This window comes from Pseudoalteromonas espejiana DSM 9414, assembly GCF_002221525.1.
Lineage (GTDB): Bacteria > Pseudomonadota > Gammaproteobacteria > Enterobacterales > Alteromonadaceae > Pseudoalteromonas > Pseudoalteromonas espejiana.
The window spans coordinates 692,058-779,695 of record NZ_CP011029.1 but is presented as its reverse complement, the minus strand read 5'-3'; the positions used below and the strand labels follow the sequence as shown (position 1 = coordinate 779,695).

76 protein-coding genes and 1 pseudogene (1 of these 77 only partly in view) are annotated in these 87,638 nt (G+C 38.4%); 28 read left to right on the top strand and 49 right to left on the bottom strand.

All coding sequences use genetic code 11. The annotated features are described in order from the left end of the window. Positions 1-614 precede the first annotated feature (614 nt). Entirely contained in the window at positions 615-1,829 is a 1,215-nt protein-coding gene (locus PESP_RS20355) for a replication protein A (protein ID WP_089349818.1), read from the top strand. Between the two features lie 68 nt (positions 1,830-1,897). Here the strand turns inward: PESP_RS20355 and PESP_RS20350 are convergent, their stop codons facing one another. Then, the gene (locus PESP_RS20350; RefSeq protein WP_089349817.1) at positions 1,898-2,773 is read right to left on the bottom strand and encodes a DNA replication terminus site-binding protein; all 876 of its coding nucleotides are present in this window, start codon (positions 2,771-2,773) and stop codon (positions 1,898-1,900) included. Positions 2,774-4,305: 1,532 nt separating this feature from the next. On the opposite strand from PESP_RS20350, the gene PESP_RS20345 reads away from it, so the two are divergent. Then, positions 4,306-5,655: a class II 3-deoxy-7-phosphoheptulonate synthase gene (locus PESP_RS20345; protein ID WP_002962128.1), complete on the top strand. Its 1,350-nt coding sequence runs from the start codon at positions 4,306-4,308 to the stop codon at positions 5,653-5,655. Positions 5,656-5,715: 60 nt separating this feature from the next. Here PESP_RS20345 and ppsR read toward each other — a convergent pair whose 3' ends face one another. Beyond that, positions 5,716-6,525 carry a posphoenolpyruvate synthetase regulatory kinase/phosphorylase PpsR gene (gene ppsR / locus PESP_RS20340; protein ID WP_002962129.1) on the bottom strand — a complete coding sequence of 270 codons (810 nt, stop codon included), beginning with the start codon at positions 6,523-6,525 and terminating at the stop codon, positions 5,716-5,718. 154 nt (positions 6,526-6,679) lie between these two features. Between ppsR and ppsA the strand changes: the two genes are divergently transcribed. Beyond that, the gene (ppsA, locus tag PESP_RS20335) at positions 6,680-9,055 is read left to right on the top strand and encodes a phosphoenolpyruvate synthase (RefSeq protein ID WP_089349816.1); all 2,376 of its coding nucleotides are present in this window, start codon (positions 6,680-6,682) and stop codon (positions 9,053-9,055) included. Between the two features lie 64 nt (positions 9,056-9,119). Here the strand turns inward: ppsA and PESP_RS20330 are convergent, their stop codons facing one another. Beyond that, positions 9,120-9,329, bottom strand: a complete 210-nt coding sequence (locus tag PESP_RS20330) for a PGPGW domain-containing protein (protein ID WP_089349815.1) — start codon at positions 9,327-9,329, stop codon at positions 9,120-9,122. 145 nt (positions 9,330-9,474) lie between these two features. On the opposite strand from PESP_RS20330, the gene ydiJ reads away from it, so the two are divergent. Continuing rightward, positions 9,475-12,522, top strand: a complete 3,048-nt coding sequence (gene ydiJ, locus PESP_RS20325) for a D-2-hydroxyglutarate dehydrogenase YdiJ (RefSeq protein ID WP_089349814.1) — start codon at positions 9,475-9,477, stop codon at positions 12,520-12,522. Positions 12,523-12,665: 143 nt separating this feature from the next. Here ydiJ and PESP_RS20320 read toward each other — a convergent pair whose 3' ends face one another. Beyond that, a complete protein-coding gene (locus tag PESP_RS20320) occupies positions 12,666-13,865 on the bottom strand; it encodes a cation:proton antiporter (RefSeq protein WP_089349813.1) in 1,200 nt (399 codons plus the stop codon). After that, complete coding sequence (locus PESP_RS20315) at positions 13,865-15,076, bottom strand: tyrosine-type recombinase/integrase (RefSeq protein WP_089349812.1); 1,212 nt, start codon at positions 15,074-15,076, stop codon at positions 13,865-13,867. The genes PESP_RS20320 and PESP_RS20315 overlap by 1 nt, the downstream gene beginning before the upstream one ends. Positions 15,077-15,217: 141 nt before the next feature. Here PESP_RS20315 and PESP_RS20310 point away from each other — a divergent pair, with 141 nt between their 5' ends. Both PESP_RS20310 and PESP_RS20305 read left to right on the top strand, forming a co-directional pair. Continuing rightward, positions 15,218-15,781 carry a lipid-binding SYLF domain-containing protein gene (locus PESP_RS20310; protein WP_089349811.1) on the top strand — a complete coding sequence of 188 codons (564 nt, stop codon included), beginning with the start codon at positions 15,218-15,220 and terminating at the stop codon, positions 15,779-15,781. Between the two features lie 231 nt (positions 15,782-16,012). Next, the gene (locus PESP_RS20305; RefSeq protein ID WP_089349810.1) at positions 16,013-17,110 is read left to right on the top strand and encodes a DUF5677 domain-containing protein; all 1,098 of its coding nucleotides are present in this window, start codon (positions 16,013-16,015) and stop codon (positions 17,108-17,110) included. A gap of 38 nt (positions 17,111-17,148) precedes the next feature. Here PESP_RS20305 and PESP_RS20300 read toward each other — a convergent pair whose 3' ends face one another. From PESP_RS20300 to PESP_RS20285, 4 genes are all read right to left on the bottom strand, one after another. After that, a complete protein-coding gene (locus PESP_RS20300; protein ID WP_089349809.1) occupies positions 17,149-18,192 on the bottom strand; it encodes a patatin-like phospholipase family protein in 1,044 nt (347 codons plus the stop codon). 128 nt (positions 18,193-18,320) lie between these two features. After that, positions 18,321-19,727 carry an alanine/glycine:cation symporter family protein gene (locus tag PESP_RS20295; RefSeq protein WP_089349808.1) on the bottom strand — a complete coding sequence of 469 codons (1,407 nt, stop codon included), beginning with the start codon at positions 19,725-19,727 and terminating at the stop codon, positions 18,321-18,323. A gap of 126 nt (positions 19,728-19,853) precedes the next feature. Then, complete coding sequence (gene ctlX / locus PESP_RS20290; RefSeq protein ID WP_089349807.1) at positions 19,854-20,765, bottom strand: citrulline utilization hydrolase CtlX; 912 nt, start codon at positions 20,763-20,765, stop codon at positions 19,854-19,856. Then, positions 20,762-21,844, bottom strand: a complete 1,083-nt coding sequence (locus PESP_RS20285; RefSeq protein ID WP_089349806.1) for an ornithine cyclodeaminase — start codon at positions 21,842-21,844, stop codon at positions 20,762-20,764. Before PESP_RS20285 ends, ctlX begins: the two co-directional genes overlap by 4 nt. 167 nt (positions 21,845-22,011) lie before the next feature. Between PESP_RS20285 and PESP_RS20280 the strand changes: the two genes are divergently transcribed. The 3 genes from PESP_RS20280 to PESP_RS20270 all read left to right on the top strand — a co-directional run bounded on the left by PESP_RS20280 (position 22,012) and on the right by PESP_RS20270 (position 24,237). Further along, on the top strand, positions 22,012-22,443 hold the full coding sequence (locus PESP_RS20280) for an Lrp/AsnC family transcriptional regulator (RefSeq protein WP_089349805.1): 432 nt from the start codon (positions 22,012-22,014) through the stop codon (positions 22,441-22,443). Positions 22,444-22,518: 75 nt separating this feature from the next. Next, positions 22,519-23,229, top strand: coding sequence for a helix-turn-helix transcriptional regulator (locus PESP_RS20275; RefSeq protein WP_089349804.1), 711 nt, complete (start codon positions 22,519-22,521; stop codon positions 23,227-23,229). Positions 23,230-23,379: 150 nt separating this feature from the next. Next, the gene (locus PESP_RS20270) at positions 23,380-24,237 is read left to right on the top strand and encodes a DMT family transporter (RefSeq protein WP_089349803.1); all 858 of its coding nucleotides are present in this window, start codon (positions 23,380-23,382) and stop codon (positions 24,235-24,237) included. Positions 24,238-24,313: 76 nt separating this feature from the next. Here PESP_RS20270 and PESP_RS20265 read toward each other — a convergent pair whose 3' ends face one another. The 3 genes from PESP_RS20265 to PESP_RS20255 all read right to left on the bottom strand — a co-directional run bounded on the left by PESP_RS20265 (position 24,314) and on the right by PESP_RS20255 (position 27,478). Then, complete coding sequence (locus tag PESP_RS20265) at positions 24,314-25,309, bottom strand: patatin-like phospholipase family protein (RefSeq protein ID WP_089349802.1); 996 nt, start codon at positions 25,307-25,309, stop codon at positions 24,314-24,316. A 295-nt stretch (positions 25,310-25,604) separates the two neighbouring features. Continuing rightward, a complete protein-coding gene (locus PESP_RS20260; protein WP_089349801.1) occupies positions 25,605-26,594 on the bottom strand; it encodes an LLM class flavin-dependent oxidoreductase in 990 nt (329 codons plus the stop codon). Between the two features lie 140 nt (positions 26,595-26,734). Next, complete coding sequence (locus PESP_RS20255; RefSeq protein WP_089349800.1) at positions 26,735-27,478, bottom strand: siderophore-interacting protein; 744 nt, start codon at positions 27,476-27,478, stop codon at positions 26,735-26,737. Between the two features lie 124 nt (positions 27,479-27,602). Here PESP_RS20255 and PESP_RS20250 point away from each other — a divergent pair, with 124 nt between their 5' ends. From PESP_RS20250 to PESP_RS20240, 3 genes are all read left to right on the top strand, one after another. Further along, complete coding sequence (locus PESP_RS20250; protein ID WP_089349851.1) at positions 27,603-28,022, top strand: MarR family winged helix-turn-helix transcriptional regulator; 420 nt, start codon at positions 27,603-27,605, stop codon at positions 28,020-28,022. Between the two features lie 80 nt (positions 28,023-28,102). Beyond that, entirely contained in the window at positions 28,103-28,516 is a 414-nt protein-coding gene (locus tag PESP_RS20245) for a S24 family peptidase (RefSeq protein WP_058550343.1), read from the top strand. After that, the gene (locus PESP_RS20240; RefSeq protein ID WP_089349799.1) at positions 28,504-29,766 is read left to right on the top strand and encodes a Y-family DNA polymerase; all 1,263 of its coding nucleotides are present in this window, start codon (positions 28,504-28,506) and stop codon (positions 29,764-29,766) included. Before PESP_RS20245 ends, PESP_RS20240 begins: the two co-directional genes overlap by 13 nt. A gap of 32 nt (positions 29,767-29,798) precedes the next feature. On the opposite strand, the gene PESP_RS20235 is transcribed toward PESP_RS20240, so the two are convergent. From PESP_RS20235 to PESP_RS20215, 5 genes are all read right to left on the bottom strand, one after another. Then, a complete protein-coding gene (locus tag PESP_RS20235) occupies positions 29,799-30,254 on the bottom strand; it encodes a hypothetical protein (RefSeq protein ID WP_089349798.1) in 456 nt (151 codons plus the stop codon). Positions 30,255-30,447: 193 nt separating this feature from the next. After that, a complete protein-coding gene (locus PESP_RS20230; RefSeq protein WP_089349797.1) occupies positions 30,448-30,963 on the bottom strand; it encodes a DUF4240 domain-containing protein in 516 nt (171 codons plus the stop codon). Further along, positions 30,963-31,154 carry a YwbE family protein gene (locus PESP_RS20225; RefSeq protein ID WP_089349796.1) on the bottom strand — a complete coding sequence of 64 codons (192 nt, stop codon included), beginning with the start codon at positions 31,152-31,154 and terminating at the stop codon, positions 30,963-30,965. Before PESP_RS20225 ends, PESP_RS20230 begins: the two co-directional genes overlap by 1 nt. Positions 31,155-31,213: 59 nt before the next feature. After that, positions 31,214-31,495 carry a hypothetical protein gene (locus PESP_RS20220; RefSeq protein WP_089349795.1) on the bottom strand — a complete coding sequence of 94 codons (282 nt, stop codon included), beginning with the start codon at positions 31,493-31,495 and terminating at the stop codon, positions 31,214-31,216. 3 nt (positions 31,496-31,498) lie between these two features. Further along, a complete protein-coding gene (locus PESP_RS20215) occupies positions 31,499-31,711 on the bottom strand; it encodes a hypothetical protein (protein WP_089349794.1) in 213 nt (70 codons plus the stop codon). 100 nt (positions 31,712-31,811) lie between these two features. On the opposite strand from PESP_RS20215, the gene PESP_RS20210 reads away from it, so the two are divergent. Continuing rightward, positions 31,812-32,639, top strand: coding sequence for an ion transporter (locus PESP_RS20210; RefSeq protein WP_089349793.1), 828 nt, complete (start codon positions 31,812-31,814; stop codon positions 32,637-32,639). A gap of 207 nt (positions 32,640-32,846) precedes the next feature. On the opposite strand, the gene PESP_RS20205 is transcribed toward PESP_RS20210, so the two are convergent. Further along, positions 32,847-33,959, bottom strand: a complete 1,113-nt coding sequence (locus tag PESP_RS20205; RefSeq protein WP_089349792.1) for a DUF748 domain-containing protein — start codon at positions 33,957-33,959, stop codon at positions 32,847-32,849. Between the two features lie 278 nt (positions 33,960-34,237). Between PESP_RS20205 and PESP_RS20200 the strand changes: the two genes are divergently transcribed. Beyond that, the gene (locus tag PESP_RS20200; protein ID WP_089349791.1) at positions 34,238-35,398 is read left to right on the top strand and encodes a GGDEF domain-containing protein; all 1,161 of its coding nucleotides are present in this window, start codon (positions 34,238-34,240) and stop codon (positions 35,396-35,398) included. A 66-nt stretch (positions 35,399-35,464) separates the two neighbouring features. Here the strand turns inward: PESP_RS20200 and asd are convergent, their stop codons facing one another. Continuing rightward, the gene (gene asd, locus PESP_RS20195) at positions 35,465-36,604 is read right to left on the bottom strand and encodes an aspartate-semialdehyde dehydrogenase (RefSeq protein WP_089349790.1); all 1,140 of its coding nucleotides are present in this window, start codon (positions 36,602-36,604) and stop codon (positions 35,465-35,467) included. 261 nt (positions 36,605-36,865) lie between these two features. On the opposite strand from asd, the gene PESP_RS20190 reads away from it, so the two are divergent. Continuing rightward, positions 36,866-37,288, top strand: a complete 423-nt coding sequence (locus tag PESP_RS20190) for a hypothetical protein (protein WP_245852275.1) — start codon at positions 36,866-36,868, stop codon at positions 37,286-37,288. A gap of 53 nt (positions 37,289-37,341) precedes the next feature. Here the strand turns inward: PESP_RS20190 and PESP_RS20185 are convergent, their stop codons facing one another. The 17 genes from PESP_RS20185 to PESP_RS20105 form a co-directional block, all read right to left on the bottom strand. Further along, positions 37,342-37,689, bottom strand: a complete 348-nt coding sequence (locus PESP_RS20185) for a hypothetical protein (protein ID WP_054201576.1) — start codon at positions 37,687-37,689, stop codon at positions 37,342-37,344. Between the two features lie 274 nt (positions 37,690-37,963). Next, complete coding sequence (locus PESP_RS20180) at positions 37,964-40,687, bottom strand: TonB-dependent receptor domain-containing protein (RefSeq protein ID WP_089349788.1); 2,724 nt, start codon at positions 40,685-40,687, stop codon at positions 37,964-37,966. Between the two features lie 72 nt (positions 40,688-40,759). Next, complete coding sequence (locus PESP_RS20175; RefSeq protein ID WP_089349787.1) at positions 40,760-42,367, bottom strand: hypothetical protein; 1,608 nt, start codon at positions 42,365-42,367, stop codon at positions 40,760-40,762. 302 nt (positions 42,368-42,669) lie between these two features. Further along, a complete protein-coding gene (locus tag PESP_RS20170; RefSeq protein WP_089349786.1) occupies positions 42,670-43,992 on the bottom strand; it encodes a tetratricopeptide repeat protein in 1,323 nt (440 codons plus the stop codon). Between the two features lie 33 nt (positions 43,993-44,025). Next, the gene (locus PESP_RS20165) at positions 44,026-44,631 is read right to left on the bottom strand and encodes an energy transducer TonB (protein ID WP_174694409.1); all 606 of its coding nucleotides are present in this window, start codon (positions 44,629-44,631) and stop codon (positions 44,026-44,028) included. Positions 44,632-44,643: 12 nt separating this feature from the next. Beyond that, the gene (locus PESP_RS20160; protein ID WP_058550327.1) at positions 44,644-45,057 is read right to left on the bottom strand and encodes an ExbD/TolR family protein; all 414 of its coding nucleotides are present in this window, start codon (positions 45,055-45,057) and stop codon (positions 44,644-44,646) included. A gap of 53 nt (positions 45,058-45,110) precedes the next feature. Beyond that, positions 45,111-45,638 (bottom strand): MotA/TolQ/ExbB proton channel family protein, encoded by a 528-nt coding sequence (locus PESP_RS20155; RefSeq protein ID WP_089349784.1) that lies wholly within the window; start codon positions 45,636-45,638, stop codon positions 45,111-45,113. Positions 45,639-45,641: 3 nt separating this feature from the next. Next, positions 45,642-47,009 (bottom strand): MotA/TolQ/ExbB proton channel family protein, encoded by a 1,368-nt coding sequence (locus PESP_RS20150; protein WP_089349783.1) that lies wholly within the window; start codon positions 47,007-47,009, stop codon positions 45,642-45,644. Positions 47,010-47,019: 10 nt separating this feature from the next. Next, entirely contained in the window at positions 47,020-47,772 is a 753-nt protein-coding gene (locus PESP_RS20145; RefSeq protein WP_089349782.1) for a DUF3450 domain-containing protein, read from the bottom strand. 538 nt (positions 47,773-48,310) lie between these two features. Continuing rightward, positions 48,311-48,940 carry a DsbA family protein gene (locus PESP_RS20140; protein ID WP_089349781.1) on the bottom strand — a complete coding sequence of 210 codons (630 nt, stop codon included), beginning with the start codon at positions 48,938-48,940 and terminating at the stop codon, positions 48,311-48,313. A gap of 8 nt (positions 48,941-48,948) precedes the next feature. Continuing rightward, a complete protein-coding gene (locus PESP_RS20135; protein ID WP_089349780.1) occupies positions 48,949-50,037 on the bottom strand; it encodes a GGDEF domain-containing protein in 1,089 nt (362 codons plus the stop codon). Positions 50,038-50,040: 3 nt separating this feature from the next. Next, on the bottom strand, positions 50,041-51,930 hold the full coding sequence (locus PESP_RS20130; protein WP_089349779.1) for a methyl-accepting chemotaxis protein: 1,890 nt from the start codon (positions 51,928-51,930) through the stop codon (positions 50,041-50,043). Between the two features lie 253 nt (positions 51,931-52,183). After that, positions 52,184-53,437, bottom strand: coding sequence for an L-fucose:H+ symporter permease (gene fucP, locus PESP_RS20125; RefSeq protein WP_089349778.1), 1,254 nt, complete (start codon positions 53,435-53,437; stop codon positions 52,184-52,186). Positions 53,438-53,521: 84 nt separating this feature from the next. After that, positions 53,522-54,409, bottom strand: a complete 888-nt coding sequence (locus tag PESP_RS20120; protein WP_089349777.1) for a substrate-binding periplasmic protein — start codon at positions 54,407-54,409, stop codon at positions 53,522-53,524. A gap of 90 nt (positions 54,410-54,499) precedes the next feature. Beyond that, a complete protein-coding gene (locus tag PESP_RS20115; RefSeq protein WP_089349776.1) occupies positions 54,500-55,012 on the bottom strand; it encodes an RNA methyltransferase in 513 nt (170 codons plus the stop codon). Next, on the bottom strand, positions 55,012-55,524 hold the full coding sequence (locus PESP_RS20110) for a YcgN family cysteine cluster protein (RefSeq protein ID WP_089349775.1): 513 nt from the start codon (positions 55,522-55,524) through the stop codon (positions 55,012-55,014). Before PESP_RS20110 ends, PESP_RS20115 begins: the two co-directional genes overlap by 1 nt. A 99-nt stretch (positions 55,525-55,623) precedes the next feature. Then, entirely contained in the window at positions 55,624-57,462 is a 1,839-nt protein-coding gene (locus tag PESP_RS20105; protein ID WP_089349774.1) for a DUF885 domain-containing protein, read from the bottom strand. A 153-nt stretch (positions 57,463-57,615) separates the two neighbouring features. On the opposite strand from PESP_RS20105, the gene PESP_RS20100 reads away from it, so the two are divergent. The 3 genes from PESP_RS20100 (at position 57,616) to PESP_RS20090 (ending at position 62,182) form a co-directional block, all read left to right on the top strand. After that, positions 57,616-58,887, top strand: coding sequence for a Xaa-Pro dipeptidase (locus tag PESP_RS20100; RefSeq protein WP_089349773.1), 1,272 nt, complete (start codon positions 57,616-57,618; stop codon positions 58,885-58,887). Between the two features lie 175 nt (positions 58,888-59,062). After that, complete coding sequence (locus tag PESP_RS20095; protein ID WP_089349772.1) at positions 59,063-61,480, top strand: TonB-dependent receptor; 2,418 nt, start codon at positions 59,063-59,065, stop codon at positions 61,478-61,480. Positions 61,481-61,636: 156 nt separating this feature from the next. Then, entirely contained in the window at positions 61,637-62,182 is a 546-nt protein-coding gene (locus tag PESP_RS20090; RefSeq protein WP_089349771.1) for a GbsR/MarR family transcriptional regulator, read from the top strand. Between the two features lie 53 nt (positions 62,183-62,235). Here PESP_RS20090 and PESP_RS20085 read toward each other — a convergent pair whose 3' ends face one another. Both PESP_RS20085 and PESP_RS20080 read right to left on the bottom strand, forming a co-directional pair. Further along, entirely contained in the window at positions 62,236-63,252 is a 1,017-nt protein-coding gene (locus PESP_RS20085) for a lytic murein transglycosylase (RefSeq protein WP_089349770.1), read from the bottom strand. Further along, positions 63,245-63,532, bottom strand: a complete 288-nt coding sequence (locus tag PESP_RS20080) for a YcgL domain-containing protein (RefSeq protein ID WP_089349769.1) — start codon at positions 63,530-63,532, stop codon at positions 63,245-63,247. Before PESP_RS20080 ends, PESP_RS20085 begins: the two co-directional genes overlap by 8 nt. Positions 63,533-63,687: 155 nt before the next feature. Between PESP_RS20080 and minC the strand changes: the two genes are divergently transcribed. Genes minC through minE form a run of 3 tightly spaced genes read left to right on the top strand, consistent with a single transcriptional unit; the run spans position 63,688 to position 65,475 of the window. After that, positions 63,688-64,395 carry a septum site-determining protein MinC gene (gene minC / locus PESP_RS20075; RefSeq protein ID WP_089349768.1) on the top strand — a complete coding sequence of 236 codons (708 nt, stop codon included), beginning with the start codon at positions 63,688-63,690 and terminating at the stop codon, positions 64,393-64,395. Between the two features lie 5 nt (positions 64,396-64,400). Beyond that, a complete protein-coding gene (minD, locus tag PESP_RS20070; RefSeq protein ID WP_089349767.1) occupies positions 64,401-65,210 on the top strand; it encodes a septum site-determining protein MinD in 810 nt (269 codons plus the stop codon). 1 nt (position 65,211) lies between these two features. Beyond that, complete coding sequence (gene minE, locus PESP_RS20065) at positions 65,212-65,475, top strand: cell division topological specificity factor MinE (protein WP_004586362.1); 264 nt, start codon at positions 65,212-65,214, stop codon at positions 65,473-65,475. A gap of 84 nt (positions 65,476-65,559) precedes the next feature. Here the strand turns inward: minE and PESP_RS20060 are convergent, their stop codons facing one another. Continuing rightward, complete coding sequence (locus PESP_RS20060; RefSeq protein WP_089349766.1) at positions 65,560-66,273, bottom strand: outer membrane protein; 714 nt, start codon at positions 66,271-66,273, stop codon at positions 65,560-65,562. Positions 66,274-66,406: 133 nt separating this feature from the next. Here PESP_RS20060 and PESP_RS20745 point away from each other — a divergent pair. Together PESP_RS20745 and PESP_RS20050 are read left to right on the top strand one after the other, a co-directional pair. After that, a pseudogene (locus PESP_RS20745) lies at positions 66,407-67,290 on the top strand (LysR family transcriptional regulator). Positions 67,291-67,371: 81 nt separating this feature from the next. Continuing rightward, the gene (locus PESP_RS20050) at positions 67,372-69,033 is read left to right on the top strand and encodes an RluA family pseudouridine synthase (RefSeq protein ID WP_089349765.1); all 1,662 of its coding nucleotides are present in this window, start codon (positions 67,372-67,374) and stop codon (positions 69,031-69,033) included. A gap of 223 nt (positions 69,034-69,256) precedes the next feature. Here PESP_RS20050 and rnd read toward each other — a convergent pair whose 3' ends face one another. The 3 genes from rnd to PESP_RS20035 all read right to left on the bottom strand — a co-directional run bounded on the left by rnd (position 69,257) and on the right by PESP_RS20035 (position 73,058). Continuing rightward, positions 69,257-70,387: a ribonuclease D gene (rnd, locus tag PESP_RS20045; protein ID WP_089349764.1), complete on the bottom strand. Its 1,131-nt coding sequence runs from the start codon at positions 70,385-70,387 to the stop codon at positions 69,257-69,259. Positions 70,388-70,438: 51 nt separating this feature from the next. Then, the gene (gene fadD, locus PESP_RS20040; protein ID WP_089349763.1) at positions 70,439-72,091 is read right to left on the bottom strand and encodes a long-chain-fatty-acid--CoA ligase FadD; all 1,653 of its coding nucleotides are present in this window, start codon (positions 72,089-72,091) and stop codon (positions 70,439-70,441) included. Positions 72,092-72,206: 115 nt separating this feature from the next. Next, entirely contained in the window at positions 72,207-73,058 is an 852-nt protein-coding gene (locus tag PESP_RS20035; protein WP_089349850.1) for an alpha/beta hydrolase, read from the bottom strand. Positions 73,059-73,467: 409 nt separating this feature from the next. Here PESP_RS20035 and PESP_RS20030 point away from each other — a divergent pair, with 409 nt between their 5' ends. Then, positions 73,468-74,757, top strand: a complete 1,290-nt coding sequence (locus PESP_RS20030) for an alkaline phosphatase (RefSeq protein ID WP_089349762.1) — start codon at positions 73,468-73,470, stop codon at positions 74,755-74,757. 85 nt (positions 74,758-74,842) lie between these two features. Here PESP_RS20030 and PESP_RS20025 read toward each other — a convergent pair whose 3' ends face one another. The 5 genes from PESP_RS20025 to PESP_RS20005 form a co-directional block, all read right to left on the bottom strand. Continuing rightward, entirely contained in the window at positions 74,843-75,172 is a 330-nt protein-coding gene (locus tag PESP_RS20025) for a hypothetical protein (protein WP_089349761.1), read from the bottom strand. A gap of 64 nt (positions 75,173-75,236) precedes the next feature. After that, a complete protein-coding gene (gene tsaB / locus PESP_RS20020; RefSeq protein WP_089349760.1) occupies positions 75,237-75,941 on the bottom strand; it encodes a tRNA (adenosine(37)-N6)-threonylcarbamoyltransferase complex dimerization subunit type 1 TsaB in 705 nt (234 codons plus the stop codon). A 9-nt stretch (positions 75,942-75,950) separates the two neighbouring features. Next, complete coding sequence (yoaA, locus tag PESP_RS20015) at positions 75,951-77,867, bottom strand: DNA repair helicase YoaA (RefSeq protein WP_089349759.1); 1,917 nt, start codon at positions 77,865-77,867, stop codon at positions 75,951-75,953. Positions 77,868-77,969: 102 nt separating this feature from the next. Next, complete coding sequence (locus tag PESP_RS20010; protein ID WP_089349758.1) at positions 77,970-79,826, bottom strand: M28 family metallopeptidase; 1,857 nt, start codon at positions 79,824-79,826, stop codon at positions 77,970-77,972. A gap of 65 nt (positions 79,827-79,891) precedes the next feature. Then, a complete protein-coding gene (locus PESP_RS20005; protein ID WP_089349757.1) occupies positions 79,892-82,072 on the bottom strand; it encodes a M4 family metallopeptidase in 2,181 nt (726 codons plus the stop codon). Positions 82,073-82,571: 499 nt separating this feature from the next. Here PESP_RS20005 and PESP_RS20000 point away from each other — a divergent pair, with 499 nt between their 5' ends. Then, complete coding sequence (locus tag PESP_RS20000) at positions 82,572-83,855, top strand: cation:proton antiporter (RefSeq protein ID WP_089349756.1); 1,284 nt, start codon at positions 82,572-82,574, stop codon at positions 83,853-83,855. Between the two features lie 165 nt (positions 83,856-84,020). Here the strand turns inward: PESP_RS20000 and PESP_RS19995 are convergent, their stop codons facing one another. Next, on the bottom strand, positions 84,021-84,638 hold the full coding sequence (locus PESP_RS19995) for a transglutaminase-like domain-containing protein (protein WP_089349755.1): 618 nt from the start codon (positions 84,636-84,638) through the stop codon (positions 84,021-84,023). A gap of 195 nt (positions 84,639-84,833) precedes the next feature. Here PESP_RS19995 and PESP_RS19990 point away from each other — a divergent pair, with 195 nt between their 5' ends. Further along, a complete protein-coding gene (locus PESP_RS19990; RefSeq protein ID WP_089349754.1) occupies positions 84,834-85,784 on the top strand; it encodes a GlxA family transcriptional regulator in 951 nt (316 codons plus the stop codon). A 19-nt stretch (positions 85,785-85,803) separates the two neighbouring features. On the opposite strand, the gene PESP_RS19985 is transcribed toward PESP_RS19990, so the two are convergent. Beyond that, positions 85,804-86,052 (bottom strand): hypothetical protein, encoded by a 249-nt coding sequence (locus PESP_RS19985; RefSeq protein WP_089349753.1) that lies wholly within the window; start codon positions 86,050-86,052, stop codon positions 85,804-85,806. A 436-nt stretch (positions 86,053-86,488) separates the two neighbouring features. Here PESP_RS19985 and hisG point away from each other — a divergent pair, with 436 nt between their 5' ends. Next, complete coding sequence (hisG, locus tag PESP_RS19980) at positions 86,489-87,388, top strand: ATP phosphoribosyltransferase (RefSeq protein WP_004586378.1); 900 nt, start codon at positions 86,489-86,491, stop codon at positions 87,386-87,388. A 5-nt stretch (positions 87,389-87,393) separates the two neighbouring features. Beyond that, positions 87,394-87,638, top strand: partial view of a histidinol dehydrogenase gene (hisD, locus tag PESP_RS19975; protein ID WP_089349752.1) — the 5' end (the start) only. The gene runs 1,057 nt beyond the window's last position; only the first 245 of its 1,302 coding nucleotides appear in the window; its start codon is at positions 87,394-87,396; its stop codon lies beyond the right edge, outside the window.

Sequence of the window (87,638 nt, the reverse complement as noted above, 5' to 3'; positions counted from 1 at the left end):
TATAAGGTAATAAAGGTTAAGGGTGTATAATAGCTACATAACATTATGATTTATAACAATAATGTTAAAAAAAGCAGATCACCTTTATACTTGGTTAAGATCAGATCTTTATCTACGTGCAGATCAGCTTTTTACTAAGCAGTATTTTAAAACTAGAGTTATGCACAGCTTACTAAGTAAGTTATATACAAAAAGCGTGCTTAAGATCAGTTTTTTACTAAGTAAATTATAAAGTTATGCACTTACGTGCAAACTAAATAGCGAGTTTAATTGGTATAGATCTGATCTGTAGTAAGTACAGATCAGATCTATGCTAACTCATAACCTCGTTATCCACAGGAGGTGTTAATTTTACTAACGTTTGTCGTGTAAAAATATCAAAAAAAGCATATTTGACGGACAAAAATATCACTGAGTTAGTAAAATTAAGATTTATAACCCCTAACTTAGTAAAATAGTGATCTGAAATTAACCCCAATCAGCGCGGCTTAGTATAATAGTGATCTGATACATTTATTTAGAGTCAGATCACTTTTATACTAACTTAAACATTTAACTTTTGCTGTTTAATGTGTTGTTATTAGCTGTCGCAATAAAAAATGGAAATCAGAACAATGAGCCGAAAGGTCAACATCTCGGTAGATAACTTGCCCGATACACTTAGGGGCCAAATACACGGGGTGGAAAGTGCAATTGATAACGAAAGTTTAGCACTATTTACAGATAACAAAGATGTGCGAATTTCTATCGAAAATGCAGCTCATGGCTTACGTGCTTATTCAAACACGTTTAACCATTATGATTTATGGGGACGTTTTGTGCGTTCTGGCCATAAAAAATTGCCATTAGAAGAAGCACCTAAAAAAACGATTATTACGCGAAAAATATCTGAAAAAGTAGATGGTATTTTATACGACGGTGAAATTAAAATAACACCGGCTGTAGTTAGTACGCGTAAAGATGGTGAAGACGTAGAATATTTAGTTTGGCCATCAGATAGAGAAGAAAAAGTAGAACGTGCGCTTATTCGTCTTGCGTCTAAAGGCAAAATAGTAAAAATAAATTTTAAGTCCGGTATTCAATATGCCGTGGTTTTTTCTATGAACGAATTAGCCCAAGAACTTAAAGCGGTTGGCCAATCAATGCCATACCCGCAAATTAAAGAATCACTTGAAGCACTTCAAGGTTCTAAGCTTTCATTTAAGTACTCTGCGACCGATACTAAAAATTCTGATATTGATGATTCATTTTACGAGTCGAACATGAACTTTTTATCGTCACTTCACTTTAGTGGCAAGAAAGGGCAAGGCGGCAATGTAAAATGTGTAGCGTGTTTAAATGCGTTTGTTCATAACATGATTGATAACCTTGAATACAAAGGTTATTACTTTAACAGTGCGCAAGAGTTAAAACGCGGTTTGTCACGTTGGATGATGCTACGCTTATATCATCTTTGGCGTTATGCAGCGCCAGGAAAAACTTATCATTTTAGATTACTTTCTATTATGGAAAAATATGGCTCAATTTATTCTACTGATGACATTACCGAGAATAAGTTAAAAGCCTTGCGCCGTGATATGACCACAACAATGAAAGACCTGATCGAAAAAGGGGCGATATCTGAGTACAGCATTACCAATGTAAAAGACGATAAAACCGGTAATATTATTGATTACACTTACGAGATGCATCCTTCAGATCAATTTTGTGATGAGATACTTACGCTCAATAAGCATAATAAGCGAATTGAAATTCAAGGTGGCAAACGTATTGTAGAAAATGCGGTATTGATTGACGAAGATAAAATAGAAGAAATCGTCGAAAAATAGCGTTAGTTTTTTAAAACAACCTTACTACCTAAAAGGCCACATTTTGTGGCCTTTTTAACATAATTAAACTACTTATCGACTTGCTCTAAATAGAGCCGATCCACTAAAAAGTCATACTCTTTTTTACGAGGATGAGATTCTGGCTTTTGATAATTAGGTAAAGTACCCAGTTTTACATCGGGCTGCGGGTTAATTAAAATAAACGGCAATGCAGCACTTACATGATACCTGTTCTCTGCTGTATATCTCACATTTACCTGAGGACTAACTCGGGTAGGGCGCCTAATTCTTAACTTTTCTTTTTCACCTAAACTAGCAACTCTTAACTGTTCTTGGGCAACAAGCGATTGCCATTTTTGTTGATCTATCATACGCGGGTTTCTATACCCTGCTGACTTATCAAGCATTTCAAGTGCCATTTTTTTAGTTAGTGTTTTTGTTGCATGCTTGTGCATCCAGGTAAAGCGAACTGAAAAAGGAGATTCACTCTGGGCATGAATTTTACGGTAAGCTGCAAGTGTAATTAAATTAGGCACTGCATTATGAACGGCTTCAAACCGTGCGTCGTTATTATCTATTGCTAAAACACATTCTTTAAATGCCGCTTTTGCTTTATTAACTTGCTGAATACGACTAGTAAGTGCTGTAACGTCAGCATTTTTGATAACTAAAATTCCAGGATGTCGTTTTAGAACGCGACTACTTAAACTATTTTTTTTATAAATATCAGTAAATGAATTTAATATCGCTCTATGAGCTAGTTCACCGGTTAATTTATTTACTTTAATTTCTTCAGGCACTATTGCCTCATCAGTACTACTTACATCAGGGAGCTGATAATATTCTGCTTTTGAATACTCACAATCACGTAAATCATCAATCATCAGCGATGTTAAGTCGTTCATTAAATCAAACTGACTTCTTATTTGTACTTTAGTAACCATACCACCTCAAAGAACACATCTTACTTATATTAATTTTAACAACAACTTAATCTTCTGAATAGCTTAATTATCAAATAATATTTTTTAGCTGAGATTGGATCTGACTCCATTTAAGTATGATGTGTTCTTTATTTTTAGTAAATTCATTAATGATATGAATGATAAAGGTATAGCTTTTACTTAAACTTATTTACGAAACTAAGATCCTGGTTTATTGGTGTTTATAAAGGTTAACGTAGAAAGGTCATAACCTGTTTTGGCTAGATTAAGAGCTCAGTTGATCATAAGCTAGTAGCTTAATCCGACAAAACGTAATAATTAGGCGTTACAAACAACTTACCTATGCACAAAGATGCTAGGTAGTCGCTCTAAGGGAAAACAATATTACACATCAAGCGTAATTGCTTAGCTAATTAATATATCAAAATATACCATTTAAAGAGATCTATCTTTAAATACACCAAAGTAAAGTTACAAACACTAACAAGCTAATTAGCGGGTATAGTTTAGCCGATGTGGTGCAGCTCCCCCCTTAAAATGACAACATTAAGTAATCGGATTAGCTACATAATACTTAGTGCAAAGTTGAGGTTTTAACATGCAGCATGATTGCACAAGTAAGGCGAACTGGCTCTAAGACATATAGGAAAGTAATGAAGCAGATGATAAATTATATCTGCGCTAATACAGTAAAAAAATAATTTAATGGCAGCTAAAATAAAACAAACCACGGGAAAATATAAAATAGTGTAAGCATTGAAGAGCAGGCCACCCATTCACTGCATCAAACCAACTAGCAAGCACGACATCAAAAGCTCTCACAGCAGGTCTCCGATATAAAGGTTAAGGATTATATTAAGCGTTTCATGAGATCACACCTAACAATGCAAATGACTCTGCTTATCACTCATGGAAACTCGGATTGAATAAATTCATGAATTGATTACTACGCCATTACTTGCCACAAAACACAGATTTTAGTGCAATAACACCAGCTCAAATTATACCGGTGCTTAAGAAAATAATAATAGTCTGAAGAAGGCACTTGGATTTGAATCCGTCTTATATAAATAGATGGGACCCTAAAATAAATTACAATTATTTATTACTCTTATTGGGTTACTCGTTATTTAGCTAACCTAATAAACTAAGCTCCATAGCACATACTTTTTATTAGCGCTATACCCTGGCATAAATTAACTTTCAATACTCTGTAAAGTTAAGGTTACATACTCTTGAGTTTAAGTATGATGTGTTCTTAATAAAACGTGACACTTTAGTCGTTTAAATTTAATATTTACTAGGAAGGTTAAAAAAACATCTTTTATTATTTAACCTACTGAATTTATGTGAATTATTTAAATTGGAAGTTAAGGTTAAATTCAATAAAACAGTCACATATTCACCTAAATAGCGTGTTTATAATTACCTCATAACAAAATAGTTGGTAAATAGTGAATATAGTCCTTGAACTTAGGGGCTTGCATACGTTAATTTCTTTATATCAGGTAAAGTAGGAATGAGGAAATAACATGCAATCGTGGAACCCAAATAGCTGGAGAGAACTGCCAATACTGCAGCAGCCACAGTACCCAGATCAAGAAGAGTTAAAGTCAGTTGAAGGCCAATTAAAGAGCGCACCGCCATTAGTTTTTGCTGAAGAAACAAGAAGCTTATTTAAACAGCTTGAAGATGTGTGCGAAGGCCGTGCATTTTTACTTCAAGGTGGTGATTGTGCTGAGTCGTTTAGTGACTTTAACGCAGCTAATATTCGCGATACGTTTAAAACCATTCTACAAATGGCGGTTGTATTAACTTACGGCGGTAAATGCCCTGTAGTTAAAATTGCACGTATGGCTGGCCAATATGCAAAACCACGCTCTGCAGATTTAGAAACAATTGACGGAGTTTCATTACCATCTTACCGTGGTGATATTGTAAATAGCTTTGAATTTACAGAAGAAGCACGCATACCAGACCCTCAACGTTTAATGAAGGCTTACCACAACAGTGCAGCTACATTAAACTTACTACGTGCATTTGCACAAGGTGGCTTAGCTGACTTACACCAGGTAAACCGCTGGAATATGGGTTTTGTTGCCGCTAATCCGCAAAAAGAGCGATTCCAACAACTTGCAGACAAAATTCAAGATGCACTTGAATTTATGGAAGTGTGTGGCATTAATTCTACAATTGCACCTAGCCTTAAAGAAACAGATTTATATACTTCTCACGAAGCCTTATTACTAGGCTACGAAGAAGCGCTAACACGCCGTGACCACCTTTCAGGTGATTGGTACGACTGTTCAGCACACTTTGTTTGGATTGGTGAGCGCACACGCCAACTAGATCATGCCCACATTGAGTTTTTCAAAGGTATTAAAAACCCAATAGGTGTTAAGGTTGGCCCTGGCATGGACCCAGACGACCTAATTCGTTTAATTGATGCAGTGAACCCAGATAACATCCCGGGTCGCTTAACGTTAATTACACGTATGGGTGCCGATGTTCTTCCAGAGAAACTACCAGCACTCGTTCGCCGCGTTCAACAAGAAGGCCGTAAAGTAATTTGGAGCTCAGATCCAATGCACGGCAATACTGAAAAAGCGACATCTGGTTACAAAACACGTAGCTTTGATAATATTATGCGCGAGATCAGCCAATTCTTTGCAGTACACAAATCTGAAGGTTCATACGCAGGTGGTGTTCACTTAGAAATGACAGGTCAGCACGTAACAGAGTGTACAGGTGGTGCTTACGGTTTATCAGACGATGACCTAGCACAGCGTTACAAAACACAATGTGACCCTCGCTTAAATGCAGACCAAGTATTAGAAGTTGGTTTCTTAGTAGCTGATTTATTAAAAGACGCTCGTAAATAATAAGTAAAAAATTAAAGCCGCATATTGCGGCTTTTTTTAGCAAAAGAGTAAATTAGTTTGTTAGTACTTACGTCGCTCAAGGTTACTGTCAATTAAGATTTTAGCAGATATTTCTTCTACCGAGTGATGGGTAGAATTAAAGTACGAAATTTTGTGGCGTTTATATAACATTTCTACTTCACGCACTTCTATTCGGCATTGCCTAATAGACGCGTATTTAGAATTTGCCATACGCCTATGTCTAATTGCAGCTAAACGTTCAGGGTCAATAGTCAGGCCAAACAACTTATGTTTGTAAGGGAGTAAACATTTAGGTAATCCCTCACTCTCTAAGTCGTCTTCTGTTATTGGGTAATTAGCGGCTTTAATACCGTATTGTAATGCTAAGTATAAACTTGTTGGTGTTTTACCACTGCGACTCACGCCAACTAAAATAATATCGGCTTCAGAAAAGTTTTTAATATTGCCACCGTCATCGTTCATTAATGCATAGTTGACGGCGTCAATTCTAAAATCATAGCTTTTTTCGTGAATAGAGTGCGTGCGGTGCATTTTTGGTACTGGTGCTACATCAAGCTCTTTTTGTATTTTTTCGCTATAAGTAGAGAGGAAATCGTAAGCAACAGCATCGGCCGATTTAATAATTTCACTTAAGTTATGATTTACGAAGGTAAAGAACACAAATGGCTTCTCACCTTCTTTTGCAGCAGTTGCGTTAATTAACGCTTTAATTTCATTTGCTTTTTCTTCTGTTTCAACAAAAGGAATAGTTTTATGATTAAAATCAACCGGGAATAACGACAAAGTCGCGTGCCCAAACACCTCTGAGGTGATTGCAGTACCGTCTGATATATAAAAAGCAGTTCTCATAGTTAACCTTTTTATTACGTTTAATCCCTAAAATGGGTTACTCACGGTTTACGTGAGGACTAATGCCAGTGTAGAATGAAGGTGACCTTTATAAAAGGTTTTCTTTCTTAACTCTCACAGTTTCAACTACAATTTGTTTTTTGGAGAAAGACCCGTGCAAGAATACGTTCTCTGGTATCAAGAGCTTGGTATGCAAGATGTTCCTCGTGTTGGTGGTAAAAATGCCTCACTCGGTGAAATGATTTCAAACCTAGCAAACGCAGGTGTACAGGTTCCGGGTGGTTTTGCCACTACAGCCGACGCTTTTAACGAGTTTTTAGATCAATCAGGACTCACCGCAAAAATTCACGACATTTTAGATACACTCGATGTTGATGATGTAAATACACTTGCCAAAGTAGGTGCCGATATCCGCCAATGGATAATCGATACACCATTCCAACCAAACCTAGATAAAGCAATCCGCGACGCTTACAGTCAACTCCATGGCGACACAACAGCAGATGTTTCTTTTGCAGTACGTTCATCGGCTACCGCTGAAGACATGCCAGATGCATCATTCGCAGGCCAACAAGAAACTTTCCTAAACGTAGTAGGTATCGACTCAGTAATGGTCGCTATTAAACACGTGTTTGCTTCTTTATTTAACGACCGTGCAATATCGTACCGTGTTCACCAAGGTTACGATCATCGTGGTGTAGCGTTATCTGCTGGTATTCAGCGCATGGTACGCTCAGATAAATCAGCATCAGGCGTCATGTTTAGTATTGATACAGAGTCGGGTTTTGAAGACGTTGTATTTGTTACATCAAGCTATGGCTTAGGTGAAATGGTTGTACAGGGCGCAGTAAACCCTGATGAGTTTTATGTTCATAAACCAACATTACTAAAAAACAAACCTTCAGTAGTACGTCGTAACATTGGTTCAAAAGCCATTCAAATGATTTACTCAGAAGATAAAGCGCACGGTAAGCAAGTAGACATCGTTGATGTAGACCCAGCGCTTTCAAACAAATTTTCGATTACAGATGAAGAAGTGCAAAACCTTGCCAAGCAAGCTGTAATCATCGAAAAACATTACGGTCGTCCTATGGACATCGAATGGGCAAAAGACGGTAACGACGGCAAACTATATATAGTTCAAGCGCGTCCAGAAACCGTGCGCTCAAACGAAGACGCAAACGTAATGGAACGCTTTCAATTAAACGGTACTAGCAACGTAATTGTTGAAGGCCGTGCAATTGGTCACAAAATTGGTAGCGGTGTTGTACGCGTACTCGATTCAATTAAAGAAATGGATCAAGTACAAGAAGGTGACATTTTAGTGACCGACATGACCGACCCAGATTGGGAACCAATCATGAAGCGTGCTGCAGCCATTGTTACAAATCGTGGCGGTCGTACGTGTCATGCTGCAATTATTGCACGTGAATTAGGTATTCCAGCAGTGGTTGGTTGTGGTAATGCAACCGATTTAATCAAAGCGGGTCAAGAAGTAACCGTATCATGTGCTGAAGGCGATACAGGTTACATCTACGAAGGTATTTTAGACTTTGAAATACTAACGTCGCGTGTTGATAGCATGCCAGAACTACCAATGAAAGTGATGATGAACGTGGGTAACCCCGATCGCGCATTCGACTTTGCACGTTTACCGCATGCAGGTGTTGGCCTTGCTCGTGTTGAGTTTGTTATTAACCGCATGATTGGTGTACACCCCAAAGCACTTTTAAACTTTGATGCGCAAACACCGGCTCTACAAGCAGAAATTACCGACATTATTGCCGGTTACGAATCACCTGTAGAATTTTATATCTCTAAGTTAGTAGAAGGTATTTCTACACTTGGTTGTGCCTTTGCACCAGAGCGCGTAATTGTGCGTATGTCTGATTTTAAATCAAACGAATACGCAAACTTAGTAGGTGGTGAGCAGTACGAACCAGAAGAAGAAAACCCAATGATTGGTTTTCGTGGTGCTGCACGTTATATCTCTGAAGACTTCCGTGATTGTTTTGCCCTTGAGTGTGAAGCAATAAAACGCGTAAGAAACACCATGGATATGACCAACATCGAAATCATGATCCCATTCGTACGTACCCTTGAAGAAGGTAAACGCGTAATCGAATTACTAGAAGAGCATGGCCTTAAACGTGGCGAAAATGGTCTTAAAGTAATCATGATGTGTGAGCTACCGTCAAATGCATTACTTGCAGATGAATTTTTAGATATGTTCGATGGATTTTCTATCGGCTCTAACGATTTAACTCAGCTGACACTTGGTTTAGACCGTGACTCAGGTTTAATCGCACATTTATTTGATGAGCGTAACCCTGCTATTAAAAAGCTACTTTCAATGGCTATTAAAACAGCTAAAGAAAAAGGTAAATACGTAGGTATTTGTGGCCAAGGTCCTTCAGATCATGAAGACTTTGCAGCATGGTTAGTAGAGCAGGGCATTGATTCTGTTTCACTAAATCCAGATACAGTACTAGAAACTTGGTTATATCTAGCAGATAAACTTGCTAAATAATTACGGTTTTAGTTACTAATAAAAATGCCAGCTTAATAGCTGGCATTTTTGTATGTGGCATAATTTAGCGTGCTAATTTTTTATCTAAATAATTACACGATTTAGTTAAGGCTTTTTGGCATAGTTTTAAATAATGCCTCGCTTTTGGGTAGTAAAAAGAAAAGCACAGTAACCCCGCCATAAAAAATATCAGCGAAGGGCCTGGCACGATTGCAAAAAACAACCCAAGCAAAATAAACAAAACACCTATGATCTGTAATAGTAATTTTTTCATATAAACCTCTACACATTGGTTTAACTTGATTATAAATACAGAACCTCAAAATACGACAAAAAGAGTGTTACAAACTGTAAAATCTTCAATTTCTATTAGCCATCACCATGATATAATTACACAAATGCCTTAAATTATCGCCGTCATGATAGCAACAATTACACAGCAAGATGCAGCGACCGAACTTGTCGCAAATTACTTAAGTACTATTAAAAATCAAGGTTTTAGCGGAGACACCGATGCAAGCTATGCAACGCGTTTAACTGCCTCTACCGATAACAGTATTTATCAGCAAATTCCGCAAGGTGTTATTTTTCCTAAAACCGAAAAAGACATTCAACTCGCTTTGCAAACCGCATCTCGCGACCCATTTTTGTCGCTTACTTTTGGCCCTCGTGGCGGTGGCACGGGTACTAACGGGCAGTCACTAACGCCCGGTATTGTTGTTGATTTATCACGTTATATGCGAGAAATTCTCGAAATTAACGTAGAAGAAGGTTGGGTAAGAGTACAAACAGGTGTAATAAAAGATCAATTAAACGACTTTTTAAAACCCTATGGTTTTTTCTTTTCACCCGACTTATCTACGAGTAATCGTGCAACTATTGGCGGAATGATCAGCACCGATGCATCTGGCCAAGGGTCACTAGTTTACGGTAAAACCAGTAATCATGTTTTAGGCTTAACCACCTATTTAGTTGATGGCACACCTATGGTTACCTCGCCAATCGACATACAAAAAGCAAAAGTTATCGCTGAGCAAGACTCACTTATCGGCAGTTTATACAAAACAGTATTAGATATTTCTATTACGCAGCGCGATGCTATTTTAGATAAATTCCCGCGTTTAAATCGCTTTTTAACCGGTTACGACCTAGAGCATGTGCTAAGTGATGACTTACAAACTTTTGATATGAGCAGGCTAATTACCGGATCAGAAGGCTCATTAGGTATAGTTACTGAGGCAAAATTAAACTTAACCCCCATAGCCGAATTTAAAACACTCATAAATATTAAGTACGATAGTTTTGATTCTGCACTTCGTCATTCACCTTTTTTGGTAGATGCACGCGCAACATCTGTTGAAACAGTCGACAGCAAAGTATTAAATTTAGCGCGCGAAGATATAATTTGGCATTCAGTATCGGACTTAATAACCGACGTACCCAATAAAGATATGCAAGGGCTCAACATGGTTGAGTTTAATGCAGTATCTCCCGACGACATAAAAGACAAAGTAAACACACTTTGTACATTATTAGATGAGTGCGTAGCAAATCAAACCAACGGTGTAATTGGCTATCAGTTAACCAACGACAAAAGCGATATTTTAAAAATTTACGCAATGCGTAAAAAATCAGTGGGTTTGCTTGGTAATGTTAAAGGCAGCCAAAAACCATTGGCCTTTGCCGAAGACACCGCAGTACCGCCAGAAAACTTAGCCGATTATATTGTAGAATTTAGAGCATTACTCGATAGCCATAATTTGCAATACGGTATGTTTGGCCATGTTGATGCCGGCGTTTTACACGTACGCCCAGCACTTGATATGTGCGACCCAGAACAAGAAAAACTACTGCGTACAATTTCAGATGATGTTGTAAAACTCACTGCAAAATATGGCGGGTTAATGTGGGGCGAGCACGGTAAAGGTTATCGCAGCGAATATGGCCCTGAATTTTTTGGCGAGCATTTATTTAATCAACTGCGCAAAATTAAAACGGCATTCGATCCTAATAACAGAATCAACCCTGGTAAAATATGTACACCTATTGAAAGTGAAGACTCACTTGTAAGTGTAGATAGTCAAAAACGTTCGTACTTCGATAAGCAAATATCTATCGATATAAAAACCAGTTTTAATAACGCCATGACCTGTAATGGTAACGGAATATGCTTTAACTACGACGAAAATTCACCTATGTGTCCATCGTATAAAGTAACCGGCGATCGTAGGCATTCACCAAAAGGGCGCGCAACATTAATGCGCGAATGGTTACGACTTCAAGAGTCTAAAAATGTAGATTTACTCGAAGTAGAAAAAGAACTTAATAAAGGTGAAGTTATTACCTGGTGGGAACGCTTTGTTCATAGCCGAGAAAAAAACAAAGGCGTTTACGATTTTTCTCACGAAGTAAAAGAATCTATGGATGAATGTTTAGCATGTAAAGCGTGTACAACTTCATGCCCAATAAAAGTAGATGTACCAACTTTTAGAGCGCGCTTTTTAAATTATTACCATAGTTATTACGCGCGTCCACTTAAAGATTATTTAGTCGCAAACATAGAAACTTCAGCTCCGCTTATGTCAAAATTTGCACGAGTAATTAATCCTGTTGTAAAAACCAATTTAGTAAGTGGGTTAATTAAAAAAACGGTTGGCTATGTAGATACACCTCAATTAAGTATTCCATCACTTGATAAACGTGTAGCCAAAGCGCATAAATTTAATTTTGAATTATTAAGCTCACTTTCAAGTGAAGAGCAAAATAATTATGTGCTAATTGTGCAAGACCCGTTTACTAGTTTTTACGAAGCTGAATTAGTACAAAGTTTTATAACGCTTATAACTGCACTGGGTAAAAAGCCAATGCTATTACCCTTTAAACCAAATGGTAAGGCACAGCACGTTAAAGGTTTTTTACACGAGTTTAAAGTAACAGCAAAAAATGCCGCCGAGTTTTTAAATAAACTCAGTGATATAAATGCGCCACTGGTTGGTTTAGATGCATCGTTGGTTATGTGTTATCGCGATGAGTACAACACTATTTTAGAAAATAACCGCGGTGATTTTCATGTACAACTTGCACATGAATGGCTGCAAACTCAATCTTTCAAATCGTTAAGTGCAACGCAAAAGCAAGATACAGAATTTACATTACTTAGCCACTGTACAGAAACAACGGCATTACCAAAAGCGGCAAGTGTGTGGAAAAATATTTTTACCGACATTGGTTTATCACTAAACACAACAAGTACCGGGTGTTGTGGAATGGCAGGTACATATGGCCACGAAGCACAAAACCAAGAAAACTCTCGCGCACTTTACGAAATGAGTTGGAAACCAATTGTAGATAAAAATAAGCCAGAGCAACTTTTATCTACCGGGTTTTCATGCCGTAGCCAAGTTAAACGCTTTGAACAATTTAAACCTAAGCACCCAATAGAGTTACTCGCACAGGTACTTAGCTAATAAAAGTTAAAAATAAAAAAGGCGTAACTTAAAATAAGTTACGTCTTTTTTATTAATATCAATTTGCTTTATTAAGTGAAAAATTTTGAGGCTGGAAAAACGCATTTAAGCTTCGGTAAAAATTTTGCTAATTTTTATAAAAGTTATTTAGATTGTTTAGCAAAACTATCTGCAATTGGCTTTGTACTTATACCGTGAATAAACACACTAAATAAAATAGTTGTCATGGCTATAGTTGCAATGTCGTATTTATTTTCTATTTGTGTATCTATAACCATTAAAGTAAAAACAATCGATGCTAAACCTCGCGGTCCAAACCAAGCAAATGTAAAACGTTCCTTAATATTGAGCGCTGTAAATTGAAGCGACAACATAACCGGAATTATTCTAATTAACGTAGTACTAAGTAACGCATAAATAATTATTTCTTTATTCAAATTTGGTAAAACTAAATATGCACAAACAAAACCAAACAGGCACCAAATCATTAACGATGTAAAATCAGCAATATGCTCCGAATCTTCAATCAGTTCTGCTCGCACACTCGTGTCTGAAAACTTATCAAATAACAAACCCGCAATAAATACAGCAATAAAACCACTGCCATGAAAATACTGCGTTATTGAAAAAATAGCCATGGCAAAACCTAATAGCAAAAATGGGCTAGTGTTTTGTGCAAAGTAATGACGTTTCATTGCAAAATTTAATACCGGAATAAATAAAGCAATTGAAGTAACAGCTATCAATACAGCTAAACCTAACTCTCGCGAAAATACACCTAATGTTTGCGATGCTGTTATTGCTGATTCAGGATTTTTAGCAAGCAAAATAAATATTAAAAATACAGGTACACATAAACCATCGTTTAATCCGCTTTCAGTATTTATACCTTCTCGAATTTTTTCAGGTACATTTGTACTTGCTAATAAACCTTTACTCAATGCTGCATCGGTCGGTGTTAAAATTATTGCAATTAGTGCAGTTTGAATAAGTGATAACTCTGTAAATAAAAATAGTCCAGCGCCAATGCCACAAAGTAAAGTAAGGGGTAGGGCAACGAACAGTAATAAACTAGGATACTGAAAACTATGTTTTAAAACACTTAATTTAGATTTAGCCGCATCAGAAAATAAAAATATACTTAAAGTCAGTTCTATTAACGGTAATAAAAAATCTATACCCGTTTTTAATTCGTCGCCTTCATTGGGTAGTAACCACGCTAAGCCCATTCCGCCTAAAACAAAAAACATGGGCCCTGTAATTTCTGTTCGCTCTAATTGCCTAATAGAAATTGAGTAAACTAAAAATAAAAAACCTATAAATGCTATTACTAAGTATTCCATTAAATTTTCCTTTTAACGCCAGATTTTGCTCGCTCTTTAATATTTGTTTGAATATAAATTTGATCGGTTGTCGCAATTTTAGAGTGCCCTAAATCTTCCGATAAATGTTTTAAAGGCCGTGTTTGTGCATCGTGTGTTGCGCCGGTATGGCGTAGCCAATGTGCAGTTGCTGCTTCAAGTTGTTCTGCATCATCTTTAAAACCATCATCAAGTAAAGATTGTTGGGCTAAATCAAAACTTTGTTGCACTAAACGCCTAATTTGCCTAACGGTCATTCCACCTTGGCCACGAATTTTATGAACTAATGGTTCTGATTCGTCAACGCGAGGTAGGGCGGGTAACCCTCTGTATAATCGGTAGCGTTTTAAATATTCAACAAAATCATCACTTAACGTAACATCACGAAGTTTATTGCCTTTACCCATAATACGTAAAAACCAAAATCCGTCATTATCTTGCCAAAAATGAGACATAACAGGCGACCACTGCGGACGCTCTGACAATTCAGAAATCCGTAAATATAACCCTTTTAAACAAGCTAAGGTAAATAAATTACGCTCAAGATCTGGTTTTTGTTCGCATAAATCACGTGTTACACCAAATACATATTCCCACTGAATATCACTCAAAGTATCAGGAATTTGTATTTGAGACTGACCCACTAAATAGGGGCTATTTTTTTTAACCACAGGGACAAAGTTCGCGAATGTGCGTTCTTCTAAAATCGCAAATTTAAAAAATACATTTAATGCAGTAAACATAGCCGACAAAGTTTGTTGGCTTGCTATAGATTCTTTTTGCATGAAAGGGCGCCAATTTTGGTTTAATCGGCGAATACCTTGCTCATCTTTATAGCGCCATTGCACAGAAGTTGATGCCCATTTTTTATCTGGCTCAACCATAAAATCGACATAAGCTTCTATGTCTTCACGTTTTAAATCGAACACTGATTTTTCGGCAATTAACCAAGACCATAAATAAAAGCGTTCTAATTCATTTCGAAAACGACTATATGTTGCCTCTGATTTTCGTCCGTAAACATATAAAAACTGGTATAAAAATTTAAGATCAGCCTTTGATTCAGTTACAGTCAAGCCAACTTGCTGTATAAAGGATGCAAGTTCTGGGTATTCTGATTTAAGAGTATCGTCATCAAGATGAGCAATTTGGTATCTTAATTGTTTTAACGTATCAACTAAAGCAACAAGCATATTGTGTAAATATTCAATAAAATAATAGACTTACAGCTTAACGTTAAAGTCCGATACTGTCTAGTATTGGACATAGTGAAAGTTTAATTATTTACACATTTTTACTGATTTAGTTTTGCTAGGTCTTATTAAGGAAAGTTTATGAAAAAGTTTATTATTTTAAGTGTAATTACATTAAGTGTTTTACTAACAGGTTGTGCTACAACGGGTAGTGCTTCACCAGGCGAAAAACGCTCTCTAGTGCAAAGCATGAAATCTACTACACTAGACAAATTATATGCACAAAAGCCCGATGTTAAAAAACAAATTGCCAACTCGGCTGGTTACGCTGTATTTGATAACGCAAACGTAAACGTTGTTTTAGCCAGTTTTGGTGGTGGTTATGGTGTAGTAAAAAATAATCTAACCGGTAAATCAACTTACATGAATATGGGCGAAGCTGGTTTAGGCCTAGGTTTAGGTGTTAAAGACTTTAATGTTGTTATGGTTTTTCATAACCAAGCAGCAGTAAATAGATTTATTGAACACGGTTGGGCATTTGGCGGAAACGCAGATGCAGCAGCAAAATACGAAGATAAAGGCGGTGCATTGGTTGCCGAAGCGATTGCAGATCAAGTTACCGTATACTCTTTAACCGAAAATGGCCTTGCACTACAAGCTGTACTAAAAGGCACTAAATTTTGGGTAGATTCTGAGCTAAATTAACCCCTAATTACTCTCCTAAAAGCGGGCTGGTTTGTATAATCACGCCCGCTTTATTATAAATACACGAATTTAACATAACGTAATTTATGGGTTGTTTGTTATCCTCATCTAAATAATTACGTCCTAATTTACTTCCATTATTTTATTTCAGTTTTTGTTATTAAACATAAAATATATAGATTTAAGATCCTATCGTCCCTAATAAAGAAAATATAAACTATCTAATGTACAATGATTAAATGGATTTTGTCTTTAAATATTTTAGGTGATATTTTGCAGCATGAAAATTTGATACGAACAGCAATAAAGCATAAGTATGACGAAATGCTTTTGTCAGACCGTATACCTGATAATTTATCAGATTCGGAGCTGGAAGAAGTTTTCAGTATAGCTAGTAAAGATCTTTTAAAAGCTGTCCGATTTTTCTTTATAGATGAACACCTAAGTAATTTTAATTATAATCAAAACAAAAACTTTATTCTTCAACATGAAAATAAATGGGGTAATTTATTAGGATTATTAAATAGCTATATCTGTTTTTCTATCTGGTTCAATGAAGTAAACAATAAAGCATTATCTTTAATTATTCAGGAAGAAGAAAATCATTTAGCTGTTGTTTTATTTAGCTTACACTCACGTTCATGTCTTATTGCAAAAGAGATTTTAATTTTATTAAAAAATGGATACCCTGATGCGGCAATATCTAGATGGAGAACATTAAACGAAGTTACCACTACGCTTTATTTTATCATTGAAAATGGTCCAGATTGTGCTAAAAAATTTCTAGATCATAATATCGTAGATGAATATAACTCTTTAAAAATTTTAAAAAAATCGAAAGAAAATTATCCTGATAGACTAGCTCATTTAAATTTTGACTCTAATATTTTTGAAGACTTAGAGAATAAAGTAAAAAATTTAAAAAGCTTATATGGTTCCAACTTCTCTTCTGATTATGGTTGGATTGAAGGCTTTGTGCCAAAGGGAGAACGTTACGGTTACAGAACAATAGAAAAAGCAGTTGAGCTTGATCACATATTACCTTTTTCAAAACTAGCTAATCAATATGTTCATGCAAGCTCAAAAAGTATGTTTTCTAGTTTATCTTCAAAATCTGGTGAAGATATATCTTTTGATGGTGGTATTTACGGTTTAGAATTACCAATTGACTGTACATTATTAAGCTTAAATTTAATAAATACAAAAGTTTTATCTTATTTTTCTAAAACTGAAAATGAATTAAATGGAGATAATGTAATTACAACTATTTTACTAGATTATTATTTTAAAAAAATTAGAGACGAAATATTATACGTAATGAAGTTATAATATTATTAACTATTGAAAGTATCATTACTTTAGAGTAACTAAGCTTTGTACATATTATGTTTTTCGCTAGTCAATTTTTTATCAAATTCCTCAGCCAACTTTTCAGTTTCACTAAAAACAGTATTCCAATATTTAATACGTGTGTCTGCATCGAGATCAGTAAAGTCGTTTCTATCTGGAATTTTTCCGTAAGGTAAACCGGCTATAAATTCTTTTGATGGTGAGATCATCACAACGTTATCGTAATTTTGTGGTGCTACTTTACGTTTTAAATTTTTATCAAACCACCCTGCTTTTGGATCGCTATTAAAATGCGGATATAAAATTAAGCCTGGGTTATTAATTTTTAAATCAAAGTGGTAGTCAATTATTCCGCCATCGCGATACATACCTTGTGGCGAACCGGCAATATTTTTTATGCCTTGCATAACAAGTGGTATAGAGCCCGATGCAAGTAAGGCATCTTTTAAATTAGTTTGGCTAAGTGCTATGTTTTGGGTTTTAAAATTATAGCTATCGGTTATTGATAAGTTACTGTTTGGCGCACCAAAAATAAATCGCTCGTACTGCGAGCCTAATAATTTTCGGTTAACACGGTTGAGCATATAACTTTTTGATAAACCCAGTAGCTGTATTAATTTATTTTCGCTGGCAATAAAGCCATTAGATTTAGCCACAATAAAATGCGCTTTAAATACGGGGTTATTTATTATTTCGGTTACACCGTTATCGCCAAATACATCTTCGAGTAATGCGCGGGCTTTTATTGTGATTTCGCTAGGCGTTGGTTTATTACTAGAATAACGAGTTTGTGAATACGATTTGGCTAAACGCTCAATGGCAGCAATCGGATCGTTTTGAGCAAAACACGCAGATCGAAATGCACCAGCAGATGATCCAATTAAATTAAGTTGTTGGGTGCGGTTTTTAAAAAATTCACCAAAAATATATTTGTCTAATCCGAATAAAGTAAACCATTTAGGCCCGCCACTTGCCCCTAAAAAAGAGGTAAATAATTCGGGTTTAAAGCCCTGCTCGTTAATAATTTTTGCTGCTGTTTTACCTGCGTAAATGTCGATCATCTAATCGGTTTACCTTATTATTTTATATTTTAGTGCAGTTTATAAAATCTAATTTTGAATAATTATGCAAAATTAAAAAGCGGTTTTATGTTGCCATAAAACCGCTTTTTATAGTTAAAGTTGCTAAATCAATCCCAAATGCCGCTTTCGCATTTTCCCTGTACTTTTACATCTTTTACTTTAAATTCGGGCTCTATGCCTTTTTCTCTTTGTGTGTTGTAGTCGCGATTAACAGACAAAATAGTTGGCGTGAGCAATATAATAGCGATTACGTTAACCACTGTCATTAACCCTAATGCTATATCGGCTAAGTCCCATACTTCTTTTAATGACGCAGATGCGCCCCAAAGCATCATTGATAAATAAAGTAATGTATAAATTGTGCGCCCTACTTTGTTATCGAGCTTAAATAAATGAAGGTTACTTTCTGCGTAGGCATAATTTGCTACTACCGAGGTAAATGCAAATAAGGTAATTGCAGCTGCAACAAAGTACACGCCGCCTTGTGCTAAATGCGCGGTCATAGCGCTTTGTGTTAAACGTATGCCTTCCATTTCGCCGCTTATATCAACATCTGCTAGTAAAATAACTACTGCGGTACAACTACAAAGCACAATGGTGTCGAAAAACACGCCAAGCATTTGTATGTAGCCTTGTGTTACCGGGTGGTTAGGAATGGGGCTTGCGCTTGCTGCAGCATGCGGCACACTACCCGCACCGGCTTCGTTAGAATATAAACCGCGTTGAATACCATTTTTAATGGCTGCGCCCATCGCACCTGCGCCTGCTTCTTGTAAACCAAAGGCCGATAAAAATACATCTTTAAGCATGGCCGGTACTTGCGGTAAGTTCATAATTGTAATAATAACAGCAGCTGCTACAAATAATATGCCCATTAATGGCACTACACGCTCAGCAAAGCGGGCAATGGCTTTAAAGCCGCCTAAAATAATAGACCCCGCTAATACCGTAATTACTAAGCCTGAATAAAAGGTGGGTACTTCAAATGCATAGTTTAGTGCATCGGTTATGGTATTGGTTTGCATTGCACTAAAGGTAAAGCCGTAACCTAAAAATAAACACGCGGCAAACACAATAGCAAAGGCACGGCTGCCTAAACCTTGTTGAATATAATAAGCGGGGCCACCTCTAAATTCGCCACTACTGTCGCGTACTTTATATACTTGACCCAGTACGCTTTCGGCAAAACCTGTGGCCATGCCGAGTATGGCAATAACCCACATCCAAAATATGGCCCCACTACCACCAAGCGATATAGCAACGGCTACACCCGCTAAGTTACCCGTACCTACGCGAGCACATAGCCCAGTACATAGTGCCTGAAACGATGATATGTCGTCTTTTTTACACTTGCTACTGCCTTTTAACAGGCTAAACATGTGTTTAAATTTAAGTATTTGTATTGCTTTTAAACGTACCGAAAACCAAATACCAGCAAACAGTAGTATGTAAATGAGTACTTGCCCTTCTCCCCATAAAAGGCCATTTACACTTTTAACTACGGTATCGAACATGGGCTAATCCTTTTGTATTTATTATATTTTTACTCAATGGTTAGTTGAATAAGCGACATTTGATTATGCGTATTAGCCATAGATTAAGGCAGCTTTGCTGCCTTATAATGTGGGCTTAGTGGTAGGTTATTTACTTTGCAAGTGAATACCTGCAATCATGCATCTAACCGAACCACCCGCCGACTCTATGGTTGGTATAGGTAACGGAACAAGTTTAGCTGTTTTTTGTATTGCTGCTTTTTGCTCGGTTGTAAGTGCATTAAACGCCGTTTGTGAGAGTGCTAAAATACGGCCATTTTCTCCTTGTAGCTCTATTGCGTTACCGCAAAAGTGAGCTATTTGCTCATTTGATAAGTTAATAACTTCTAAATGGCTTTGTAAAAAATGGCTAGTTAATTGTTTGTGCTGACTATTTGGCACCATATCTAGGCTGATCATGGCAAACTCTGTAGCTACACACATTAATACATTAGTATGATAAACAGCAGTACCTTGTGTGTCGTACGCGTTAAAAACAACAGGCTTTAACTTAAGTTGCTCACACACGGTATTAACCACTGTTTTAGTAGTGCGCTTAGACTCTACTGCATAAGCAAGCTTATGTTGGTGGTCAATTACAAGTGAACCGGTGCCTTCTAAAAATGCATTTTCTTTCGCTAAAAATGAATAATCAGTCACAGACAACACTTTATAGTGATTAGTCAAAAAATCAATAATATCTTTACGATATTCTAGCCTTCTGTTTTCTGCGTACATTGGGTACATAACTAGTTCGCCACTATGATGAGTAGAAAACCAGTTATTAGGAAACACTGAGTCGGGCGTATGTGTGTGCTCGTCTTCAAAAAGGTGAACCGTTACGCCTTCGTTTTGCAGTAATTTAACTGCATTTGTTACTTCGTCAAAGGCAAGCTGGCTTTGATTTTGTGAATGACAGGTACTTTGAAATGTGTTGTCTAACATGGTTTGCGGGTTAGACGTAAAATGATGCGGACGCACCATAACCACAGCTGTTGGAGCTTGATTTATTATGCTCATGCTACTTGCTCTTGGCTTACTGATTTATTGCTTTGCTCTGTATTAAGCACCGAAAACAAATTACGTGGGTCGGCTTGTTGTGTAATTAAATCGAGTAGTTCAAATTCCCCTGATGCAACTAACTCGTCTTTTATAAATACAAGGGCAGTAAAGTCTTCGCTTGCAAAGCCTACGCCATCAAATATGGTTAGCTCATCTTGGCTTGTACGCCCAAGCGATTGTTTATTAATTACTTTATGAAACTCTGTAACCACAAAGCTTTCGCTCATTTGTTGTATTTCGCCCTCTACTCTGGTTTGCGGTTCGTACTCTACAAACACATTTGCGCGCTCTAATAATGTTGAATCAAGCTCTGTTTTTCCTGGACAATCGCCACCTATTGCATTTAAATGCACACCGTCGGGGATCATATCGCTGGTTAAAATAGTGGCATTTTTTTTATCGGCTGTGCAGGTGGTAATAATGTGTGCGCCTTGTACGGCTTCTTTTGCGCTATTACAAATAGTCACGTTTAGGCCACAGTTACTTAAATTGTTAAACGCTTTTTGCGACGCGTTTTTGTCAATATCGTATAAACGAATATGAGTAATGCCTAATACCGCTTTAAAAGCTAACGCTTGAAACTCAGACTGAGCACCATTACCAATTAATGTAAGTGTTGTTGAGTTTTTAGGTGCTAAATACTGTGCAACCAGTGCCGAGGTTGCTGCTGTGCGTAATGCTGTTAATAGGCACATTTCGCTGATCATCACCGGATAGCCGCTATCAACATCAGACAAAATACCAAAAGCCGCTACCGTTTGAAGCTCTTTGAAGGTATTTTTTGGATGGCCGTTTACGTATTTACAGCTAAACATGTTGCCATCGCTTACGGGCATAAGCTCTATTACGCCATCAGGAGAATGCGCTGCATAGCGCGGTGATTTATCAAACTCGTGCCAGCGTGCAAAGTCGTGTTTTAACCTTTGCGTAAGTTTAAGTAAAACGTTTTCTATTCCTACTTTATTTATAAGCTTGGCCATTGTTTGTACGCTTACGAATGGAACGCCTTGTTTTGGCTGTGCTATAAAGTGACTCATAACTACCTCTGTAATAACAATATGAACTAATTGAAATAAGTTTATCGACTACAGATGTCAGTTAAAATGCCAATACTTTATACAAATAATAGTGTTTTTTAGCAATTTGCTATGCAACAAAGTACAAATTTAGTAATTTGTAATAAACACATATCCCAAGGTGTTTTATGACCCCTTATATTTACGACTCATTAGATAACGCGTTAATAGCCGAATTAAGAAAAGACGGCCGTGCTTCTATTTCGGCATTGGCAGATGTATTAAATGTATCGCGCGGTACAGTACAAAACCGTTTAGACCGATTAGTTTCATCGGGTGCTATATTAGGTTTTACTGTACGGGTGCACGAACACATAGAAACCGAAGCCGTAAGAGCTATTATGATGGTAGAAGTAGTGGGTAAATCGACCTCGCAAGTTATAAAAACCATGCGCGGCATACCCGAGCTTACTAAGTTACATACCACCAACGGCGCTTGGGATTTAGTAGCAGAAATACAAGCCGGAAACTTAAGTGACTTTGATGGTGTACTGAGGCAAGTGCGCGAAATAGATGGTATTTTAAATAGCGAAACCAGTATTTTACTCTCATCTACTTAGGTTTAATTTAACTCATGTTTTTTGTTAAGCACTCAAGGCTACGCGCTGTTTATGTATTTGGTAATGGAGTATGTAATGAATAAGCTTTCAATTCGGTATTATTCGCAAGATATAAAGCGCCACCAGCATAATTACCATCAACTGGTTTTACCCCTACATGGCGAAATACACATAACATTAAACAATGAGTTTAAAACAACGGTAAGTACCGGCAGTTGCATAGTGATAGAGCAAAACGTAGTTCATGCTTTTACGGCCGATGAAGCAGCCCGCTTTATTGTTGCAGATTTAGATAGCCTCCCTGATAACCTTATTAATCTTTTTTGTCCTAAAATTTCAATAGATAACCGCTTATTAAGTTATTTACAGTTTATAGAGCAGCAAATGCTATTGGCAAGTGATGAAACACTGACTCATTCAACCTTTGATTTATTTTACTTATTACTTTGTGAGCAAGAAAACCATAGCAATGTTGATAAGCGAATAGATACTGTAATAACCACTGTTAAGCAAAATTTAGCTTACCCGTACACGTTAAAAGAATTAGCCAACATAGCGTGTTTAAGCGTAACGCAGTTTAAAGCTGTGTTTAAAAAAAATACCACTATGAGTGCGTTGCAATATTTAACCATGTTACGAATGCAACATGCTCGCGCCCTTTTAACCCATTCAGACTTGCCTATAGCTTTAGTTGGTGAGCGAATTGGTTATAACGACGCCTCTGCTTTTAGCCGCCGGTTTAATTTATATTTTGGACAGCCACCTAAGGCGTTTTCAAAGCAGTAATGTAGATTACCTAAACAGTAAATAATAAATTTATCTCAAGCAGCGTTTAGGTCAAATTGCGCCAGAGCAAACAATAACACCGTCCTTTTAGCACATTTTTAAAAATTGATATTGATACACTCATTAAATAGTATTTATGGAGTGGAATTAATGGCAACAAACATAGGTTTTTTAGCAATATTTTCGTGGGGGCTTTTAGCATTACTTGGTAATTTAACCAAAGCGTTACCTGCTTTTCAGTTACTTTTTATATGCTTTGCAATCTCTTTTATTATTTTATTAGTTAAGCGTTTAGCTACAAAACAGCCATTATTAACGCCGCCAAAGCTTTCTAAAAAACAAATTATAATAGGTGTTACAGGCTTATTTGGTTTTCATTTTTGTTATTTTATGGCTTTAAAATACGGCCCTTTAATAGAGGTAAGCTTAATAGTGTACCTTTGGCCATTATTATTAGGTGTGTTTGTTGCAACACCAGGGAGTAAATTTAAAGCTATATTGGGTGGTTTACTTGGATTTTTAGGCACGCTTAGTTTAATTACCGATGGCAGTGGTTTATCAATAAATAGTGAGTATTACTTAGGGTATTTTTTTGCAGGATGCTGCGCAGTGCTGTGGTCGAGTTATTCTTATTTAATGTCGCAATTTAACAGCCACATAGATGACATAGGCTGGCTTTCGCTTATTGTGGCCGTGCTTGCCCTTTGTGCACATTTTTATTTTGAAACAACCGTGATAAATTTATCTGTTTCACAATGGCTAGGCGCTATTTTATTAGGATTAGGCCCAGTAGGCGGTGCATTTTATTTATGGGATTACGGTTTAAAATTTGGTAACCGTTCGGTGCTTGCCTCGTTAAGTTTTTTAACGCCGGTACTTTCTACTTTTATTTTAATACTCGCCTCGCAAGCTCGATTTAGTTGGTCTTTATTTATTGCTTTGGCGCTTATTTTATTAGGGGCAGCCATTAGCAATAAAAAGCCATCGATAAGTTTAAAAAAAGCGTAGTTATAATTTTTTGAGGTGTTTTACTCACGCTTAAACTTAAGTGGTAATTTAAGTTTAAGCGTTAATTAATACACAGCTACATGGCGTAGCTGTGTGCGTAATCTACAATGCGTGCATTTTGGCTTTTTAAATACTCTCTGCCCGCTTTTACACCTAGCTTATGATCAAAGCGTAAATCGTTGTTTGAGCTGCCTAATAATTTACTGTGCAGCTTTTCGTCTGCAAAAATTTGTATAATCTCTACATCACTTGGTGGGTTAGCAATAAAGTTAAGCTCATCTAAATACGCTTGCTCATGCTGAATTAAGTAGTCGAGTGTTTTTGGGCAGTAGCCTGATGCACATGCAAATGTTCTTAATTTTTGCACCCATGCAGATTGCGCCTGAAAATGTGCGTCTACCGTTCTTATAACCACAATTTTACGTGCACCACGGTTATATGCTTCGCGTACAGGTAATGGTGCAGCTAAACCGCCATCAAGGTAAAAGTCTTCTTCGCTTTGCTCTGCTGCTAAGTGCGCTTCGTTTGCCGCTTTTGTATCTAACCACGGTGTTAGTTTAACGCCTTGTTTGTATAAAAACGGTAATGCGCTTGATGCTTTTAACAGATCGCGCCATTGCTTGCCTTCACCGGTAGGTGATAAGTAATAAGCTTTTCTGTCGCGTGCGTTAGTCGCGGTTATTAAAAGTTCACGGTCGCCTAAACTGGTTTTAGCTGTTTTAAAGTCGAGTACTCTGTTTACCTCAGTGGTTTTATCAAAGTACCAGTCTAAATCTACTATGTGCTTACCCATTAAGCCGCGACCTAGTTGAAAAAAACGTTTATTGCGCGAAAGCCCTCTAATTAAGCGCTTAGCGTAACCTTTTTGGCGAGCTAAGTAGCTAGTTAAATTTTGCGAACCAGCAGAGGTGCCAATAAATAAGTCAAATGGGTCGTAGTTTTGTTCTAACCACGCGTCAAGTACACCGGCTGTGAATATCCCTCGTTGTCCGCCACCTTCAGCAATCAGAGCAACTTTTGGCTGCGCTGGTTTAGTAACTGAATTAGCTGATGGGGTGTTTAGAGAATTCACGGTGTACCTGCCTTTAATTTAATGATGTTTTTGTTTATACGGTCATTATAAAAAATTAAAGTGATATCTTAAAATTGATTGTTTAAATCAGTTTAATTGAAAAAACAGAACGGTATTAAATGCAAAAGTTGCCGCTAAAAATTGGCATAACACTTTGCGCTAACTATTTAAATACCGAAAACAACTTAATACAGACACCACTAAAAGTTAATAAATAGGTATAAAACAACTAACTTTTGATGATGTCTGTATATTAACAAGCCTTGGGTGTACGCTTGCTTAACTAAATAACCAATTAATGTTTTATTTCCATTAAAATCTCTAGTGCACGGTGGCGTTTTTCACTATCGTATACGTCGTTTGTAAATATAAACTCATCCACTTCAAGCTCTTTGGCTATCATCTCTAGCTTGTGTTTTATACTTACGTGCCCGCCTACCACGCTTAAGCTTAAAAAGTTTTCTACATGGGCGCGCTCTTGTTCGCTCCATAAACCCTCCATTGTATCTACCGGTGGCTTTAACCACAGCTCTTTACCACGTATTAGTTCAAGTACCCGTTGCTTTGAGGTGGTAGATAGGTATTGCGCTTCTTCGTCAGTTTCTGCTGCCACCAGCGGTAGAGCAAGCATTACATAGGGTTTATCGAGTACGTTTGAGGCTTTAAATTCACGTTTATACAGTGCTATTGCATCATGTACAAAACGCGGCGCAAAGTGCCCTGCAAATACATAAGGCAGCCCTTTTTGCGCGGCCAACTGAGCGCTAAATAAACTTGAGCCTAATAGCCAAAGTGGTACGTTTGTATCCTCCCCCGGGATAGCACGTATTGGGTGAGTACCATTGTATGGGCCTAATAATGTTTGTAGCTCTGTTACTTCACCTGGGAAGTTTTCAGCTCGGCTCATATCGTTATTAAGTGCACGGCTGGTAACAGGGTCACTACCGGGTGCACGGCCAAGGCCTAAATCTATTCGCCCGGGGTATAAGCTTTCAAGCGTACCAAATTGCTCAGCCACAACTAATGGTGAATGGTTTGGTAGCATTATTCCGCCAGAGCCAACACGTATACGCTGAGTTTTACCTGCAATATGCCCTACTAATATTGAAGTAGCAGCACAAATTATACCCGGCATATTGTGGTGCTCGGCCAGCCAAAAGCGATTAAAGCCTAATTGGTCGGCGCGCTGAGCGTATTTAGTGGTTTTATTGAGCGTGTGAGAAACGCTTTCCCCTTTGATCATGGGGGCAAGCTCTAATAACGAAAAAGGAATGGAAGATAACAAAATAGCAGCTCCTAAAAATGCATACTAATAATGGGTGCATTATCAGCATAAAACACTTAAGTGGGACTGCTATTAAATCAATTCAAGTTAAGAGTAAGCATAAAAGCAAAATAGATATATGTTATTTTGCTCTAAGGTATTCAAGCAAGCTCAGCATTTTGTTGGCGCTGCTTTTTATAACCTTCAGAATCAACGCCTTTTTTCCAATAACCTGATGACACTATATTACCGCGCGGTATGTTAAAGTGCTCACTAAACACGGCTTTAGCTTTACGAACTAAACCGGCCTCTAGCGCCATAAACACAATAGGTGGCTGCTCCGTTAGCTCAATAGTTTTAATTGCATTGAGCATTGCTTCATCGGCGTTATTGGTAATTATCCAATTAATGTTGCGTGTGGTGTCTAAATCAATAATGTCTTGCTCTGTTGGGGCATGTATAAATGCATCAATTTTTGAAAATAAAGGCAGCGTTTGTACATAGCCTTTAATCGCATTTACCGATGTTAAATCGCCAAGTAATACATAATGTGAATGCTTGTAATTATCGAGCTTTTTAGGGCCTGGGCCTGCTATACCTAGCTCATCCCCTACTTGTGCAATTTTAGCCCAATGGGTTGCTGGGCCTTGGTGCATATTAATTACAAAATCGAGCGTTAGTGCGCCGCTTTGCTCATTTACATGCTGTATTGTGTATGAGCGCATGCATGCCGTTTTTAAATTTAAATCGGCAACGCCATTTTGTGGAATAAGCACTTTTACATAATTACCAATGTGCGCACAGGTTATATCTGCAAAATCGTCTGAGCCTACAACAATACGCTGTAAGTGCGGTGTAATTTGCTCAGTGCTTAATACTTTAGCTTTGCGAACTTGTTTACCCATTTAAAATCACCTCGTTTACAAAATAGTTAACTGCTTTTTACAGCAAGCATTGCACAACGCCCCATTGGTTGATAAAATCAACTATAGCAAATTAATTGACATTGTCAACCATATTGAGAACCCTATGAACACGCCTTTATCAAATACCTTGTTTGAACTCATGCAAAATTACCGTGTAACAATTCGTGAGGCCATTAATGCCAAAGAGCTGGGTATTAACGCTATGCACGTACGCTGTATACATATAATTGCCGGTACAAGTAACTGCACTGCTAACGATATAGTTACTAAAACACAACGCGATAAAGCACAAATAGCACGGTTAGTTAAAGATCTTATTGCGTTAAACCTTATTAATAAGCAAGCAAGTGAGCACGACAAACGCTGTTTTATTTTGTCGCTCACTGAGCAAGGCAATACATTGTTTGATAAATTATTAGCGTCTGAGCAGCAAATAAATGATCAAATGTGCAAAAATTTAAACCCTCAGCAAATCAAAGACTTTTTAAATACAGCACAACAAATGATCAAAAACATGGATTGATCGTCTTTCATTGCTTGGCATAACTCATACAAAACGCATATACTGTACACTTATACAGTGTATGCGTTTTAGGTTGAGTTATGTTTGTTATTCCCGTTTATATAGAAGCTGGTGTGTGTGGGTTTGAATCGCCCGCGGCGCAATATACCGAGCTAGGTGTTTCTCTTGATGAGTTATTAATAAAGCACCCAGATGCCACATTTATTGGCATTGCATCGGGTAACTCTATGCAAGAGGTCGGTATTTTTGAAGGCGACCTACTTGTAGTAGACCGTGCAGAGCAAGCCGATAATGGCGATGTTATTGTTGCCAATTTAAATGGCCTGTTTGTTTGTAAGTTACTTGATAAAACCAATGCAAGGCTGCTGTCGGCATCGCCCTTACATAAGCCTGTACAACTCACCCCAGCAGATGAGTTTCAGTTAGAGGGTGTAGTAACGCTTTCTGTACGCATGCACAGGCAAACTCCAGAGCTTTTAAAATGTACGCCTTAGTGGATGCTGTTTCATTTTATGCAAGCGCCGAAAAAGTATTCGACCCTTCCATTCGCTCCAAGCCTGTTGTTGTACTTACTAATAACGACGGCTGCGTATGTGCTGTGTGCCCTATTGCGAGGCAGTTAAACATTCCTAAATTTGGCCCTTACTTTAAAGTTAAGCATTTGCTTGAGCAAAACAACGTAGTTGTACGCTCAAGCAATTACGAGCTGTATGCCGATTTAAGCGCTAAAATGATGAACATAATAGGTCGCTTTTGCGACACACAATACATATACAGTATTGATGAGTCGTTTTTACACTTTAATGGCTACACGCCACTGATTAAAAACTGGCACGAATACGGCCATGTAATAAGGCGTACCGTATGGCGAGAAGCAAAACTGCCCGTAGGCGTAGGGTTTGGCCCAACGCCTACCCTTGCCAAAGCGGCTAACCACGCAGCTAAAAAGCTAAGCGGATTTGATGGTGTAGCCGTTATAGATAACGAGCAAAGCCGCCAAGCCATTTTACAAAGAATGAGCTGCGAAGATGTATGGGGTATAGGCAAGCGCCTAGCTAAAAAACTTAAAATAATGAATATAAACACAGCGTGGGAACTTGCACAGCAAAGCCCTAAAACAATGCGCCGTGCGTTTAGTGTGGTTGTAGAGCGTACAGTAAGTGAGCTTAACGGTGTAGCGTGTTTAACCTGGGACGATGTACGCCAAGATAAACGAGAAATTTATTCTACCCGTAGTTTTGGCGAGCGAATATACGAGCCTAGCGCATTAAAAACCGCCCTTATGAACCATGTTACTACGGTTGCCAGTAAATTACGGGCGCAGCGCTCACTAACAAAACAACTTTATATATTTGCCGCAAGCGGTAAACACGAAGACCGCTATTGTAAAAAGTCGTTTATGTATAAGTTTGCAACCCCCACTAACGATACCTGCGTAATGGCAAATGCAGTCTCTGAGGTGTTTAATAATATTTATCAGCCAGGGGTTCGGTTTTATAAATGTGGCGTAGGCGCTTTAGAGCTAACCTCGGTGCAGTATCAGCAAAGCGATTTATTTAACCAAAGTGCCGATAACCCAAAATTAATGCAGTGCCTAGATACAATAAATAACCGATACGGAAAAGGCATGCTAAGCCTTGCTAGCAGTAAATTAAACAACCACTGGCACATGAACCGTGATTATTTATCGCCCCAGTACACAACTCGCTGGCACGATATACCTAAAATTTACTGTTATGAATAAGCGCTATTGCCTTTGCAAATTTAACACTGTGTTTAATCGGCTTGTTTTTCAAAGGTGCATTGTACTTGTGGATCGTTAAGCGTGTATTTAACGGTGGTAGGGCTTGCAAATTCTATACTTTGCCTAATGGTTTTTTCGTTAACGGGATCAACGCAGCGACTCATTCTTAGGCTGTTATCTACACCATCACTTTTGTACTTAAACGAGCTGGTTACAAAGCAAAAGTCAGGTTTTTTAGTTGTACGTGTGCCGTTATGCAGGCTTTCAAATACTATTTGCGAACCTAATTTAAAACCGGCATCGGGATACACTGGGTTTATTAAACTCAATTGACTATCAACACAAAGCGAAGAGTTTGCTGAAACCACCTTATAATAGCCTAGCATTGTTTTTAATAAAGGAATAAAACGGCTCTTATTACTTGGCGTAGCAAAAGCAGAGGCGCTAATAAAAGTAATAGAGGCTAAAGCAAGTATTAAGGTTTTCATTGAGTGGGCGTATCCTCGTAATAATGAATAGCGTGTAGAACTTTTATAACTATAACAGAGATTTAATCTAAAAGAAGATAAGTAGCGCTATACAGTATTGCAAAGTAGTACGCTTATGTTTTACGAGAAATAAAACAAATCGGTTTATTTAAGCACTAAATAAACCGGTTTTAGTAAAATAGTAATGTGGGGTTTACTGCCAATACTTTTGAAATAACTGTGGGTAGCTTTGCTTTAAATATTTAGGTTTGTCTTTAAAGCGCTTACCCGCTGGTTGCTCACCTGATGGAACAAACGGCAGCTCGTCATCATTTCGCTCTTCATAGAGTAAACCCGCAATTAAATCGTACTCGTCAATATAGGGGTAAGGTTGCTCGTTTAAATAATATACCGGTGAACACTGTGCTAATGAGTCGGCATTAGTTAAAGCATTGTTAAATACTGTTTGTCCGCGAGAAATAAGCCAGCATCTAAACTCGCTAAAGCCGTATTCGTCGTTACAGCCCGCCATTACAAATGCCGCGCCAAATAAATCCCAGGTAAAACATTTGCGCATGTTAATACCAAAAAATTTGTCAAAGGCAATAAGCTGCTCGTCAGTTAAATCACTTAGCTTAGCTTTTAAATTTTCGCTTACACTTTCTGGGTCGAGCCCAAGGTCGGGTGCGGTTACTAAATCCCAAAAAGCCTGCTCTGTTAACGCTGCCATTATAAAATCTCTTTTACTCGGCCAACTTGACCGTCTTCTAGGCGTACCTTTATACCATGTGGGTGATTAGATGATTTAGTTAATAACCGCTCAACAACCCCCTCAGTTAAAGTGCCACTGCGTTGATCTTCTTTTAATACAATATTTACTGTTGTGCCTGGTGTAATTTGCGAACGCGTAGGAACAGCCATCGTTTACATCCTAAAAATAGTTTTAGCAATTATAGCGCCCATAGTAAGGCAAACCAATGTTAATCAACTAAAAACACTATTTGCTTAGCCGCTATAGGTAAGTTTATTTTGCCAAGCTCTGCTGTAATAATATCAATGATCTGATTTAGGTGAGTTTCGCTCTCGTGGTATGCCGTGTCATCTACAAAATAACACTTCACTTTTAATGACTTTGTTTCGTTTTTAAAATCAATTGTATGGGTTAAGTAAGCGAAACCTGGGTATGAGTGTTTTATGCTTTCGCATGCGGTGGTAAGCGCGTGTCTAATTTGTTTATCGCGGAGTTTTTGTGTTTTGGTCATGGTTTATTTAGTTTGCTCGCTTTGCTGCTTTTTGTATTCTTCAAAGTTTTTATCTTGGTTTTCAAGACATTCGTAATACTCTTTATCGGCTTTGTAATTACATTCATCAAGGCGTGCCGATTGAATTTCGTGAAAGCGCGCATCAGAGCTACAACCTGCAAGTACCGATAATCCCACAAGCAGCAACGCACTTTTAGTTATTTGACTGATTAGCATTAAATTTCCTTACATTTTTAGTAATAAAAATACGTTAAATCACAACAATATTATTGTATATTAGCGCCATAAAACCTTACTTTGCATAGGATTCATAATTATGATGTCGCAGTTACAAAAGTTGTTTCAGCGTATAGACAAAAGCAAGATATTTCAATCATTTGTTATTGCTGTTATTGTTGTTTCTGCTCTTACTGTAGGTGCTCACACTTACTCACTTCACCCTACTGTAGAATTTGCCCTTAATTGGATGGATGTAGGGATCACCGCCTTCTTTTTAATTGAGTTAGTTATTCGCTTTATTGCAAGTAAAGGAATAAAAGACTTTTTTTCAAAGGGTTGGAATATATTCGACACCATTATTGTACTGGGTAGTTTATACCCTGCCGCAGGCTCTGCAATGTTACTTGCAAGGTTGTTGCGTATATTTAGGGTACTGCGTTTAGTATCTATGATCCCTGAACTGCGTTTATTAGTTAATTCATTGCTAAAAGCTATTCCGCAAATGGGCTATATAGCGCTGCTAATGTTTGTTATTTTTTATATTTACGCGGCCATGGGCAGTATGATGTTTGCTGACATTAACCCCGTGCTTTGGCAAGACGTTTCAATTTCAATGCTTACGTTATTTAGAATAGCGACCTTTGAAGATTGGACCGACATAATGTACGAGACCATGGCAGTTTACGAGCTAAGCTGGATTTTTTATCTCACCTTTATATTTTTAACTGCGTTTGTATTTTTAAATATGATGGTAGGCGCTATTTTAGAAGTAATGGGGGAGGAGCATCGCAATGCCCGTGAAGAACTTGCAGATAGTAACTCGCTACCCGCAACGCAAGGGCAAGTAAACGAACTACAAGCCCAAATTGCAGAGCTAAAAACGTTATTAAGTAAAACCTCGGATAATACCAACTCCAATAAATAGCTGATCTATTTTACTTGCTAAAACAACTCATTTCTTTGTTGTAAATTTCACAAAGGGAACAACCATTTACATCAATTTACGCCTAGAACTGAATTGTTTTTTCGGCGTAAAATTTAGAACACATACTTAATGGAGTTGGTATAAGAAAATACACCTAGCTAAAACTTAAAAAGCCCTTTGTATTAAGTAAATACAAAGGGCTTTTAGTTATTCATCTTCGTCTTGCGTGTCTTCAAACGAAATTACGTTATCGACCTTCATTTTAAACGCATCAAAAAACGCATTTTTTAAAACCGATACCACCGCCTGAAAAGTAGAAACATCGGCATTATCTAACTGCCCTTCAATAGGAATACGTGCAGCCACCAGCTTAGAATCATCGTTTTCTAATAGCGAGCTAAGTAAATCTATACTGCCTTCAAAAATAGCGGTAAATAGGCCGTCGTCATCTTTTTCAATATCTTCGCGCCACGAAAAAACACTTAAATTGTGCACACCGGCTTTTACATAACCATTTAAGTTATTGTTATTAGCTGCAAGCTCCATTGCACCATCAATACCACCGGCTTCTATATCAAATGGGGTATACACTTTAAAAACAGTTTCGAGATTTTTAACCGAAAAGCGTTGCACCTCAACATTAAAATCAAAATTAGCCTGTTCACTAAAAGGGTCTAACTTCCCGTTTAATGAAAGTGCAGCCTCTCCCATTAAAGCGCCTTCTACATTTAAACTGGTGACTAACGTTTTAGAAAGGTTTTGGGCATTGGTTATATTTTTAATCTCAGCATTAATATTTGAAATATACGTGGGTTTTTCGCCGTCGTTTGTCGCATTAACTAACGAGACTTTACCGTTATTAATACGCAAGGTATCAATTGAAAAAAGCACTAAATCGTTAGCAAGCCCAACCCATGTTGTTTCGTCTTTAACTTGTTGGTTTTGCTCAGCGGTTGATGGGTCTTTATCGTATATAACAATTTCAGGGCGAGAAAAGGCCATATTAGTGACTAGATTGCCCTTTAAAAGCGCAGACCAAGCAAGAGAAAAATCAAGAGTTTGTACCGCCAATAACGGTTTAGGGGCTGATGTTGCATCTACAGCGTAAATTTCAACATCGTCAATGGCGTAAGCACCGCGGTATAAATATAAATCTACATCGCCAACATGCCCTGTTATTCCTTGTGTTTGTTCAAGCTGCTGGTTTACATAATATTGCACAGCATAAGGCGCTGCCGCTCTTAGTAGAATTAAAAATAAAACAGTAGCAACTAAAACAGAGAACCATTTATTTCGGACATGTTTAAAAGTAAAAGCCATTTTATATCCTTGTTGTAGGGCTTAATTACGCGGAATTAAGTAAATGTTACGCGCGTAAGTGAACTAAATACGCACAAAATAGCTAAAACCGAGTAAAAAACGGTGTAATACAATAACAGGAGCAAGAGCTATACCAGAAAACGCAATGTATACATATTGGGTACGCTCAAGTAATACATAAATTTTTACAAATAGCGCGTTTTAATAACAGCACTTTGCTCGAATTACTAAGCAACCTCAACTACAGTAAAAAGTAACTCACACAAGAACATACCTCTATGAGCCCAATCTTTTTTATTTTAATTACTCTTTTACTTACCAGTATTGTTTGGTCTGTTATATTTTTAATGGCGTGGTATACCTTAGGTAAAAAGTTATATGCGTTATTTTGGGCAAGTGCATTTATATGCTCTGCCTGCCAATGGGGCACAATTTTATTGCAACCCTACTTTGAATCTGGTGTTACATATTGGATGCTTGCGGTAAGTTTTTCGATGGCATCGGTTTTACTAGGAACCTGGGGGCACTGCATACGCACACGGTGCCCTATTAATATGCACTATTTGTTAGCAATTGCTGTTATTACATTTGCTGCTGTGTACTACTTTAAAGCAGTAAATGCGCATGTAGGTTTGAATATGTCGTTATACATTTACTACGACATAATCCTGCTTCTTATAAATGCCGTTATTATACTAAAGCATAAACAAAAATCGCTTCCTGCTGAAATTGGTGCAGCTGTAACATATACCGTATGCGGATTATTTTTATTTATTGCAGCGACAATCGCACTCATGCAAGGCGCTCAAGTTAAACAAGCCTATTTAGATTTATACATACTCATTAACTTTATTACAGTCCCTACTGCTCATGTAGGCATGGCGGTATTTATTATTTTTATAATGGCTTCAGATTTAGCCCAAGAAATGCAAAAACTAGCCATGACCGATGTACTTACAAAATGCGTAAACAGGCGCGGCTTTTACGAAATAGGCCAACAAAAACTTGAAACTCAATTAAGCTGCGAACAACATGTATCGCTTATATATTGGGATATAGACTCATTTAAAAACATAAATGATGAATACGGCCATGCTGGTGGAGACGAAGTCCTTATTCAAGCAACTAAACGTGTAAGGGCATGTTTAAATAAAGACGATATATTTGCCAGAATAGGCGGAGAAGAATTTGTAATACTCATAGCCAGAGATTCAGAACTAAAAGCAAAGCAATTTGCCGATACCCTGCGCGCTACTCTTGCAAGTAAGCCCATTGAATACAAACAGCAATGTATAGATGTTACTGCAAGCTTTGGAGTTATAAGTATTAAATGTGCCACTACACAAATAGATAAAGCCATAGATTTGGCCGACAAAGCGTTGTACATAGCAAAACACGAAGGCAAAAATAAAGTAGCGTATGCAGTGCCGCTTAATTAACGTTAATTAAAAAAGGGGCTAGCTATACGCTAACCCCTTTTAAATACATACTTTTAAATGTAAGAATTATTCACCGTCTACAATTATGCGAAGCATACGACGAAGAGGCTCTGCTGCGCCCCATAACAACTGATCGCCCACAGTAAATGCACTAATGTATTTAGGACCCATCGCTAGTTTACGAATTCGGCCAACAGGAATACTGAGCGTACCTGTTACTTTAACTGGGGATAAGTCAGTAGTACTGATATCGCGCTCATTTGGAATAACTTTAACCCACTCGTTATGTGAGGCTAAAATTTCTTCAATTTTTTCTACGCTAATATCTTCACGTAATTTAATGGTCATCGCTTGGCTATGACAACGCATAGCACCAATGCGTACACATAAACCATCAATAGGTACCGGCTGCTTAGAAGAGCCTAAAATTTTGTTCGCTTCAACCTGTGCTTTCCACTCTTCTTTAGACTGGCCACTTGGCATAGGCACGTCAATCCACGGAATTAAGCTACCCGCAAGCGGCACGCCAAATTGGTCTTGTGGTAAATCGCTAGAAGCCATTTTTTCGCTCACTATTTTATCAATTTCTAAAATAGCTGAACTTGGGTTATCTAGTTGCTCGGCAACACTTGAATGAATAGCGCCCATTTGTGCAATAAGCTCTTTCATATTACGTGCACCCGCACCCGAAGCCGCTTGGTAAGTCATTGGGCTTACCCATTCAATTAGGTCTTGCTCAAACAACCCCCCTAAAGCAAGTAACATTAACGATACGGTACAGTTACCGCCTACAAATGTTTTAACGCCTTGCGCTAAACCTTGCTCAATGACATCTTTGTTTACAGGGTCAAGAACAATAATGCTGTCATCAACCATACGCAGTGCAGATGCCGCATCAATCCAATAACCATCCCAACCTGACTCACGTAATTTTGGGTAAACCGCTTTGGTGTAGTCGCCACCTTGACAGGTAACAATAATATCCATTTTAGCAAGTTCATTTACATCACTTGCATCTAGTAACGGTTTTGCGTCGCCCGCAATATCAGGGCCGAGTTGCCCAGCTTGTGAGGTGGTGAAAAAGGTGGTGTCGATGTTTGCAAAATCACTTTGCTGCTGCATACGTTCTAATAACACAGAGCCTACCATGCCACGCCAACCGACTAATCCTACTTTTTTCATTGTTTGTTCCACTGTTTGGTTCATAAAAGATGCCTTAATACATTAAAAATTAAAATTCATTGCGTGAGAATTAATTTTTATTAACGCCAAAATAACACCCAAAGCGCCCTAAAACTAGTGAATAAATCGAAACTTAAATATTTTTCATACTGTAAGGGCATATGACAAAAAGTAGATAAATTAAACATTAATAAAAGCGTCACCCTGTTGAAACCTAAACCGACCAAGCTTAGTAGGAACATTAAATACAGACATTTATTAAATTTTATATTAACCAAAGGAAAAATGATGAAAACACTCACTTTCGCTCTACTTGCTTTAAGTTCAACATCGATTAATGTATTTGCAAACTCAACGATTTCAGCAAACGAAATGACGCTAAATAAAGATGGACAAGTAACCTTTACACGTGCTGAAGTTGGTATAGAAGAACGACAAGGCGTCTTAGTTAATACTGCCACAACCTATTACAGCCCAAAAGTGTGGATAAATGGTAACTTAAAGCCATTTTTCGTAGGATCTACAAATGGAAATCAATTTTGTGAAGAACGCGGTCATAACCAAGAAATTTCTGGAAGTACAATTACTTGTGGGGAAGATGAAAGCGCTTATGGTAACTTTGATTGGTATAACCAATTATGGACAATGAAAAGCACTGGTAGTAAAAACCAATGCTATCAACTTTATGCAACTATAAAGTGTCAGTAGGATATAAAATTGTAGCCCTATACTAATTATAGGGCTACAAACAATTTAGTACATTAGATGCGATGAACTGATCCTATATAGTCAGTAATGCTATCACTACAACTGCGCGCATCATCACCATTAAACTCCTCAAGTATATAAATTTTTACAGGCGTTTCTAAACTTTTTGCTTCAGCAAGCTTTTCTAAGATCTGGCCAAATTGAGTGTCTTGGTAAGCTAAAGTTAACTTGTCATTAGCCATGTGAGTAATACTATTAGTTGTTTTCACAATTACCTGAGAATGATTTAGCTGGATATCATCAACAATAACAGAACATGATCTTGCAGCTAGCGCATCATTCGCAAAACCAAAAGAACCAACTATAACAACTGAGCTAATAACCTTTCTTATTAAATTCATGGATATTATTCCTTTTAAAATAAAATTATAAAACTTAATTACAGTCTGTTAAATATAAACAGAAATTATGTGTCATTTGTTAAAGAGTTATTAAAGTTAAATGATTTAGAGAGAGTATGTGTATGAAGTAAATGATGTTTAAGTTAAAAGAGATATAAAAACGCCATTTATATAACCAATATTAAACTACAACTGCGTTTAAAACTGAGGTAGTAAAAAGCCCTGCATATGGCAGGGCTAGGTTGAAACGGCTTATTTTAGTCGTTCGAGGGGTTTAAAACTCATAACTAAAGCTTAAACTCAGCTCTCTAGGCGTTTCTTGAGAACGAATTAACACATCATTTTGTTCTACTTCAAAGTTTTGTCCCAACATATTTTTCACTTTAAGTGTTAATGTAGTATTGAACGTTGGGTAGTAACTATAAACCATGTCTAACGAGTTTAAAGGTTGTTCGTAAGCGTCATCAAAGTTGTTAACACCCGCAGCTAAAATACGGTCACCAAATACGTTATAAATAACTGAAGCTTGGTGCATGCCATCATGCGAATCGTAATTCAATTGTAAGTTGGCAACATACTTTGAGTGGCCAGTCATACGTCGCTTTAGATTAGTAAGGTCGGCGCGCTGCTCTTGTGCAATTTCAACTTCTGAATCACTAAACGTTAAATTACCAGAAGTAAAAAAAGCACCTCCTAATAAATCACTATGCAACTCAGTTAACCATTCAGCTTCTATACCGTAAACATAGGCTGTATCTGCATTGTCAAACTGCAGCGTAAAACGGCCGTCACTTTCGGTTAATAATGCTTCGATTGGGTTATCTATATCTTTATAGAATGCGCCAACTGAGTAGTTATCACCATTGTCCATATAAAATTCGATACGTGCATCAAAGTTATCTAGGTAACTAGATTCTAAGAATGGATTACCAAGCGTTCGATAACCGGTCAACGGATCTTGGAATTGAACAGGGCTTAGCTCACGCAAGTCAGGACGAACAACCGTGCTGCCATAACCAAAACGAACCTGGTACGACTGCTGACTATATGTCATGGATAATGAAGTAAAATACTCATCTTCCATCACACTTGCTTGTTTTATCGCATCTGCACTTAATTTATCGGCCAATAAAGCAGGATCGAATGCTGAGCGAGAAAAAGCGAGAGCAACTTGGCGGAAGTCCTCGTAACGCACACCACCACTTAAACGCCAATCTTGAGCAAAAGTGATATCAAAAGAGCCGTAATAAGCATCAATCATTTGCGCTGCTAAGTAATCATCGGCTGTAGGTTCTTGAAACAATAACTCTACATCCGTTGAATCGATCACAGCATCATTTGCAAAGAAACTACCAATTGACAGCGCTTCTTCTTCACTTTGTGCTAAATCTAAAGACTGTGTTTGGCTAAAACGATAGTTAAAAAAGTCTGTGCGATAATCACGCGTTTTTTCAACAAAATAGCCGCCACCCGCAATTTCAACTTCGGCGTTATCAAAGTAAAAAACTTTGTTAATATTAACGCCCCAGTTTTCTACATCGTCTTCTAGCTCAACAAATCGATACAAATAAGGGTTGCCACCTAAGCTACCATTATAAAAAGTACGTTGATATTCGCCATCGGCGTACTCATCACGCACCGTTACTTCAAGCTCGCCAGGTATACTCGTCGTCGCTGTTGAATCAGTGTACTGCCAATCTACACCAACACCTTCAAGAAAACTCCACTCTAAATTATGCATTCCACGAAGTTGAAGTATTTCAAGTTCCCGTTCTTCAAAAGAGGTTAAGTGGCTTCGCTGTAATTGCCCAGCATCAATGCTTAATGACTTTGAAGGCTCTTGGTAAAGCGCAACAGAAGCTTCATCTTCAGTATCTCGTAGCATCATATAGGTAGCTGTTAAATCATGGCCACCAATTTTATAACCTAAATTTAGAGAGCTATTTAATTTTATATTATGCTTGGTTGATACTTCTTTCTCTGTAGCAGAGTAACAAGTAAAGTCATCTTTTGAACATTCAGATTCAGATGCGTCAACAGATGAAAGTACTGCGCTAAACTTCTCTGCATTAGACCATTCATTTTCATAAGCAACTGATGCTAAAAAACCAAAAGATCCGTCTAGGCCAAATAAGTTATCAAATCGGTCGCCATAAACAGCTTTAATGCCTGCATCAGGGTTTAAGCTTTCTTTTTCTAAACCAAAATCTCTTGGTAGTGCTTTTGATAAACTTTTATTTAAGTCTATTGCAGCTGCTTGACCAATATCAGCCCCCTGACGTCTTGACTCGACATCTCTTATATTTCTGTATGAGATATCAGACAAGCCATTGATATAGGTATTGAGCGCCGTTTTAACGGCTCCTGGTAATGCGCGTGTACCATCATCTTTACCTAACCAGTCGTCACTGCCACCATTGTATGTGTAGCCTTCATCGTTTGTATCTTTATAGCTAGCACCAATCTCAATTTTAAATAAAGTATCACTTGGAATGCTTTTAGTTCTGATATTAACGTCACCACCACCAAAAGCCGCAGGCATATTAGGCGAATAGGCTTTTTGAACAGCTAAAGATTCAATAATACTTGATGGGAAAATATCAAGTGGAATTACATTTCGAGTCAGATCTGGGCTTGGAACAACCGCGCCATTTAAACGCACGCTTGAGTAACGCTCACCTAAACCGCGTACATAAATAAACTTATCGTTAACTAACGATAAGCCTGTAACACGGCGAAGTGCAGAAGCGGCATCGCTATCACCTGTTCTAGATATTTGCTCTGAACCCATTATATCAGCAACAAATGCCTGGTTTTTACGTTCATCAATTACGGCACTAGCACTGCCTTTAAGGCGTGTACCTGTTGCAACAACTTCTTCTATCGCTTCTTCATTGATTATTTCTTGTGCCTGTTCAGCGAAAGAATTAAATGAAGAAAAAAGGGAGAGCAGAGATAACGTTATTAGATTAGTTTTAAACTGCTTTTGATGTTTCATATTTATATCCTCTAAACCTAAAATTCCCTTAAAAAAGGCGCCATAGCGCCTTATAATTAGAGCCGGTCTAGATTAATTACTAGCGCGTTGTAAAGATGCAGCTACAAAATCAGCCCATTCACTTGATTCACCTTCTTTAAGTGCACCAATGTAGCCTGCGTTAGTAAAGAAAGTGTCAACTTCACTCATGTCTTTCGCTGTTGTAGCTACCGCAGCACCTTGTGAATCTGTAATAGTTGCTGCAGTTGAAACACCATCAGCACCAAGCACATTTGCAAAATCAACAAAACCAATCAGTTGGTTATTTTCGCCACCAGTAAACCAGGTATTGATATCAAAGCTTGCTAACGCACCAGTTAAAGGAGTATTTGCGTTTTCAAAATTCTTACCACACGCAAATATTGAACTCATAAATGCGATATCACCGTTGTTTGCATTGGCATGCACACCAGCATCTCCTGATTTATCTTTTTCATTATATAAATCAAAACAGCCAGCACCATCTACAGATGATGAGTTTACAAACAACATGTTAGCTAATTGCGCTTTACCCCATTCTTTCATTTCCATACCGGCACCAGTACGACGCCCTTCAGCACCTTGGTCACCAGTAGTAACAACGGTTGCATTAGCAATAGTTGGGTTAGAAACAGTCGTTACTAAATCTTGTGCGTCTGCAGATAATGGATCAACTTTTGCGCCATCTGTTTCAAAACCATGATTTCCATATTCATTTGAACGGACAAGAATGTACTGTCCATAGCCTTTCCAACCCTCATCCCAGTCAATACCATCATCGCCTGTATCAGTAACAACAATGTGTTTAAGGTTAACGCTTCCACCAAAAAGCTCTATCCCATCATCAAAACCATTATGTACATGCACATAATCAATTATTGTGCCTGAGCCAACAGCATTTAGTGTTAAACCATTTAGCTCATCACCTTCAACACCAAATCCTGCATACTTAATAACAATATGCTTAAGAATACCGCTACTATCTTGCGGGTCATTACCACCGTAATAAGATACAATACCTTCAGCTGAGTGGTTACACATATCTTGTGCCGCTGCTGTCGCTGTACAACGAATAGAATGGCCACGTCCATTTACCTGAACACCACCCCAATCCCCAATTTGAGCGGTTGTTGAATCATCACCATCAACTTCTTTGATACTTGTGAAAATAATTGGCTTATCTACTTCACCAATTGCTTCAATATTTGCTCCGCGTGCAATACGAATAAAACTCTCTGGCTTGGTAAACGCAATGGTAGCGCCTGCTTCAATAGATAATGTTGGGCCATTAACATCAATAGTAGCACCAGTAGATGTGTCTACATCGTCACCTATAAATAAAGCACCTTCAAATACATGAGCACCGCCATCGTCTAGCGCAGGGATAACAAAAGAGCTAGTAATTTCTTTTGCATTACTTGCAAATGCTTGGCTGTATAAACAGTTAACGCCTTCTGCTTCACCTGTAAATGTAGCCCCATCTAATGTGTATGTGGCGCAACTTATTGTATCGCCACCATTATCACCACCTGGGTTAGTCACTGAATTGTCTACACTGTTATCAACTGTTGTAGGTGTAACGTTAATATCACCACCGCCACAACCAGCCAATGTTATTGCTGTAGCCACTAAGCTGATTTTGAATAAGCCAGATAATTTCATTGTTCACTCCGTAAAAGTATTTAATTATTGTGTTAGCGCTTTAAGTAATAACTTAAGTCACTTTAAGGCACGATACTCATGCATTAAGGTCACTTGAGTTATCGAATACGAAGTACAATACGGGAGACTTATGACAAAGTAGTTACAGTTTGATAACCATAAGATGACAATGGTAACCAACTTAAAATCAACGGCTTAAATAGTTTTAACGACGAAAAAAACCGCCCTGAGGCGGTTTTGGTGTTGCGATTATGAAATGGTTTTACACGCGTTACTTTTCAATGAGTAAAGCGCTTTAAAATTTAAAATAAAGCTGTTTTGAGAGTTTCTGCATGCACTTTTTCACGCTTTACATATTTGATCCACTGCTGTGCTAAACGCTGAGATTTTTTATGTTTTTCTGCCTGCTCAAACGCTAAAATTGACGCATCAAAATTTTGCATGTTGTACTGAGCCATACCTAAGGCAACAAATGCATTTGATTCAAAATCAAGACCGCCTTTATCTAGTGCTTTACGTGCAGCATCGGCGGCTTCTTCATATTGCTCTGTGTTAACAAACACTTCTGCTAGGCGTTGTTCGTATTTACCGTGCTCTGATAAATCAGCCGCTTTTGCAAAGTAGGTAATAGATTTTTCATCTTCTTTCGCTTGAATCATTGCCTCGGCTACAAACGCGTAGTTTTTTGCTGTTTTGTCAGCAATACCTTTATCAATAGCTTCGCTCATAACAACTGCAGCTTTAAACGCTAAGCCATTGTATAAATAAACTTGAGCAAGCTGGCGTAAATCAGACTTAGAAGTTACAAAACCTTGTTGATAAGCTGATTCAATCACTGCTAATTGTTGTTTTTCTTTGCCCGTTTCGCCATACATTCCAGCTAGCTGAACCCAATACTCAGGCTTATTATATAGCTTTACCATACGTTCAAGTACAGCGACTACTTTGTCAGTTTGATTAAGTGAGTAGTACATAGCACGTTGTAATACTAGCCAGTTTTCTTTAGGGGTTTTACCTTCGCTGTCACTTAGTGAAATAACTTGAGTAATATACTCCAGCCCTTTTTGGTAATCTTTTAGCTGATAATACGTTTGTGCTCTTAATAAATAGTAACCTTCTGTTTTAGGTTTAGTATTTATTGAATCCCATTTATCTAAAAACGCAATTACCTTTTTATAGTCACTATTGGCCATTGCCAATTGCGCTAAGCTAAATGTAGTGCTTAAACGAAGTGACTCAGGAATGACTTCCTCTGCAACTACTTTTTCAAACGAGGCAATGGCTTTAGGTAGGTCGTTTTCGTTGTAATAAATAAAGCCGTAAAAATTATGCATCATTGCAATTTCGTACGAGTTCATGCTTGAAGCTCGCTCTTCAATGCTATTAAGCGCTTCAAGGCCTGCTTTAACATCGCCATCGTCAGCGAGTTTTTGCGCTCGAGCAAGCTGGCTATAAACCTTTTCACGCAGTGCGGGTACACGCTTTGTTTTTTGCTCTGCATGTGCAGTGGCTACGTTTAGCCCTGGCACTAGGCTTAATGTACTTGGCACAACAACACTTGCACTCAATGCGGCAGTGCAAAATAACGTTATGTTTAAAAATTTAGCTGTAGGTAGTAATTTCATAATCGCCTCGCTATTTAATCCAATTAAGATAAGTTAACCATTAATTTGGAAAGATATTTTGTTTTGAACACCCGCCACTTCAACGGCTTCACCATTTACTACGCGCGGTTTATATTTAAATTTAAGGGCTGCATCCATCGCTGCTCTATCAAATAGTGACTCGGGAACTGCTTTTACAACCTGAGGGTCGCGCACTGTGCCTTGCTTAGTCACTGTAAATTCAACAATCACATAGCCTTCAATACCGCGAGATAACGCACGACGCGGATATACAGGCGCTACTTTAACAATGGGTAGGTATTCGCCGTCGCTTGTTTCAAGCGCTAAGCCGCCTGATAAGTTCACATCGGCATCTACATTGGCGCCAAAGTCGAAATTATTTGCGTTTGCCGCTGTATCACTACTTTGCATTTGTGGTGATTCCATTGGCGGCGGTGGCTCTTTTGGTGTGGGTGGCTTTTGCGGTTTACGTTCTTTTTTTTGTACTGTTTCTTCTTTTTTCAAACGTACAAAATCTAAAACGTTACCTTTTACTGGCTCCGACATAGCACCTTCACCACCGGTGATAAGTGCCTGCATGCCTAAAAACAGCATAAAGGTCACTACACCGGCTACAACTAATGCAACTAAATATCGCAACATAACTAACCCTTACGACGCATCTTGAGCAGCAATAGATACATCAAACGCACCTGCAGCGCGCGACGCATCCATTACCTTAATTAACATATCAGTGGTGGCTTTTTTGTCGGCTTGAATAACCACGCTCCCTTGTGGGTTTTCAGCTTTTAAGCGCTCAATATTCGCTTGCACAGCGCGAACATCAATTTGGCGTTTATTAATCCAAATTTCACCTTTGTCTGAAATCGCAACTAAGATATTTGCACGCTCTTTTTTAACCGCTGTGGCTGCTTCTGGTCGGTTTACATCAATACCAGCTTCTTTTACAAATGATGCAGTAACGATAAAGAAAATAAGCATAATAAATACAACGTCTAACATTGGGGTCATATTAATTTCTTCTGCTTCGTCTTCTTGTAATAGGTTTCCTAACGGGGCTCTCATTTTTATTCTCCTAGGATAAGCGGCGTTAAAGTGAGCCGCTTATCTATATTTATTTAGTGGTCTAAAACCATGTTGTCTTCAAGTAGTTCAACTTCGCGCTTAGCTCTGCGTTGTAAAAACGTAGAGGCAAATACACCCGAAAGTGCGCCAACCATGCCTGCCATAGTAGGAATAGTTGCCTTAGAAACACCTGATGCCATTGAGCGCGCACTACCCGTACCTGTAATTGCCATAACATCAAACACTTCAATCATTCCGGTTACTGTGCCTAATAGACCAAGGAGCGGACAAAGCGCTACCATTACGTTAATTAACGCAAGGTTTGTGTTTAAGCGCATACCCGCACGGGATATCATCGCCTGGCGTATTTGCTCTGCATTCCAGCTATTACGCTCTGCACGGTTTTTCCACTGCGCTTTTACGTTTTGTTTGTAACTACGAAAACCTTTGAAAAAATAAATAAATCGCTCGAGTATCAATAACCACATCGCGAAGATTAACACCCCGATGACCAAGAGAACTTGGCCACCAGTGTCGAGAAAATCACGGATAGCATTGATTGAGTCAATCAATAGCACCATGGTTTATGCTCCCTTCTCGCTTCGCTGTGCGATAATACCTGCGCTTTGCTCCTGAATAGTAAGCAATATATTTTTAGCGCGTGTATTAAGTAGGGTGTATAAAAATACCGTAGGAATAGCCACAACTAAGCCAAGTACCGTTGTTACCAATGCTTGTGAAATACCACCAGCCATTAGTTTAGGGTCACCTGTACCAAACAACGTGATAGCTTGGAAGGTGTTGATCATACCGGTCACTGTACCTAGTAAACCTAGTAGCGGTGCCACCACCGAGATGATTTTAATAAGCGTTAAATTACGCGTTACTTTTGGCATTTCACGTAAAATAGCTTCGCTTAATTTAAGCTCTAGCGTGTCGTGGGCAACATCAGGGAACTGATCTTTTACTTTCATAACGCGGCCTAGTGGGTTGTCATCGCGTGCTACATCATCTTTAAGTTGGCGACGGATTTTTCCACCCATAACCATTAACGAGAAAAAGCGTTCAAATGAGATAAGCAAAGCAATAACACCTACACCTAAAATAACGTAACCAACTGTACCACCTTGGTGTACACGCTCTTGCGTATCTGGCGCTTGCACTAATAAACCTAAAATTGAGCCACCCGTTGGGTCAAGTGCAAACTGCACTACACCGTTTTTAGTGTTTTGTAACTCATCTGCTGTTGCAGTAAAACGTGCTACCGGCTGACGATTTAGCTCGCTTAGCGTATTTGTTACTGGGTTAAATTCTAGGTATTTACCGTTAGAAATTAAGTTAAATGCACCTACACGTACCACTTCTTGCTGTGCTTTTTCACCACCTTGTACAATTACGTCGGTATTAAAGCGGCTTACTTTACCTTGCTCAGTCATTTCACGTTGTAGTTCAAACCACACTTTTTCAATATCTTCGATAGAGGCAAGCTTTGAGGTAGAACCCATTTTTTGAGCCAGCTCATCCATAAATGTACTACGTCCAGCAATCTCGGCTGATACCACAGAGGTTGCAAACTTATTGCTTGAATCCCCTGCTACTTGTTGTAGTACACCAAATAGCTCTTTAAGTGATCCCATACGTTTAGACAATGTATCGGTTAAGTTAGCAAGCTTAATTTCGTTTTCTTCAAACTGAGTTTCTAAACGTTCAGACTCAACAAGCATTTGATTACGCTTTGCTTGTGTGTTTTTAAGCATTTGTACTTGCTCGTTTTGACGAGCTGCAAACTCTTGTTCACGTTGTTTGTTTTGTACGCTTTGTGCAGACTTACCCTCTTCAAGGGTTTTTAAAAGTGAGTCTAAGTCCATAGGCTCTGCCGCTACACTAGTCCCTACAAAGCTAAGGCTTGCAGCAAAAAGGGCTACTTTTGTCATTTGAGTAAACAGTTTCATTTTTAACCTCTTATTCTGCTGCGTGTACTGGCAGAGTTAACATATCTGGGGCAAGTTGCTTACGCGCAATGCGTAAACCTTTATTGATTTGGCTTATTGTAGAATCAGGTAATTCAACAAACGATTTCGTTTCGTTATCCCAGCTGCCAGCCTGTTTGCCATCACGCGTTACATAAATAAGCTCTAAACGGCCAATGCGTAAAAAATCTACTTCGCGTTCTATACCATTTACATCTAATAAAGAGGTATAGGCTTCAATAGTACGTCCATAATCAACCTCAACTTGGTAAGCTTCTAATACACGGCGAAATTTTTCGCTTGAGTTAATATCTGCACGGTCCATCATGGCGTTTAAAGAGGCAATACGCTTAGTACGTTCTTCTTGCAAAAATGGGATATCTAGTTGTACAAATTGCTCAAGGCCTTCAATCATACGTAGCATTAATGGTGTTATTTGACGCTCGATAATAGACACCTGATCCATTGAAAGATTAAGTGATTCCATTTCTTCAATTTGGTTGTTTAACTGTTTAGTTAATTGTGCGTTATAAACCGCTAAACCATCAATTTCTTTGTTAAGCGTTTTAAACTGTTGAAGACGTCCTTGCATTGAATCAGCAATCTTGTCTATTTTTATTTGTGATTGCGCAGCTGACTTATTTATTTCGCTGCTTTTATCGATAACCTTATCTAAATCGTTTGCGTGTACAGCAGCACTTGCAGCCACAATACCAGCTAAGATCAATGGTTTAACGCCTTTCATCGCATACACCTTTACTCGTTAATTAGCGGATTTGCTAGTTTGTTTTTTAGCTTTAATTGTTCAATGCAAACAATTTAAAGACTAAAGATTTTCAATGAGCGAAATTGTATATGCGAATAATGACAAGCATGTTGCGCAAAAAAGTCTCTTTTGTTACACCTGTAACATTTAAGACTTAAAGCGCATTTTTAATTCAAAAGCGTCTATTAAAGAGACAAATAGACGTAAATAGGATGAGATTTAGCCGAGGGCGTGTTGACCTTTCGTGATTGATTTTGCAGCAGCATGTTTGGTTTTTAGGCAAGGCGGAGCCTATGTAGTGTGGTTATTCCCCATGAATAGGCGATAACGCAGCATAAATACCAAACATGCGCTGCCCTTTGGGTTCTTTCTAGGAACGATTAACTCTTTGTTGCCTACATGGATGTAGGTAAGGGGCGTGAGCAGGACGCGGAAGCTTTGCTCGGTTTTTACTTAGTCCACTAGGTTACAAACCTCGCGCCGCGATTTAATCGCCCCTAGATTGAACAAATTTCACTCAACAAAGATCAACACGCCCTAATATAGACTTAATTTTATTAATTGTTTGCTGATGATCTGTGTAGTTTATTTCAATAGGGATGGCTGTATCGTTGGTTATTAACACCAAAGATGGAAAACCACGAATAGGCAAGCTACGCGTAAAGGCAAGCTCGTCGGTTAACTGATTATTTAACGACTGAGACGTGAGATCATCTGTAAACTTTTGTTTATCAAGGCCTATAGTGTCTGCCAGAGCAATAAGCGTGGTTTCATCCGATGGATTTTGTGCATTTAGATAATAAGCATGCTGAATGGCCTCTATCATTTGCGGCTCTTTGTTATGTGCTCTTGCAATAAGCGCAGCCCTACAAGCAGGGTATGTTGAGCGCCTTGGCTCACATTGCTGCCAAAAGTCGTAGTTAAAGCGCGTGCCTAGCATCGCGTTAATTTTCTCCCATGTACCTTTTAGCATATCGCGCATGGCTAAAGGCATTGGCTCTTGGCTATCGGGGGCAAGCCCGCCTACTCTGTACTCTATTTCAAGAATTGGCTGTAATTCACTTTTTAGCTTTAACCAGGTTGGCTTATATCCCCAGCACCAGCTACACATTGGGTCGTGTACATAAATGAGTTTATTTTGAGTCATAGTGTTCCTTAACTGTACTTTGATACAACCTTATTGCGGCCCAGCTCTTTTGCTTTGTATAAATTCTCGTCAGCTTGTTTAAGCGCTTGGCTGTAATCATCAATATTATTAACTTGTGCAACGCCGATGCTGCAAGTAATAAACACCCGCTTATTGTCGTTGGTTAAAATAGCTTGTTTAGCAACACATTGGCGAAAATCATCCGCTATTTTAGTTGCTGCTTGGGCTGTTTCTTTTGGTAAAATAACCACAAACTCTTCGCCGCCATAACGCGCTTTAACACACGACATTGGAAATTGAGAATCTAACAATTTGGTAAATTCAATTAAAACAGTATCACCAAAGTCGTGCCCATACGTATCGTTTAAGCGTTTAAAATAATCTAAATCGAGTAATAAAACTGAAAAGGGTAAATAGTTTTCAGGCGTTTTAGCTGCTAATTTTAAAAAGTGAGCTGTTATAAAACGCCTATTCGCGCCTCCCGTAAGCTGATCTGTGTAGGCATCTTGAGTTTGCGAAAGCGTTATGTCAGCAATCGCCATATGGCTTTTGTACCTAAAGTACTCGCCTATAAATGAAAAAATAAACACCAAGGTAAAGGATGCTAAAAAGCGTGACTTTTCAACACCTCCGTATTCTACTTGCCCAAAGTCTGGTCCGTATAAAATAAAAGTACAACAAACCAATAAACTCGCACCAAGCAAAGCGCCGCGGCTCACACCAAGCGATGCAAAACACACTACAGGGTAGAACATCAACCAGTAAAGAGCTGTGTTTTCTTTACCTCCTGTATAGGTAAGCGCTACGCACATAATAAACACAATACCCATGCTAATTAGTGCTACCACTTCAAGTTTTGCTGTTTTTATAAAATAAACAGTGCCCATAATAATAGTAATATTGACGGCAATTAACGACATAGTAAGAATAGGCGAATACACATCGTAGTTAGACACTACCAACATGGTTATAACGATAATAGCGATTGCTATCATCGTGAATAATGAAAAAGCTTGGCGCTGTTTATCTGAGCTGTAAACTTTATCTATATTAATTAGGCTAAGCCAACTTTGCGACGCAGCAGATTTTTTAGGCATTATTTATACCTTAAACTTTTGGACCATATGTTCTAAATCACTAAATTGTTGTTTTAGTTTAGTGCATTCGTTAAGGGTGCTTTGTAAGTTATTTTGACCCTGAAGCGATAGCTCACTCATACTTTTAATATCACAATGTAGTGACTTAACCATGTCGTTTTGTTCAACCGTTGCATCTGCCACACTATGGTTAGCACCATTAATTTGTTTAATCGACTCAATAATTTGTCCCATAAGATGGCTAACAGCCTCGGCTTGTTCAACACTTTTTTCACTATCTTGCAGGCTGGTTTTCATCAACTCAACCGCATGGTTTGAACCTTTTTGCAGTTGACTTACGGTATCTTCTATTTCTTGCGTTGATTGCTTAGTGCGATGTGCTAATTGGCGTACTTCGTCGGCTACTACCGCAAAACCACGACCGGCTTCGCCCGCTCTTGCAGCTTCAATAGCGGCATTCAAAGCAAGTAAATTTGTTTGTTCGCTCACTCCTTTTATAACCTCTAAAACTTGACCAATACTGACTGTATGCGCGTTTAGGCTATTAATTGTTTGTTGAGCTTGCTCCATATTATCTGAAAGCTGATGAATACTATTAACGCTTTGATTTAACGTTTGTTGGTTTTGGGTAGAGTGCTGATCAGCGTTTTTTGCAATTTCTGAGGCTTCACTGGCATTATTAGCAATTGATGTTGCTGTATGAGAAAAGTTATTAACCGCCAAAGCCACACTATCAGTACGCTTTGTTTGGTCGTCATACATAGCAAGTGATGCGTGCGTTTGTGTTACTACACTTGCAATAACGATATCGAGCTGCGTTGTGGTTATTTTTACTTGCTCAATAGAGCGCTGTATTTTTTCTATAAAAATGTTAAATGAATGACTCAGCTGTCCAAATTCATCGTTGTTTTCAACCTCAAGGCGCTTAGTTAAGTCTCCTTCACCTTGCGCTATATCTTCAATAGCATCATTTAAACGCAGCATTGGTTGCATTAGAAAACGTAATAAAAATTGCATCAACACAACAATAGCTACAATACCTAACACCATGTATATGGCAGCTGTAGTCCCAAAGCGCGATACACTTGCAAAGGCTTGCTCTTGGTTGATCACAACCCCTAAATACCAATCTACATTATCTATGCCACGTATTTTTGTAAAAGAGACTAATTGCGACTCTCCATCAAATTCATATTGGGTAAACTCACTATTTAAAGGTGTACGTTTTCCAAATAAATCGGTGGTTGTTTTTAAGTTTAACTTGCTGTTTGGGTGACTTAACACTTGGCCATTATTATCAAGTAAAAAACCGTAACCTAACCCTAAAAAGTCAATGTCGTTAATTATTTTACTCACCGTTTGCATGTCTATATCAGCACCGGCTACGCCACTAAAAACGCCATTAGATTGAATAGGCACTACAGCAGAGATGGTCAGTTCATTGGTGGTTACATCAATGTATGGCGTGGTAAAGGCTGTGGTTGATTTGTTTTCAACTAACTTATACCAAGGGCGAGATGTGGCGTCAAAATCAGCAGGGAGCAAAACGCTCTGATCATTTAATATAAACACGCCACTGGGTTTACCAATGTAAGTATTTTTAAAATCACCGGCAAACTCTGCAGTATTAAGCTGAGAGAGTGTTAATTGTTTGGCATCGTTTGCTTGGTGGGTATGAGCTATTGATTTTACAATTGCAAGCTTTGCATTTAACCAGCTTGCTATATTTTGAGAAACTGACTCTGAATTTTGCTTTAATACTAAATCTAGCTGTTGCTGCGTTTGGTTACGCATAGCGATATAGTTATTAATAGTAAACAAACCCAACACCATAACTAATACTACAGATGCGGCAATAGTAACTTTAGAGGTAAATTTAAGAGAGTTAATCATAGCTACCCTTTTTATTATTATTTATTAGTTACTGTTTTAGCAAAAATTTATAGTTATGTCGTTGTAATTGCGAGTTTAAGAGAAGATTAAAGTAAAAAACAGTAATAAAGCATTAACTTAGTAACTAATAAATATAACTGGTAGTTAAGTGGCAAGTTGAAGATTAATTAAAACAAATTAATGGAACGTTCCTATTGATTTTGATAAAAAAGCGACTGAATACGTATTCAGTCGCTTCGTGTTTATACGTTTGTTACCACTTTTTAGCGAGGCGAACAACGTTTAAACCGTACCATGCTATAAACACATAACATAGTAGCGGTACAAAAAAGCTTAGTTGAATATTAACTACATCTGCAATGTAACCTTGCAGTAGCGGCACTAACGCACCACCGACAATAGCTAAACATAACCAGCCTGAACCTTTACTTGTTAAAGAGCCAAGCTTTTCAATTGCAACAGAAAAAATAGTCGGAAACATAATAGAGTTAAATAACCCTATCGCAAGCACAGCATACAAAGCCACATTACCTTGGGTAAAAATGGTAACCTGTAGCAATGCAATAACCATAACCGCATTAAACGCCAGCGCTTTAGACGGCGCTATTTTTTGTAATAAAGCGGATCCAATAAAACGCCCTACCATAGCCCCACCCCAGTAATAACTAATAAGGGCAGCTGCTGCATGCTCTTCAAGCCCGGCTATGTGTGCTTCACCAAAAAAGTTAACTAAAAAACTACCAATTGCAACTTCGCCGCCAACATAACAAAATATTGCTACAACACCCATTGTTAAATGAGGTGCTTGAGTAAGCGAGCGAGACTCGTTTACAGGGTTGTTTTCTTCTTTGTGGCTCTCTATATCAGGGAGTTTTACAAAGGCAAAAACAATCGCGATTACAAGTAGTGCAACAGCTAACATTAAGTAAGGCACTTTAACCGACTCAGCGCTTGCAGCACTGGCTGCGAGTGTACCGGCTGTACCAAAAAATAATATACCGCCTACATAAGGGCCAACAGTTGTACCAAGCGCATTAAGTGCTTGTGCTAGGTTAAGCCTAGACGATGCTGTTTTTTCAGGACCTAAAGCGGCCACATAAGGGTTTGCAGAAACTTGTAAAACGGTTACGCCCGAGGCTAAAACAAATAGCGCTCCTAAAAACAACCAATATTCGTGCACTACAACCGCTGGGTAAAACAACATACAGCCGATTGATGCTATTACCAGCCCAGTTAAAATTCCTTTTTTGTAGCCTAGTTGTTTAACTAAAATTCCAGCCGGAATAGAGACAATAAAGTAGGCACCAAAAAAGCAAAACTGAACAAGCATTGCTTCAAAGTAAGATAGGTCAAAAACGCCCTTTAAACGGGGAATTAGCACGTCGTTTAAAACGGTAATAAAGCCCCATAAAAAGAACAGTGTGGTCATTGCAGTCAGTGGTAACAGGTAATTTTTATTTTGTTGCTCTTTGACCGCAAATGATTGATTAGTATTTATTTCACTCACGTCATTTTCACTCCATTAACAAGTTGGAAATGATTCTACACGTTTGAAGTGAAATATAAGCACTAAATTTTTGGAACGTTACAATTAACCACACTCATTTAGTAAGGTGTTTTTAAGCCTAAGCGTTTCTCCGCTATTTTTAAATTTGTATAACGCTGTGTTTATATCTTCTAAAATACCAAGCCAATCTGTTGTGCTTTTACTAATAGCAAAATATAAGGGGTTATATTGAATAGCGGTTGTTTCGGGCTCTATAGCGCTGAGTAAAGACTGTTTTGCACTATCAGATAGGTTTGAGTATTTTACTGAGTAAATTAAAACGCTCGGATCGCCAATAATTAAATCTACCCGCTTTGCTGCTAGTAGCTTAACAAGCTGTAAATCGTCTACGGCATTAATAATAATAAATTCGTCGTTATCCATCATGGCATCAAACTCTGGGGTGTTTTGATACCCCCTTACTACACCAATACGCGAACCTTTAAGTGACTTTAAATTACCATTGAATCTGTCGGGCTCGCCTTTGCGTTTTAAAAAGCCGATATTACCGCCCTCAAATGCATTTGATAGCCCTAATAATTTACGACGCGTTTGGTTTGGTACGTAGTCAGAAGGCGCTGTATCTTCGATATAATATTCTGGCATTAAAATGTCAGCTTTACCTAATTCAACGGCACGCACAGCCCTTGCCCACGGAACAAATTCGATATAAACGCTATACCCTGCACTATTAAAAATTGCAGCGCTAAATTGATACACCCAGCCTTTATTACACAGCTTGTTGCCTATATAAGGCGGCCAATCTTCGGTAACAACGTGAATAGTTTTAGTGCTGTTAGGGGCGCTAAATAAATAACCCGATTTATAGCGCTCACCTATTACAGTGTGGGATGTGTCGCCTTGCATATAAGTCACAGGGACCTGAGCAAAACAAAAAGGTGAAAATAAAAACAAAATTAAAAGTACGCGCATAATTACACTTTATTTAGGGTATGTCCCTAAAGTGTAGAACTAAGTACGTAAAGTAAAAGAAATTTTAGCGAACATTTTAGCTTTGCTCGTTTATGCTTTATCCCACTTCATTTTGTTATTGGTGTCGCGGGAACTAATAATGGTTGAATCACTGCTCTCTACGCCGCCAAGCTTAGCTAAACGGTCATACAGTACAACATTACAAGTAGCAGCCAGGTTCATACACCCTATTGTTGGTACATACACTACTTCATCACACCATTTTAAAACATCTTTTGGGATAGAGCCGTCTTCAGGGCCAAATACATAAAAAGCATTTTCTGGGTGTTTAAAGTCAGGCAAAGGCGTCGCGCCTTCAATTAGCTCAATAATTACGACAGTTGCACCTTCGGGTTTAACGTTTTGCAGATTATCAGCGCCAATTAAGGGAATTCGCTCAACAACGTTTTTAGTATCAGTATGAAACTTTTTAGCATTTAAATAACGGCTACCGGTAAAGAACACTTGCTTTGCATCGTAGCAACCCGCGGCACGCAAAACACCGCCTACATTTGTGGGGCTTTTAGGGTTTATTAGGCCTATGGTCGCTTTAAAATCGCTCATTAATCGCAATCCTTAGTAGGCCACTCAGCTATGTATAAATCGAAGTCATCAAGCTTTACGTCACAGTCTTTTACTGTTTTATCTTTAACAGATATACCTAGCTCATGCATTTGTGATTTTTCGCCATTATTTAATAGCGGGTGCCACGACGCTAAACCACGGCCTTCGTGTAATCGGCGATAGCTACAGCTTTGCGGCATAAAAAAGATATCTTTAAGGTTGGCTTTGGTAAGCTTTACGCACGATGGCACCAAAGTTTGGCGATTTTCGTATTCGCTACAACCACAGGTGTTGTTATCAAGATATTGGCAAACAATATTTGTAAAAATGAGTTCTTCACCTTCACGTAATTGATCGGTAGCGGTAAATTCGTCTTCGTCTTCGCTATCAATAAAGGTGTTTAAACAACACTTTCCGCACCCATCACAAATAGCTTCCCATTCGTTTTGGTTCATGTCCCTGAGACTTTTTTTAAGCCAAAACTGTGTATTTGCTAATTCTTGATCAAACATAATTTACTCGCGCCCCTAAAGAGCGCGCATTCTAACGTATTGCAGCTATACGCGCAAAGCCCGCGCCTTTATTAATACGGGCTTTCGCGTTTTTTATTGTTACTGCGTGGCAACCCAACGTTTAATTTTTTCCTCTAAAATTGGCATAGGTAACGCACCATCAATCAAAATTTGAGTGTGGAACGCTTTAATATCAAACTTATCGCCTAACTCTTTTTTAGCGTAGTCGCGCAGCTGTTTAATTTTAAACTCCCCCAACTTGTACGATAGGGCTTGGCCAGGCCATGCAATATAACGCTCAACCTCAGCAATTACATCGCTTTTAGCCATTGATGAGTTAGCCAACATGTAATCAATCCCTTGCTGGCGAGTCCAACCTTTTGCATGAAAGCCAGTATCGAGCACTAAACGCATCGCTCTTAGTTGTTCATCGGCTAAACGCCCGTACCACATGTAAGGGTCGGTAAATAAGCCAAGCTCTTTACCTAGGCTTTCTGCATATAATGCCCAACCCTCTGCAAATACGGTATAACCGCCAAACTTTCTAAAATCAGGTAAGCCTTCAATTTCTTGCTGTAAGGCAATTTGAAAATGATGCCCTGGAGCTGCTTCATGAATAGAGAGTGTTTCAAGTAAAAACTTTGGCTGTGCTTTTAAATTAAACGTGTTGATGTAAAAAACACCCGGGCGAGAACCATCAGGTGCAGGGGCTGCATAAGACGCACCCGCAGCAGATTGCGCTCTGTATGCTTCAACCGCTTTTACTACGTATGGCGCTTTAGGCGCAATATCAAATAATAATGGAACGCGCGAATCTATTTTTTGTTTAACGTTTTCATAAGCCGCTATTAGCTCTTGTGGTGTATTGTAATAAAACTCGTCTGAGTCACGTAAGTGATCAAAAAACTCAGCCAATGAACCACTAAACCCAACATCTTGTTTTACTTTTTTCATTTCATCTAAAATACGCGACACTTCACTTAAGCCAATGGCGTGTATTTCATCTGCTGATAAGCTCAACGTGGTATTTTTTTTAATTTGGTATTCATACCAGGCTTTGCCATTTGGTAAATCACTATAACCAACTGTTGTACGACTATTAGGAATATACTCATTGGCTAAAAAGTCACTCATACTTTTATAGGCCGGTACTAATTGCGTCATAATAAGTGAGCGGTACTGTGCTGTGATCTTCTCTTTTTGCTTTGAAGTAAATGATTCAGGGAAGTTTTTAATCGGCCCCCAAAATAAAGAGTCTTCAGCACGTTTAACAACATGCGCTGCAAATTGCGGCTGTAATTTTTTAGCTAAAGGTTTTGGTAATGAAATACCTTGCTTTAAACCTTCCCCCATTGAGCGTTGAACACTTGCAAGCCACGCTACAAAACCTTCGCTGCGCTTTATAAAGTTACTATAGTCTTCGGTGGTATCAAATGGCTGTGCGCTTTGCCCTGAGCCAAAACCTGCAAAGGTATTATGCGAGCCTGCCATTTGGTTTATTGGCAACATGTAGGTTGGAAATTGCATACCTTCAAGTTTAAGTGCTAAATCGCGATTTAATATCTCGTAGCTTAAAAGTGCCTGACCCGTTAATTGTGATTTATCAATAAAGGCAAGGCGCTGCTGATACTTTTTATAAAAAGAGGCTTTTTTAGCACGATTTTTAGATGAAATCTCTGGGGTAAACTTATCGTTAAATTCACTACGGCCACTATATGTTGCGTTTATTGGCTTAAACGTAAGAGATTCATTGTAATATTGGGCTACAAGCACATCGAGCTGCTGCTCATTAGAGAGCTCTGAAACAATAGCTGTTTTTGCGCTGGTGGTGTTTGACTGTACGTTAGTGCTCGCGTTTTCGCTTGCACCATTGCTAATACAGCCACTTAAGGCAAACATAACACCGCTGGCAACTAAGGCTAATTTAATAGATTTCATGGTATTCCTTTTTTGTGACGATTTTTAATTATGCTCACAAAGCACTGCTAAATAAAGAAATTACGATAGATTGCTTAAATCAATCTCTATTTACACTTTTGTATTAGGTTGTTACATTTCAATTAATTAAAACGCCACTACAAGAAGAACAAAATGAAAAAACGCCTACTTAGCGCCTCCATTGCATGTTTATGCTTAAGCAGCTTAAACGCCCATGCCGTTACTTACCTCTCTGCTAAAGCCATGCTTGACGTGCAAACCGGTAAACTCATAAAAGCTCCCCTTATTACTATTGATAATGGAGTGATAAGCGCAATCGAGACTAATAAAAAGCCAACGCTTAGCAAAAATGATGATCACATTGAACTTCCTCAGTTAACACTTATGCCAGGTTTAATGGATATGCATGTTCATTTAACTAGCGACCCTACTGTGTCGCGCAGCCAACGTTTGAGCCAATCAGTGCCACGTATGGCTATTAAGGCAGCGCACTTTGCTAAAAAAACACTCGAAGCTGGCTTTACTACACTTCGTAATGTTGGCGCTGAGGGCTACAGTGTTATTGCCGTGCGTGATGGCATTAACGCGGGTGATATTGTAGGTCCACGTATTTGGGCAGCGGGCCCATCGCTTGGTATTACAGGCGGACATTGTGATAATAACCGCTTACCGCCAGAGCTAAAATACACATCAACAGGCGTAGCCGACGGACCATGGGCAGCACGAGTTAAAGTACGCGAAAATATAAAATACGGTGCTAATGCAATTAAATTTTGCGCCACTGGCGGCGTTTTTTCTAAGGGTACTAAAGTAGGTGTACAGCAATATTCTTATGATGAAATGAAAGCCATTGTTGATGAAGCTCACATGCGCGACTTACCTGTGGCAGCACATGCACATGGTACCAGTGGTATTAAAACAGCCATTAAAGCAGGCGTAGATAGTATTGAGCATGCCAGCTTTTTAGACGATGAAGCCATAGCGCTTGCTAAAAAGCACGGTACATGGCTGTCTATGGATATTTACAATACCGAATACACGCTTAGTTTTGGCGAGCAAAATGGCGTAGATGAAGAAAACCTCAATAAAGAGCGTCAAGTATCTAAAAAACAACGCGATAGCTTTAGCCGTGCAGTAAAGGCTGGCGTTAATATGGTATTTGGTACCGATGCCGCTATTTATCCACACGGCGATAACGCAAAGCAGTTTTCTCGTATGGTTGAATTTGGAATGACCGAACTACAAGCTATTCAAGCCGCCACTATAAACAGTGCAAAGCTGTTAAAAATGGAAAATACACTTGGTCAGCTAAAGGCGGGCTTTGCTGCAGATATTATTGCAGTAAAAGACAACCCACTTAATAATATTAGTGAGCTTGAGCGCATCCCTTTTGTAATGAAAGCAGGTGTAGTTTATAAAAAATAATAACTAATTAGCGTATTACTTTTTAAAAAGCATTAAATTTAACCTTAAATTTACTTTTTAGAACAATAACTCACCCACATTGTAATTAATTTCTCTTTTTTAGAATTTTTTATTCACTTAACGAATAATAACTATTAGTATTCGCGCAAACCAATGAATACGAATAATTATCAATATGAAACAATTTAACTACTCTCTTTTAACGTTAGCGTGTTTAAACGCCCCTTTAGCGGTTGCTGCAACAACCGCTGAAAAAGACATCGAACGTATTAGCGTTTACGAAAAGCAAAACCAAGTTGTAATGAGTTCAGGCCTTGCAACTAAATCAGACATGTCATTAATGGAAACCCCAGCACCGGTTGTTATTATTGACCGTGAACTTATTGAGTCACAAGGTGTAGATAGCCTACAAGAACTTGTACGTAACGTGAGTGGCTTAACCCAAGCTGGTAATAACTACGGTATAGGCGATAACTTAGTTATTCGTGGCCTTGATGCAAATTATACCTACGATGGCATGTACGGCGGTGCCGGTTTAGGCAACACATTTAACCCTACTCGCTCACTGACTAATGTAGAGTCGGTTGAAGTACTTAAGGGCCCAGCAACGGGTTTATACGGTATTGGCAGTGCTGGTGGTGTAATTAACTTAATTGAAAAAAAGCCAGAATTTGAAGAAAAACACAAAGTATCGGCTGAGCTTGGCCAATGGGATAGCTATTCACTTGCTTTTGATAGCACCAATGCAATTACCGATGATTTAGCCTACCGCGTGATGGCCAAAACAGCATCAAGCGATGGCTTTCGTGATTTAAAAGAAGACCGCGACGAGCTGTATACATCACTTAAGTATGTATTGAGCGACAAGCAAGATATCATGATCTCAGCTGCCTATATTAAGGATTCAATTGCGGTAGACTCTATTGGCCACCCAATTAGAATTTTTAATAGTGAATCAGTAGACGGTTTAACTGCAGGCGAAGTAACCGGCGCAGATTTAGTGAATGACTCTAACGGTAATGGTGTTCAACTTACAGCGGCGCAACAAGAACAACTTGCTAATTCTCTTTCATCAAACGACGGATTAACTCCTTATAGCTTTGGAACAAACGGTATTATTTCGCCTATGGCGGATGATAACGAAGGTGAAGAGCTTCGCTTTAAGCTGACGCATAATTACTTTATTACTGATGATTTATTTTTAAATCAGCAGCTACAATACCGTAACTATACATCGAGCTTTGCTCGCCAAACAGGTGCTTACAATTACGTGTATTGGGAACGTAATGGCATTGTAAATGATGACCCTCGTGCTCCATTAGTAGAGGACGGCGTACTTTACTCATTTGCAGCTCGCCGCCAAGAGTATCGTCAAGTAGAGGCAGATGAAAAATCATGGCAGTACTTTTTAGATTTACGCTATGACTTTATGCTAGGCGATATTGATAACGAGTTACTTGTTAATGCAAACTACGAAGACAGAGATATTCGCTTTAAGCAGTACTCTATTTACGACGCCGATAAAGTAATCACTAATAGTGATGGCGAGACTATTTACCAAGGTACGTTGCCTTACATTTACGATATTCGTGAACCTAATTGGCCTACTGGCAGCTTTGATGACTACGACCCTCTAAAAACCAGCGACTACAATAAAAAAGTACAAGCATGGGGCTTAGGTATTCAACATGTAGGCTACATAACGGATGCGCTTACAACGCGTGTAGGTGTTGCTTATAACCGTATTAAGCAAACATATGAGCACTTTGGTGTTGATGAGCGTTATAGCTCAAGCCGCGCCGAGCCTACGCCTGAAGCGAACACTTCAGACAGTGGTTTAACTTATAACTTAGGTGCCACTTACCAACCAACTGAAGATTTTTCGGTATTTATTAACCACTCAAAAGGGCGTACAGCATACAGTATACTTGGCTCAGTAGCGGGTAACGAAGCAGACCGTGAAGACTCAGAGTCAATAAGTAACGATTTAGGTTTTAGATTTAAAGCATTTGATGATCAACTTTTAGCATCACTAGTTGTATTTGAAAGCGCGCGTACTAACTTAGAATACAGCAACCCACTTTATGAAGCCGGTGTGTCTGGCCCCGATGTAGTAGAAAGCTACTACGATGGTGAAGAACAAACTAAAGGTGTAGAGCTTGATTTAAACGCGCACTTAAATGAGCAATGGAAAGTAAATATAAACGGTGTTTATCAAGATGCCCGTGATAAAACCAACCCTAACAGCTCAAGTTACGATACTCGCCAAAAAGGTGTGCCGTATGTTACCGCAAGTACGTGGGTAACTTACTACGCCGATATGTTTAACTTACCTGAAAATGTAAATATAAGTGGTGGTATCACTTATGTTGATGACAGAAGTACAAACTCTACGAGCTTTGGTATTCCTGATGGTTATGTGCCGAGCTACACGGTTTATGATGCGGCGGTTTCGTACACAACCGATAAATGGCACATGCAGCTTAATTTAAACAACTTGTTTAATAAAAAGTACTACTCTAAAGCCATGTTTTTAGGTGGTATGCCAGGTGAAGAGCGTAACGCTAAGCTAAGCTTTAGCTACACACTTTAACCCATCTGGGCAACTAATTTACTCCTACAATAATAAGTAGGAGTAAATTAAACTTATTCTTCATTTAATACTCTACAAAACTTACCTCGCTAAGCGTTGCTATAATTTACAAGCGTGCTAGCATTACTTTCTGAATTTACTGAAACTTGAAAAGCTATGAGTCTATCTGAAAAAAATTTAGCCTTTGTCATGCATTGCGGTGAGATGGGCAGCCGCTGGGGTTTCAATCGCACTATAGGGCAAATGTGTGGGTTGTTGATCATTACAAAAGAGCCAATGACCGCGAACGAAATTGCCGACGCGTTAAGTATCTCTCGTGGTAACGTAAGTATGGGCATTAAAGAGCTGCAATCATGGCAGTTAATTAAAGTGCACCATATACCTGGCGATCGCAAAGAGTATTATGCGCCTGCTGGTGAAATTTGGGATATGGCCAACCGTGTTTTTGAAGAGCGTAAAAAACGTGAAATAGACCCTACACTTAGCCTTCTTCGCGATAACTTACTCGATGAAGCCAGTAATGAAGAAGAGTTATACGCACAAAAGCAAATGGGTGAAATCCATAACTTGCTTGAAACTGTTACTAAATGGTCATCAGAATTACAACGTTTGAGCCCAGAGCAACTAAATAAGCTTATGAAGCTAGGCTCAGGTATTGGCAAAGTAATCGATTTAAAAGATAAAATATTTAAAAAAGAATAAAACTAAATAAAAAAGCCGCAAACTGCGGCTTTTTAAATTTAGTAAAGCGAAAATTAAATTTTCGGATACCCAATTCTATCTGATAAGTAACCAACACTTGTTGCAAAGTAGTACGAACGATTCCAGTGCATAAACACTTTGTAGTTATCGTACGCTAAATACATGCGCCCATTTATATCATCTGGCATTACAAGCGCAGCTTGCACATCTACATTGGGTAAATCAGAGCCATCAGCTTTTCGTACACCAAGCGCTTGCCAATCTGCAAGCGAACGCTCTGAATTATTCCAATACTCTAACCACTGTTTACGTGTTTTAGTACCGCGTTTTAGCACGTATTGACTATCAAAATTGTCTGGCAATTTGACCTGACGACCCCATGTTAACGAGTCATTCCAGCCCTCTTGCTTTAAATAATTGGCAATAGAGGCAAAGGCATCCTCTTTGGTGGTCCAAATATCTTTGCGGCCATCGTTATTGTAATCAACAGCGTAGGCATTAAATGAGGTTGGCATAAACTGCGTTTGCCCCATTGCGCCAGCCCAAGAGCCTTTAAATTTATCGAGGGTTATATGGCCTGATTTTAAAATATCTAATGCTGCCCACAGCTGGCGTTTATAAAGTGCTTCTCGGCGACCATCAAAGGCAAGGGTTACTAACGATGAAATAACGTTATGACCCCCCTGAATTGTACCAAAGTTACTTTCAAGACCCCATAAAGCCACTATAAAACGCGCTTGCACGCCAAACTCTTTAGCTACTTGCTCTAGTACATCTTTGTTTTGCGCGTAAAGCTTACGCGCACGGTCAATTTTCCACTGTGGAACACGTTTTGGTAAATAAGTTTCGAGTGTTTCTTTTACTTCAGGCTGGTTTTTATCAGCAGAAACTACTTTTTCTTTGTAAGACGCTGTTGCAAATGCATCGTCTATTAATTTGCTATCGTAGCCTTTTGCTATGGCCTCTTGTTTTAAATCGCCCAAGTAAGTTTGAAATTCGGCCTGTGTTTTAGCAACTACAGAGCCACTTAAACACACTGAGCATAAAATTACGGCTAACTTTTTAATCACTATCAACTCCGTTTTCTTTTCGTAATTGGCTAAGTAAGTTTTCTTCTGGCGGTGGAATCTGTAAATAGTAGCCTTTATCAGGATCGGCTAAAGCCTCTTTTACAGTTTCAAGGTCGGCGCCACCTAAATGATCACGCTTTGCTAAGTTAATGATCATTACATAAATAGGTTGACCAAACATTGCCAGTAAAGGTTCAGGCACTTTACTAAAATCATCTCTTTTTTCAACAAATAAGAAGGTATCCGCTTTTTTCTTACTTTTATATACCGCAGTGAGCATAATGGCCCTATTTAATCTTGCTTAACATTGCCGCACACTATAACATGAGAGTAATAATAAGTTAGAAAAATTAGATTAGAAATTTCAATAAAGGCCTTATTCAGCCTACGTTTATCTAAAATTAATTTCTAATCAGACAAATCAATTGAGCGTGTATGTCGGAACAAATTTTTGAGCTAAAAGGGAACCTTTTCACACTATCAGTATTGCATCTTTATAGCACTGATATTGCCCTTCTAGCAGAGCAGTTGTATGTAAAAATAGCCCAAGCTCCTCGGTTTTTTGAAGGAGCCCCTATTGTTGTTAATTTAGAAGAAATTAAAAACAGCTCACTTGATTTTGTACACTTAAAATCACTTATTGAGCGCATGAGCTTTAATGCAGTTGGTGTATGTAATGGCTCAGATGATCAACACAGCCAAGCAAAGGCAGCGGGCTTATCGGTTTTAAATTACTCACAAGATGCAAAAAGCGCCCCAGTAAAACAAGAGGCACCTAACACCTCTATTGTTGAAAAAAACGTCTACCTTCCAGCGCAAGTAATTAATGGCACGGTACGTTCAGGTCAGCAAGTTTACGCAAAAGATAGAGACTTAATTGTACTTGGCGCAGTAAGCCATGGTGCAGAAGTAATAGCCGATGGCAACGTGCACATTTATGGCACATTGCGTGGGCGAGCTATTGCGGGTGCAAAAGGGACAAAAGACGCCTGCATATACTGCCAAAAACTTGAAGCCGAACTGGTTTCAATTGATGGCAATTACTGGATCAGTGATTCATTGCAAGGTGAGCACTGGGGCAGCGCAGTACAAATACAACAAAAAAACGAATCATTAGAAATTTCAGCTTTGGTTAAAGGATAAATCTCATGGCAAAAGTTATTGTCGTTACTTCAGGTAAAGGCGGTGTTGGTAAAACAACATCAAGTGCTGCAATAGGCACTGGTTTAGCATTAAAAGGCTATAAAACAGTTATCATCGATTTTGATATTGGCTTACGTAACCTAGATTTAATTATGGGGTGTGAGCGCCGCGTAGTGTACGACTTTGTAAACGTAATTAATGGCGAAGCAAATCTTAATCAAGCGCTAATTAAAGACAAACGCGTAGAAAAACTCTTTCTACTTCCTGCATCACAAACACGTGATAAAGACGCCCTAACCCGTGAAGGTGTTGAACGCGTACTAAACGAATTAAAAGAAGATTTTGATTACATCGTATGTGACTCACCAGCTGGTATTGAAGCCGGTGCAATGATGGCGATGTACTTTGCCGATGAAGCAATTGTAACAACCAACCCAGAAGTATCATCAGTTCGAGATTCTGATAGAATTTTAGGTATTTTACACAGCAAATCTAAACGTGCTGAAGAAGGCCTAGAAAACATAAAAGAGCATCTACTTTTAACTCGCTACAATCCAGAGCGTGTTGAAAAAGGCGAAATGTTATCGGTAGAAGACGTGAAAGATATTCTATCTATTCCATTACTAGGTGTTATTCCTGAGTCGCAAGCAGTATTAAGCGCATCTAACTCTGGCCAACCTGTGATTCTTGATGGTGAATCAGATGCAGGGCAAGCTTATGCAGATGCAATTAATCGCTTATTAGGTGAAACAGTCGATTTTCGATTCTTAGACGTTGAGAAAAAAGGCTTATTTAAACGGATTTTTGGAGGTTAATGTGTCTTTACTTGACTACTTCCGCTCAGAAAAAAAGAACAGCGCGTCATTAGCAAAAGAGCGATTGCAGATCATTGTCGCGCACGAACGTTCTCAACGAGGAACGCCGGATTACTTACCACAATTAAAACAAGATATTTTAGATGTGATCCGTAAATACGTGAACGTAAACACTGACGCAGTTCAGGTACAGTTTGATCAAAACGAAGATGATTTAGCAGTACTTGAGCTCAACGTGACATTGCCTGACGAAGAAAAAAAGTAGTACAACAAAAAGCGGCATTTAAACTGCCGCTTTTGTTTTAACATTCACTACACATTTGTATGTGCGCGCAATTGTGTTTTAAATTTAAAAGTTTACACGTAAACCAAGTAAAAACTCATGGCTTGCGGCATTGTCGATTTTAAAACCATCGGTAAATGCATCTTGGCCTGTTTGCACATCACCAAATTCAATATATTGGTACTCAGTGTAAAGAGATATAGCTTTAGTTACTTGATAGTTAACCCCTGCCCCAATATTCCATGTAAATTCGGTTGAGTCGTCATCGGCATATGCATCGTAATAACCATCAACATTGCCATCAAATGCACTGATCCCTTGGCCACCTAATTTTGCAGAGTAGCTATTATTTGCAACGCCTAAACCCGCTTTAATATAGAGTGTAAATGCAGTGCTATTGTCAAAATCGTAAAAGCCTTCAATTGTATAAGTTGTCGTTTTTAAATCCCCCTTTAATACATATTGCTCACCCTCACGTGAGCCAGCTCCCACTTTTGACTCGCTATAATCGGTGTCGTGATAACTTATACGTGCTTCTACTCTAAACTGAGGATTAAACTGATAACCTAAACCAATGCTACCTACACTGCCATCGCCAGCATCAAATTCAGAGGGGGAGTCTGCATCTACTGCAATATTGTTTCCAATGGCTTGTGAGTCATTCGCTTTCGAGCTGTAGCCTATATGTGCAGATCCATAAACCCCCTCTGCGCTGGCTAAAGTAGGCGTAGTACAAACTAAAGTAATTGCGGCAACTATGCTTTTTTGTAATGTGTTCATTGTCATTCCTGATTTTTTTAACAACCAAAGTTTGGTGCTTTAAGGCTAATGTTGAATTCGCAGCTAATATAACTTTTAGATACCCGAGCGAATAGATACATAACGGCATAATAAAATTCCGAAATTCAGAACAATGATTAATTACTTACGGCATATGGCCATTTTTTCAAAAGTAGTAGCTGCAAGTTCGTTTCGTATTGCAGCAAAAGAGCTTGGTATTGCGCCCTCACGCGTTAGCCATAGTGTTTCTGACTTAGAACAGTTTTTAGGCGTCACTTTATTACATAGAACAACCCGAAAATTGTCACTGACCCCTGAAGGGGAAAAGTTTTACACCCACGTAGAAAATATAACAAAGCATGCAGAAGCAGGTTTAAATGAAATAAACTCTGTGGGTGATGAGCCTATTGGGACTTTAAAAATATCGCTTCCCGCCTTTTTAGCCAGTTCAGAAATTTCAGCCGCTATAGCGGAATTTGTGCAAATATACCCAAAAGTAAATTTATCACTTAATTACACCGACCAAGTAGTCAACATAATGGATGAAGGACTCGATTTAAGTATTCGCGTAGGGTGGCTTGCAGATAGCTCTCTTATGGCACGTAAAATTGGTGAAAGTAAACGGCTTTTAGTTGCTTCGAGTACTTATGCTAAAAAACATAAAATACCCGAGCACCCTAATGATTTAAACAGTGGGATTGGGTACATTTTAGCATGCGTGGCAGCACCGTAGATTTTACATCGCCAAATGGTGAAGTTGTGTGTATTTCCGAAAAATCGCGTATTAATGTAAACAGTGCGCTTGCAATTAGCCACTTTATATCTGAGAACTTGGGTCTAGGAATTTTGCCCGAAAACCTAGTAAAAAAGCAACTAGCACGAGAAGAGCTCACTCACATTTTACCTCACTGGCAACTCAAGCCACTAGGTTATTACGCGGTATGGCCTAACAATGGACGCAGAGAAAATCTAACATTATTACTTGTTCGTTTTTTAGCAAAACGGGGCTTGGCCTAATTAAAGGATTAATTAAGTCTCCATAAGTATGTATGTTATTATTAAATTATTACTTTGCACTATGCTAGCTTTAAAATCCCTATGTTAAATCCCACTGCTTGTTTTACGCTATTTTCTCAACCTATAAATAATATACCGCTACCTGATAAATTTACTTTTCCGTTTTACTATCAGCCTCATGAGCTTTCAGTTTTAGCATCAAGCCAGTTACAAGAAGAGCTAAAACTGCACTTACCTTATGACGAAAATAGCTCCATTGATGATGGTAAAATGTTTGGTGTATTGGTTGTTAAAAATCAGCAACAGCAGGTTGGCTTTTTAGCCGCCTTTTCTGGACAGATTGATGGCTTAGAAACAGATATTCAATTTGTTCCCCACGTATCTAGCATGGCATTGCAAGATGTAAGCTATTTAAAAGAAAGTAAGATAATTAATGATATCAATGCGCAAATAGCTGAGCTTGAAAACAGTGAGCATATAAAAAGCTTACAGATTTCACTAAACGCTGATACACAAAAATTTGAGCAGCAATTACATGCTCAACAACTTATCATGCAGGCAAATAGAAAAGAGCGGAAAAAACAACGCAGTGAGATTGCAGAGCAAGCAAATAGCAAGCAAGACAAAGCATTGCATGATTTAGCAAAACAAAGCATTGAAGACAAAAAACATTACCAAGCAATAAAAGACAGTTGGCAGGATAAAATAGCCAAACAGCAAAATGCGCTTAACACTTTAAATGATGAAATAAAGCACTTAAAAAAACGCCGAAAAACTCTCTCTAAAAACTTACAAAAACAGTTATTTGCCAAGTATCAATTTTTAAATGCACAACAACAAATAAAAGATCTGAATGCTATTTTTGCAGAGCTTCCTGAGCATACTCCACCTTCAGGTGCGGGTGATTGTGCCGCACCAAAACTATTACAATACGCATTCAAAAATAACTTAGCCCCCATAGCTATGGCTGAATTTTGGTGGGGAGCGGCGCCTAAGTCGGCTGTACGCCAGCACAAAAACTATTACCCATCTTGTTATAGTAAGTGCCAGCCTATTTTGTCGCATATGTTACAAGGGCTAAATATTGAAGATAACCCCTTGCTAGTTAACCCAGCACAGGGCAAAGAGCTGCCCATTGTTTATCAAGACGATGACATTGTTATTGTAAATAAACCAGCGGAGTTTTTATCTGTACCTGGGGTTAATGTTGAAGACTCTGTGTATTTGCGAATTCAAACACAGTTCCCTCATGCAACAGGGCCTTTAATTGTACACAGGCTTGATATGTCTACGTCGGGCTTATTAGTTGTAGCACTAAATAAACGCGCACATAAGTCTTTGCAAAAACAATTTATTGCTCGCACTATTGATAAGCGCTATATCGCACTTGTTGATGGTATTGTTAAAGGCGATAGCGGCAAAGTAGAACTGCCATTAAGGCTCGATTTTGATGATAAACCTAGGCAATTAGTTTGCAACACCAAAGGAAAACCTGCACTTACCACATGGCATGTGCTTGAAAGAAAAGAAAACATGACTCGCTTACAGCTTTACCCAAAAACAGGGCGTACCCATCAATTAAGAGTACATTGTGCACACCATTTAGGACTTAATATGCCTATTATTGGCGATACGCACTATGGTAAAAAAGCAAACAGACTCCATTTACATGCAGAGCATTTAGCTTTAGATCACCCCATTACACATAAACGTCTTGCTTTTACTATTGCCCCTGATTTTTAAAAAGAGCTATAAAAGCTGCTTTTAATACCCCCGACTTCAATAAACAGTCGGGGGGGAGGGTTATACCAATCCGCATAATTAAGTGTTCTATTTTGAGGATGGAAAAATGTGTTGATAACTAGGCAAAAAATTCGCTATTTAGTTGTTCTAAATGAGAATTTTTTAACGAAGGTAACGACACGTTTAGCCCCGCAAAATGATTAAGTATTATTGCTGATTGGTATCACTTATCCCACTCTTTTAAAGTCTCTTTTACAAAGCTGTAGCGCCATGAATTAAGTAAATCGGGTTTGATATGATTTACTTTTTGCGCATCGGTAAGCTTCCAACTCCAACTGATAAGTTGATTAATTTGCTTTTTAGAAGCCATTACATCCTCAGGGATACCCTGCTCTTTTGCGACTTTAGTAATTTTTTGTTTAATGTCTTTCGCAACTTTTTTATAAGCAGGAAAGTCAATTAAACGCTTTAAAACGGGAGGATGCTCATCAGTCGGTATTGCCTTTGCGGTTTCAATACATTTAAGTATTTCTACGCCAGAGCGATTAACTTCCATCGACTCAACACCGGGAATTTGCCTAAGCGAATTTAAACTCGATGGCCCGCGTTTGGCAATTTCAGTCATGTTGTGCTCTTTAAGCACAAAGTTAAGTGCTAAATTTTTACGAATCGCTTTGTTACGACGCCAAACGGCGAGCTCTTTTAATACTGCAAGTTCGTGTGGTTTTAATTGCCACGCATTTTTAATGTCTTTATATAACAATTCATCTGGTGTTTGAAATGCACGTTTATTAGCAATCAGTTCGCTTTCATTTATTACAATTTCAAATAGTTCAGCGTCATTAATTCGTTTAATAATTAGTTCAAAACACGGTAGTAAATGAAAAGTATCGGCAGCTGCATAATCTAGCTGTTTTTTAGTTAGCGGACGCTGTAGCCAATTAGTACGTGACTCACTTTTATCTATTTCAATACCAAGTAACTCTTTCACCATAAGGGCAAAGCCCATACAGTTTCCTTCACCTAATAGTTGCAAAGCAAATTGAGTATCAAATAATGGTGCAGGCATAAAGCCTGCGTATTTTTGAAATACTTCAATGTCTTCAGACGGTGAATGTAAAACTTTAAGTACGCGTGGATCTTTTAATATTTCCCAAAAATCAAATAACGATAACTCAGCAAGCGGGTCAATTAGTGCTAAATGCTCACCATCATATACTTGGATAAGTGCAACTTCAGGGTACAAAGTACGGCGGCGCATAAACTCGGTGTCTATGGCTAAAATTGGTTTGTTTTTTATTTGCTCAACAAATGTATTGAGTTGATTTTGTGTTTCGATCAATTGGTATTGCACTTAATCTCCTACAATAAAAAAGCCGGCATATGCCGGCTTTTTTATAGTTTACTAATCTTTCAGGGCTCTTCTGAGAATTTTACCTACGTTTGTTTTAGGTAACTCATCCCTAAACTCAACGAGCTTAGGCACCTTGTAATTAGTTAAATTATCACGACAGTGATTTATTATATCTTTTTCAGTTAAAGATGGGTCTTTTTTCACAACAAAAACTTTAACTTGTTCACCACTTACCTCGTGCGGTATACCAATAGCAGCTACTTCAAGTACGCCATCGTGCATAGCAACAACTTCTTCAATTTCGTTAGGGAATACATTAAAGCCCGAAACTATAATCATGTCTTTTTTACGGTCAACTATGTAAAAGAAACCTTCATCATCGTATGTGGCAATATCGCCTGTTGCAAACCAACCATCTTGCAAGCACTCTGCTGTTGCATCAGGGCGGTTGTAATAACCTAGCATAACTTGCGGGCCTTTTACCCATAGCTCGCCAGGTTCACCTTTAGCGGCCTCTTCACCATTTTCAAGCATTAGCTTTATTTCGGTGTTTGGTGCAGGTAAACCAATAGAGCCGTTGTATGCTTCTAAATCGTATGGGCTTACAGTCACAAGCGGCGCACACTCAGTAAGGCCGTAACCTTCCATAAGTTTTGAGCTTGTCACTTTTTGCCATTTTTCAGCTACAGGGCGTTGTACCGCCATGCCGCCACCTAAAGACATTTTTAAATGACTAAAGTTTAGCTCGGCAAAGCCTGGTGTATTTAATAAGCCATTAAATAACGTATTCACACCCGTAATAGCTGTAAATTTATGTTGGCTTAGCTCTTTTACAAATGCAGGCATATCGCGCGGATTTGTAATCAGCACATTTAAGCCACCATATTTCATAAACGTTAAGCAGTTAGCTGTTAACGCAAATATGTGATAAAGCGGTAAAGCAGTTACAACAACTTCGGTACCGCGGTCTAATACTTTATCTAAACAACCCGATACCTGTTCAAGGTTACCAACCATATTGCCGTGGCTTAGCATAGCACCTTTAGATACGCCGGTTGTTCCGCCTGTGTATTGTAAAAAGGCTAAATCATTTAGGTGCATTTCAGGGCGAGTGTATTTTGTAGGGTCGCCTGCAAGTACATCAGAGAACTTAATTACATTAGGTAAGTTGTAGCTTGGTACCATTTTTTTAACGTACTTAACTACAAAGTTGACGATGTGCTTTTTAACACCGCCTACCATGTCGCCTACTTGTGTAACCACAATGTGCTTAACATCAGTTTTAGCAAGGGCTTTTTCAAGTGTATCGGCAAAGTTAGCAAGTATAAAAATAGCTGACGTGTCAGAATCTTTTAACTGGTGCTCAAGCTCACGTACTGTGTATAAAGGGTTAACATTAACCACAACACAACCAGCACGTAATATGCCTAATATAGCAATAGGTGTTTGTAATAAGTTAGGCATCATTACGGCGACTTTATCGCCTTTTTTGAGACCTAAATCATTTTGAATATACGAGGCTACGCGTTGTGTAGCTTTATCTATTTCGTTGTAAGATAAAGTTTTACCCATATTAGTAAATGCAGGTAAATCTTTGTAATCAGAAAAACTTTTTTCAAACACTTCGACTAACGAGTTGTAATGCTCAGGATCGATTGTTTCAGGCATACCTTCTGGGTAGCGCTTAAGCCAGATTTTTTCCACTCTTAGCCCCTGTTTATAATTATATTTTTATTAACCTTAATCTAAGTAAGGCACTTTAACAATTGAGCAAATACTCTAATGCAGGAATAATCCCACATTTGGCGCTAATTTACAATTAACATGCACCATTTTGCAGCATAAAGGCTTGAATATGCTCAAAACATAACCCGCTGCTTTGCATATGACAATGATGCCCGCCATCTACATTAATTACCTTCAAGTTGTTGTAATAGCTAATATACTTTGCCAAATTTTGTTTTACAAATGAATAACCTTGGTTACCTAAAATTAATTGGCTTGGTGCAATTAATTGTTTTATTGCACCAATACATTGCGCCTCATTAAACCTAAAACCTGAGTGATTTTTAAGCTTTGGGTCAGTTGTTAACTCATACCCTAGTTCAACTTGCTTGATATTACGACTCATCAATAAGCTGATCAGTTCGTTATTTAAATCACTTGTTTGTGATCGCGCTTCAATAATGGCTGATTTAGACTTATAAATACGCCCTTTTTTATTGTTACGGCGCTCCCTATTAAGCACTGCACCTTTAAGCTGCTCACATACTTCATCGCTTGGGGTTGTTACACACCCTATCCCTTCAATAAAAGAGACTGTTAAAACATACTCACTAAAACAACTAGCAAATAACCCTGCAACCATGGCCCCCATTGAGTGGCCAACCAAGTGTACTTTTTTAGCACCTAAGCTCTGTATAAGTTGGTACACATCGTCAATATAATCAACAAAATAATAATGCGCGTCATTGCTTCGCCAATCAGATAACCCATGGCCTGCAAAATCAATACAATACCAAGTATGCGCTGGATTAACTTTGTTTAGCATAGGCGTAAAACTGTTACTGTTGTCTAACCAGCCATGCAGCGCTATTACAACTTCATCACCACTGCCCTTTTTAAGGCCTTGTATATTTAAATTCTGTATTTTTATTTCAAATGGCTGCAAGTAATACCTCTTTTTAACGCGCGACATTATTTATAACATACTAGTTGTCAGACCTCTAATACGAAAATTTTTTATATTTTTTGTATTTATAAAGACCTTTTTATGTGTAAGGTTAATTTTAATTATAAAATAAACACTTAACTATCAATTATTTAAAGTTTAAAACTTAAAGCTAATAAATCCTTTTTGTATGTTTTAACCCTTACACATACGCTTATTGACAATTTATAGCATTATATTCATTACAATATAATTAACATAACATAAAGAAATGGTAGTATCGTTTTAGTGACAAGTTAGCAAATTTAATTGTAATTCAAGCTACTTTTTATGCGCTATTCATTTCTTTATCATGCTAACCGTATACAATTGAGGCGCTATTTAAAAAAGCATATTCATAAGGATGAAAATGAAAAACCAGTTTAGCTTATTAGCACTTTTATGTGCATCAACTAGTGCTTATGCAGATGATGCACCTAAAAATGTAATTTATATGATTGGTGATGGTATGGGGCCGGCTTACACAACCGCTTATCGTTACTTTAAGGATGACCCTACCACCAAACAAATTGAAACCACTGTTTTTGATACAATTTTAACAGGTATGGCACGTACCTACCCTGACGACCATACCTATGTAACCGACAGCGCAGCGGGGGCTACGGCATTAAGCAGTGGCCGTAAAAGTTATAATGGCGCAATAGCTGTAGATACCGATAAAAAACCGGTTAAAACCATGCTAGAAATTGCTAAAGAACGCGGTATGACAACAGCGTTAGTGGCTACATCGCAAATAAACCATGCTACGCCTGCAAGCTTTGCTACACATAACGAATCACGTCGTAACTACGATGAAATTGCTAATGAGTATATTGATAACAAAATTGCTGGCAAACTCCCTGTTGATTTAATGCTTGGCGGCGGCACACAATACTTTATTAGAGAAGACCGTAACCTAGTTGATGAATTTAAAGCGGCAGGTTATCAATATAGCGATGACATTAAAAACCTTGGTCAAATAACTCAAGTGCCTGCACTGGGCTTATACGCACCGGTTGGATTGCCGTTCGCGCTTGATGCAAACTCAAATCACTTAACGCAACTTACCGCTAAAGCATTTGATTTACTCGATGGCGAAAACAAAGAAGGTTTTTTTGTAATGATTGAAGGCAGCCAAATTGATTGGTGTGGCCACGCTAACGATGTGGCCTGTGCTATGGCAGAAATGGACGACTTTGCTCAATCAATAGAAAAAGCTAAAGCCTATGTTGATAATAACCCCGACACGCTTTTAGTTATTACGGCAGATCACTCAACGGGTGGTTTAACGCTTGGTGCCCATGGCCAATATAAGTGGGAAACGGATGTTATAAAAGGTGTAAAAGTGACGGCAGGTAAATTGACGCAACAATTACTAGCCGCGGATGATTTCGAACCAATTTGGACTGCCAACACGGGAATTGAATATACCCCAGCTAACAAAGTAAAACTTGAGCAAGCTAAAAAAATGGGTGACAAAGCCCTAAATTTAGCTGTTAAAAGCATTATTAGCGACGCAAGCTTTACGGGCTGGACAACAGGCGGACACACTGCTGTAGATGTACAAGTATTTGCATATGGTAAAGGAAGCGATCAGTTTATAGGTGCGCAAAATAATACTGATATAGCCGATAAGCTTATTAACTTTATTAAGCAGTAAATACCTTTAAAAACGAAACACATAATGTAAAAAGCCCGAACAATGTGTTGTTCGGGCTTTTTTAAGCGGCTCAATTTAATGGTGGCTAAGCGTAAATATCAACGCCAATTAAATCTTGCACTTCAGCTCGGCGTTCTAAGTTTGCAAATTCAGTATATGTTGAAATCGCTTTACTCACTGTTGGGCTTGGCTGATCGTATATAGTTTGGCTGTACTGCACACTCTTTGTGTTTTGTGTAAAGTACTGATTAGCGAGGTTTAAGCCTTCTTCGCTGGTTTTTACATAATCTGCGTTAGTTTTTTGGCTGGCGTTATCTTGAACTAAACCTTGCGGCTTAGGGGTGATTGCTTTAGCCGAGTTTACTCTACCAGGAATATCCCCAGTAAAAAAACCTGAACCAATTGGCAAAGTCATAGACAGCCCTCAAAATTTAACATATTAAAAATTATGATTTAAAAACAGCCAATTTGCAACATCCTTACTCACGACCAGGTAGCTTTTTCCATGTTACTGTATCGCGAACATATTTAGGCTGTGCTTCGCTTGCTTTAACAACATTACCGGTTAAAAAGGCATCATCAACGTGGTTAAGCATGAAACGTGCATCTGGTAAGGTAATTTCAGTGTTTATTTGTATATTGCTAAAGTTATTAAGTGCGTCTGGGTAGGTTTTAAAGCCTGTGCCTACTGCCACAGCCAGCTCATTATTTGCAGATATAAAATCAGCAGTTAACAGCTCAGGTTTAATTACACATTCTTGATTCACTAATTCCATTTTAGTGTTATTTAGCTGGTAATTAGCAAAGTAAATTTCGCCCATACGCGCATCTATAGCTGGATATACGCAAGTACTGCCATTTTCTTCAAAAGCTTGCTGCGCCATAATAGCTAACGTTGATACACCCACTAGCGGTAAATTTGCCGAATACGCTAAACCTTGTGCTATAGCTACACTAATACGCACACCCGTAAAGCTACCAGGGCCTTGGCCAAAACCAATAACATCTAAATCTTTAAGCTTACACTGCGCCTTAGATAGCAATTCATCAACTAAAGGAAGAATTTTTTGGCTGTGCTGTTGTGGGCATTCTTCAAAATGATGAAACGTTTGGCCCTTAAAATGCAAAACAATAGAGAGCGCTTCTGTTGAGGCGTCTAGGGCAAGAATATTACTTTTAATCATTTTAGTACTCTAATTAATTTGTTTTAAAAATGTATTGGCATCTTCTAAGCTTCGCGTGCGTCGCATTGGCGGTAAGCTTTTCAAAAATACTTGGCCATATTGGCGTGTTACTAAACGGTTATCGCAAATAACAAGTACGCCTTTGTCTTTGTTGTCGCGTATTAAACGCCCAACACCTTGCTTGAGCGCAATGACAGCCTGTGGCAACTGAATATGCGCAAACGGGTCTTTACCTTGCATTTGGCAGTCTTGCATTTTAGCTTGCAGTAATGGGTCATCGGGTGCTGCAAAAGGCAGTTTGTCTATAATAACACAGCTTAAAGTACTACCGCGTACATCAACGCCTTCCCAAAAAGAGGCTGTACCAAGTAAAACAGCATTACCGTGGCGGGTAAATTTTTCAAGGATAATGCGTTTTGACATTTGGCCTTGCATATACACAGGGTAATCCATTTGAGTTGTTAGACCCTCAGCAACTAAATGCATCATTCTATAACTGGTAAACAATACAAAACAACGCCCTTTAGCTGACTTTATAAGTTCAAGCGTTAATTTAATAATAGCGTGAGGCATATTATCGGCGTGAGACTCGGGTAAGTACCGAGGCAAACATAGCAAAGCTTGATTAGGATAATCAAACGGGCTGTCTACCATCATGCTTTGTTTAGGCGTAAGGCCTAGGCTTGCGTTAAAGTGCTCAAGCTTATTATCAACAGAAAGTGTTGCTGAGGTAAACACAAAGCCTGCTCCGGTGTCTTTCATCATTTGTGCAAACTTAGCAGATACGTTAAGCGGTGTTATGTTTACGGTTAAATAGCGCCGTGTGGTTTCGTACCAGTAACTAAACCCAGTTTGTGCTGTATCAAATACACGTTCTAATTGACCTTTAAACGCTAATGTACGTTCAAATGGGTGCTCTATTTTATCACTGCGTTCAAGGCATAGTTTTAAAACTTGATATACAAAATCTAAATCGCTTATTACTCTGTGCAGGGCTGCACAAATTAGTTTATCGCCGAGTTTTTCGCGCCAATCACCTCGGCTACCATCAACACCAAACTGTAAACGTAAGTCGGCTACACTGGTTTCAAGTTTGTTTAAACTTTTACCTAACTGCAGCATGTCAGGAATTTCAGCACGATAAATAGCACGTAAGTCGTTTATTAAATCCACCAGCTTTTTGGTGCTTATACTTTCACCAAAGTAGTCACTCGCAATTTCACTCAGTTGGTGCGCTTCGTCAAAAATATAAGCGTCGGCTGTAGGCATAAGTTCGGCAAAGCCTGAATCTTTCACTGCCATATCGGCAAAAAATAAATGATGGTTTATAACCACTACGTCGGCTTCGGCTGCATTTAACCGCGCTTTACGTATATAACAACTTTGAAAGTCGGGGCACTCTTTGCCTAAACAGTTATCAGCAGTCGAGTTTACATAAGGCAGTACTTTAGCGTCTTCTTCAATACCAATACAATCGGCTAAGTCGCCCGACTGAGTTTCACTGGCAAATTTTGCCACCATGGCAAGCTGATGCATTACATCGGGGTCATCTGTCGGCACGTGGGCCACATGTTGGCTTAACCTGTAGGTGCAAAGGTAATTAGCACGGCCTTTTAATAAAGCGGTTTTTTTTGAAGCGCTTAGCGCTTTTACAAGCTGAGGTAAATCTCGGTGGTACAATTGCTCTTGCAGCGCTTTTGACCCTGTAGAAATAATTGTTTTACCTTTTGATTTAAGTGCAGGCGCCAAATAAGCAAACGTTTTACCTGTACCTGTACCGGCTTCTACCACCAACTGCGTGCTATTTTTTAATGCATCGTTAACGGCTACAGCCATGTCAATTTGAGGTTGGCGCGGAGTATAGCCATCTAAAGATAACGCCAATGGCCCGGTTGCACTAAACAGCTGTTTGATAATACCAATCACTTTACAAAAAATAATAGCGGGATTTTACGTAAGCATGGCTATAAGGGCAAGCCCATTAAAATTACAATTTATAAGAAAAGGGGCGCTTGCCCCTGTAACACATTATTGTGCGTTAATAGTTAAGGTAATATCACTTGCGTCACTATAGCCTTTTATATCTATATACCAACTTCCTTGCTGAGGAGAGGAAAAGGTACAAGTTTCAGTATTACCATTTTTATATGGTCTACACAGGTATTGAGCCTGCGTTGAAGCAGAACCAACATTTACGTATAAATCAGCATCGCCACTGCCACCTGAAATACTAATATCTAATAATGAATACGGTGAACTTATGTTTTGGCTAAAGCGCTGCCACATACCTGCACTCACATTAATGTCAGAAACTATACGATTTATTGGTTCAACATTGTTACCGCTATCAAAACTTGCAGTTAACGACACATTTTCTATGGTATTCCAAGCCTCTACCATTACGTAGTAAATACCTTCACGACTTAGTTCTATGTCACAGCGCTCATTACTGGTTGAAGAGGTGCTTTTACAGTCGAATTCGTTAAGTGTGGGCGCTTGATTAAAGCGCACATATAAATCTGCATCACCACTTCCATCGGCTGTAACAAAGTTAAGATTTTGCGCATTGCTCGTAACGTCAATCGTGTATATAAGTTGTGCTTTTGCAGCAGCGCTAATCCCATTGAGCGTTTCGCCATTTTGTAATTGGTTATTAGCTGGAGGCAGTATATCCCCTGCATTTTTTGCCATTTCAGCTAAGTAGCTTACTGCAAGCTTAGCGAACTTACTCGCGTGCTGCGCGTCAAATTGGTTGTCGTTTTGTGTATGAATAAGTGGATTTATCTCATTCATTTTCGACTCAAATGGCATTGAGGCAGCAAAGCCTTGTTGATACCAAGATGCATGATCAGAGCACCCATAGCCACATTGATCAAAACCATAATTAATTTGTGGCATGTAGGTATCTAACAATTGCGATAAAAACTGGTTTTGTGCGTTGGTCGTATAGTCTGTCATCATAACAATATCTTCAATGCTGCCATTATTCCCCGTCATATCAAATTGCACCATTCCAACTACATTTTTTCCTTGTTCCTTATAACTACTTGCAATGTCAGAAGAACCTCTAAGTCCAACCTCTTCGGCTGCAAATGCCATAATTTGAATAGTTCGCTGTGGTTTGTAACCGCTTTGAACAACTGCTCGTAATGCCTCAGTTAATACAGCAATCCCCGAGGCATTGTCATCAGCACCCGGTGAGCGCCCCGCGGCCGGATTACTTTGATTAATTGAATCTAGATGGCCGCCAATAATTACTATTTCGCTAGATTTATCGCTGCCTTCAATGGTCGCTATAATTGAAGACTGAGCCCAATTATGCGAGTAAGTATCAATACTTATATCGCTTCGGTTTTGTACTATTTGTTGCCAAAAACTTTTAAGCCAATTAGCTGCATCAACACCTGTTTGCGACGTGTAATAACGATTATTAAAATTGGTTAAAGAATTTACTGTGCTATCGAGGCTTACGGTACTAATTGATGAAATGAGTGATTGCACGGTTTCTTGATTATTGATTGAATAGCTTAATGCGAGTGTATTTTGAAGCGTATGTGCCGCGGCTAATTGCTTAGTATACTTATTTGCCTCCTGCCATGAATCATGCGCTACAAAACCGCCACACCGATTGTAATTATCATGCATAAACTCACTTAAATTATTTGCATGCTTTGCCGGTATACTCACTAAATCAATCTGAGGTAATGAGCTGCTAGCCCTGTGTAAAAATGGCAACGAGTGTATTAAGCTGTGTTGCTTATGTTCATAATGTGTGGCTTCACTAGAATCAATACTCACCCATATAGCATCTTCATTTTGCGCTACTAAGCTAGTACTACAAAGCATGGCAAATGTGCTTAACATTGTAATAGTAAACATCTTCATTAGTATTCCTTATAAAATTGTAAACAAACCTGCTAAAAAAAAGAGGCTGAGCCCCTTTTTTAAAATTAATTAGCAGTCACATTCAGAGTTACACCACTTGCGTTGGTGTACCCTCTCAAATCAATGTACCAAGTACCTGATTGAGGGTTATCAAATGTGCATGTTTCGCTATTTCCATTTTTATAAGGTCTGCATAAGTAGCTAGATGTACTCGACGCCGAACCATAATTAACATACAAGTCAGCATCGCCACTGCCACCAGAAATACTAATATTTAAAGTGCTGTAGCCTGCATTTAAATCTTGTGTAAACCTCGTCCAATTATTAGAAGCAACGCTAATATTAGATTCGGTTCTATTTATAGGGTTCTCTGTATCGGAGCCACCATTGAAACTACCTGTTAATGATATGCCTGAAATAGCATTCCACGCCTCTACCATTACGTAGTATGTTCCTGTTTGTACATTTGAAATGCTACAATTTTCAGTACTTGAAGAGGTTGTGCTTTTACAATCATACGTATTTAAAGTAGGTTTACTTGCGTATTGCACATAAAGGTCAGCATCACCTGAGCCACCCGTTGTATTAAACTGTAAATCGGTAGCGCCTGCTGGCACTTCTAATGTAAAGAATAACTGTTGTTTGGCAGCGCCACTGATCCCTGTTCGTGTAACACCATTGGTTAAGGTTTCATCTGATGGTGGAGGAGTTGTTGAACAATCACTACCTGCACTTAAAGTAGAGCTTACACCTACAGCCGCAAGTGCAGCTTGTACATCAGCGGGCTCATAATTTAAGTCACACGCGGCATCCATTACACCATTGCCGGCTAAATCCCAGTTAGTGCTAGCACTCCAATAAAGTTGGTTCGCACGCGCCATAACAACAAACGCTTTTTGTGTATCCCAACCAGGTGAAGTAGCTAAATTATAAAATGCTTTGTTAAATACTCCCGAGCTATAATGTACATCCATTCCTGACGAAAAGCTGCTTTGATTATCAATAGAGCGGCCATCTTGCGTTGGGTTATTCATATAACGAAGCGCGCCATTACCTTTAAATATGTCTTTACCGACTAACCAGTCATTAGTGCCTTTCATGTAAAATTCAGCAGCTTCACCAGCCATATCCGAAAAAGCTTCATTTAACCCACCCGACTTACCGCTATAAACTAAACCAGAGTTTTGCTCTGTAAAACCATGGCTAACTTCATGTGCCGAAACATCAAGGCTAACAAGTGGGTAAAACGTATTTTGGCCATCGCCAAAGGTCATTGCACTTCCATCCCAAAATGCATTTTCATAATTGCTAGAATAATGAACGCGCATCTTTAACTGAAAACTTAGCGGGGGCGAACCAATCCAATCGTTATACATATTAAAAATTACATTACCAAAATAATGCGCATCATTGAGTGGAGAGTACGCGCCATTTATTTCTTTAAATGTGTTTTCAGGACAAGTAAAAGAATATGCAGACGTACCACTTGTGCCACCGTTGAGGTTTATGGTGCGCACATTTGAGTTGTTCATCGTACAATTATTGCCTGATTGGCTAACATCTAAACTATCAAAGTCAGTTCCATATATATATTTACCTGTTTTTAAATTACCACCTGGCCCTGTAGCGTCTGCGTGCTGAAGATTATCAAAACTAAATAATACTTCACCAGAATTTGCATCTATTATTTGATAAGGCCTTGAGGGCGATTTACCATAAGTGACATACGACACTTCGTAAACTAAATGTGCCTTACTTTGCTGGTCAACCCAAATGGCTAATCTCGATTTTTCATTGTGTTTTTTTAAGCCAATAGTCTTTGCAGCAACACCCACATTTTGGCTTTGAAGCATCGCCTGTTTTGCTGATAATTTAGCGCTTACATCATTTATATCGCCTTCAATATCATATACTGCAGCGCCATGTGCTTTTTTAAGCATGCCGTTTTTAAATGTTAGGCTTAGTGTATCTCCTATCACAGGTAAGCCTTGGTATGTCTGTTGATAACGGCGGGTCACTTCCCCGTTGTTGCTCGTAAACTCTTTTAATACAACTAATTCGTTCCTTACACTTAACCCAATCAAATCTTTAGGACTGGTAGATAATATTGATGCTGAGTTTGATTGCACCAATGTATTTATTGCCGTTTGTTGATTTAGGTATTTCTTATTCGCAGCTACTGCATCTGTTGCTTGAACCAAAGTTAAAGCAGCAAAAGTTGCTAATGTGATTTTAGATAAATTCACGTTTACGCTCCGTAAAGTATTTAGTTTGTAGTGGATTTGTATTAACCGGAACTATCTGTACCCGATTAAGGATCAAGCTTATGTTACAAATTTGAGTTATGAAAATTAAACATTTAATTTACAATTAAAGTATTAGAAACCTATATAAAATTAACAATAACAAACACTTAAAATTCAACCGAAAAACCTTAAACTAAAAAAGCAAATTAAATGTAAATATATATTTACAGGTGTTTTAATTTCTAGAATGTGAGTGACGAGTAAAAGGATTAGATTTACAGCATATAAAAATCATATTAATTGCTAAAGCAACCCATTGTTAATGTCTTACTTACAACCTTCAACAATCGCAATTTTGCATTAACTTTATGTCTCTTTTAGACAAATAAAACTTGTAAATCACGCCATAAAGCCTGTGACAGCACGAGATCACAGGAGTACTATACAGGCCGTTTTATTCCGTCTTTTTCGTTCTTTAAAATAAATTTAAGGTTAGCCAATGAATGCTTGGTATCTCATTTGTTTTCTCTCTGCTATTGCAATTTTTATTGCATTTGCAAACCAGTATGTCCTCAAAATGCAAACAACTATCGCCATTACAACAGGCTCAGTTGTTATATCCTTGTTATTGATTATTTCGGTTAAATTATTAGGCGATAAAACGGCACTAGAAATCACCCAAGTTGTCGCAAGTATCAATTTTAATGAGTTACTTTTAAAAGGTATGTTGGGCTTTTTACTGTTTGCAGGCGCGCTGGAAATAAACCTACTTGCACTGCGCAAACAGCGATGGGAAATAACCGCACTGGTGTTGTTTTCGACTGTGGTGTCTACTTTTTTGGTCGGCTATTTAAGTTTTTATATTTTTTCCGCGCTCGGCTGGCCTGTACCTTTTATTTATTGTTTACTTTTTGGTGCATTAATAAGCCCTACCGATCCTATTGCTGTGCTCGCTATTATTAAACAATTACGCGCCCCTGAAGGTATTTCAGTTCAAGTCGAAGGTGAGTCTCTATTTAACGATGGTATTGGTTTAGTTATTTTTACAACACTTTTTTCTGTCGCGTTTTTTGGAACAGATGCAAACCCAAGTGATATAGCAGAGCTCTTTTTTGTTGATGCTATTGGCGGCATTGTGTTTGGTTTAGTTATGGCGTTAGTGGGTCACTTTTTAATTATTAACTGTAAAGATGTAAATATTCGTTTATTAATTACTTTAACAATTCCTACAGCGGGCTTTGCCGCTGCAAATATTTGGGAAATATCAGGCGCATTGGCCATGGTTACCAGCGGAATTATTTTGGGTAATATTACTCGCGCAAAAGCCACTGAACGTACAGGCCCCGAAAACACACGCTATATTAAAGACTTTTGGCACGCCACCGACAGCTTTTTAAATGCGTTATTGTTTTTAATCATAGGTATGCTGATTGTTACTATGCCAGTAACCCTAGCTGAAATTGGCTTAGGGCTGGTGATGATCCCTGCTATTTTGTTAGCACGCTTCATTAGTGTTGGCGCGCCTTTTGTCATATTTAAACGCTTTAGACATTACGATAAACACAGTGTTAAAATTTTAACCTGGGGTGGTTTACGTGGTGGTTTAGCGCTTGCTATGGCTGCGGCAATTCCGCGCGATGAAGTGTTTATATCAGGCAGTGACTTACATGATTTAATTGTTATTGTGACTTATGTTGTGGTTATATTTTCAATAATAGTTCAAGGGTTAACTATTTCTCCTCTTATACAAAGCAGTATTAAATCTGCTGAGCAAGCCCAATAAGTTTTATTGATGTTACCCGCAGTAATGTCACTGCGGGTTAACTGAATTTTGCTAATTATTATTTACTTCCATTACACCAAACTCTTTTGAAATAGAACAACGCCAACCTAGGTTTATCTAAAAAATTAACCACAGAGTAATGCTATTAATGTAAAGATATTTTTATTAAATCTCGGCAAAGTCGAGCTCTAAATGTGGGTAATAAAGCTGACAATTTTTATTAATGAATGCTGTTGGCATAACAGCATATTGACCGTGATCTTTTAAGTATTCCATATGCTTTTTACCATCAGTGGTAAATTGATGAAATAAAGAGTGATTAACCCCATCAAACTCTAACGGCTTTATGTTAACTAAGTCGCATAACTCCTTATTAAAGGCCGGGGTTGATTTAACCCATTTCCCTTCAATAAACTGCTCTACGTAAGCATGCATAGTAAACACTTCATTTTTTAGTAATTCATCTAATTTAGGGGTGCTTAAATGGTTACGAACATCAGCTAAGCCTAACCGTGCGGGAATATTACATGCTCGGCTTAATGTTATTTGTAGCGATGCCTTAGGAATACAATAGGCTGCTTTATTATCTAAGCAATAATCACTACTGAGTGACTTGGCTCCATCTAAAAGAGTAAAGGGATCATACTTAATCTGGTCTCTTACAAGGTAATAAATTGAAATTGCCTTAGTACGATCGTTATCTCCTTTTACCTTTTGTAACCAGCTATTTATTTCCTGATGATTTTGATTAAAAAAAGCATCATTTTGTAAGTACTGTTGCAAACCTGCCCCCTCAACAAATATGTTTATTATAATCCCACGTAGTTTAGCTATAATTTAAAATAGTAAAAAACACTTAAAAACAATAACTTTTAAATACATGAGTCTTTAAAGTATGTTCCAATGTTACTTTTACAAACATCAAAATAATATGTCTGCACAGGTACTTTTAACAGTCCGATTGGGCCAAGTGAAATTATGAAAAATATAGCAATTATTGCCTATGAAGACTGCTGGGCTGTGAGCGTGTTTTTAGCAAAAGACTTTTTTACTATTGTTTCCTTGCTCGACTCGCATTACTCATTACCCCAAAGTTATGAAGTAGAAATAATAACGGCCGACGGTAGTGCAATAACGAGTTCAAGTAATTCACTTGTTATTGCCGATAATTCGCTTTCTGACAAAGCGTATGATTTAGTTATTATTCCGCCAATAGAGGGCTCAAAATTAAAAAATATGCCACTTGGCACTGACTTAATTATTGATTGGCTAAAACCAAAAATACACAGTAGCTCGTCTATTCTTAGTTTAAGTACAGGCTCTTACTTTTTAGCAGCAACAGGTCAATTGAACAAAATGGTGATTGCGACTCACTGGAGCTTGGTTAAGCCTCTCAGTAAGTTATTTCCTGATTGCCAATTTATTAGTCATAAATCGTATTTAAGAACCGGAAACATCTATACAACAGGCTCTTTTGAGGCGGGTATTAGCGTGCTTTTAGGGATTGTTGCTAAAGATAAAGGCGACCGTTTTTCTCAGCAGTGTGCAACCCATTTACTTATTTCTGATTCTAATAAATTAAATCTTATTTTGCCTCAATTTAATAATCATAGAGATGAGAAAATTAACGAGATACAAGATTGGATTAATAACCATTCAAGCGGTTTAATCACAATACATGAGTTAGCAAAACAATTTAATTTTAGTGAACGCAATTTAAAAAGACGATTTTCGCAAGCAACAGGAATATCAATTAATAAATATGTACAAGAAGTCCGAATAGATAAAGCCAAGAAGCAATTATTAGCAACAGATAAAACCGTGAACGAAATATCGGTGGATGTGGGCTATGAAAACAGTAGTTTTTTTTCTCGTTTATTTAAAAAAAGCACAGGACTAACGCCTGCTAAGTGGCGTAAGAATGATTAAGTATTATTGCAAATTAATATTAAGCCCACGTATCTAAATGCTTGTTACCTTCATCATCCACGGTAATGGCTTTTTCGTTAGCGGTGTTTGCGCTTTTGTTACTTTGAGCTGCTTCTAATCGTTTTTTATTTAGCGTTTGCTTTTTTTCATTTTCCAGCTTAATTTTTTGTGATTGCGGCGTATTTTGCACACCTGCAATGTGAAAAGCGCCTTTTGGCTCAAGTTCGAGTCGTGATATTTTCCCTAAAAAAGGGATCATTATATCCATACAATCCTCCTTAACGTTAATTTTCTAAATTAGATAAAACGACCAACAAAGCCTGTTTTGCCTACATTTTAAACATTAAAACAGCAAAAATTGAGGTTTTGCTTTCAATATTATCGACCGTTATAAGATATGCTTTAATTAGGTAAAAAAAAACTTGCCTTAGCAAGGCGGTTTATGTTTTTATGAATGCGAAATTTATTGAAACAGATTAAAGCTTAACGCTCACTAAATAGCGCTAAGCAAAATAGGATTATTAAAATGCGCTTAAACCTGACAACAGTACATCATCACCACCATTCACCGGAATAACCTGTCAGGTCTTTCGCTGAGAGGTTATTCCTAAAAGGAACCTCTGGCGATTCAAAACACATTGATTCATTTTCGCCCTGAGGTTCCCCTCGGGGTTTTTAGTTTTTAAATTAAAGGAAAATGAATAATGAGTAACACAAATCGTCTACGTATCGCCATCCAAAAAGGCGGTCGCCTGTCTAAAGATTGTCAAGATTTACTAAAGCAACTAGGTGTTAAATTAAACCTACGTGAGCAACGCTTAATTGCACACTCAACTAATATGCCAATTGACGTACTACGTGTGCGCGATGACGATATTCCGGGCTTAGTAATGGACGGTGTATGTGATTTAGGTATTGTTGGCGAAAACGTACTAGTAGAAGTTCAAGCAGAACGTGAACGCCAAGGTGTACCAAGCGAAGTTAGCAAACTAGCTAAACTAGATTTTGGTTACTGTCGCCTTGCACTTGCATGGCCACAAGAGCTTGGCCCTCGTGATAAGAGTTGGTTTGAAGGTAAGCGAATTGCTACAACCTACCCAGAAATTTTAACGCAGTGGTTAAAGCGTGAAGGCATTAACGCAAGTACTGTAATGCTTACAGGGTCAGTAGAAGTTGCCCCACGTGCAGGTCTTTCTGATGCAATTTGTGATTTAGTTTCAACCGGTGCAACCCTTGAAGCGAACGGCTTAATTCAAGGTGATACAATTTTAGAATCAAACGCGTGTTTAATTCAAAATAAAGACCTTCAAGATGAAGACAAACTAGCGCTAATCAATAAGCTTATGCCGCGCCTTCGTGGTGTTAAACAAGCAAAAGAAAGCAAATACATTATGCTACACGCGCCAAAAACTAAACTTGATGAAATTTGCGAAATTTTACCAGGCTCAGGCCAACCTACTCTACTCGCACTTGCTGGTAATGAAGAGTACGTAGCGCTTCACATGGTAAGCAGCGAAACATTATTTTGGGAAACAATGGAGCAGCTTAAAGCCCTAGGCGCTAACTCTATTTTAGTAATGCCAATTGAAAAAATGATGGAGTAAGTACCATGCTTCGTTGGAATGAGGAATCTTCACAAGTACAAGCAGCGGCGCTAATGCGCCCTGCGGTTTCTGCCAGCGCAAAGGTTGAAGCAATATGCCAAACAATTATGAGCGATGTTAAAGAGCAAGGCGATAAAGCCTTACTTGATATGGCTAAAAAGTTTGATAATAGAGCTAACCCTCGTTTACGTGTACCACTTGATGAAATAAACGCATCAGAGCAAGCACTAAGCGCAGAGCTTAAATACGC

Bases quoted from the DNA above. Each gene is read 5' to 3' on its own strand.
- PESP_RS20295 (WP_089349808.1), bottom strand. From the start codon at position 19,727: ATGTTCGATACCGTAGTTAAAAGTGTAAATGGCCTTTTATGGGGAGAA.
- PESP_RS20320 (WP_089349813.1), bottom strand. From the start codon at position 13,865: ATGGAATACTTAGTAATAGCATTTATAGGTTTTTTATTTTTAGTTTAC.
- PESP_RS20090 (WP_089349771.1), top strand. From the start codon at position 61,637: ATGAGTCTATCTGAAAAAAATTTAGCCTTTGTCATGCATTGCGGTGAG.
- PESP_RS19985 (WP_089349753.1), bottom strand. From the start codon at position 86,052: ATGGATATAATGATCCCTTTTTTAGGGAAAATATCACGACTCGAACTT.
- PESP_RS20285 (WP_089349806.1), bottom strand. From the start codon at position 21,844: ATGAGTCACTTTATAGCACAGCCAAAACAAGGCGTTCCATTCGTAAGC.
- ydiJ (WP_089349814.1), top strand. From the start codon at position 9,475: ATGATAGCAACAATTACACAGCAAGATGCAGCGACCGAACTTGTCGCA.
- PESP_RS20185 (WP_054201576.1), bottom strand. From the start codon at position 37,689: ATGAATTTAATAAGAAAGGTTATTAGCTCAGTTGTTATAGTTGGTTCT.
- PESP_RS20120 (WP_089349777.1), bottom strand. From the start codon at position 54,409: ATGCGCGTACTTTTAATTTTGTTTTTATTTTCACCTTTTTGTTTTGCT.
- PESP_RS20220 (WP_089349795.1), bottom strand. From the start codon at position 31,495: ATGACCAAAACACAAAAACTCCGCGATAAACAAATTAGACACGCGCTT.
- asd (WP_089349790.1), bottom strand. From the start codon at position 36,604: ATGAACCAAACAGTGGAACAAACAATGAAAAAAGTAGGATTAGTCGGT.
- PESP_RS20300 (WP_089349809.1), bottom strand. From the start codon at position 18,192: ATGATCGACATTTACGCAGGTAAAACAGCAGCAAAAATTATTAACGAG.
- PESP_RS20100 (WP_089349773.1), top strand. From the start codon at position 57,616: ATGAAAAAACGCCTACTTAGCGCCTCCATTGCATGTTTATGCTTAAGC.
- ctlX (WP_089349807.1), bottom strand. From the start codon at position 20,765: ATGAGCATAATAAATCAAGCTCCAACAGCTGTGGTTATGGTGCGTCCG.
- PESP_RS20200 (WP_089349791.1), top strand. From the start codon at position 34,238: ATGAGCCCAATCTTTTTTATTTTAATTACTCTTTTACTTACCAGTATT.
- PESP_RS20170 (WP_089349786.1), bottom strand. From the start codon at position 43,992: ATGAAATTACTACCTACAGCTAAATTTTTAAACATAACGTTATTTTGC.
- hisG (WP_004586378.1), top strand. From the start codon at position 86,489: ATGAGTAACACAAATCGTCTACGTATCGCCATCCAAAAAGGCGGTCGC.
- PESP_RS20140 (WP_089349781.1), bottom strand. From the start codon at position 48,940: ATGACTCAAAATAAACTCATTTATGTACACGACCCAATGTGTAGCTGG.
- PESP_RS20110 (WP_089349775.1), bottom strand. From the start codon at position 55,524: ATGTTTGATCAAGAATTAGCAAATACACAGTTTTGGCTTAAAAAAAGT.
- PESP_RS20010 (WP_089349758.1), bottom strand. From the start codon at position 79,826: ATGAAGATGTTTACTATTACAATGTTAAGCACATTTGCCATGCTTTGT.
- PESP_RS20130 (WP_089349779.1), bottom strand. From the start codon at position 51,930: ATGATTAACTCTCTTAAATTTACCTCTAAAGTTACTATTGCCGCATCT.
- PESP_RS20255 (WP_089349800.1), bottom strand. From the start codon at position 27,478: ATGGGTAAACAAGTTCGCAAAGCTAAAGTATTAAGCACTGAGCAAATT.
- PESP_RS20050 (WP_089349765.1), top strand. From the start codon at position 67,372: ATGTTAAATCCCACTGCTTGTTTTACGCTATTTTCTCAACCTATAAAT.
- PESP_RS20175 (WP_089349787.1), bottom strand. From the start codon at position 42,367: ATGAAATTATCTGGCTTATTCAAAATCAGCTTAGTGGCTACAGCAATA.
- PESP_RS20205 (WP_089349792.1), bottom strand. From the start codon at position 33,959: ATGGCTTTTACTTTTAAACATGTCCGAAATAAATGGTTCTCTGTTTTA.
- PESP_RS20250 (WP_089349851.1), top strand. From the start codon at position 27,603: ATGAACACGCCTTTATCAAATACCTTGTTTGAACTCATGCAAAATTAC.
- PESP_RS20080 (WP_089349769.1), bottom strand. From the start codon at position 63,532: ATGCTCACTGCGGTATATAAAAGTAAGAAAAAAGCGGATACCTTCTTA.
- PESP_RS20030 (WP_089349762.1), top strand. From the start codon at position 73,468: ATGAAAAACCAGTTTAGCTTATTAGCACTTTTATGTGCATCAACTAGT.
- PESP_RS20355 (WP_089349818.1), top strand. From the start codon at position 615: ATGAGCCGAAAGGTCAACATCTCGGTAGATAACTTGCCCGATACACTT.
- PESP_RS20145 (WP_089349782.1), bottom strand. From the start codon at position 47,772: ATGAAAGGCGTTAAACCATTGATCTTAGCTGGTATTGTGGCTGCAAGT.
- PESP_RS20275 (WP_089349804.1), top strand. From the start codon at position 22,519: ATGAATAAGCTTTCAATTCGGTATTATTCGCAAGATATAAAGCGCCAC.
- PESP_RS20245 (WP_058550343.1), top strand. From the start codon at position 28,103: ATGTTTGTTATTCCCGTTTATATAGAAGCTGGTGTGTGTGGGTTTGAA.
- PESP_RS20280 (WP_089349805.1), top strand. From the start codon at position 22,012: ATGACCCCTTATATTTACGACTCATTAGATAACGCGTTAATAGCCGAA.
- PESP_RS20215 (WP_089349794.1), bottom strand. From the start codon at position 31,711: ATGCTAATCAGTCAAATAACTAAAAGTGCGTTGCTGCTTGTGGGATTA.
- PESP_RS20330 (WP_089349815.1), bottom strand. From the start codon at position 9,329: ATGAAAAAATTACTATTACAGATCATAGGTGTTTTGTTTATTTTGCTT.
- PESP_RS20235 (WP_089349798.1), bottom strand. From the start codon at position 30,254: ATGAAAACCTTAATACTTGCTTTAGCCTCTATTACTTTTATTAGCGCC.
- PESP_RS20225 (WP_089349796.1), bottom strand. From the start codon at position 31,154: ATGGCTGTTCCTACGCGTTCGCAAATTACACCAGGCACAACAGTAAAT.
- PESP_RS20240 (WP_089349799.1), top strand. From the start codon at position 28,504: ATGTACGCCTTAGTGGATGCTGTTTCATTTTATGCAAGCGCCGAAAAA.
- PESP_RS20190 (WP_245852275.1), top strand. From the start codon at position 36,866: ATGATGAAAACACTCACTTTCGCTCTACTTGCTTTAAGTTCAACATCG.
- PESP_RS20180 (WP_089349788.1), bottom strand. From the start codon at position 40,687: ATGAAACATCAAAAGCAGTTTAAAACTAATCTAATAACGTTATCTCTG.
- PESP_RS20230 (WP_089349797.1), bottom strand. From the start codon at position 30,963: ATGGCAGCGTTAACAGAGCAGGCTTTTTGGGATTTAGTAACCGCACCC.
- minC (WP_089349768.1), top strand. From the start codon at position 63,688: ATGTCGGAACAAATTTTTGAGCTAAAAGGGAACCTTTTCACACTATCA.
- ppsR (WP_002962129.1), bottom strand. From the start codon at position 6,525: ATGAGAACTGCTTTTTATATATCAGACGGTACTGCAATCACCTCAGAG.
- PESP_RS20155 (WP_089349784.1), bottom strand. From the start codon at position 45,638: ATGGTGCTATTGATTGACTCAATCAATGCTATCCGTGATTTTCTCGAC.
- PESP_RS20160 (WP_058550327.1), bottom strand. From the start codon at position 45,057: ATGAGAGCCCCGTTAGGAAACCTATTACAAGAAGACGAAGCAGAAGAA.
- PESP_RS20000 (WP_089349756.1), top strand. From the start codon at position 82,572: ATGAATGCTTGGTATCTCATTTGTTTTCTCTCTGCTATTGCAATTTTT.
- PESP_RS20105 (WP_089349774.1), bottom strand. From the start codon at position 57,462: ATGAAATCTATTAAATTAGCCTTAGTTGCCAGCGGTGTTATGTTTGCC.
- PESP_RS20210 (WP_089349793.1), top strand. From the start codon at position 31,812: ATGATGTCGCAGTTACAAAAGTTGTTTCAGCGTATAGACAAAAGCAAG.
- PESP_RS20115 (WP_089349776.1), bottom strand. From the start codon at position 55,012: ATGAGCGATTTTAAAGCGACCATAGGCCTAATAAACCCTAAAAGCCCC.
- PESP_RS20305 (WP_089349810.1), top strand. From the start codon at position 16,013: ATGATTAAATGGATTTTGTCTTTAAATATTTTAGGTGATATTTTGCAG.
- tsaB (WP_089349760.1), bottom strand. From the start codon at position 75,941: ATGATTAAAAGTAATATTCTTGCCCTAGACGCCTCAACAGAAGCGCTC.
- PESP_RS20095 (WP_089349772.1), top strand. From the start codon at position 59,063: ATGAAACAATTTAACTACTCTCTTTTAACGTTAGCGTGTTTAAACGCC.
- PESP_RS20310 (WP_089349811.1), top strand. From the start codon at position 15,218: ATGAAAAAGTTTATTATTTTAAGTGTAATTACATTAAGTGTTTTACTA.
- PESP_RS20025 (WP_089349761.1), bottom strand. From the start codon at position 75,172: ATGACTTTGCCAATTGGTTCAGGTTTTTTTACTGGGGATATTCCTGGT.
- PESP_RS20350 (WP_089349817.1), bottom strand. From the start codon at position 2,773: ATGGTTACTAAAGTACAAATAAGAAGTCAGTTTGATTTAATGAACGAC.
- PESP_RS19990 (WP_089349754.1), top strand. From the start codon at position 84,834: ATGAAAAATATAGCAATTATTGCCTATGAAGACTGCTGGGCTGTGAGC.
- PESP_RS20150 (WP_089349783.1), bottom strand. From the start codon at position 47,009: ATGAAACTGTTTACTCAAATGACAAAAGTAGCCCTTTTTGCTGCAAGC.
- PESP_RS20060 (WP_089349766.1), bottom strand. From the start codon at position 66,273: ATGAACACATTACAAAAAAGCATAGTTGCCGCAATTACTTTAGTTTGT.
- minD (WP_089349767.1), top strand. From the start codon at position 64,401: ATGGCAAAAGTTATTGTCGTTACTTCAGGTAAAGGCGGTGTTGGTAAA.
- PESP_RS20135 (WP_089349780.1), bottom strand. From the start codon at position 50,037: ATGCCTAAAAAATCTGCTGCGTCGCAAAGTTGGCTTAGCCTAATTAAT.
- PESP_RS20315 (WP_089349812.1), bottom strand. From the start codon at position 15,076: ATGCTTGTTGCTTTAGTTGATACGTTAAAACAATTAAGATACCAAATT.
- PESP_RS20270 (WP_089349803.1), top strand. From the start codon at position 23,380: ATGGCAACAAACATAGGTTTTTTAGCAATATTTTCGTGGGGGCTTTTA.
- PESP_RS20345 (WP_002962128.1), top strand. From the start codon at position 4,306: ATGCAATCGTGGAACCCAAATAGCTGGAGAGAACTGCCAATACTGCAG.